The sequence below is a fragment of the Brucella pituitosa genome (assembly GCF_003049685.1).
Lineage (GTDB): Bacteria > Pseudomonadota > Alphaproteobacteria > Rhizobiales > Rhizobiaceae > Brucella > Brucella pituitosa.
Genome location: NZ_PYSY02000007.1, coordinates 1 through 112973, shown reverse-complemented (window position 1 = coordinate 112973; position 112973 = coordinate 1). Strand labels below are relative to the sequence as shown.

Below are 112973 nucleotides of genomic sequence, written 5' to 3'. Positions count from 1 at the left end.
GGTGCGCCGATATCTTCATTGCCATAAGACCAATTGCGGGAGGCATTGGTAATGTCCTTGCCGCTCAATCCTTGGCCACCGCCCGCCTTACCGATGGAGAATATGCCGGACAGATCCACACATGCCGAAGAAGCAGGATCATAGCGTCCACTTTCAGCGATACCGCGTGCAATTTGCTTCTGTCTGGTCACGTCATTGACTTGTGCAGCTTCGGTAATGCGCTTTTGAGCTTCCGTTGCCCGTTTGGAGTAGGCGCTAAGCTGCGCAACGCCCTGCAAGATCGTATTGGCAATATCATTGCCAACATCTGTCGTGTGGTCATTAACGCGGTTCACCCCGTCATTGACGATGTTGCGAATGCTACCGCAATCGCAATCCGCCAATGCCGACTGTGACCCTGCCATGATCGAGACGAATGACGCCGCAGCCAGAAATGCAATCTTCTTCATCGGCTCAGTTCCCGTACAAATTCTGGTAAAGATCGTTCATGATGGACTGCGCGTTTTCTCGCGGGCCGGAATCCTGCACGTTTGAACCGCTTTGGCCGATCCCGCCTTGCCCGATGCTGAAATCAATGTCCGGACCACCGCTGGCGCCCATGCCGGGAAGATTGAGACCCTGCAATTGCGGAAACTGAAATGCGTTCTGCAGCGGCTCGGTCAGCTTGCTAATTTGCTCTTGCGCCATCGAGCAAACCTGATTTTCCGCATCAGACAAAGCCTTGTTGAAAATTGCGGACAGGTCGGGAATCGTGATCGCAATATCCAGATTGGTGTCCATCAGGCTATCAAGGCAGCTTAGACCGGATAAAGGAGCAGGCATTTTCAATGCCGCTTCCTGCCGTTTGACTTCGCCCTCAATGCCGCTGTTGATTGCGTCCTTGAGGCTGACTTTCACCGTTTCAAGACAACCTTCGCCCGCGCCTTGGAAAAGGTCATCGCCAACTTCGGCATGTGCCGCCGCTGGAGCAGCCAGCAACAAAATACTCAAAAGAAGCTTGCGCATTACAGGTTCTCCTTTTCGCCCTGAAACGGCGGCCTTTCCTGAATAAGAACGGGCCGGACATTGCCGATGCCCGGAAAGCCTGCCGTGTCCTGAAACATGGGATCGCCGCCAGCAGGCGCACCGCCTATGCCGTTGCTGATACCGGAGTTGCCAGCACCGTTCGCCATGCGTTTCATGACGTAGGCTTGCAATTCCTCGTAGGATTTGAAGCCGTTTGCGGTCAGGTAGCTTGCGGGCAATACGCTTGGGTCAAATCCGGATGCGACCCATTGATTGAGAGCGCCCGCACCCAGAAAATGCGATGCCTGCAACAATCCATCTTCGGTAATGAGAACGCCATTGACGGTCTGCCCGACAAGTCCGCGTGTCTGCGAAGACATGGAAGCCCAATTCTCCGATGCCAATTCCTGATTAGCCCTGTCTTGCAGACTTGCGCCCGCAGACGAATAACGAAGATCGCTGACCGAGCTAACACCCGCAGCGGTTGCCTTATCCGTAAAGGAATAATTCGAATAATCCGATTTGCTGCCGGAACCATTGTAAGAAATATAGCCGAGATTTGCCCATGTTCCGGCTGTTATCTGGTAGCGTCCCAGAGCGGACGAGCCGCCTTGGTTCATGATGGAATAGGAGTTGCCGCCCTCATACTTGGCAATGCTGTCGTTATAGTCTGCCAAGGCTGCAAAGGATCCAAACGCCAGCGATAGCGCAAGAATGCTTGATCCGAAAAAGCGACGAGCATTCATTTGCGGTCCCTCCCGGCAATGATGGGTGTTTGGGCATCAATGGTGAAATCTGGCTTCAACCCGCCAAGCTGATATACGGTCAGTCCCTTGGACGTGACGGTTTCAATAAGCGGGTTGGCGTCCTTATCGCGAAGCGGAGAGGCACCGGCTTGCGATTCAATGGCATCGTAATTGCCGACAAGTTCCGACTTCTCATTGAGAACGAAAGCCGGACAATTCAATTGCCCGCAATAATATGGGCTTTGAATGGAAACGATTGCGCCGGTTCCGTTCTTCAAAGGAAGATCGAGAACCGAATAGGTCGTGTCGTCGCGCTTCTCACCTGTACCGGCTGATAGCGCCGCATCGACTGCCCGCTTTTCCTCTGGCTTGGCATCGCGATAAAGGAATTTGTATTCGGCAAGCCCCGGCCAGTATTCATCGCCGGTCCATTGCCACATGCGCGATCCATCATAGATTCCGCGCATTCCGTTATCGCCTAGCGGCCCAAGCTGAAATTCCTTGGCCGTACCCCGCCACAATTCCAGCCATTGCTTGTCATCGTAGAACAGGACGGCATAGGTGCAATTATCCGTGCAGGTACGTTCCGTCGAAAGACGAACAACCATTTGCTCATAGCCATCGTCAGGCTCCTTGAGCCAGACGCGCTTTGCATCGACAAGGCGAAATTTCTTGCCATACATTTTGCGGGCTGTACTCGTCGCCTGGGAATCCGAACCGTCAAAATCGACTTTGATTTCTGGTTGAAATTTCAGATAGCGCAGTTCGTCGCGGGCCAATGCGTCGGACAAACCGACAAGCGTTGATGCGCAGCCAATGCTCATGAAAAGTAATGCTCTAAACATCCCGGAACCCTCTGATAATTTCGTCTGCAATCTGTCGGATCAGGTTTTCTTTGGCGCTTTCATCGACAACGACACCGCGCGCTTCCATCTCGGTTTTGCGCACTTCGATCAGTTCGGACGCCGTACCTTGCGGGAAGCGCTTCGCCAAAACGCGTCGGCCCATTTTGGGGCCGAACGCTTCGTAAATGAGCGAGCGCAAGGCAGTATCGCCTTGGGTGGTGGAAAGCGCCCAACTCTCAATCGGGCCAATGTCGTTGAACAAATATTGCGTGTAGATGCCGGTTTTCAGCTTCATCATCGCTACGAAGGGAGCGCCTTGTCCTGCAATCGGGCCGTTCAGACCGCGCAAGACCGACTGGATTGTCGGTGAGAAATTGAAATTCTCACCTATCGACCTGATGGCACCTTCGGACGGTACATTGCAGAAAAAGAAATTGTTCGCGAGTTCCTGAACTTCTCTATCGAAGTCGTCGATCAGCTGCGAAGCGTAGACCTGTTGGACACCAGTCTTACGCCCAACGCGGGCATCATTTTCATTTTGCTTGCGGAAGAACGCCAGATTGCCGGTTCGATGATATTCATCGTAGGCGAGGCGCTTTTGCATCTGTTTATTGTTCGTCACCCTTTCCAAGTGATAGGCGCGAACATTGGCTGGAATGGAAACCTTATCCAGATCGTCTTCGTGCAGCCAGAAATCAGACGTGATTGTATGGCGGGTCAGCATGTACATAACCGCCGACTGGCGATGTGCATGTGCCCCGGTGTTGGAAGTCACTGCTTCCAAATCAAATGCGATAATACGAGCGTCCGCGACACTAAAGCGGGTAGGGCGGGCAAGGATCGGGAAGTCACGACAGGCGGCAGTCACCATGCGCTGGAACGCAACCACGACCGATTCACTCGTTGATTCAACGCGCATTTCCCGGAACGGCTCTTTGACCGTTTCGCGGTTGGACATGCTCACCAGATCGGCCATGACAGGCACCGCAAAGCGCTGCGCAAGCGTTGCCTCGTGATGCTTGTCCTTATCAAACAGGAACTTGACGACTTCCCACCACGTCGTTTGCGCGTCCGTTTCATATCCCAGAGCATCAAGCGCATTATCAACGTCAACGCTATCGGTTCTCGAATAGCGTTTCGGGTTCATGTCCTCCGAATAATACTCGTATGCTTCGTTAATTGCCGCACGCGCCAAGGCGCTAATGCCGTCATAAGGACTTTCCCGATCATCGGCAGTGCAGCACAGGCAAACGAGATTGACGAGAAATTCCAGTTCGTAAGGAAATGGCTTTTGAACGCACAAGTTCAGGTCGAACGGATTGACGGAATATTCTTCGCGATTTTGCAGCCGCAAATGCATCGCTTCATGACGGCGCGATGCTGGCAGTGCATCCTTGATCAGTTGTATAAGCCCCTGGCTTGAAGGGCCAATATCGATGATGTAAATGCGCGGCAGCAATGATGCGCCTGTTTTGGACCGTCCGACTTGCGGCGACAGGGCAATGGACAGGTTCATGGAATTAGACAGAACCGATTTGCCCGAACCCGGTTGGCCGACAATAATATCAACCCAACCAAGTTGGCGGGACGATCCGGGATTATACGGCCAAAGCTTACCGTCCTTTGTGCGGAACAGGATCGCGCCACGCCGCCACGGACTGGACGGGCGCGATAATGGCGCAAGCGCGAACACGTCCGTCAGATAAGCCGATGCAACGGGAGCGGTAGACGCAGCATTAAGTCCCATTGTCGAGGACATGATGCATTCAACGGGATCGCCAACCTGCATATCGGTCTGGGTGTTGCCCCAACCATGGACGGTCTGGCGAAGTGTGGCGATATCGGAAAGCAGTTGCTTTTCTTCGCCACGGTCACACCATGCCGCGAAAGAAGCGCGCCAGCGAACAATAGTTTCACCGTCACCATTGATTTCACGTGCCGCCTCAAATGCCCGTTTGATGCGACCGTTCATTATTCTTCCGGTAAAGGTGAGCAGGCTCGCGTAGGTTTCCTTGAAGGTTTGCCCCCTGAAAACCGCCGCTATCGACCAGCATGGAGACACGCCAAGATATTTTGCGCCTCTGATCAAGCACACGCGAAATCAAGTCGTTGAAGTTGACGACCTGTTCGGGGCCAAGCACCACATCAAAGCCGCAATAGATTTTTGAGCCAAACTCAAAAATGCGGTCGCTTAGAAGCGTGCTGCCTTCGGACATGATCTGGGAACTAAGGGACGGCCAGAGCAGATGTGAAAAATCCTTGCCCTTGTTCTGCAATTCCGTGTCAGGCATTTTTTGCCCGCAAATGGTCGCCGGGCAAAACCGCCTTCCAATTGTTGCTAGCCGCCAGAAACTCGGGATTGAGTACGCCTTTGATTTCACTCAATGCCTCGCGAACGTCCAACAATTCAATGTCGAAGCCGCAGCGGCGCGTTTCGCGCTGCAATGACTCAACGATGGAATTATGGCGGGTCAACAATGCGGGCAAAGCCGGCATTGGTAATTGTGCGGTAGGCGCATGAGGCAATTGCTTCAATTCGTCTGTGACAACGGCGGCGGAGCTACGGCTTTCTTCTCGCGAAAGCAGCGCTGGCCGCGACCACAGGACGATGTAGGCGCGTTCGCCGCTCAGCTTGTCAGGCAAGCGTGAAGCGCGTTCCTCAAGAAGATCGCTCACATCGAGTTCGGCATTCCTCGCAACAGATGCCGTACCCGCCAAGATATTTTCCAGATCGGCCCGCCCGACTTCGGGCAAATGGCCGAACCAGAATTGAAGTGTAAAGCCACGTTCACCGAATTGCGAAGCAAGCGACAAACGCAGCTCTGACACGTCTTTTGACAGTTCTGCCGAACCTTTAATGCTCCGGCAACCCTCCAGTCGAAACACACTGACGAGCGAGCCGTCATCAGCAACAAGGGCATTATCGCTATTTGCCGTCACCAGACGGCAATAGCTTTCCAGAGACTTGCGCAGGACGGGGCCGCTCAGGAAATAAGCAAGCCCTTTCAGTGTGTCACGAACAAAAGCCATCTAGTTTATCGAGCGCAAAGAGCCGTCAACAGAGGTGGTTTCGGCACCAGAGCCGAAGAAGGTAGCAACGCCCACCCCCAGATATGCCGGAATACCAACGAGACCGGCAGCGACGATGAAGGACATTATGGCCTTGCTGACACCGCTATTGGGATCATGCGGGTTGCGACGATGCTGAAACAGCGTCCACAAGCCAAAGATTGCGGAGATAATGCCCGCGACAAATGCAAGTGAGCCGATCAGATCTGCAACCGGACCAACGGAGTCGGTGCGCAGGCTGGTCGCCATGTCACCAAGTCCGCCTTGCGATTGCGCGAAGGCTGGCGCAGTTGCGATTACCGCCGCAGCGGTCAGAAGGGACGTTTTCATCTTGGCAATCATCATTTGCTCCTAGTTGCCCAACAGGTGTTCTTGAAGTTTTTGCAGAACAGCGGGGAGGTTCATGAGAAGAACCCCGCCGATCATGTGCGTCAGACCTTTTGCGACCATTCCGCGATAGGGATAAATGGCCGACATGTTGGCCACGTAGATGCCACGGGCGAATGCAATCAGGCCGACGAACTGGAATATGCGGACCACAGCGATAACTACGCGCGTCCCCATTTCATTATTGACGGGTTTGAGAAGTTCGGGCGCGTAAGCAAACACTTCGCTTGCCGCATAGGTTTGATCCATCCCGAAGAACGACATAAGAAATGCCGATATGACGCTTGAAAGCGAAACAAAGCTTATCGCAATAATCAGCAGAAATGCGGGGCCATGCCATCCCGCTTGTGACCAGCCTGTCGAAGCCTGACTTCTATCGCCAACGGCTGCAAACCCACGCAACGAATTAACCGCGCAAATCAGTCCAATCACATAGCAGATTGCTACAACCAGAGACTGGAATTGCGGCATTAAAGCCGCTGTTCTTTCGAGAAGTCCGACAAGCCCCTCCATGCTTATCAGACCCCGTCTTTGGTTTCTGGTTTGTCGGAAGGTTCGGCCTTGGTCTCTTTCGCGGGAGCGGGTTGCGGCTCGGCTTCCTTTTTCTGGGGTGGCGTTACCACCATGAGCCGGGTAGGGGAGGCTACGTTTTGTTCTGTCATTGCGGCACCGTCCATTCCCGATGCCGCAAGACCATTGGCTGGAAACCTCTCACCCATATCGGGCGCAGTATTGCCGGATCGCGTGACGATTTCAGACAACATCTGATTTTGCTCGCGCAATGTTTTGATGTGTCCGACTAGTCGGGCAATGATGCCATTGTCGCTTGTCAGGACCGCCATTTCGCGCCGAAGAGCCGCAGTTTCGGCAATCTGATCCCTCAGACTTGCCTCTAATCCCGCCGTCTCACTTTGTAATTTAGTAATCTCGCCAGTATTCGGCTTAACGGTCGCAGGCGCTTGCATCTTGAAAACCGCATAGCTGCACGCCGTTGATATAACCGCCGATACAATCACCACCGACGCTATCCGCGTTGCGAATCGTTCATCGCCGGTCCTGCCATCCCATTGTATTGCCATGCGCTTCGCCGTCGACCCCGATTCCAATATCTTAGATTTTATGGCGGATAATGCCTATTAAGGCTTGCCTATTGAATCCTAATACATCATTTTACCCCAAAATCCACAATCTTTTACGGATCAGCATCTAATGAGATTATCGATAGCAAAAACATTAATTGCATCAATGACGATGATTGTTATTAAGGATGCGAGCGCACAAGAAGTCAATATAAAAGCGCCAGATCAAGAGGAATTTACGCCGTATATTCAAAAAGTTCTCTTTAAAGACAGTATTAAGACGCAACGATTATTCAAAATGGATGGGTTTCAGGTTTGGACTGTCCAGCTTCCTAACCAGAATCCGGAGACTGTTCTTACCTCCAAAGATGGTATTCTTATTCGGGGCAAAATCATTGGTCCCGACGGTCAGGATATTTCCGGTTCGTTCACGGGAATGACGGCTCCGGCTTTAGCCGGTTCAAAAGCGCCGGAATCTACCGCATTGCAGGCGGCACAAGCGGCCCCGGCCTCGCCTAGCGTGCAGAGGGTTCCGCAGACACCGCCGCAGACTAATGTGCAGCAGCCCGCCACCGCGCAGACCGAACCGCAGAGCGCCCCCCGCAACCACTTTTGATGCCGCGCAGGCTAGTGGAATGAACGATGCCTCTATACCTGTCGCGAAGGATTTGGCCGAGTTCCGCCAGCAGGCGGATGACTTTTTCCATGTGGGTACAGGCAAACAAGTTCAAGCCGGGTGCGCCCGTGCTTTACATGTTTGCAGATCCTCGCTGCCCTTGGTGTGCCCGGTCGTTTGTCGAGCTAAAGCCATATATGGATCGCGGCGACATTGAGTTGCGCATCATTCCAACGCCTATTCTCTCGCGGCTTTCGTTCCAGCTTGCCGTGAGTTTCATCCATGAAAAAAATCCAGGCGTTGCCTTCATCAAGCATTCCGACGAGATCATTTCCGGTTCTCCGGAACGCACCCCTATGCCTGATAGCGAAATGGACCAAAAGGTGGTGTCCGGCATGGAGCGCAACGTCAAATGGGTGCGCAAGAACGGGATCAGGCAGGTGCCATTCTTTCTCTACAAAGACGACAAGGGCGACCAAGTGTTAGCCGGTGCACTAGATGAAACGAAGATCAAGACAATCGTTGCTACCGGCAAGACAGACGGCAAGGGTAAAAATGACTAGTCACGATTACGGTAAGATTGAATCCATTCTCACGCGGGCGGACACGTACAAGGTCGCCTATCGTCGTATGAGTTTTGTCGCCCTGGCGCTTGCCGCAACGACTGTTATCAGCACTGCCGCCGCTGTGGCTTTGGCGCTCAGCAAGCCCGCGCCGGTCTACTTTGCTACGAACTCCGATGGAAGCATTACGCCGATCATTCCGGTATCGCAGCCGCATTTGAGTCCCGCAGAAGTGGCTAATTTTGCCACAGAAGCCGCTACGCGGTCGCTCACCTATTCGTTCTCGAATTACCGTGCGGAATTTGAGGACATGAAGCCTTATTTCTCAAAGCCTCGCGGTTGGAACTCATTCGTGGACGCCGTGAATAAAAGCGGTCAGCTCGAACTGGTCAAAAATCAGCGCCTTAATACAACTGCCGTCGCACAGCGCGCAGTCATCGTGCGTGAGGGCCTTAACCCGGACGGCATCTATGAATGGATCGTCCAATTGCCGTTGCGGGTGACTTATCAGTCGTCAACGCAGGTTACGGGACAAAATTTCACGGTCACACTCGCTTTGACGCGAATGGAATCCAGTGAATACCCCCGCACAATTGCAGTCTCGAATTTCAATGCAGCGCCGGGAGCCTGACCTATGAAGCGATCCATTTTGTCAGCGGCGCTCACACTGTTGCCCTTGGTTTCTTCCGCCTACGCGCAATCGGCCAGCGATATTCCTGCCGCCCAATTGCCACAGCAAACACAGACGGCACAACCGGTCATGTCATCGCAAACTAATGCGCAGCAAAGGCCCGATCCGTCGCGCTTTGGGCAAACGCGACCGTCCTCTAGTTCCGGTGCGCGTAATCAGAACAAGGACGAGTTGCCGCCAATCATCGGGACAAACCATTTGCTTCAATCGCTGGACGAGCTTGACCGGCCATTATCGCCAGAAGAAGCCACAGCATATGGTTCTGCCGTGCAGTCGCTTATGCCTATGACGCCAGACATGATCCGTGATTATCGCAGGCGCGTGGATGAAAACCAAAGAGCCGCATCGGAACCGCCGTCTGGCGTAAAGCCGACGCTCATAAGCGATGCCATCCGGCTTTCGCTGAAACCGAGCAAGGCGATATCGACAATATCAACCGCCCCTGACACCGTTTCTGTCATCAGCTTTTATGATCGAACGGGAAAAGCGTGGCCTGTCGCTTCTTATGTTGTCGGGCGCGCAGATCGTTTTCAGGTCTACGCTATGCAGGAAGGTTCAAACAAGCTGGCAATCAGTGCATTGCAACCGCACGGCTATTCCAACTTAATCGTCTCTCTGGTCGAAGAAAGCCGCCCGATTGTGCTTAATCTCCAGACGAGCCAAGGCACAGCAATTGCGCGCCGCGATATTACGGTTGAAGCCTACGGCCCCAATGCCGCCGTCAACCCAACGACTGTTTCAACCAAGGTCGCGCCGAGCGACAATGTGATGATGGCATTCGTGCAAGGCGCGGGGATGCCGAAAGGCGCGGTTCAACTTCGCACGACCGATCCAGACACGGACGTTTGGTCCTATTCCGGTGACTATTATGTCCGCACCCAGAATACGCTTGTTTCCCCTTCGTGGTCCTCTGTTCTGACTGGACCGGGCGGCGTGCACGCCTATCGCATCAAAAAAACACCTGTTGCCCTGATTTCGCGTAACGGCACCATTGAACGCGTGAGGATTTCAAATTGATCGACGATAATGAAAAGAATGCCAATTCGTCGGGATCGTCTGACAATGGCGAAGCGTCGAAGCAAGATCCAGCGAAGCAGTCAATTGAAGACGTGGAAAATGTCGGCTTGCGTTCGACCGTGATCAACCGGAGCAAGCGCGGCAATAAGAACAAGCCGCTTCTGGTGGCAGTTGGTGCGTTCCTCCTGGCCGGGGTGGCACTGACTGTCTACAAGGCATGGAACAACGAGTTTACGGGCGGTTCGCGTATATCGCGCCCGCCGTCGATTGACACGACACCCGCAGGCCAGCAGCTTGCCGAAAGCGAGCGCTATAAGCAAAGTCTCGACACAGTTAATCGTGAAGGTTCGCAACAGGCGGAGAAAGACGGAAGCAGCTTTATTGCGACGCCCGACGAGCCGTTGCGCGATATTGACGAAAAGCCCAAGGCACAAACGAACTTCCGCAAGCCAGTTGCGCCCGCCAATACGCCAGAGCCAGAAGTACGCGAGGCGATTGTAACGAAAAAGGCCGAGCAGGCTCCGCCGCCACCTGACTATTCGCGTATCAATCAACTGGCAGCACAGATCGCCGGTCAGGCGCGGGAATATCAAAGTGGATGGGCACCTGTCGGCTCCACGAACACGATTGTCCTCAATCAGACCTTGTATAAGACGCCGGAACAGCGCAGGCAGGAAGCGCTTGAGCGCCAACAGGCGGCGCAAGCTTCCGGACTTGTTACCGGCGACGGTTTGCCAAACAACGCGATCAATGCCGGTCAGTTTGCATTCGGTCGCGTAATCAACAGTACTGATTCCGATACACCCGGCCCCGTGGTCGTAGAAATCATGAAGAAAGGCCCGCTTTATAAGGCCCGCATGATTGGTGCGTTTCAGAAGAACAACACGACGAATGCACTTATCGTTCAGTTTGACCGGATTGTGTTTGCCGATGGCCGCGAAGCGCCAGCTTCCGCCTATGCAGTTGACGCCACCAAAGGTTCGATTGCGGTGAAATCCGAAGTCGATAGGCGACTGTTCTCACGCTATGCGCCGTTGATTGCCGCCTCATTTATTGAAGGTCTGGGGCAAACGCTTTCTGAAAGTGGCGATCAGGTAATCTATGGCTCCAATTACGCCACGGTATCACGAAATAAGCCACGGTTTGAGCAGGGACTATATGCGGGAGCTGGTAAAGTTGGTCAGCGCATGGCGCAAGACATTGAGCAGTCAGCGCCAAAAGGGCCGCTTGTCAAACTCAATGCCGGTAAGACCGTGGGCGTCCTCTTCCTGCAAAGCGTGGAATTGCCACAATCGGCTTCTATCGACACCGGCGGATTCGAATAATGGATGGAGATATTTACGGACGAACCATTAAGTGGCGAGAAACAATGAGAAATCCATCATTCTTCATGCTGGATGGATATTTCATTATATTTCTGCCGATTTTCTTGTTCCATATCCGATGGTGGACTTTTGAATTGTTGGTTTTTGCGGCGATCATGTTTGGCGCGTTTCGCGTATTCAAGTATCGCCCCTCAAGCGCGTTCAGGGCTGTTCGATCTGCATTAGCAGGCTCTAATAGACCTGTCCGACCAAGCTTTAAAGCCAGATCAGCCATAGACTATGGATTTGAATACCGGCAGTCCCGATGAGTCTAAACGGCTTTGAAACAATTATACAACTATAGTATATGAACGGATATCTATATTTGTATGAATGATGTATTTTCATGTGCGAAATGGATGTTATTCAAAATTAAAAACTCTATTCCATGTATTAATCTATACATTCCGTTGCATCAACTCTTACTTATAGGAGCGGATTCGATGATAATGTTGTTTTTCAGTAAAATTTTGCTATCCTCCGTCCGAAATGAATCGCGGGGATGGTGTTAAACGAGATATGTCAAACAAAAGAAAAATAAAGCAAAAGCTTGTTTATTTTGATGGCGTGCCAGTTGAAGCAGAACTGGCAGGCGGTGAAAGTGGTGTAAACAAAGAAATTCTTGACAGAATTAAGGCGCATCCCGTTTTCACAAGAAAAAAGTGGCCTTTAATTCTTGATCAAATGGTGGAGAACCATTTTGAAGATGCAACGGTTGCTGACTCTGCTTCATTGGCGAATTGGGCCGATGTTAATTATAACACGGTATGGCGATTAAAGAACTTTTTAATAGAGAATGATTATTTGGTTTTGATCAATAGAAACGGTCTTGCCGGGTTTAATCCGGATTTTGTACTTGTGAAGGATCACGCCGGAAATATCATTATCCCGAAATTGCAGGTGCGATTTTAAATAATTAAAAATCGCATAAGAAACTTCATATGAAACTATTAGGAAGCCCGCTTTTAGCGGGCTTGTTCTTTTCCTTTTTCTTTTGCCCCTATCGCCAGTGCAATTTTCCGTCAATGGACAAGCGCAAAGCGTTGCAGCCGGAACAAAAACGGCTTTCAGGCTGCGCCCGAACCTTCCGTTTTTCTTCCGTCTGCAATCCTTGACTGAAAATCACACTGTCTGGGGGCGGTCTGCGCCCGCCCCCTCTGCCGGGGTTAATGCACGAGGCATTACCCGACAAAGGGCGCGGCTTCGCCCACTGGCAAAAGGATTTCGGATATGGCTAGTCCACGGCGCGATGTTTATCAGGAGATTACCAACAAGATCATTGCCATGCTGGAAGAAGGCAAGCGCCCTTGGTTGCAGCCTTGGCAGGATGGCGAAGGTGTAGCTTCATTTCCCATCCGTTCGACCGGCGAACCATATCGCGGTATCAATGTCTTGCTTTTGTGGAGTGAAGCCGCAGACAAAGGCTATAACTCGCCTTACTGGTTTACTTACAAGCAGGCCGCAGCGCTAAAAGCCCACGTGCGCAAAGGCGAAACGGGAACCACCATCGTTTACGCTGGCAGCATCCAGCGCACCGACACCGACGAAGCGACGGGCGAGGATAGTGCGACAGATACCAACGCAGGAGAATGCCCCTATGCGCGCTTTATATCGTCTCACATCGAGCGTTTCGTTCGGTTTGGTGATCGCGCTCCATCTGACCGGAAATGCGAACGCGGCGGCTGGAGAGGAAAGAAGCGGACTTGTCGTCAATGTTGTGGATGGTGATACGCTGAAACTGGTCGAGAACGGCCAGAAAATCCGACTTACCGGCGTTGACGCCTGCGAAATATCGCAAAAGGCCAGATCGCCGCTCGGCCAGACAATCGACTGTGGCACGGACGCGAAAGCAGCGCTTATCCGCTGGACAGCGAATAAGACAATCACATGCCAGATTGACGGACAAGACACGTATAAGCGGTTGCTGGCAACCTGTGGCAATGACGAGATTCCGGACTTTGCCGCAGAGCTAATCCGGCAGGGCCTAGCAGTCGCCTACCGTTACAAGGGCCGCGTCACCGAACCTGTTTACGAGCAGATCGAGCAAACAGCGAAACAGGGAAAAGTCGGCCTTTGGGCACTCGATTTTGATCAGCCGTGGACGTACCGTCGCCACAATTAACGGTGCGGTTCGTTATCAATTTAGCTCTTACGATAAAAGCACCCAGACAACCAATACGACCATCAAACCCAACAATGCGACGAGGTAGATTCCTATCCCCGGAATCCCGAATAGCTCTATCATCAATTCTCTATACATGTGCGGTCCCAACGCGGGACCGCGCTTCTTATGGCGTAGTCTAATTTTCGTTGATCACGGCTTTCATACGATCCCGCAGCGACGGTTCAACCAAATGTGGTTGCATACTATAAATGCGAGCGCCGATTGTATACGCGGCGCTTTGCATCATCTGGTCCGTCAGCCAATCCGGGCGATCACCGGGAAAGCCTTTTTCGGTCATCAAAAGATTGACCAGTAATTCAAATCGATCCCTGCATTGATCCTGATCGTCGGGAAGGATGATATTAAGCCCGGATTTTTTGAGCCTTATGATAAAATCGCAGGCATCACTTACCGCTTTTTGCAAATCATCTTCGGTTGCTGATCTCAGTTGGTGTTCGACAAGGAAACCACGGTCGATATTGTGCATTGTTATCTCACCCGTTTTTGAAAACCGGCTTGCCTTCCCATTTTTTTATTCGTTACATTTGTCTTGAGCGCAGCGGTGAGGAAACCGCGTTCCGTTTCCCCCCCATCATTGTTGCGCTCAACCTTTTTGGCGCTCACGCGCATGCGGGTGTCGATAGCCCGATGCGACTAGTCGTCAGGATTATCAACGTCACAACCCACGCCATGGCAGCCCATGTAATTGCCTTGCGTGTCAAAGTTCGGATTGCCGTCCCGGTCGAATTGTGGCCGATTGTCTATCTCGCTTTCCTCGCGGCGACGGCGTTCCTTTTCCTTCTTGCGCTCGCGCTTGCGTTCCTCACGCGCTCGGTCCTCTCGTTCCCATTCCCGTCTTTTTTCGTCAGCGCGGGCGCTTTGCTCCATCATGCAGTTTGCGAATGCGTCTGTACCTGGCTTGAAACCGAAAGAGGCACATGTGTCCTGATCGACCTCCTCCGCTGTAACGCAGCCGGCAACCGCCAGCGGGACCAGTGCAAGCAATAAGTATCTGAGTTTCAGCTTTGTCATGAACGCTCCCATAGAAAATGCCGCTTGGCTGGTTTCAGTTTTGATGACGGCGCATTCGACCGAATGCCTTGTTGTCGGCGTCGGGTATAAAGGCTGGACCTACAATACGGATTGAGCGTGAAGGGGCGGGACGAAGCGATTGCGATGGAATTTCAGCCACAGCCACCGGGTCTTGATCGTCTGGCCTCACACCCGGTTTTGGTAAGACGGCATCGGCAAGGTGCTTCGATTGCCTTTTGGCCGCAAAGCCCGAACTGACTTTCCGAACGTAGCCGTTCCAATCGCAGCGTTCGAACTTACCTTCACCGTGATAATCATAAGCTGTTGCGAGATCCGCATAGACCTCACCAGTCAGGACCGAAACCATATCGGCGGCTTCTTCGTTTTGGTCGTTGATATAAACCGCCATAGCGTCGGTCTTGCAGATCATCTTGCATTGAATGAGAGCGGCATCCGTACCGCCTTTTTGCTTGTACTGCGAATTGGGCGTCGGGAAATAATAGCCATCCGACAGGCGCACACAGTATTGAAGGGCATTTTTCGGCCCGCGCACCTTTTTCGGGGCTTCCGTTGCTGGTTGTGGTCGAGCATTGCCTGCAGCCGACACCTTCATGGCTTTCGGCTTGGTAGGCGCCTTGGCTGTTCGGGCTTCGGCCTTGCATTCATTATTTGCAGCCGCAGTAGCGCGTAACTCCTACTGCACCTCATTGATTTTCATCCCCACTTCACGGCAGGCATTGAAAAGTCCGCCGCCCGTGTCACCGGGCTTGCAGCCGCGCCCGCGCTGGATCGAGCGCAAAGCCGATAACTGCCTTTGCAGCATCTTCACGGCGGGGCTTTGACCCGAAATTCCAGAGCCGCATGAAGCGGCCATTGCTGTATCGGGAAAAGCCGCGGCTACAACCACCAAGGAAATTGCAGTCAGTTTCGTCATCATGTCCGTTGCCCTTCGGAACTGATTATCGAACAAGCCTCAATTGAACCGGATCGGCCGGAATTTCGGAGTGATACGCAGCGCGTACAAACATCGGGTAGGGCTGCAAGCCGTCCATCATGGCAGTCAGTGCAAGTTGCAGATATAGCGGCGCATCCGGACGTTCGATTGATTTGAGCGCCGCACGCGATAATCCTAACCGGCTCGCAAGCTGACACTCGGTTGTGTTCAGTCTCTTGCAGGGGTCACGACAAGAACACCGCGAAATCGTACGCGACTTTGGACGAACCGTGAACACACCCAGTATCAGGCCTGTGTGATTGCACCATTCCAGCCGATGCGGCTCAATGTATCGATGAGTGTCGATCGAGGAATGTTGAATGATCGGCAGACGGACGCTTTGCTCGTTCCGGCTTTCAAGGCTGCGAGGATCTGTTCCATCTTTTCGGGATCAATCGCGAGTGGCCTGCCACCCTTACGTCCTCGTCGGCGCGCTGCTGCCAATCCCGCATTCACCCTTTCCTGAGTGAGGGAACGTTCATATTGAGCAAGGGCGCCGAAGAGCGAAAAGAAAAGTTCGCCCTGCGCTGTCGTCGTGTCCATCTGTTCGGTCAAGGAACGAAACGATATGCCTCGGCTCTTGAGATCGTTGATGATCGACAGCAGGTGCGGCAGGGAACGGCCGAGACGATCAAGTTTCCAGACGATCAGGCAATCACCGGATCTCAAATCTGCCAGACATGATTTCAATCCCGGCCGATCGTCGCGAGCACCGCTTGCCTTGTCGGAATGCAGATGACGCTCATCGACGCCCGCAGCAATCAGAGCATCCCGTTGCAGGTCAACATTTTGACGATCATCTATGGATGAAACACGCATATATCCAACAAGCATGTACGAAAAACCATATTCTTGATGTATTCGTACATAGCATCATTCCGACAGGGTTTTCCATATAAATATAAGCATCCAGGATCGCCGTATTACTGCTGATCGCAGTTGCAGACGGAAAACATGTGTTTTCCGTCAGAGCGTGTAATTGCAGATTGCCCTGGTACTCATGATATGCGCAAACATGTTTGCGATCGATTAACCATTGTTACCAATCGAACGCATTTCCGGAACTGAAGGATTGGCTCTCGTTTTTGTAGTACCGGTTGGCGGAGCCCGAGGGTAGAAGTACCTCTCTGCAACATTTCCATACGCTCCGAACGCAATATCTGCTATACTCTCTCAGGGAGTATTGCGAGGAGTGCAGTCATGCGCAACCTATCGATGAGCATGCTTGTTGCATCGCTTTTCGGAGCAAATGTTGCCTATGCGGAGCCCGTCATTTTCCATACAGAAACATTCGGTGATCAAACCACCGTTACCATGGCACTGACTTCAAGCTCGGCATTGTTGCAACAGGAATACGATTATGGCGTCACCATAAATCTTGTCGAAACCGATGGGACGGATTCATCGGTTTATCGTGACAACGGTTTACACAAAGCGCTCGTGAAATGCCGCGAGACTCCCGGAAAGATATTTGTCGGAGGCAAGGAATACCGGGTTGTTGCGGGCTTGAATGCGTCGTTCCATGACAAATGGAAAAATGAACTCTGGCGGGCAGTTTGCCTGCAGCCCCCGATCTCGTGAAACTGTCCATTTACATAGTTCCCGGTTACCGCTTGATCCCGTTGGACATTCCACACGCGATACAGCATTAATTGCGCCGATATTTCGAACGGTACGCAACGCGGAGCCTTGAATGTTTTTCATAATATCCAAAGTGCTCGGCTATCTGATATTGCCGTCGAATTTCATAGGTATTCTTGGTGTTCTCGGCATGTTGGCTTTGCTCTTCGGAATCCGACGAGCCGGAGTTTCGCTGTTGGTGATTTCTGCCTTCCTGTTTGCCGTCGTCGGCTGGTCTCCGCTCGGGCCCGCGGCCCTGATGGTTTTGGAGGACCGTTTTCCGCAACCCACGATTTCGGGATCGGTGGCAGGCATCGTAATGCTCGGCGGCGCGGTCGACACCCATATCACAGGCGAGCGCCACAGTCCGGCGCTCAACGAAGCGGGCGAACGGGTGACGGCGACCGCCGAGCTCGCCCGGGATTACCCTGAGGCCCGTCTCCTTCTTTCGGGTGGAGCAAATCACCTTGTCCATGACAACACTCCAACGGAATCGCAGATCGCCAGGGATGTGCTGGTGGAGATTGGTGTGCCTGAGAGCCGCATCACAGTTGAAGAGCTGTCCCGCAACACCTGCGAAAACGGATCGCAAAGCGCGGCGGTATTTCAGACGAAACCCGGGGAACAATGGCTGCTCGTCACTTCCGCGAGCCACATGCCGCGTGCTGTCGCATGTTTTCGGGCGGCCGGAGCCAAAATCATTCCCTATCCCGTGGATTACCGTACCCGCGGCAGCGCTGACCTCCGGAGACCCGTGGCGACGATTGCCGCCGGCCTTGCCACATCCGATCTCGCCGCGCATGAATGGCTGGGTTTATTGATCTACAGGGCGCTCGGATTGACCGACGAGTTGTTTCCTGCCGCGTAGACCGGATCCTGAGGCGAACGCACATTCTTCTGCGATGGGAACAATATCTGCCTGCCGCCGTTTCGGGGATGGAGGCCACACTCGAGCATGTTCGACATCGCAAGGTTCACCCAAATCCTTATAGCTTGCCTTTTGGCCGTCGTTCTGGCGGCGGGAACCATGCCAGCGCGTGCCGACAATCATTTCACGACAACCAATCAGGCAATAGCAGACTGCGCCAAGGAACATCGGACCTCCGGTGATAAGCACACTGCTAAATATCCTTCGGGGCAGGCACAATGCTGCTCGATTGGACACTGCTGGGTGGCAACCGAGATCGGTGCCCCTTTCTTTGCCGTTGCTGAAACAAGACTAAAGGTTGCCGATCTCACGAACCTGATGACCGTCAGCCACCCCTCCGCACGGCATGAGCGACCTCCGCAAACGATCTGACTTCACTCGTTTCAACGTTATGCCTCACGCGTTCCGGCGGAGGCATTGATTCAATCCACGTTTCGTGAAGGAAGAAAACAATGCGTATTTTAACTCCAATACTGACTGCCGTGATGCTGCTCGGAGGTACTTCGTTTGCCTTGTCACAGGAAGCGATGAGCAAGGACCATAAGATGGATGCAATGGCTTCCGAAATGCCTGCCGCCTGCAAAGCTGCCGACGGCATGAAAATGTCGAAAACCCGCACCCCAATGCATAAGATGCCCAAGATGGACGCTGCGCATTCCGATCTTATGGACGCCATGATGGGCATGATGAAGCCTGCCGCCATGCAGGGCATGATGGCGAAGGACCCGGATGTAGCATTCGTGTGCGGCATGATCGTCCACCATCAGGGCGCGATCAATATGGCCAACGCCGAACTCAAGAACGGGGATGACCCGTGGGCGAAAGACATGGCCCAAAAGGTCATCGATGCCCAGACCAAGGAAATTGCCGACATGACGACATGGCTGGACAAGCAAGCGAAATGACGTTAAACGAAGAAGGAGGATCATCATGATGAACCATACAAACGCCGACATGAAAGCCTGCATCGAACATTGCCTGGCCTGTTACGCGACATGCCTTTCCACCGCAACCGGACACTGCCTTGAGAAGGGCGGCGAGCATACCGAGAAGAAGCATTTCACATTGATGCTCGCCTGTGCTGAAATCTGCCGGACGTCGGCCCACTTCATGCTTATCGGCTCACCGCATCACAAGCATACTTGCGGAGAGTGCGCGGAGATATGTGCGGAGTGTGCGGACGACTGCGAGAGGATCGGCGACATGCAGGAATGTGTCGACGCCTGCCGCCGCTGCGCCGAATCCTGCAGGAAAATGGCCGCCTGAAGCCAGTCACGCGCGGGTGGCAATAATAGTGCCGCCCGCGCGGATTTCCGCTTGTGCTTCCAGTAAGTGGAAGCTTTACTTTGCCTCGATGTTGCCGGGAAAACATATGCGATTTCGTACTTGCACGTCTGCAGACAGACGTACGGTTTTACGGTTGCTTTGACCGTCGGGGTTTCGTGCGCACTTTTTTCGGGCGCTTGGGCGGACCCCGAAATCCGCGGCATCGTCAAGATGCGGCAGGAATCCATGAAGGAAATGGCGAAGGCGGGCAAGACCATAGCGGGGATGTTTGAAGGCAAGATTCCCTATAGCGCCTCCGACTTCAAGCAGGCAGCCGAAACGATCAAGACTCGGTCCGGCGACGCGCTCATTAAGGAATTTCCCGCCATGTCGCTCGGCCCGCCGTCAGCTGCGAAAACCGAAATTGAACTGTCGCATGACGAGTTTGACGCACTCGCCCGCAAGGTCGCTGAGTTTGCCGCCGTTGTTTCCGCATCGGCGGACAAGGCACCGGACGGAATATCGCAGGACATGCGGATGGGCGCTTCGGTGTCCACTACGGGCAGCAGTCTTCTTTGGAAACGCAGGGCAGGTCGGGACGAAAAACAAGACATCAGCAAGATTCCGGCCGAGCATGCCTTTCATCTCATGATGCAGGAATGTTGGGCCTGTCACACCAAATTTCGGGAAAAGGTCCAGTAACAGTCGGCATTTGCCGTCAACGCCAATGAATTGTGCACGGAGAGCCTACCATGTTCGTTCAACCGATCGATTACATCCTTGCAGCCTGGTTTGTCCTCGCCGCAATCAGCACGGCCTACGTGGCGTGGGACCAATTCCACAACAATCCCGAACCGGCCGTGATGAAGTGGGGTTTCATTCTCGTCACCCTCTATCTCGGACCTGTCGGCCTCCTGCTCTACGTGCTGGCCGACAAGGAGCCGAGACCCGGCACCCATGAAGAATTCATACAGCCGCTGTGGAAGCAGGGCATCGGCAGCACCATTCACTGTGTCGCGGGCGACGCCACCGGGATCATCATCGCGGCCACCATCACTGCAGTGATCGGTTTGCCCATGTGGGTGGACATTATCATCGAGTATATCGCTGGCTTTGCCGTGGGCCTGTTCATCTTTCAGGCGCTGTTCATGAAGAACATGATGGGCGGTACCTATTGGGAGAATGTCCGCAACTCGTTCATGCCTGAATTCATCAGCATGAACGCCATGATGGCGGGGATGGCTCCGGTAATGGCCATACTGATGATGGGCCGCGACATGCGTGCCATGTGGCCGGGAGAACTCCTGTTCTGGGGAGTCATGGCTCTCGGCATCGGTGTCGGTTTCGCGGTGGCGTATCCCTTCAATGTCTGGCTGGTCTCCAAAGGACTCAAGCACGGCCTGATGACCGAGCGCAAGGAGCGCGTGGCGCAAGCAGCGCATGCCCACCACGCAAAAGCAAAGTCGAGTGCGCACGAAGGACACAGTGCGCCTGATCAGGACAACCAACCGCAACAAGGCAAACATGGGCAGGACAAGAAATCCGCTCACGGCCAACACAGTGGGGGTCTGCCTCCCGCTTTCGCCCCGACACGCACGCAGGTTGCCGCAATGGCGACATTCACCACATTGATGCTGGTCGGCGGCTTCGCGTATCCGTTTACCAAGGTCAACATGCAGCTCACGGCGCACGAAGTCGGCGGCACGATTATGGCTCCGGGTATGATCATGGATTTCGACACCCCGGCCGATTCCATGCGCGACATGGCTGCCGTCGATCCTCGACTTACAGCCTTCAAGGCCGAAGATGATGCCCAGGGAGGCAAGGTGTTGGAACCCCGCATCGAAGATGGAGTGAAGGTGTTCGATCTCGAGGCGTCGGTCATCCGGTGGTCGATCCTGCCCGGAGAAACGGTCGAGGCGTATGCCTATAACGGCGAGGTGCCGGGTCCCACGCTTCGCGTGACCGAGGGCGACCGCATCCGCATCAATGTCACCAATAAGCTGCCCGAAAGCACCACGATCCATTGGCACGGGCTGATCCTGCCCAACGAGATGGACGGTCCCGCTGAAATCACGCAGGAGCCGATCCAACCGGGCAAGAGCTTCACGTATGAGTATACCGTTGGACAGCACGGCACCTATTTCTATCACACGCACGACCATGTCGATCGCCAGCAGTCGCTTGGCCTTTACGGCGCACTGATAATCGATCCGAAAGACCCGGCCGACGATATCGTCGCCGATCTAGAATATACCGTTCAGTTGCAGGAATGGTTGAAACGGGAGTGGCTGACTTTTCCGTCGATGCCGATGGAGGGCGGCTTTCCGAACTTCTTCACCATCAACGGAAAGGCGTTTCCGGCCACGGACACCATCAAGATGAAGCAGGGGCAGCTGCTGAAAGTGCGGTTTGTCGGATCACACACGACCGCCATCCATCCCATGCACATCCACGGCGGACCGTTCCAGGTGGCCGCGGTTGACGGGGAAACGTTGCAGGAATCTGCCCGGTATATGGCGGATACCGTGAATGTCGCGCCGGGACAACGCTACGATGTACTTTGGCGTGCGCAGCGCCCCGGCAAATGGCTCGTCCACTGTCACATCCCGCATCACACGACCAACAACAATGTCGAAATGAAGGGCGGTGGCGGCCTCATGCTGGTGATCGATGTGGAATAGGGATTTGAACAAAAGAGTTGTCACGGCCGTGGTAAAGGCCGTGACATTGGATGTCTCAGGCAGATGCCCGAACCGGAGCGGTGAAGCGTTTCAGCCGCACCGCATTTCCGAGAACAAAGACGCTCGAAAGCGCCATTGCCCCCGCAGCCAGCATCGGCGAGAGCAAGGTTCCTGTAACGGGATAGAGCACGCCCGCCGCAACCGGGATCAGGCTGACATTGTAGGCGAATGCCCAGAACAGGTTCTGGGCTATGTTACGCATCGTCTCCTTGGACAGGGCGATCGCATTGGTCACCCCGAGCAGGTCGCCAGACATCAACACGACATCGGCGCTTTCGATAGCCACATCGGTCCCGGTGCCGATGGCAATACCGACATCGGCTTCAGCAAGCGCCGGCGCGTCATTGATGCCGTCACCGACAAACGTGACTGTCCGGCCGCCAGCCCTCAGGCGCTTGACCGCCTCGACCTTGCCGTCCGGCAGGACTTCGGCAACGATCTCGTCGATGCCCAGTTTCGCGGCTATGGCTTCTGCAGTCCGGCGGTTGTCTCCCGTGATCATAGCAACCTTCAGGCCAAGCCCATGCATCGCACGAATGGCCTCGGCCGTTGTTGGCTTGATCGGATCGGAGACCGCAACGATCGCGGCAAGCCTGCCATCGACAGCCGCGTAGAGCGGTGTCTTGGCGTCATGACCCATTTGCCCGGCTATAGTTGCGAAAACGCCGACATTGACGCCGAGTTTCTCCATGTAGCGGTCAGCCCCCACGGAGACGGTGACGCCGCCGATATTGGCGGTGACTCCATATCCGGGAATCGCTTCAAAGTCTTGGGCGTCATCGATTTTGATGCCTTCCGACTTCGCCGCTGCGACAATGGCCGCCGCAACCGGATGTTCCGAAGAGGCTTCAACCGAAGCGATCAGCGACAGCACAGGCGCGCGGTCGAATCCTTCGGCCACTTGGACGTCGGTCAGTTCAGGACGGCCTGCTGTAAGCGTTCCCGTCTTGTCGAGGGCTACGACGTGGGTACCCTTCAACGTTTGCAGGGCTTCGCCATTGCGGAAGAGGATGCCAAGCTCGGCGGCGCGACCCGTGCCGACCATAATCGAGGTAGGCGTCGCCAGCCCCATTGCACAGGGGCAGGCGATGATCAGCACCGCAACCGCGTTGACCAGAGCGAGAGTGAGGGCTGGGTCCGGACCGAACAGCAGCCAGGTAACGAACGTCAAGGCCGCAGCCGCCACGACCGCAGGGACGAACCATGCCGTGACCTTGTCGACGAGTGCCTGGATCGGCAGCTTAGAGCCCTGCGCGGTTTCCACCATCTTGATGATCTGGGCGAGCAGGGTGTCCGACCCGACCTTTGTGGCCCGGTAGGTGAAGCTACCGGTCTTGTTGATTGTGCTGCCGATAACTTCGTTACCTGCCGTCTTGGCCACAGGGATTGGTTCGCCCGATATCATGGATTCGTCCACATAGGATGAACCGCCGAGAACCTCGCCGTCGACCGGGACCTTGTCGCCGGGGCGTACCTGGATGATGTCGCCGACCTGCACGTCCTGAAGGGCGACGTCGACAAATTCGCCGTTGCGCTCGACGCGGGCGGATTTTGCCTGAAGGCCCATCAGCCTTTTGATTGCCTCGCTCGTGCGTCCCTTGGCTTTTGCTTCCAGAAACCGTCCGAGCAGGATCAGCGTAATGATGACGGCGGATGCCTCATAGTAGACGTAAGCAGTGCCCTCAGGCAGCACATGCGGGGCGAACGTCGCAATGACCGAATAGGCCCACGCAGTACTCGATCCCAATATGACCAGTGAGTTCATCTCTGGAGCAAAACGGGCGAGGGCGGGCAAACCCTTTTTATAAAACCGCAACCCGGGACCGAACTGGACGATGGTCGCCAGAACGAAGTAGAGAATATAGAGAGGTTGTTGTCCGACGACAGTCAGAAGCCAATGATGCATCGCCGGAATAAGGTGAGACCCCGTTTCGAGAACGAAGATGGGAAGCGTCAGGACTGCCGCTATCGACAAGTCCCGTTTCAAGCTCCGTAGTTCCCGGTCCTTTGCTTCCTGGCGGGCGTCGCCGTCCGTTGCCGCAGCAGTCTGGCGGCTCGGTTCATAGCCTGCCTGCCGGATCGCGGCATCTATAGCGGTGGACGGTGTACCCGCCACCGTTTCAACAGTGGCGCGTTCAGTGGCTAGGTTGACCGAGGCCTTGACGACGCCGGGTACTGCGGCAATCGCCAATTCCACGCGGCGTACGCACGAGGCGCAGGTCATGCCTTCGATGCCGATTTCGGAGACCTCGGTACCGACCTCATATCCTGCGCCTTGAATGGCGGCCATGACCTCTTGAGTTTTCATCGGACCATTGAAGCCAACCGCAGCCGTTTCAGTGGCGAGATTTACCGAGGCCGACATTACTCCGGGAACTTTGGTGATCGCCATTTCCACGCGGCGTACGCAGGAAGCGCAAGTCATGCCTTCGATCCGTCTTGCCGAGGATGAAACCGATCAATTGTCCGCCTGCCACCCCGCCCAATGTGCCCATCACGGCATTCCAGAACGCACCCACATCAGCGACATGAACGATTTTCCCGAACACGGAACCGCCGAGAAATCCGCCTAATAATTGAGCAATAAGAGAAACCATTAGCTTCCTAATAGTCGAACTTGGATCAATACAGGAAGAGGCTATTAAATAATGCTTCCTGCTTCTTAGGATCAGTTTTGGACTGCAAATCTGTCTAAACATAAAACAACAGTAATGTTGCTATATCAAGCCCCATTTTCGCCACATTAGGAACTAGTTAAGAGCAGCCACGAGCAGTTGTAATCGTTTGATTGACTGTGAATAACTGCTCTTCATGTACCAATATGGTACACATTATTCTAATCGCGGATACGTTGCAGACGATCCATCGCACAAGGAATGGGGTTATTCGCCGTGAGCCGGTACAGAATCTTGGTTCTGAAAGACGACGAAACCGACGAAGAAGGCGCAATTGGTTACGATCGTCCAATGAGATCGTTCTTTTTTCAGGGCTTTGTCAACCAAGACCCGGAAGATGACAGACCGGAAATCTGGCTTGGTAACATTCTGGACGAATACCCAACCCTCGAAACCTTGCTCAATGAAGTGAAGCGCAGAGGCTACAAGATCGGTGCGCTTGAACACAGCGCGATCATCGAAATGATGCGCGAGGCAGGAGAAAAGCCCGTACCAAGTCTTGCAGAACGTCTTGGTCTTATGATCTGACACCATGAAAGGGCAATAACTTACCTATGAACGGAAAAGAATTTCACCGGAAAATCTGGGAAATATTAGAGCCTCTCGATTCCTCAAATTTTCAGGTTCTTCGTGCTGTGGCAGCAGCGAATAACGATATCGAAAAGATCGAAGCTCAGACCGAAATCAAACTTCCAGACTACTACAGGGATTTTGTCAGTTCGGGGAATTGCAATGGCTTGGCCGTTTGCGCGCGCGAAGAAGTCTGGCCAGCTCCAAAAGAGGGCGACATAGCGCCCGCATGGACCTTTTATCGCGGCGTGACTTTGCTTGGTATTGATGCGCCCGATCTACCCGAATTTGCGAGCATTGCCGAAACGCATGATAGGCTCATAGCCAAAGGCATCGAAAACGTTTTGCCGCTCATCAAGATTTGGGGCAATGGCAGTTCATTTTATGGCGTCAACCGTTCTGGTGAAACCGTCATTGCCGAAGATGACGAAGTGACGATCTTAAAAGGCGATCTTACGGACGTTTATGCGGAAATGATCGCAAATCTAGTCCAATATCAAAAGGACATGGAAAAGAGGCTTGAAGCCTCACGCGGCCTGTTTGGCAAAAGCAGATAAATGAAGCGGCCCGTAGGCCGCTGCTTTTATTCTTATTTAATCGGAACGCATGGAATTTTTTGCGCAGGGATTACACCCGTCTTTATATCAGCTGGGCCGGTACGTGCTGCCGAGCAACCAAACAGGGACTTATCATCCTGCAGAATGATAAGCGGTCCGACCGTTCCTTTAATTTCAAAGCCTTCTGACACAAGCTCCACGATGGATTTTTGCCCCTCGGTCAACTGAGCAGGCTCATTCGTGGTGAATCCTTGAGCAAGGGCCGGGTTGGACACAATAATCAGCGCCGCAGACGCCATGAGAACGGTTTTCATGGTTGTTTCCTTTTCGTGGTCGATACCTGGAGCGGCCATTTATTGGCAGTTAATCGGCATAGTAATTGCTTGGAATCCCTTTCGGGCCTTCGGATAGTGAATGACGCCGGAATCTGCCTTGCAGCCGGTGGCCGTTGAAATCAATTTTTCCGCGTCATTACTCCAAATCGACAATTCATCGTTGTAAGAGCCTGTTCCAAAAAGGGTTGAGCGATTACAGTAGGTTATGATCCAATCGGATTGCTTACATTCGATGGAGATCACAATGGCCTGGACAGTAACCGCTCGCCGCCACTATGTACGACGCAATTCGCGCTATGCAACTGATTTAACGGATGCGGAATGGTCAGTGATCGAACCGCTGATGCCTTCGCCCAGATACCTTGGTCGCCCTCGCAAAACGGATCTGCGTGAGGTGGTAAACGCGCTTCTTTATATCGCATCTTCTGGCGGTGCGTGGCGGCTTCTGCCAACCGATTTCCCACCATTCTCGACGGTACAGAAATACTTCTACCGCTGGCGCGATGAAGGCTTGCTGCGTACCATCAACAACACGCTTGTGATGCTGGCGCGTGAGCAGGCTGACAGGCAGCCCAGTCCAACGGCTGGCGTCATCGACAGCCAGTCAGTTAAAACCACGGAAAGTGGCGGAATACGGGGCTTTGACGCGGGAAAGAAGATTAGCGGACGTAAGCGTCACATTGTCGTTGATACCCTTGGCTTGATGGTTGGTCTGGTGATCCATTCTGCGGGTATTCAGGATCGCGATGGCGCACCGGACGTCTTGAAAACCATACTCAAACGATGGCCGTGGCTGCGACATATCTTTGCTGACGGCGGATATGCAGGCCCCAAGCTCAGAGGCAGGCTGGAAAAGGTCGGAAAGTTTACACTGGAAATCGTCAAGCGCTCCGATCAGGCCAACGGTTTCGAAGCCCTGCCACGCCGATGGGTGGTCGAGCGAACATTTGCATGGCTGGGAAGGTGTCGCAGACTGGCCAAAGACTTCGAGAAAACTATCGCTTCTTCCGAAGCGTGGATATACATCGCAAATATCCGCTTCCTCACACGGCGTATCGCAAGAGCCTGATATCATTACATTCATTATGATTCAGGCTCTAAGTTAGCGTGGCTTCCGTCTTTGCTGTCCTGTCCCAAGAAACTTGTACGTCCGAGCCTTTGAATTGTACCGTCTTCACTTCCTTTGTCGTAACTGTATTCACGTCACTGCTTGAAGTCGTGGAACATGCAGAAACAGTCATCGCAAGAGCGGTCAGAGCAATAAAATTCGTACACGGTTTCAAAAGGTTCTCCAATTCTTTCAGTCTTATCCTAACGCGCAATCTTCGTTGCTTCGCTAGTCATTTTTATCATGGCGCATCGAGCGAATGACAGTCGCAATATTGTCTTCGTCAACTTCTGTCGCAAAATCGCGCATCAAGTGGTTTTTGGCTAACTCGTGGAGCGCTTGAAGCACTTCGATTTGGACCCATCCCGCATCCACGCCACGATCTGTCAGCGCTATAAAGGCATCTTCCAGAGCCTCTTGGCAGTGAATATCGCGGTCGGGATAATCGCCAAGTTTGCGCGGCCCGCGTATTTTCTGTTCTTCGCTCATGGTTTCGTTCCCATCTTTTAAGCTATTCAAACCAAGCAGAATATAATTCAGGACAAACCGCTGTCGCGACCGCGCTCTATTCGCTTTGCTCACCGAGCCAGCAAGCCGTCTCGGCCCATGCGGGTAACGATCGCTTTTGCAATCATGCCATTTTTTCGTGCGATGACACAAAAACACGTCTGGCACGTTTATGCAGTATGGCGCGTTCAATTAAATCTTCGCAAACCGTTTTCGACCCAATGCCGGAACGCATAGAGCCGTGTCTGGCGCTGTTGGTTCCACGCCCGCCAAAAGGGCCAGATTGGGGTTTTGAGGTCAAATGGGATGGCTATCGTCTTGCGATCCACGTTGAGCCGAACCGCCTGCGTGTCCTGACCCGTGGCGGTCATGACTGGACGCCCCGATTCAACCACATCGCGCAAGCCGCTCTGGATCTCGGCCACGCTTCAATGATCCTTGATGGTGAGGCTGTTGTACTTGATGATAGCGGGCGGTCTGATTTCGGAGCCTTGCAACGGGCGCTTGGTGGCCGTGGCGGCAAGCGCTTTGCCGCTGAATCCCTCTTTTACGTCTTCGATCTTCTCTATCTGGACGGGCGCGATCTGACAGGCATGCCCTTGCGCGAGCGGCGCGCAAAGCTCGCCAGTCTGCTTAGCGCAAGACCCTCGCCGGTCATCCGCTTTTCCGAGACAATGGAAGCCGATGGAGAGGCATTTTTCAAAATCGCATGCGCACATGATCTGGAGGGCATTATCGCCAAAAGGCTTGATAGCCCTTACAGACCGGGGAGACATGGCGAATGGCAGAAAATCAAATGCATCCAGAGCGACAGCTTCGTCATTGTCGGCTTTGAGCCGTCCACGACGATGCGCGGCGCAATTTCCCGGCTTTTGCTTGGAGCGCGCAAAGGCAAAAGCCTTGTTTATGTCGGTGGCGTCGGAACCGGTTTCAGCCATAAAATGGCCCGCGACCTGAAAATGCGCCTGGAAGCTATTCCGGTCACAAAACCGCCCGTTGCACTCAAACGCAAAAATGCGGTGTTCGCCCGGCCCGAATACATCGCTGAAATCGAATATCGGGCTTGGACCGACGATGGCAAGTTGCGCCACGCTTTGTTCAAGGGGCTTCGCGAGGCTGCCGACAATGCCGATATTTTCGAGATAAAGGGCGACACGTGACGATAGCGCCTATGCCAATCCACCGACAAAACCGCTCATTTCATCGAGCCGCACTTTCGCCAGACGTACCCGGCCCTTGCAGCCGCGTGCCCGACATGTCGATTGTGCTTCCACCTCGTCAATATAACGCTGGCTTGCTTCGGCATCGGTGCATAGGATCTCACGCGTCAGATAATGCACATGCCCGCAAATGCGGCATCGTGCTTCAAGTTTATCCGTCTCGCTCAAATCGCTTGCGCGCAGTTGTTGTTTCCAGCCCATATTGTCACCAAAAATCTTCCGCCGAAGGTATGCGGGTAAAGCTGATCTTTCCCCCGGCATGACCGCCTTTCGGCGGTCGCCATTCGCCAACGCTCACAACCGTACCGGCATAGCGCGTGTTGAGACGATCTATCGCCATCGATGCGGATTCCCATCGACGCCGTTGACGATCATCATTGTTCAGTAAGTCCAACTGCCGTTCGCTGGCGTCGGAAAGATCGTAAAGCGTTACGCCAACCCGAAAGATCGTCAGTCCACGCGGATAGGTCTTTGCGACCTCGGCCCAAAGTTCCGCCAGCGCTGACATAACAGCCTGGTCGTCATTGACGACCGGCAATTGCCGCTGGCCCATCCAAGACCCGTCCCGGATCGATAGCCAAAGCCAAAGACCCGACGCATAGAAATTTTCACGGCGCATCCGCCGCGCCGCTTTTGTCAAAAGCAGGCGGGTGATTTCTAATGCGCCGCTTATTGTCCGGCTTTCTGGTGGAAGGACGCGGCCATGGCCGAACATGCCTCGCTTGGACGCGGGAGCCTGAATATCGTAGCCATGCAGCGCATACCACATGCGCTCGCCGGTTACGTTGCCCCACAGCTTGCGCATGTGTTTTGGCTGAATTGCGTAAAGCTGTTCAGTCGTGAAAATGCCAGCCCGATAAAGCCGCTTTGCCATATTGCCGCCGACGCCGGGAATATCTTCCATATTCACGGCCATCAGTGGCGCGGGCATCGCTTCGGGACGCCAGATCGCCACGCCATTGCCATAGCCGCCCGCGTCGCTAAGCTTGCTTGCCTTGCAGGCCATCTTGGCAAGCTGGCGGTTGGCTGCAAATCCCATGCTGCATGTGATCCATGGCCCTACCAGCTCGAAGATTGCATCCTTGACATTGCGGGCCAGCCCTTCGGGGTCTGCGCGGGCATTTTCATCAAGCCGACACGTCAGCTCGTCGATGGATTTTGCCGTATCGATGGGAATGACGGCTTCAATTTCCGACAACAAGGCATTATGCGCCCGTCGATAAAGGTCAGGCTTTTGCGGCACCAGAACTATGTCCGGACACAGCCGCCTTGCTTCATCGACCGGCATCACATTCTTGACGCCACGTATCTTTGCCTCACGCGAACAAGCGATAATTGACGTGCGCGTTGTCCCTTCAAACGGCACAACGCCAACCGGACGACCACGCAGCCGCTTGTCTGCCAGCATTTCAACGGAAGCGAAAAAACCGTCGAAATCCATATAGACCCGCTCAATGGTCTCTGGCTTGCGCATTGTTGCTCCGTTTACAAGGACGAACGAATCCACTCCGGCGCACATAGCGCGCAGGAATACATTCCATTTCTGTGAAGATGTTCCTATTATGTTCTCATGCGTGCCGGTGTCAACTGGCAAGCCGAAATGTGGATAAAATAGTCAAATCGGCCCCGTCTCCGTTTGACCAGGCGCAGCGTTGCTTTGCGCTTGGTCAAACGTAACCGAGCGTGTCTTCCTTTAATGAAAAGGCTTCTAATCGTTGGCGGAACTGTCCGGCGCAAACAGAACCGGGCCGCTGTTGCGCGAAAAGCCTGCAGGCTGGCTGTTATAGTAATAGCTCAGCGTGAGCGCCGCAGATTGCAAAGCCGCTTCGATCCCTTCGCGGTTCGCAAGCTCGATCAGAGCATTCCTGAAAGCATCTGCAAGTTCGGGGTTATCCATGCGCAAAGTGTACTCATCCTCGCCGCAAATGCCAAATTCCCGTTACCAGACTGGTTAACTCCGCCAGATTGGACGGGATGCGGAAATCAGCGGTCAACCCGGCACCTTGCGCGGGAACAAAGCAACAGGAGCGTTGACGATACCAGCCCCAGACCTTCGCAAGAGCCGTGTTCCTTGCGGTTGAGCCGGTAGCGCAGCCTCGTTTTTCTCCAAAGAGATCAAGGCCGGCTACAATCCCTTCGAACGCAAAATCTGGACCGCCGCGCGCGCGTCGCAAGGCCACGGTTATGCGTTTACGCAACGTCAATTTTCCCCGGCCTGACGGCCTTCCTCGCGGCCGCTTACGCTCCAAAATTGACTTAACCGAACCTTGCGCCCCGCGCTTTTACGGCAGTCTTACCGATTTGCACGAAGGGAATTGGCCCTCGATCAAGGAGAAAGAACATGGCTACCATCGGTTACGTCACCCGCAAGGAAAACGGCTCTTACGAAGGCCATCTGCGCACTCTTACACTCAATGCACCCGTCACCTTTGTTCCGATCGAACGCACGAGCGAAAAAGCCCCTGATTTCCGCATCCTGTCCAACCGCTCGGAAGTTGGAGCCGCATGGATCAAGAAAGGGCAGCAGAGCGGAAGCGAATACGTCTCCGTCACCATCGACACCCCCGAACTGCCGCATCGCATCATCGCCAATCTCGGACAAGCCGCAGGCCAGGACGACCCGGACGTGTTCGCCATCATCTGGAACCGCCCATAAGCGGCCAATTACAAAATAAGCCCGCCAGAACGGCGGGCTTTTTGTCGTGCTCTGCTACGCCTTTCGGCTTTTGTCTTATGAAAGATAGTAACGATTAGCATCTAATCTCACAAAGCTGTTATGTTGAAATACTCTGTGTTAGCGTCTCAGTGTATCACGGTCACTGGACTTTATTAGGGGATGCTCATGAAGAAGAGTTCGATCTTTCTCTTTGCACTAGCCAGTATCGCATATTCCACCTCTGTAAGCGCACAGGACACAAACATAAATCAGACGATTGATGATCTTTTAGGGGATCACACCAAATACCAAACGGTCATCCACGCCTTACAGAAAGCCGTTTCCGCACATGATGCTAACGCCGTGGCCGGGCTTGTGAGTTACCCGATTGGCGTAAAGGTCCATGGTAAGGAAGTTCATATCAGAACTGCCAAAGACTTTGCTCAGCACTACGATGGCATCATGACGCCCGCCATTACCAAGGCGATCACTTCGCAGAAGTATGAAGATCTGTTCGTCAATTATAAGGGAATAATGTTCGGAAACGGTCAAATCTGGATAAACGGCATCTGCCACGATAACCAATGCAAAAATTTTGACGTCAAGGTGATTTCCATCCAAGAGCCATCGTGAATAGCGACTTCAAGCTCATAAAACCGTCAAAAGCATAATTTTTCAGAATATTAGGAAGCCCGCTAAAAGCGGGCTTATTATTTTCCTTTTTTCTTTTGCCCCTATCGCCAGTGCAATTTTCCGTCAATGGACAAGCGCAAAGCGTTGCAGCCGGAAGAAGAACGGCTTTCAGGCTGCGCCCGAACCTTCCGTTTTTCTTCCGTCTGCAATCCTTGACTGAAAATCACACTGTCTGGGGGCGGTCTGCGCCCGCCCCCTCTGCCGGGGTTAATGCACAGGGCATTACCCGACAAAGGGCGCGGCTTCGCCCACTGGCAAAAGGTACTTTCGATATGGCTAAACTGACCAGAGCGCAGCGCAAGGCACATGCGGAGGCAGAACGCATTTTGTCGAAAGATCGTCTCACGGAAGATGAACGCGAGTTTGTTTTCAACAACTGGCATGAAGGCGCTGACTTCAACAATGCTCATGCAGGTGCCTTTTTCACGCCCTACGATATGGCGGCAGATTTTGCCATTGATGCAGGACAAGGCCGCGTCATCGATCTTTGCGCGGGCATTGGCGTTTTGTCCTACTTCACGATTGCCCGCAGCCGTTGGGCAACCGAACCCGCATCGGTGACTTGTATCGAACGCAACCCGCGATATGTCGAAATCGGGAAAAAACTCGTACCGGATGCACAATGGATTTGCGCCGATGTTTTCGACTGGCGCGAATGGTGGCACGATGATCTAGGCGGAAAACCTTTTGATTGGGCCATTGGAAACCCGCCCTTTGGTCGCGTTCGTCGCACAGAAAACGGCCCCCGTTATCACGGCCCCGATTTTGAATTTCACGTGATCGATATTGCATCGCAAATGGCCGACTACGGAACCTTTATCATTCAGCAGCAATCGGCAAGCTTCCAGTATTCCGGACGGCCCTATTACGAACGCCGCATGAATGGCCGTGGCGTCGAGTTCGAGAAACTGACCGGCTTGACCATGGAATCCGGCGCTGGCGTCGATACGTCGATTTTCAAAGATGAATGGAAAGATACAAGCATCATCTGCGAAATCGCCTGTTTCGATTTTGCAGAAGCGCGAGAACGCCGCGAAAGGGAAATCCAGCGTATCGCTGCAAATCCCGTCACCGCCCCCGCCCGCCCCGCCGAACAACTGGCGTTTTTCTAGGAGGTACGGCCATGAACGAATTTGGCAACAAACGCCGGTCAAGCGTTGAAGTTTACGACACAGATTCCGGGCTTGGCGGCTCTTTTACCGTTGAGATTGTCGAGGACGTTGACGCGGATCGCGTCAAAGTCCGGGTCTGGTATGGTCGGGCAACCCCGTCAGGGTGGGAATGCTGGCACGAATGGGACGGATATCGCTTTATTGTGCGCCGTGATGCGCTCAGGAACAAACGACAGTTAGCACTATGGAAATAGCAACTGCGGTTGACATATTTCCACTTAGCAACTATAGTTGACATATGATCGAACTCATTGAAACCGACATTTTTTCCCGCTGGATTGGGGCACTGCGCGACCGTCAGGCTCGGGCAAGGATTCAAGCCCGGATGCGTCGATTAAGCCTTGGAAATCCCGGCGATGTTAAGCCGGTAGGCGAAGGCATTTCCGAAATGAGGATCGACCATGGACCCGGTTATCGGGTCTATTTCATGCGGCGCGGCCCTGTAATTGTGGTGCTTCTTTGCGGAGGCGACAAGGGAAGTCAGAGCAGGGATATAGCCTTGGCAAAGGACATTGCAGGGCAATGGAAGGAATAACGACAATGGAAGTTCAATTCAGACGCTATGACGCGGCAAACTATCTCAGAACAGAAGACGACATTGCGGCTTATATTGAAGCCGTGATGGAGGATGGAGATCCTGCATTAATCGCAGCCGCGCTTGGAGACGTTGCCCGCGCTCGCAATCTAAGCCAGCTTGCCCGCGAAGTCGGAATGAGCCGCCAAGGGCTGGACAAAGCGCTATCGGGCAATGGTAATCCAAGTCTGGCAACTGTAATGAAGGTCGCAAACGCTCTTGGTTTAAGACTTTCGTTGAAGCCAATTCATACCGGCGAACCAACTCCGGCCCTCAAACCATGAGTAAATTTCTGCTTATTGGTCCCATAATCGCTATGATTGCGCTTGCGGGATGCGTCACTAACAAAACAACGACCCAAAAGCCCCATAAAGCCGAAAAGGTCTGCAATACCCAGAATGCTACCCTTACAGACAAAGGCGCTTTTGTCTGTAAAAACGGGATAACGCTTTAGCCCGGAACAAGCAGAACGGAACGAACTCCGCAAACTGCTGACAGCGTTGCCTGCGAGTGGCGGAAGCACTCGGCAGCGAGGCAAATCAAGAGCAGGAGACATTGAAATGAGCAAAGCAGGTTCACGCATCTTGCAGGGTGCAAAGGAAGCATTGGCATTTGCGAAGGGGGAAGCCGATGCGGCGGATTTTGTGGTTCATATCCCGCCATCGGTTGATGTGAAGTCTATTCGCCGCAAGACCGGCCTTTCGCAAAGGGAGTTTGCGGCCCGATATGGTTTCTCATTTGGTCGGGTACGGGATTGGGAACAAGGCCGATCTAACATCGATGGACCGTCAAGATTGTTGCTTACCATCATCGATAAAGAACCCGAAGCGGTCGAACGCGCATTATCCGCAGCCTGATCATAAAGGTGGTGAAAGGATAAGGCATGACCTTTGGAAAAGAGCTTATCCAGAGTGCAAATGAAGCGCTGGCAATCGCACAAAGGCGAGCAGAACCCGCAGCCGTTTTCGTCCCTGAAAGCATTGACGTTGCGGCGATCCGTAAACGCTTCAAACTATCGCAGGCCGAATTTGCAAAGCGGTACGGCCTGCCCGCTGGCACAATCAAGGATTGGGAGCAAAAACGGCGGCAACCAGATCGCGCCGCAATGCTGTTCTTGAAGGTAATTGAACAAGCTCCCGATATGGTGGCGCGAGCTATCCGCGCATAATCGGGCTATGGCCTAAACCCCAAACCGTCCGGCGCCCGCATCGAGCGGGCACCGAACGGTACGAGGAACCCCCCGGTCCCCGGTTCCTCGCGCTCCTCCCCCCGGAATGGTGGATGACCCGCAAGCGGCTCATCCAGTTTGCCGGTTTAGGTTTTGTCGGCGTCAACGGTCGTTTGCTGATCCAGCTCCACTCCAGCGAGAGTGTGACGGAAACCGAACTTCGTTCGGTCGAGATTTGCCGGTTGATAAACTGGCGGGGCGTCCGTGGCCTGTACCTCCGTGTTTTCATGGTGCTTGTCCTCTTTTCCTGAAAGTGGCCATGCGCAATCTAATCGCTTCGCACGATACGGCATCCGCGGCCTTATACGCGCAACCCCTTCGGGGTTCTCCACTCCGCTACGCTCCGTTTCGACCGCAAGCGGTGCGCGCGTCCGCTACTGCCGTATTCGAGCTACGCGATTGCGCACAACCACTTTCAGGAGGACAAGCACCATGAAAACACTCATCGCATTTTGCCAGAAGACCGGACGCCGCTTGCGCCAGTTTATCAACCGGCAAATCTCGAAACTGACCCGTGCGGGCCAGTTTAAATTTTCCGTCACACTCTCGCTTCCGTTCATCGCGAAAGTCGAGATCAGCTATCAAACGAGCGTCAGCAAAGCCGACAAAACCTAAACAGGCAACCGGAAGATCGCAGCCTTCCGGCTGCGATCATCCGCCATTCCCCCCGACCCTGACCGAGAACCAATTTGGCTGCGAGACTAAAGACGAGACAGAAATAACACGGCCATAGTCGCACCTGGCGTTATGCACCAGCCGCGAAAATGGAATGCCAAGGCATACAAGCCTGACACCGCCCCCCTGCCATCGAAAAGACGATCAGTGAAGGGGCAAGCGCGGCGAGCCGCTTGTCGCGTCAAAAAAATCGGCTTTCAGGCTTACGCCCGAACCTTCCGTTTTGTTTTGCCCCGACCCCTTCACAGACCGCCTTTTGGCCGGGGATCGGGCTGCGCCCTCCCCCCTATGACCGGGGAAAGCTGTTGCTTCCCCGATCACAGGGAAGAGGTCTCGCCCAATGGGGCGATTAATGGAGCGCAGAAAATGGAAGACGCTGAAAAGGCAAATTACGCAATCCGTCTTATCGAAGGTCGGCACCTGACAGCCAGCAACAAACGCCATATCTCAGCGCTGCTTGAGCGCGGTTGGTGGAGCGGCCATAGCAGGCATATTCAGTATGAAATTGCTCGCCTGACAGATGACACGTATCGCGTCATCATCACGCAACGCGAGCGAGACGACATGAAACGGGTACAAACCCGCACCATGCATGTAACCATTCTCGCAACCCCCCGGATGATAAAAAGACGCCGTTAGGCGTCTTTCCAATCTCCGGAACGAACGATTAATCGCCCGATTTCATATCGGCTTTCTGGCGACTTTTAACGCCTGCGATATAGGCGGCAATTTCATAATCGGTCGCGAATTTGCCGTCAACCTTGAATGTCGTCGTCCATTCAGCCGGTATAGCAGGATCGCGTGCCTTATCAGTGAATGAGGCTTCAAGCGGTACGACGACCTTATATAAATGCTCACCTACGCCAGACACCAAGCACCTAACGCCGTGCTTATCGGTTCCGAGCAAGGTGCTAAATTCAGTAGAGCGAAACGGCGCTTCTTCCACGCGGTTATCAACCCATTGCAAGCCGCCCAATGTCCCCAAAGGCTTGCGCTTCCATTCAAGATAACTGGTTTTTCCGAAATAGCGTTCTAACGTCAGCGCCGTTTCGCCGTGGTTCACTTGCACAATTATCGTCGTGCCCACGCTCGCCATGAGCGTCTTTAGCGCGTCTTGACCATATTTCTCTGATACCTGAGCGGCATCCTGCAACCCAAGAACAACGCAAATACCCTTGGACCGGCCAACGGTAACAAAGGTCTGAAACTGGTTGATGTGCGGGAGTTGCGCCCATTCATCCATGAAGAACCATATGCGCCGCAAATCGTCATCGTTTAGCGATTTGCTGTCAGTAACGGTATTGATCGCAATCGCGTAAATAGAGGAAATCCAAGCGTCTGACAGCGCGGAAAACTGACCATCATGCTTGATAATGACGGTTCCGAATTTAACTTCGTCCTTCAACCATTCGCGGATCGAGAACAGTTTCTTTCCCTCATAAGACGGCCATGCGGTCGCCAGCATATCCAGCATTCCCATATGCGCTTCAAGCGTGGATCGCGTGGACATGACCTGTTTGAAATCAGCTTCAAGGAAGAGATTTGTACCACGGCTGTACTTTAATGCCGTCGCCAGAAGTGTTTCATTGTCCTTTCTGGTCTCTTCCAGAAGGTCAGCCCATGTCCATTTACCCGGATTGGTCGCCATTAGTTTAATGATGCAAACCGCCAGCACTGCCCGCGCACTGTCAGAGAAAAATCGATTGGCCGCTTGAGGCACAAGACGATTGGCAAGCTCAATTGCTTCCTGTGAAACAACCAAATCCCTCGCAATATCCCAGACAGCCGAACGGTCATCCGTGGGGCTTAGAATTGTCGGTTCATACCCCATGGCACCGACAATATTGGGTGGAACGATTTTGGTGTAATCGCCCTTTTGATCGAAGATAATAACTTTGTCATTCCGCTCAACAGCAGCATGAATCATGCGCGACATAATTATGGTTTTACCGCCACCGGGAGCGCCAATGATATTGAAGTGGCGCGTTTCACGCGGCAAAGACACGTGCCAGCCGTCAAACATATGGATGCCTGGTACCGCAGGATACTTGCTAGTTTTCTGTTCGTATCTGGCAGCGTCGAGAAGATCCGGCAAACGGCCAACGGTCAAGCCGCTGAGAATGTCTATCGGTTTCACACGCATATAATGAAACCAGATTACAAAACCCCCGAGCAACAGAAGCGCCACCAGTGGCGATGCAATTGTTATCTGGTAATTTAACATTTTTTCTGGCGCAAATCCGCCATGGGACGCAATCAGATCGACACAGCGAGAAGGATAAAAAGGCAAATAGCAGGTCAGGCTTTCACGAAACGAAAGCCTTGAACTGCTCATAGGTCAATCACGTAAAAGGTAGCCGTAGACGAAGGCCAGCACCGAAAGTACCGCCAAACTGATGCCGATAAATGTATATGCCGACCAAGACGGACGCGGTTCCTTTTCAATCATTCTTGAACGCCTCTTTGCCAATCGCGGTCATTTCGTGGACATATGCGCTATCGTCTTGCTGCCTCGCTGCCGTGATCAGAACACCGAGCAGAAACGCCTTATCGGCATTTCTTAGCCCGGCTTTAACGGCAAGCCCGCCCAACTGGATTTTCTCATGCGCATCCTTAGCGCGGTCTGACTTTTTCAGCATTGCAAGCTTACCTTTCAGATTACGCAGTCGGTTTCTAAGCCGACCGAGATCACTTATCGGCGCTGTCGCGAAATCGTTTTGCCAATTCCTGAAACGCTTTCTTGAGTTCAGCGGTTGGAACATCAAGCAACCCGCATTCTATTGCCAGTTCGCCAATCTTTTGCGCTTGAGCCGCTGTTGCCTCTTGAAGCTGCGCTTGGAGAGCGGCAATTTCAGCTTCAATCTGTGAGACCGATTTTGTGCCTTTAGGACGCGCCATGAAATGTGTTCCTTTCCGTTTCTAAGATATTAGAAGTTACGTTTAATCTTGTAATGGCTATCTCTTATCGACGCAAGAAACATGCGCAAGAATGCAGAAAAAGGCGCTGATAACCGGAGCCAGCCCGCGCAACCCAAATAGCGCTGTAGGGCTGGCGGAGGTAGATAATAAAAATCGTTCGATGCGATTTGTATTATGAGATAGGGCTTACCCTGCTCATAATGGTATCAGGAAATGGCGCTGATACCGAAGCTATTCCGCGCAACTCAAATAGCGCTGTAGGAATAGTGTAGGTCGAATAATCTGACGCTCGATGCGTCTGATTATTCCCCCTCTATGCGATTGACGTATGTGAACCGCGTCGGGCCGGACGAGACCCGCATGTCAATCATAGCGGATAATCCCGCGCGTAGCGCGGACGATTTATTGAAATCAGATGAAGCCATATTAAAACGAATAGTCAACGGAACAGCCTATATCCGTCTGCGCTTATTGTGGAATGATCGAGGTGCGTATCGGTCAACGAATCCGGCGGAAGTCAATACACCATCACCCGAGAAAGTCTTGCTCCTAGCTATTCTGCCGATATGTGTTCGGCGTTTGTTGTTAATCGCGATGAGTTCTCCACGGCACCAGTCCCGGAGAACTGAGAGCGAAGCGAACGAAAGTTCTCTAAGGGCGCACTTTGAAGTTTTTTTCAAAACTTCTTTATGGTAGTGCTTTCGCCATGGCGATTTATCATCTGAGTGTAAAGGAGTTCAGTATAGCGCGGGGGCAAAGTGCCGTTGCGGCTGTCGCCTATCGCCGTGCCGCGAACCTGATCAATGAATCTACCGGCCAATATCACTCCTATAGCAACAAGCCTGCCGTCATCCATTCGGAGTTTGCTATTCCCGAAGGATCGCCAAAATGGGTCAGGGAGCTATCTGAGTTGCCGGGCGATCAGCCTTCGCAAAAATTCTGGTCGCAGGTCGAGCATCATAATACCCGTATCAATTCGCGGTTAGCCAATGAAATTGTGCTTGCCTTGCCCATCGAACTGACCAGTGATCAGAACATTGATCTTGTTCGACAGTTCGTTTCGGAAAAACTGACATCACGTGGTTTGGTGGCGGACTGGTCTTATCATGCCGTCCCGGAAAATCCGCATGTCCATATAATGGTTCAGACGAGGCCGCTTGCAGAGGACGGTTTCGGACCGGTCATGAAGCCCGTTCTTGATAACGAAGGGAATGTCAGTCGGGACAAGAACGGCAAGATTCAGTATTCCCTTTTCGGTATATGCAAGCTCGATCTTCCGGGCATTCGTGAAGCATGGGCCAATGTGCAAAACCATCATCTGGCGATGCATGGCCATGATGTTCGCGTTGACCATCGTTCCTATGAAGAACAGGGAATAGCGCTCGTTCCGACAACCCATATTGGTGTCGGTGCTAATGCAATCGTTGCCAATGGTGGTCAATCAGATCGCATCGAGCGCAACAACGAAATCCAGTCGATCAATCGTCAAGCTGTACTGGATAATCCGGAAATTATTCTCGATAAAATTACGGCTCAGAAATCCGTCTTCAATGATCGGGACATAGCGCGAGAGGTGTTTAAATACACAGATAACCGGGCAGACTATCAAAGCGTCATTCTTCGCATTGGCGCATCAGATAATCTAATCGCACTCGCCGCCCCTGTTTATGATCCTGTTTCGGATAAAGAGATTACGCCTGCTACTTATACCACGCGGGCCGTCTTTGAAAACGAATACAGCATTCTTGAGAACGCCGAGAAGCTTCACGGGCAAGACACGTTCTATGTTCCTGAAAAGCGCGTTCAGGCTTCGATTAATTCGTTTGAGAAAGACAAGGGCTTTTCGCTTTCGGACGAACAGAAGGCGGTTATTCGGTACGTTACGCAAGCCCAAGGTATTGCAACGGTTGTTGGCTACGCGGGTGCTGGTAAGTCAACAGTAATGAATGTCGTGCGACAGGCTTATGAAGCCAATGGAGCGCGGGTATACGGCGCTGCCCTGGCTGGTGTTGCTGTTGACGGGCTTCGTGAATCTAGCGGGATCAATAGCCGGACAATTCGCTCATGGGAGGTGAATTGGGAAAGAGATAAGCGTAACCTACAAGCCGGTGATGTATTCGTGCTGGACGAAGCTGGCATGGTTTCGTCGCAGCAAATGCGTACCATTGTTGAACATGTCGAAAAGGCCGGTGCCAAGCTTATTGTCGTAGGCGATCATCGTCAGCTTCAACCAATCATGTCAGGTGCTGCATTCCGGGGTATTGCGGAGAATGTGGGTTATCGCGAACTTACGGGGATCATTCGTCAATGCAATCCGGAGCATGTTGCAGCTTCATTGCATTTGGCAAGAGGCGAAACGCGGCAGGCGCTTGAGCGTCATGAAGCGCTTGGTAATATTCAGATCAGCGCCAAGGGTGTTGATGCTCGAAAGCAGATTGTCCAAGAATGGGGGCAAAGCTGGAACGCGGGCAACGATGCAATTATCCTCACACATCGCAATGACGATGTGGAAGCGCTCAATCAATATGCGCGTTCGCTTTTGAAAGATGCAGGCGGTTTACAAGACGAGTTTTCTCTAACGACGAGCAAGGGAACCAAATCGTTTGCGATTGGCGACAAGATCATCTTCCTTGAGGGTGATTATGAAACGGGTTTGAAAAACGGCTCGGTCGGCTTCATCACCGAATACGATCAGAAAACCCGTTCTATTTCAGTTGAAGTCGATAATGGTAAAACGGTCAGTATCGATACGGCGCGCTATAATTCGTTCACGCATGGATATGCCCAGACCATTCATAAGTCGCAGGGCAAGACCGTTGACGATGCCTTTATTTATGCAACGAGCATGATGGACGCTCAGTTGAGCTATGTTGCCTTGACCCGTCATCGAGACAATGTTCGCCTGATCACCAGTCCGGATGCATTCAAGGATCGTGATGATTTTCTCAATCGGTTGTCCAATGATCGGCAGAAGGACGTTTCATTCCTTCATCGCCATACGCAGGACTATGCAGATGCATTGCGTGGCTTTATGGAGCGGCGCGATCTTGGTACGCCGTCAGACTGGAAAGCGGCAGTCGAGCGAACAGTCAATCATTGGAAAGGCAGACTTGAGCAAGTAACCGAGCGTTTGCGGTCCGTTCGTCAGCGTCTATTCCCGTCGCAAGAAATTCAGTCAACGCCCGAACAAAGGGCTCAATCTGTCAGGTCGCCGGTAAACCCGTCGCCGGTTACATCGCCAGTACCGGCACAGACATTGCGCGTTTATCCCGTCATGCCGGACAACGTTCGCCAAGTCGTTGCCAGATTGCAGCACACGTTTGAACATGCCGAACGCATGGACACCGATAGATCACGCAAGGAAGTGATAAATACCAGCCAGAACGCGTTCGTCGATGGAAGTCACTCACGAGAGGTTCGAACATTTATGGCGGGCCTTAAAGACGTGATGGGACCGACTACGATCCTTGCGGCGGGACAAAAGTTTAATGCTGAGAAACTTGCCCCTGCCCTATCGCAGTTCTCCGCAGCGGATCAGCAAAAGATTGAAGGCGATTGGCCTGCCCTGCACAGTCTTGCCCGTGCAAGCTTTGCCGTTAATCAACTCGAAGTCGCCAAGCTTATTCATAGCGAAAGTAAGGATAATCGCATCGAGGCGGCTTATGAAAAATCTGTCTCTCTATGGAGAACCCCTGACAAGGAGTTGGTTCCAGCAATGCCGGTATTCAATGAAGATATTGCAAAGATTGTTTCGCGGATCGCGGCCAGCCACCCGGAAACTGTGAAAGCCGCGAATTACATGCAGAAAGATCTAGCGCAGTGTTACACAGACGCGGGGGCAATTGCGAAGCTGTTCATCAATGACGTTCGTAATGGCGTCAATGTTCATGACACGCTTGCGATGATGCAGAAGAATCCGGAGCAGATCGGAGACATGCACGGCAAGCGCAATTTCTTTGGACGACCGAATGAAGAGCGCGCCGCTGCAATCGCTGCTATTCCAGCAGCGGTAAGTGCCATGAGGCATTTCGCATCCCGCTATGAGAACGTCACGCAGGATGTTACCCAGAAGGAGACATTGTTCAGGCAGCAAATGCAGACCGGATTACCGGGACTGTCGCAGGGCGCTACCAATTTCATTGAGAAGTTCAATGACGATGGTGCGAACAAGGAGCAGCTATTGAACAGTGACGAAGGCAAGCAGGCACGCCGGGAAATCGGAGAGTTCATGTCGGCCTTCACCGAACGATTTGGAAGGTTCGAGACAAGCCCAACCGAAAGCGAGCGGTTTAATCGAGTTGCCGCAACGATCGATCCGGCGATTGCCTCAGAGCTTGCAACACAGGTTCAGCATGTTAAATCTGCCGAACAGAGCATCGACCTCCATTCGAGCGCCTATAGCCTCGGGCAAAGCCAAAGTCTGTCGCAAAGTCGTGGGAATGAGATAGAAGTCTGATTTAGCCAGAAAAACCAGATTGTAATATATTGGAAACTGTGATTAATCTCCTGCAACAAGGGAGATAATCGGATGCGGATTATTGTTGCAACGGGGGCGCTATTGCTCGCTGGCTGCGCACAAACGACTAATTTCCATACAAAAGATGTTGGATTGATGGTCGATAAAAGTATTACTGACATAGATGAAGAAAAGAAATTCGTTTATCTAGAGAAGTCCGCATTCAATCAAAGACCCGTTGGGGTAATAACTCTCGTTCACAAAGAACCGCCGTCTGGCGCTCTTATGATGCCCATGAGCGCGATCTTTAACGGCCCTGTTGAAGACCTTATCAAATCGACGGCGGCGAAAATCGGCTACAGCGTTCGCAAGTATGGCGAACGCCCCGGAGCGCCTGCCCTTGTGGCGGTCAATCGTCACAACGACACTGCTTACGGCATTATGGAAGAAGGCTTGTTGCAGGCGCATGGCCTTGTCCGGATCACCATCGACCAGAGGCACAAGAGCATTACCGTGCGCTACAAGCGTCCGGAGCGCAGCCCGGTTGCCCATATTGACGATACGAGGCTGTATTAATGCGGTTGACGGTTTCCTTTGTTCTGGCGTCGATGACGATTGCCGGCTGCACAACCACTAAGACAGACATAGATGCGCCGCCGCCTCTTATCGGCGGCCCAGACAAGTTGACCGGCGCAAGTTACGTCCCGGCAACCTACGAGCAGTTTGCCAAACGTACCCGTAGTGGAAACCCCGGCGCTGGCGTTGAGCGGGCGCGGGTTGAGATTTTGCGAGATGCAGCCATCTCCTACGCCGCGCAGGCGGGCTTTGAAAGGCGCGCTTATGAAATCATGGCCGAGCTGGAGCGCAAATCGCCACAGCTTTCGGAAGAGTTCAATTTCAGCGCAGTCGTTTACACCGCTCCGCGTGAGGCAGGCTATGTCGTGCCGCCCGTTGTGACACGCGCCACCGAAGCGCTCACAATCACCAAAGGCGGGCGCGAAAGCGTGGCAGCGGACGAGTATTACCGGATTGAAAAGCCGGGCCGCATTGTCGGTGTTATTCCGACCTGGCGCGACTACCTTGTGATGCCGCTCGACAAAGCGACCGAACCCGACGAGCAATTTTTGCCCGTCGATAAGGAAGAACGCGCCGTCTGGGATAAGTATATGGCGGAAGGCTGGTCAGAAGGACGCAGACAGGCCGAGGAAGCGTTACAGATCAATCTCAATCTCTTGCGGCGAGATTATGCGGGCATGATCGAGTACCGGCGTCTGGTTGAAGCTGGCCTGATTAAGTCGCTTCTGATTTCTTCCAGCGAAGTTCGCGCCAAGGGCACGCATGACGAACTGTTTATCGGTCAGCGTCGTGTTCGTATCGATAATGACGCCACCTTTGTTACGAACCCGAAGAAGTGGAAGCCGATCACGCGCAGGGTCGATAAATAGCTCATGATCGACCAGAAAAAGCTTTCTGCAGAAGAGTATGATCCGAAGGGGAATTATGTTCCCCTTCTTAATGAGGAACCCGTTCGTTTCGACACCAATCTTGAACTGATTAATCATCTGTTCGCGGGCGCGTCCAACCGTGGCGCATCCGATTTTTCCATCATGTCGGAAAGCCGGTTGCACGTTCAGATTAGCGGGCGTCAGTATTTCGGTTCCAAGCGCATCTTCAATCTGTCCGAAGTCGATATGATCCTTTCGGCCTTGTGGCGATCAGCCGACGCCGCCGGGATCATAAAGCAGGGTCGCCCTTTGGACTTTGCGCATGAAATTGTCATCGACCGCAAAACCCGCCGCCGCTACCGCATTAACGCCACCGGCATAAATGTGGATGGATCGGATGGTGTGGAGATTTCGGTGCGCTCGCTGCCGATCAAAACGCCGACAATGGACAGCGTTGCGCTTGAGCATGAAATCCGGGATTTTCTAAATCCCAAGAATGGCGTGATCATCATCGCAGGCGGCACCGGCCACGGCAAATCAACAACGATGGCGGCGATCACGCACGCGCATCTTGTGAACAAGGATAATCCGCGCAAGATCATCGATTATCAGGCGCCGATTGAATACACCTTCCGGGACGTGCTTGACGAAAATCTCGACTCCCCTTCCTTCATCGCGCAGTCCGAAATTGGCGAAGGACGCAACATTCCGACATTTGGCAAGGCAATCTGGGCTTCGCTCAGGCGCGCGCCTCATATTATCAATGTCGGTGAAGCGCGAGACTATGAATCCATGTCGGGTTGTCTTGCCGCGTCCGTTCAAGGCCATATCGTCAACACGACGACCCATGCAGGATCTGTTGCAGAAGCGCTTCGGCGTATCGTCAACGAGTTCCCGCCAGAGGAACAAGTCAGCCGGGCTTATGACCTGATCACGTCCTTGAAGGTTCTCATTGCTCAGCATCTTGTGCCGACACCGGACTTGAGCGGACGCTTTGCTATCCGTGAATTCATGGTGTTCACCGACGATGTGCGGGATCGCTATATTTCGCAGCCGGTCGAAAACTGGACGAAAGTTACACGCGATTTGTTCAAAGAAGCCCGGACCAACACGAACATCGTGGCGCAATCATTGGACCGGAGCATCGAGATCAAGATGCAGGAAGGGCTTTTGACCGAAGAAATGGCGCGGACGCATCTCGGCTCGATCTTTCTCGGCCAGTAGGCGCATCACGGTTGCTTGGTTGAAGATCCTGACTAAGTGAAAGCCAGCACAACCTAAGCAGATCGAGAGATGGTGGACGCGGTTGAAATTTAGCGGGGGGCTTGAACCAATTGAGGTTCTACAACCGCGTCCAACACGAATATAGGCAGAGGCATCTTTGTAGGCAACGTAAGGATATAAACGAATGAACTTTTTGCGTCGTATTTTTGGCGGGGTGCAACCGTCCTATCTCATCCGTTCTTATTTGATCGGGCTGATCTTTTTTGCCCTTATGATCGGCATGGCGCTGAGCGCCGAAATCAAGAATGGTTCGCCTGTCGGCCTGATCGTTTTCGCCTCGCTGAGCACATTGCTCTTTCCGTTCGCGAAGCTAGTCTGGGATGAACTTCGCGATCTGGCCTTCGGGAACAACGTGATTTTTATGAACGCGATCATGCTGTTCATGCTCAAATGGTTCGTCAACGCATGCCTCTGGGCGTTTGCGATCTTCGTTGCACCGATCGGAATCCTGTATTTGTGGTTCCGCACCCGCCAGCCTTTAGCCAGTGTGGATGATGAGGCATAAAGCAAGCACGGACGGATTGTATAATCATGCGGAAGATAGCGGTTGTTGTCAGCGCGATTGTCTTTGCGACTTCCTTTCCTGCAAAGGCTGACCGGCTTGTATGTTCTGACAAAGAACATCTGCGCTACATGAAAATGGTCGGTGAAGTTGGCGAAATGGGGATCGCCCTAAACCCTGTGGGGGAAGAACGTGCGGTCTTTGAGAGATTGACAGCCGCATATGAAGCACTCGACCCGAAGGGGCCGGTGACTTCTCTTTTCGTTGTACATATTCCTACCGGGCAGATGTACACGCAATCATGTGCGAAAGAGCGCTGCACGATGGAGGAAATGGCAAAACCGGAACAAGCCTGTCTGATCGATCACATGAACCAATGCAGCTATGTCGCGCTTCGCTTCCGAGGCGAAGAGTTCTGCCTACTCCGTCCGCCGCACAATTAGGGCCGGTTGGCCCGAACATTTGGAAGATGGTGGACGCGGTTGAGCTTAAGAGGGGGGCTTGAAGGGGTCGTTAGCGGGAGGGAACAAGAGTATTCGCGTGAAAAGGGGTTGGAGGTGATTGTTCAGTTCTGGACGACTTAGAGGTTTGAGCGGTTAGTCGTGGTGAAGCAAAGTCTAGCCACTTTTCAATAGACAGACGCCGGTTGCCGGGTGGGTCATATTCGGAAATTAGGTCGTCTTCTGACGCGAGGATGTACTCTCCATCGTCCGCATAGAATGCGCGGACATAGTGCGTCAATTGTAGGATTTGATCTCGTGCTCTCATGCTCCCGTACCCACTAAGATGTTGTAATAGCCGATTTTTCACCGAGCAAGCTTTTCCGACGTACAGGGGGCGTTCGTCGACATCTAGAAAGACATACAGTCCGGGTAGACCTCTTGCCCGGTTTGCGATGAATTCCAATAGGGCTGCCCATCCACGTAGGGCATTCTCGTTCGAGAGGGCGTAACCAACCGTCCGCATTATATCAGATTTACCCCACTTTGTCGGGTAGACAGTATTGTTGAAATCTATGGGGCAGTATCGGGCGCTATAAATTGGACCGTGGTCGAGAAAGGCAGCGGTGCGTTCGTATGAAGTGCAGCGCAAAAGCTCCGAAATTGGCATCGGATGAGGTATGTTCCTCATTGTCGCGAATGCTTTAAGCAGTTCCCGCAAGTTACCTGAATCTGATCGTTCACCATGAGGCGCTAGCGTCGGCAGTTTCTCCATGGCCTAGATTATGGCATAACTTATTCGATCTGCATCCCCTGCCCTGCCCTTTCTTTTCAAGGTGTTGAGGGATGCAATATTGTGATGCATTATCTTGATTACCACCAAAGGTTGAGGGATCAACGAATGACCAAAAAACCGAAGCATCGTCCTGACCTTACTGAATTCTTAGTTGAGAATGCCGCGCGGCTGGGGATTAACAAGGCTAGGCAGAAATCAAAGCAACATCCCGATGACTATACGGCAATATCGAAATGGCAGATTCATGACGAAGTGAGAGATAGCGAAATTTCCAGATTGGTTGTTCAGCTGGCGGATCATGGAATGCGGGTGGCCGAAATCGAGAATATCATGAAAGAGGTTCTCAAAGAGCAACTGAAAATATTGGAGATGGTTGAAAACGAGGAGGATATGCCTAAAGATTCGAAAATGAGCTAGGCAGGATCACGAATTTTGCAGGGCGCACGTGAAGATATTTTACCTCCCCTGTCCGAAAACGACTGATTATGGACAGAGCTTCACCACCTGACCATATATTATGCTAACAGGTTACGGAAATAGTTAGCATTACGGACAGCCTTTTGGGACAAAATCTAAAACAGTCGCTCTGATTGCCAGTCAAGAATGCACGTTCGTCCAATTCGGACGACTGGAATGAGGCCTGAAGCGGTCGGTCCGGTTTCGGAGGTTGCAGTAGATCTAGCTGCCTTGTGTTACTGCATTAACTCAGGGTGGAAAGCCAGTGGTGAAAGGCATTAACTTCATATCGAGGCAGGGCTTTTGGCGATGCGACGACATAGTAGGCCCATTTGACGGGCCAGCGAATGTCGGGCATGAGGTGGACGAGACGACCGCTGTCAATCTCCTGAGCTACCAGAGCCTTACGCACCAACGCTATCCCGCGGGCTGCGACCGCCGCATTGATGACCGCAGCCGTGGAGTTGATCTTCAATCCACGGTCGTCGGGAACATGGTTCGCGCCCGCACGTGTCAGCCATTCGCTCCAATTCGGAAAGTCCCCACCCGGATGCGGCGTGCCGTCGTGGATGAGTGTCTGTTCCGCGATCCAGCCTGCGGTCACCTCCCTCCCCTCGCGCAGTAGCCTGTTGTGGCAGACAGCAATGATTTCCTCGCCCATGAGGTACTTGGACTTTACTCCCTTCCAGTCGCCCAACCCATATTGGATGCCGATGTCCGCCTCACCCTGAGCCAGATCGATCACTCGATCAGAAACGTCCAGCCGAACGTCGACATTCGGCCATTTCGCCGAGAAGTCTTCCAGGCGAGCAAGAAGCCAGATCGCGACCAGAGCCTGGGACGCCGTCACGACGACAACCGACCGCGCAGCTTGCGCAGACCGGATTCAAGGAGGTCAAGCCCTTGTGCGATATCGTCGAGGGCTTCTTTAACCTCATCGACAGGGGCCAAGCGCTCCAAGGGACGCCCCTTTCGGGTGCGCCAGCCCTGTGCGGCATGCAAATCTATGGCCTCGCACGGTCACCGTGTCGGGTGGCGATGTGGTCGGCGGCCCCGATGGCGGATTGCCGGTGCCGGTTGCTGTGTTCTCTACCTTGCCGGCATCGATGTCAGCCTGCACTGGCGTATAGGTCGCCGTGAAGGTGAAGCTCGCCCCCGGTGCCAACGTCTGGGGCCCTTGGTCGAGCGACACCCCGGCATTGGCCAGCAGTGGATCGTCGACCGTGACATTGGTCATGGTGACGTTGCCGGTGTTGGTGACCAGGAACGAATAGGTGATCGTCTCGCCCAGATCGATCAGGCCGTTGCCGTTCTGATCATTGAGCGTGCCGGTCTTGTCGAGCGTCAGCGCAGGCGTCTGTGCCGGCGGCACGGTCACCGTGTCGGGTGGCGATGTGGTCGGCGGCCCCGATGGCGGATTGCCGGTGCCGGTTGCTGTGTTCTCTACCTTGGCCCCTGAACATTAAAGGGGCACAGATATACGGCAGGCGGATCATGGGGAGAACGGAATTACGCGGAAGCCGTTTTCGTCGAATGTCGGTTTTTCTTCCCAGAGGTAATCGCCGGTCAGGTTCACATGCTCCCATGTGAGCGGTGACAAGCTAGCCAGCAGATGATCCGGGATTGTCTGGCCCGCATTGCGCAGGGCATCGACGACGCGGCCGGTGTAGATTGTGTTCCAATGAATAATTGCAGTGACAACCAGGTTGAGCGCGGAAGCCCGGATCGAAAGGTTTCCCTGACTGCGATCGCGGAAACGACCGAGACGATGAAGATTGACGGCTCGCACGAGACTGTTCCGACTTTCGCCCTTGTTCAATTCAGCGGTAGTTGTCTTACGCAATTGCTCGTCGTTGATCCAGTCGAGGGTGAAGAGGGTTCGTTCAATCCGGCCCATCTGGCGCAACGCCTGGGCAAGGCCGCTTTGCCTCGTTGTCGCCGACAATCGCTTCAGCATGAGCGAGGCGCTGACGGTGCGCGTACGCAGCGAGGTCATAAGGCGCAAAATATCGTCCCAATGCGCCCTGATCAGATCGGTATCTATCCGACCACCCATAACATTATGCAGAATTCCATATTGCTTGGCCGGTTCGAAGCCATAGAGACATCGCCCATCGAGATCGGGAATGCGCGGCACGAATGCGAAGCCGAGTGCATGACAGAGGGCGAATACAAGATCGCTGACGCCGCCGCCATCAACGTGGTGACGGACGATATTAAGACCAGCATCAGTTTCCAGCAATGCGTCAAGCACGTGAACGGCTTCACTAGCCGTTGCGGCTATGATTTTTGTATGAAAGGGCGCGTAGCGAACAGAGATCGCGGTGTAGAGTTTGATAATCGGATTGTTTCCATACCTGCCATTGACGCCGCCTGCGACTTCGCCACCGTCGCCAAGATGGAAATGTTGTCCGTCCGATGAGGAAATTGTGTGCGAGCCGAATACTGTTGAGAACGGGGCAGAGTGATGAGCCTCAACCAGTTTGGCGAGCGCCAGCGCGAATGTCTCTTCGCGAAAATGCCAGATTGCCATCTGCTGTAGCTGGCGGCGCGTGATGCCGGGACAGGCATGCGCCATCTTCGAGAAGCCAAGATTTGTGGCTTCGGCGATCAGCGCCGCATAAAACACCCGCAGATCGGAAGGTGACCGACCGGTCTGGAGGTGCTCGAACAAGGAACTGAAGCCCGTCATCCGGTCGATATCGGCCACAAGGTCCGTCAACCGTATGGGCGGCATGGTTGTTGCCACCCGCCTTGCGAACGCGATTGCGGCTTCGGTTTCCGAAGTTCTGACCGCTGGGACCCGCAATCCTTTTGCGCCGATGCGAGTATCGCCCCGACTATTTTCCAGGCGACCTGCCGCCTCCTGCAGATGCGCCAACTACTTCAAATCATGCGTATATGATCCCGAGTAAAGTGGACGCGCTCTAGTGCGCGAAATTCCATCACGCCAAATAACTACTTGTGTTAATCTAATCACACAACCTATAATTTAAATAAAGCATTAGTTTCAGCTAATTGATTAAATTGAAAAAAAAGAATACAAAGATGAGATACTTACCTAACAGGCGCGGGAAATTTTAAATGAAAAAACTATGGTTGGCCAGCACGGCAATTATCAGTGCAAGCCTTTTCACGTCTGCAGCTTGGTCCGCACCATGTGCATCAAATTCCAATGGCACTTTCACATCCAATAACGCTACCAATAATGGCGGGTGTTCGATTGCCTCGGTCGCAGCAACTATCGGAGACAATTCCATCTGGAACACGGGCTTTCTCCTGTACAGCCAGAACATCAACCGCACAATGACTATCGAGAACGATCTCACGACGACATTGAAGGGAAGCACGGGAATTTCTGTCTATGGCACTGCGCCGACGGCATTCTCCACATTCGACGCGAGCGGCAGGACCATTAACCTGACCATCGAGAACCTGACGGCCAACGCATCTTTGCCGATAGGCGACAATATCGCAAAGGCGGGTGTCGGCGTCAGCCATGGCGGAACCATGACGATAGGCAGTCTCAATCTTACGATGCTTAATCTGCCAAACGGGAACGACGGAAGCACGTTCGGCCTCGGCCAAAGGTTTGAACATTATGGCATTGTCGTTGGATCAACTGTAAATGCTGCGGAAACGTTGGCGTTCAACGGTTATCAGTCGAAAGCGATTTTCGACAATATGAACATTAAGATGCAGTCGACCAATAATGGATGGAATGTGTATCCTCTCCTAGCCGGCATAAGGGTTATTCAGGGCGCTGGAGGGAATTCCGGAAACGGGTCGGCTGGTTATGTCGAAGTCAAGAATGATCTGGCGATCGACATCAATGCGACATCCAATGACGCCATCGGAATTTATATTTCAGGTTCGGAGCATAACGGCGTTGTGCCAGAAGTTCACCTGAACAACAGCAATATCAAAATCAAAAGCACGTCCTCACGCGCCAATGCTATCCGGCTGGGCAAGACTGCGAGCATCGGTACCGGAGAAGGCAGGCTTTTTTCAACCGGCCATATGGAAATCGATACTCTTCAAGCGGCTAATGATGCAGCTATCGACATAATATGGCAAGGGGCTGTTTTGGATGCAAATGCTGATACATCCAGCACGACCATCAGCGCCGGCCGTGAGGCTATTACGATCAGTGGTAATGCTAGCCAAGCAACGGCTCAGACCGTGACGTCGTTCAACGATCTGGTTGCCACAACGGCCTCCACGACAGCGAACCTGATCAATGTGGCCAATAATCAAAACGATTACCGTCTCAACATACGTGGGGTAAACAGCGACCTAAAGGCCGCATCAGCTGGCTGGCTTTTGAATGTCAATGGCACCGTACAGTCTCCCAGTGCTGTTACATTCAATGTCTCCGATGGTAAAATCACCGGCTTGGTCAATAAAGCGGCACCTTCCACTCTTGAAATCACCGTACAAGATGGCGCTCAGTGGATAATGCAGGAGAAAGGTGGTGCAACGCCATCAACCACGGCAACATTCACGCAGTTGAATATTGCCAATGCTGCAATTCTGGATGCGACAGCAGGAGCGGGCGCACTGTCAGACTTCGTTCTACAGGGCAATGTATTGGCGGAAACAGCTGGTGAAATTCGTCTTTATGACGGCACGGCTGGTGATCGCCTGACAATAAACGGCTCTTATACCGGCAATGGTGGTTTGATTACATTCGATACGGCCCTTGGTGACGACAGTTCGACAACCGACATGCTTGTCATCACGGGTGACACTGCTGGCACGACAAATGTCGCTGTGACCAACGCCGGCGGCGAAGGTGCGCAGACGGTTGAAGGCATCAAGATTATTGAAGTTGGTGGCGCATCCAATGGTACATTCTCGCTGCAAGGCGATTATGTGCATGAAGGTGAAAATGCTGTTGTTGCTGGTGCCTATGCCTACAAGCTTTATCAGGGTGGTGTTGCCAGCCCGGCCGATGGTGACTGGTATCTGCGTTCACAGATCAAACCTGTTGATCCCGTTGATCCCGTTGATCCCGTTGATCCCGTTGATCCTGTTGATCCTGTCGATCCAACCAATCCTGTTGATCCAACTGATCCTGTTACGCTTCCTAGCGAACCACTCTATCAAGCAGGCGTTCCAACCTATGAGAGCTATGCACAATCGCTGCTTGGCTTGAATGGCGTCCCCACCTTGCAGCAGCGTGTCGGCAATCGCTTCTGGGCAAGCAATGGCAATCGAGTGATTGCACAAGGTGCCGATCCGGTGGGAACGCCCTATGCCGCACCTGAGGAAGCAGGAGTGGCAATCGAGGGCAATGGTGTCTGGGGTCGTATCGAAGGCGCGCATAACAGCATTGAGCCACGCTTCTCCACCTCTTCCACCGAATATGATCAGAACATCTTCAAGCTGCAGGCGGGTCTTGATGGCATGCTGGCAGAAATCGAAAGCGGTAAGCTGATCGGTGGCGTCACCGTGCATTATGCCCATGGCAAGACCAAGACGAAATCCGTGCATGGTGATGGTGAAATCTCCACCGACGGCTATGGCTTTGGCGGAACTCTGACATGGTATGGCGAAAACGGCTTCTACCTTGATGGTCAGGCACAACTGACATGGTACAGAAGCGATCTCAACTCAACACTTGCTAATAGCACCCTTGTCGATGGCAATGACGGCTTTGGCTATGCGTTGTCCATTGAAGGTGGCAAGCGCATTGCGATCGATCAGGCATGGTCGCTCACGCCACAGGCGCAGCTTTTCTATTCTAGCGTTGATTTCGATGACTTCGCCGATACATTCGGCTCACAGGTCAGCCTTGACCGTGGTGACAGTCTTCAAGGTCGTCTTGGTCTGACGCTTGATCATGAAAGCTCATGGCAGAATGCCAATGGCAAACTTGATCGTGCACATGTCTATGGCATTGCCAATCTCTATTACGAGTTCCTGGAAGGCACGAAGGTCGATGTTGCGGGCACAAGCTTTGCCAGCCGCAATGATCGTCTGTGGGGCGGGCTTGGAATTGGCGGTTCCTACAACTGGAACGACGACAAATATTCGATCTATGGCGAAGGTCTCGTCAACACCAGCCTCAACAATTTTGGTGACAGCTACTCCCTCAAGGGACAGGCTGGATTCCGAGTTAAGTGGTAACAGCCTAAAAAAGCCCGCCACGTCAATGACGGGGCGGGCTTAATGAAAATCATTCAGGGTGGAGACGTCGACTTTCGTCGCTCGTAATCTTCCCGCGCCTGCATGGTTGCCGTAAGGGCCGCTACTGCATTCAATATTCCGACCATGCTATCCTGCATGCGGTCCAATCTTGTCAGCGCATCATTCTGGAATTTGGCAGCGGTGGCGTCTGCCGTGGCCTGCTTTGTCTCAACAATCGTAAGGCGATCATTGACCTTGGTAGATTGGTCAATCGCTGTCGTTGCCGTCTTCTCAATGCGATCAATGCGCGACACTTGAAACGCAATAGCATTCTGACTTGCCGTATCCTGCTTTTCAAAGCGACTGTCCAGCCAGTTTAGACCGAAATAAACAACCAGGCTGGCCAGAGGTAACGCCATCGCCATCGAAACACGAGCGACAGCCCGGAGAATGACACTGTCTGCAATCTTCTGAATGCGCTCGCCTGTCATGGTATTATCCTCCATCATCTCATTCCCCGCCAAGCCATCATAAAAATCAGCACATCGATCTGCGCGCGCATTCTGTCGATCAAGCGCCTGCCGTTCGCGCTTCAGCACTGATCGAGCTTCGACCCCATCGATCAGCGGTGCATGATCCTCTTTTTTACGGCAATCATCCGGATATGCAGGCAATTGCCGTCCTGCCTGCGCCCTACCTGCCTGTTGCGCCGCATCCTGCAAAAGCCTGTCACTTGCGCAGGAACTCAATATCATCGCGATCAAGCAGGCAAATCCGCCCCGCATCAGCAAGCCGCTTTTCATAGTCGCTAATCTCCTGTTCCGTTTGTTCAATGCGTGCGGCTTCAGCTGCGCGGGCGTTGCGCAGCTGCACCTGATAGGCTTCGATAACGAGGGCATTGGCGCGTCTGATCAATTTGAGCTGATCGAGTTCAGCTTTCAGGGCCAGCGCCTGAAACTCCGGCACCTGCCCTTATTTCGCCTGCCCCTCGAACGCGGCCCCGATATAAGGAATACCCTTCAGCACCGGGACACCGTTGTAATAGATGGATGCAAGCACGATCCCGATTGCAATGCCTGCAGTCACCTTAATGGCGTCGAGGATCTGGCTCATTTCAAGCCCGCCAGACAAAGTTCAAGCTCACCGATGCGTTGTGCGTCGCCCCGCTCGCGCCGCTTGCGCAAACCCTCCCCGACCTTGCCGCCAGCACGATTGAATGCCGTCATAGCGTTGCAGGGCACTGCCAAGTTGTTTGATCTAGTTGTTTCCGGTATCGATGAGGCATGAAATTACCGAGTTCTTTTCCCCGGTTGAAGGGATTTCGTTTTCTGCGTGAGATTGTCGCTTATGCAGTATGGGCCTATTACAGGTTTGCGCTGAGCACGGCCGATGTGGAAGACCTGCTTGCCGAGCGCGGCGTCATTGTCAGCCGGGAAACCATTCGCCTCTGGATTAATCGCTTTGTCGTCATTTTGCGGACTGTATCCGCAGGGATCGACCAAAGCCAAACGACAAATGGCACATTGATGAGGTCGTCATCACGATTGGGGGAAAGAAGTATTGGCTTTGGCGGGCCATTGACGCAGATGGCGATGTTCTTGATATTCTGGTTCAAACACGCCGTAACACAAAGGCTGCCAAGCGTTTTTTCACCAGACTGATCCGGCAATACGGTCAACCACGTGTCGTTGTGACGGATAAGCTGCGCAGCTATACCAAGCCAGTACAAAAAATCGCGCCAGATGCCGATCATCGTGCTCATAAAGGCCTGAACAACAGAATTGAAAATTCGCACCGCCTGAGCCGAAAACGGGAGAAAATCATGGGGCGGTTCAAATCGCCTCGTCAAGCCCAACGCTTCTTGTCAGCACACGATCAAATCAACACCATCTTCCGTCCTCGCCGCTATAATCTCACTGCTATCTCCTACCGCCATGCACGTACCGATGCATTTGCATTATGGCGTGACTACACGACCGAAATGACCGCTTGATAAACACAGGCGAAAGCTGCTCAAAGCCCTATTCAAACAACTTGGCAATGCCACACGTCATTATGATTTAGGCATGATAACATAGACAGCCGATCTCACATCACGTTCACACGATCCGCTTTTCTCGAAGCCTAGTTCGCGCGGGCGCATGAGGGCGGGAACAATTTCAAGGGTGGAACATTCCCTGACAGCCGTGCGAGATTGTTCGCCGGACATAGGATATGTCCATGCTTCCACGAATTGCGATCATCGGCACGGGTCCAACCGGCCTCTACACGTTCAAACAACTGATCGGCTCGACCGTTCCCCTGTCGATCACCCTTTATGAAGCAGAGGGCGAACCGGGCAAGGGCACGCCCTATCACCCCGACATGAACGACCCGGCCATGCTCTCCAACATTCCGAGCATCGAGTTGCCCGCCTTTACCGAAACGCTGGCCGACTGGCTGCGGCGGCAGAATGACGACACGCTGATGCGCCACGGCATCCGCCGCGAAGCGATCGACGAGCGCGAATTCTACCCGCGCCTGGTACTTGGCGACTATATGCAGGCACAGTTCGAGCGCATGCTGGCGGTGGCCGCCGAGCGTGGTCATGAGGTCACCGTGCTCGCTCACCACAAGGTGGTGGATATCGAGATCCAGGACGATGCGATCCGCCTGCGGGTGTCCAATCCCGATGGGGAGAGTGACGCGAGTTTCGGCCATGTGGTGATGGCGACCGGTCACAACTGGCCGGACAGCACGGAAATCCGTCCCGGTTATTTCGTTTCGCCCTGGCCGGCGACCGTTTTGAAGTCGATCCGCAATGAACCCGTCGGCATTCTCGGCACGTCGCTGAGCGGCATCGACGCCCTGATGACCGTCGCTACGGCGCATGGCATGTTTTACAGCGACGCGGCCGGCGATCTGCAATATCAGCCGGCTGCCGGAACAGAGGAGTTTCGCGCGACGCTGATGTCCCGCAAGGGCATCCTGCCGGAGGCTGACTTCTACTGCCCGCTGCCCTATATGGAGCCACAGGTTTGCACCGATCAGGCGATCGACGCCCTGATCGCGACGGGCCGGCATGATCTCCTGGACGAGGTCTTCGATCTCTTCCGCCGCGAAATCGTTGCCGCCGACCCGGATTATGCCGCCCGCATCGGCCTGTCGCAATTGACCGTCGAGACATTTGCCGCCGCCTACTACGCCGACCGGACCGAGAGCGATCCCTTCGTCTGGGCGGCGAAGAACCTCGCCGAGGCCGAAGACAACAGGGTAAAGCGCTACACCGTGCCGTGGCGCTATGCGATCCTGATCACCCACGAGATCGTCGCGCGCGTCATTCCGCATCTGGACGAGAAAGACCTCAAGCGCTTCCATGGGCATTTCAAGGGCATCTTCATCGACGACTATGCAACCGTGCCGCTGATGTCGATCCGCCGTCTGCTTGCGCTGTCGCGTGCGGCTAAGCTGTCGATCCTGCGGCTCGGCGAAGACTACACGATCCGCACGGCCGAGGACGGTCTGGAGCGGGGCGCGGAGGTCGAAGTGTCAGGCATGGTGCATCGCTTCGGGGCCTTCATCGATGCGACAGGCCAGGAAACGCTATCGGCGACGGATCTCCCCTTTCCGACGCTGGTCGATCAGGGAGGCGTGCGCGAAGCCGCGACACCCAAGGTCGAGGCGATCATGTCGCTCAACCGGGACCACGATATGGTGCGCACCGGCGGCATCGATGTCGATGAGTTCTATCGCCCTCGTCTCGGCCTGATGTCGGAAGGCCGGCTCTATTGCGCAGCGATCGCCTTCCTGCTGCACAAGGAGCCCTTCGTTCAGGGAATCACCAGTGCCCGGGATATCGGCGAAACCGTCGGTCGGGCAATCCTGAAAGATATCTCTGAGGCGGAGATGCCGCTCTTTCAGATCTCGGCGTAAACCGCATCACCGACGCTGATCGTCGCGCCCTCGGTGGGCGTGGCATAGACGCCGAGATTGCGTTTGTTGTGGCGCATAATCCCGCGCAGCACATCGGGCTCTTCCGCCATGCCGGGCTGTGCCACGAGCGTCATGCCACAGCGGCGCGACGCCTCGGTGACGCGGATATCCTCATCTCCGATCCGCACGGTATGATCGACCCACTCATTCTCGATGAAACCTTCGCCTTCTTCCGTTTCGATCAGCACGGAGGGCCGGAACCGTCTTCCGTCCAGCGGCGGAAGGCCGGTCACCGCGGCGAGCGCCTCCGTCGAAGCCGTCGTCACAAGGTGAAGCGGCGCCGGCTTGTAACGGTTGGAGACGACGGGGAAGCGATAATCGCCAGACCCGACGAGCCCAACCGCGACCGGGAAGCCGAAATGCTCCGCCAGACGGTCAGGCAGTGCGCCGTCATCGAGCGCATGCTCGGCGCCGTCGGCGAAGCGCAGCACCGGAAGCCCGAAGGGCGGTTGCGAGGCGGTGATGAAGAGGGCGGGACGCCAGCGCGTTTCCTTTCTCGGGGGCGGCGGCGAGGCCGGTTTCCGGATCGAACAGCGCGAACCGTCGGTCGCCTGCGATGCCCTCAGGCGACACGGTGATCGAGGCGAGCGTCTCCCCGCCAAGAGAACTCACCGGATAGCGCCAGACTTCCCGCACTCGACCGATTTTTTCGCATAGTTGTTCCTTCATTCACCAATATTCAATATCCACCGAACACGGCTTGATGTTCCAGAAAACTGGGACCCGGGACTAGTTTGCAATCTTTTTGCGAAGATTGATGCAGCAACCTAACGCCTTTCTACAGATCTTGATTCGGACTGCCCAAACGGGGATTTTTGAAGGTTGGCTGACGCCAACTTGTTTGCCAGCGTTCCAAGCCGGTCCGCGCGGTTTGGTAGGGCCGATTGTGAGATACTCATTTCAGTTCTCGTCTAGCCACGATTGGCCAGAGAGAGTTCGCAGAGTTCCTAGCTGCGAAGCAGGCGCAGGCGCAGGCAGACATTCTGCTCTTATTGGGCGAACTATTGAAGCGCGCGAAGCCTTCAGTGACGACCTACATCCGGTCCCTGAACTCTTTCACACTCATTCCAACCCATGATTTGAAAGTCCTTTGGAAATACGCGCTATCCTGAAAGCCCAGGCTGCTGGCGATTTCGTCGATGGGCAGTTCCCCTGCGGCCAAGAGCAATCGTGCCCTTTCCATTCGACGTCGAAGCACGTGCTGGTATGGGGTCTCTCCAGTGGACGCCTTGAAGGCCCTGCTGAAATGGAACCGACTTAGGCCCGCGAGTGCAGCAAGGCTCGATAGGCTGAGATCTGAGCCAAGGTTCTCCTCGATAAACTCGTCGATCAGAGCCAGAGGCGCTCTGCCAAGGGGCGGCGGCTGTCTCAATGCCGGCATTGTTGCTTTGTGGATCGCCAAGATCGTGATCAGGCCCAATGCTTCTTCGTATAGAGCATCAGAATGATCTCGCTTTAGCAGGCCGGGCCATTGGCGCAGGTATCCCGCGACTTCGTCGCTTCGGTAATAAACCTTTTCATCGACATGTTCGGCGAAGCGAGTGTCCAGCTCCTGCCGGATAGCTGCCGGATCAAAATAGATAGCTGCGAACGAGTTGTTCCGCCTTTGGAGTTCGGACCAGCCAGTGACGCGTGCACCCCGCGGGACATAAGTCAGCGTGTGGCGGAGGTCACGGCGGTTGTCCTCCAATCCATCCCCTGCACGTATGCCCCCATCTTCCAGGACAATGTCATGGTAGGCGCAAAAATGGAGGTCGCTCGTCCAGTCGTAACTGAAAGCAGCACCCAACTCTGGTTGAAGGTACTCCACCGTGAAGCCGCTGAGCTTCCTTGCGTGACGTTGCGGCGAATGGGCCAACCCCTGAAGGGCAAGCAACTCATTTCGTTCCATTTTTAGCGTAATCTTGCTTTCCTCATAAAATTATTGCTACCTAGCGCTCTATTCAAGTTGACGTGATCGGCGGGATTGGGTGGGACACAGAACCACACGTTTCGCGACCCCGCTAGCCAACTCCCAGCTCCGATACCGTCACTCTTACGTGATCACATCATCTGATAAAGTATTTAGAGACCTTCTGATGCACAGAAAAACATCCGCACTGACAGGCAACAAAATGCTCGGTCTGGAGCGAAGCGCTCTTATCGGCGCAGTTACCGCGATCTTCTTTTTCGTCATCAGCACCGCGCTAACCGTTTACACAGTCCAGAACGTCAGAGACAGCAATGCGAGAGTGACGCAAACGCATGGCCTTGTGGTGGCACTCGACCTGCTTCTGATCGACATACAGGATGCAGAAACGGCACTACGTGGGTTTCTCCTGACCTCTGAGCAGGCTTATCTCTCGCCCTATCACCGTGCACTTCCCCAGGTTCAGAGCCGTATGGAAACGATCAGCTCGGCCGCCACGGCCGAGATGCGCGAACGTGGGAGTATCGAGGAACTCCGGGCGTTTGTCTTGTCCAAGCTCGAAGTCATGGCGCAAACACTGGAGGTCTTCGAGACACGAGGAGCGGCCGACGCGTTGACCCTGGTGAAATCAGACCGCGGCCGCAGCGATATGGACGGTATCCGCAACGTCATCTCCCAACTGCGCAATGAAGCTGGTGAAGAGCGGAGCCAGCGCCTCGAGGAGATGGATGCATCCTACATTATCGCCTGGGCGAGCGCGCTAGCTTCGGGGGTGCTTGGCATTGTCCTGACCCTCGCGATCTCCGCACTTGTGCGAAAATCCACTCTGGAGCAGCAGCGCGAGCAGTGGCTGAGGGATGCACAACTCGGCTTAGCTGCATCTGTCGTCGGTGAGCAGCCGATCGGAGAACTTGGCGAAAACATCCTGGGCTTCCTGACAAACTATCTCGGTGCCGTGGCAGGTGCCATTTATGTCGAAAATGCCGGCCGCTTTCATCGCATGGCCGCGCACGGTGTGCCGTCGGACGTGACCCTGCCCGCAAGCTTCGGCCAAAACGACAGCCTGTTCGGCCATGTATTGCGGGATCACCGTCCGATCGCGGTTGGCGAGGTTCCGGATGGCTACATCAACTTCGGTTCCGCTCTTGGACAGCAGAAGCCCCGTTACCTCGCCTTGGCGCCTGCGATCGTCGAAGGCGACACCAGAGGCGTTTTCGAACTCGGCTTCCTCACTCCTATCAGCGATCAGACTTTGGTGCTCCTCGAACAGGTTTCAGAGCTGATTGCCGTCGCCATCCGTTCGGCGGGATTCAGAACCCGCCTCCAGGCTCTTTTGGAAGAAACCCAGCGTCAGTCGGAAGAACTGCAGGTCCAGGGCGAGGAACTGCGCGTTTCCAACGAGGAGCTGGAAGAACAAGGACGCGCACTTCGCGAACAACAGAGCCGCCTGGAACAGCAGCAGGCAGAACTCGAACAGACCAACTCGCAGCTCGAGGAGCAAGCGGATGAACTGGAACGGCAGCGGGACGATCTTGAACGGTCGAAAGACGCCATCGAGGCCAAGGCGAAGGAAGTGGAACTTGCCAGCCGCTACAAATCGGACTTTCTCGCGAATATGTCGCATGAGCTACGAACACCGCTGAATTCGTCGCTGATCCTTGCCAAACTCCTGGCTGACAATTCCGAGGGCAATCTGACGGCCCAACAGGTCCAGTTCGCCCAGACCATCCAGTCATCTGGCAATGATCTGTTGAACCTGATCAATGACATCCTGGACCTGTCCAAGATCGAGGCGGGACATGTGGAGATCAATGCGGAAGCGGTGTCCATCGAGAGGACCGTCACTGGGCTTCGTCACATGTTTGAACCGCTCGCAACCAACAAAGGCCTGCAGTTCAACGTCTCGGTCGAGGCGGGCGTGCCCGCAGTCATCCAAACCGATCCGCAGCGCCTTGAGCAGGTTCTCAAGAACCTCTTGGCGAATGCGCTGAAGTTCACCGAAAACGGCAGCGTCTCGCTGAGTGTTGGCGCCCGCAATAACAATCAGGTCGCCTTTTCGATCCAGGACACGGGTATCGGAATTGCAGACGAGCAGCAAAAGCGGATCTTTGAAGCCTTTCATCAGGCGGACAGCACCATCAGCCGCAAGTTCGGCGGCACTGGGCTTGGTCTGTCGATTTCTCGCGAACTGGTGCGCTTGCTTGGAGGCCGCTTCCAGCTTCAAAGCCAGCTTGGCGAGGGCAGCACGTTCACCGTCATCATCCCGGCCGAGTTCGACAGTGCGCTGGTCCAGGCTCCAAAACAGGATCGTGCCCCGCCCGTCGCGTCCGCTGCAGAACCCGTCTTCCGCACGGAGGCAGAGATCACTGCACAAAAGCCGAAGGCAGTCGCTATCGTCGATGACGACCGTGCAGCATCCGAGGCAACGGCCCGCAAGCTGCTGATTGTCGAGGACGATCAATCCTTTGCACTCATCCTGCGCGATCTCGCCCGTGAGCTGAAGTTCCAGGCGCTCGTAGCCGGAACCGCTCAAGAAGCCCTGGAACTCGCCCATCAATATCTGCCGAACGCGATCCTGCTCGATGTCGGTCTTCCTGACCAATCCGGCCTTTCGGTGCTTGACCGCCTGAAGCGTGACGTACGGACGCGCCATATTCCGATCCACATCCTCTCCGCCGAAGATTACTCCGACAGGGCTCTCTGTTTGGGCGCCGTCGGCTATGCGCTCAAGCCCGTACAACGCGATCACCTGGTGTCGATGATCGAGTCCTTAGGCGCGAAGGCCGAACAAACGCTGCGGCGCGTGTTGATCGTTGAAGACAACGCCGTTCAAAGGGACGCTCTGTCGAAACTCCTGTCGTCGCATGATGTCGAAACGGTGGGGGCCGGGACTGCGGCAGAGTGCATCTCGTTGCTGGCCGAACAGACCTTTGACTGCATGGTGCTGGATCTATCGTTACCGGACACGTCCGGCTTTGCACTTCTGGAAACGTTGAGCGAAGCAGGCATGTATTCCTTCCCACCTGTCATCGTCTACACCGGACGCGTTCTCTCGTCCGAAGAAGAGCAGAGGCTTCGCCGTTACTCGAAATCCATCATCATCAAGGGTGCTAAATCGCCGGAACGGCTGCTCGACGAGGTTACACTCTTCCTGCACCAGGTCGTCTCCGAGCTGCCGGACGAGCAGCAGCAAATGATCCGCAAAGCCCGCAATCGCGATGAACTGCTGGAAGGGCGCCGCATTCTGATCGTCGAGGACGACGTGCGCAACGTCTACGCCCTGACCAACATCCTCGAACCACGCGGGGTGATCGTCGATATCGCCAGAAATGGCGAGGAAGCACTGGAAAAACTGGAGCAATCGATAAGCAACCCAGACGGACGGATCGATCTGGTTTTGATGGATGTAATGATGCCGGTCATGGATGGCCTCACCGCAACCCGCCACATCCGCAAGAATTCAGCATGGCAGAAGTTGCCGATCATCACCTTGACCGCCAAGGCAATGCCTGACGATCAGAAACGCTGCATTGAAGCCGGTGCCAATGACTATATGGCAAAGCCGCTTGACGTCGAAAAGCTTCTGTCTCTCGTGCGCGTCTGGATGCCGCAATGACGGAGACGTTCGAAAAGGTGGAGGATATAGAGATCCGACTGCTGCTGGAGGCGCTTTATCATCGCTACCACTATGACTTTCGCAGCTACGCCATGTCGTCGATCCGGCGGCGGTTGCGCCAGGCACGCGAACAGTTGGGCTTTGCCACCATCTCAGCCATGCAGGAGCGCGTCCTTCATCATCCCGAGATGCTTGACGACATGCTCCGCTTCCTTACGGTCCAGGTCAGCGAGATGTTTCGCGACCCGTCCTACTTCGCGGCGATCCGGGAGAAGGTCGTTCCGCATCTTCGCACTTACCCCTCCTTGAAGATCTGGATTGCCGGATGCAGTTCGGGTGAAGAGCTCTATTCCTTTGTCATCCTTTTTCGCGAGGAAGGGCTTGAGGAGCGAACCCTCTTTTATGCGACGGATATTAATCCAGAGGCCCTCGCCCAAGCGGAAGCCGGAATCTATGACATCGAACGGGTCAGATTGTTCACCGAGAACCATCGTGACTCCGGCGGCAAGGGATCTTTGTCTGACTATTACACGACGGGCTACAACCGGTGCATCCTGGACAAAAGCCTGCGGCGCAATGTCGTGTTCTCAGATCATAGTCTTGTGACAGACCAGGTCTTTGGTGAGATGCAATTGGTCTCCTGCCGGAACGTCATGATCTATTTCGATCGGGATCTACAGGACAGGGCTGTCGGTCTTTTCCGGGATGCGCTGCCACGCAACGGCTTTCTCGGTCTGGGCTCGAAGGAAACGCTAAGCTTTTCCGCCCACGCCGATGGCTTCCGGGAGTTCGTCCGAGATGAGAAGATCTATCAGAGGATCGGCTCGTGAAGGACAATCCGAACGGTGCGATCATCATCGGCGCCTCTGCAGGGGCGCTTGAAGCGCTGTCCGTGATATTGCCGCCACTACCTGCGACTTATCCATATCCCATCTTCGTCGTGGTGCACTTACCGCCAAACAAACGCAGTGTGCTCGCCGCGATTTTTGACCTCAAATGTCAGCTTCGCGCCATCGAGGCGGAAGACAAAGTGCCCGTGGAAGCCGGGTTCATCTACTTCGCGCCCCCTAATTATCATTTGTCGTTCGAGGGGCGAACGCATGTCGCTTTATCCAGCGAAGAAGAGGTCCTCTTCTCGCGGCCCTCGATCGACGTGGCATTCGAGAGCGCGGCAGACGCCTGGGGCAGCCAACTGACAGCGATTATCCTGACGGGCGCCAATCATGACGGTTCCCAAGGCCTTTCGGCCGTCGTTCGTTCTGGCGGAACGGCAATCGTTCAGGATCCGACCGAGGCTTTCACTCGGGCCATGCCCGAAGCTGCTATCCGCGCATGCCCAGGCGCTCAAGCTTTGACCTTGTCCAAGATTTCAACCTATTTGCAGAACATCGAAAATGAACACTGACGTCAAATTTCTCTTGGTTGACGACCTTCCAGAGAACCTGCTTTCTCTGGAAGCTCTGCTACAACGCGACGAGCTGATGCTATTGAAGGCGCGGTCCGGCGATGAGGCTCTCGAACTCCTTCTGCAACATGATGTGGCACTGGCGCTGATCGACGTTCAGATGCCAGGTTTGAACGGCTTCGAGCTTGCCGAACTCATGCGAGGCAATGAGCGGACACGGCGGGTTCCGATCATTTTCGTGACTGCCGGTACCCATACAGCCGAGCGGCGGTTCCAGGGATATGAAGCGGGCGCCGTCGACTTTATTCAAAAACCGATCGAGCCGGATATTCTGCGCAGCAAGGCAGAGATTTTTGCAGAGCTCTATCGTCAGCGTAAAATGATTTCCGAACAGCGCGACCTTCTCGAGGCGCAGACTCGCGCGCTTCAGCTCGCCGACAAGCGAAAGAACGAGTTCATCGGCGTTCTCGTCCATGAACTGCGCAACCCACTCGCCGCTTTCAATGGCGGGCTGAAAATTCTTTCGAGAAAGCCGGATGCTGGCAAGGTGGAGCAGATCCATGGCCTCATGCACCAACAGATGGACCACATAATCAGGCTCGTTGACGACCTGCTCGATGTGTCACGGATAACGCAGGGCAAAATCAATCTCGTTAAGGCTGACTTTGACTTGAGAGATGCCATTCACTCTGCGCTGGACATGACAGGACAGGCAATCGAGGAGCGAAACCATGCAGTGACCATCAGGGTTCCGGATCAGTCCTGCATGATATCCGCTGACAAGGTTCGGCTGACACAGTGCATTTCAAACCTCGTGAATAATGCCGCAAAATACACGCCAATGGGCGGTCAGATTGAGGTAGCGCTGGAGTTACATCCGCGCACCTATCGCATAAGCGTAACTGACAATGGGCTGGGCCTCACTACCGAGGCCGCTGGCGCAATCTTCAGGATGTTTGAGCAAGTCGAAGAGCATCGGAAGCATGCTCATGGGGGACTTGGGATCGGCCTCGCCCTCGTCAAGCAACTCATGGAGCTACACGGCGGCGATGTTTCGGTATGGAGTGATGGTCCGGGGTTGGGCAGCGTTTTCACGCTTGAGCTACCGATACAGGTAGCGATAGCTCCATAGTGGAGAATGGCTGCTTCCAGGATGTGTTCTGGCGCCCTCGAATGACGGAAATGACGGCGCGTAGCCGCCTGGCAGCTATCTGTGCCGGAATATATCCTTCGGGCCGGAAGGCGAATTTATTCAGCGCACTGAGAGGGGAGAAAGGCGCTCTGCCCTCTCTCCCCCACAAGCACTAAACCCGTCTCCCCATGCTTCGGCCTGCGGCCTGCAGCACCGGCCGCATTTCCATGAAATACGTCTCGGCCCTCCGGGTGGGTGATCCCCCTCCGGTTTAGCGCTTGTCCGGCATCATCGAATACGCAGTCAGGGTACCGGGCTCAGCTTGAACGAGCGCTAACGCCGAGGTCGGGAAATCGGCGACATCGCTCTCCTTTCCGGGCCTGGCCTTCAATGGCACGTACAGCGCAAGTTTGGGCATGATCAACTCCTCAATGTAAACCAACAGATCCAGTCCTGCGTTTCGGCGAAGGCATATGCCGCAGAGCCAGCCAGTACCGGGATCGACAGCAATCCGGTTCCAACGATGCCGAGGCTGAACAGGACAAAGGCAAAATTGCCGGCGATCGGCCTTAGCGCTTCGGCGACATCAGCCGCCGACTTGATATCCGTCTTGCCATTAGCGTGCAGTGTCGCAGCCGCACACATCATGATCGCGACAGCGACGATGGTGGAAACGGCCATACCCGCGAGGGTATCAAGCTCGATCCGGTTCAGCTCTTTGGGAGCTTGACGCGGCGCCTCCTCAAGCGGCTTGGCTTCGTCCTGCGATCGATCTCTTCCACCTCCTGGCTCGACTGCCAGAAGAACAAGTACGGACTGATTGTCGTGCCGAGGATCGCAACGACCACGGTGAAACTGTCGGTGTTCAAGGGAAAGGTTGGCCAGACAAATCCTTTCAACGTCGCCATCCAGTCGATCTTTACCACAAACAGGACGGCGATGTAGGCGAACAGGACCAGCGTCAGCCACTTCAGGATGTTGGCATATCGCTCATTGGGAATGAACATCTGCAGCCCTAGTGACAAGAGGGCGAAGAAGATGGTGATCGGCAGGCTCGGCATTCCCGTCGCGAGCTCGACCGACGCACCCATCGCCGCGAGGTTCGCGCCAATATTGATGCAGTTGGCAACGAATAGCAGACAGACCAACCCGGTGACGAGCCATTTCGGCCAGATGGCACCCATGTTGACCGCCAACCCCGATCCGGTCACGCGGCCAATTCTGGCGCTGACAAGCTGGATTGCCGACATCAGCGGATAAGACAGTAACATGATCCAGACCATGTTGAAGCCGAACTAGGCGCCGGCCTGGGAGTAGGTTGCGATCCCACTTGGATCGTCGTCGGCGGCTCCAGTGATTAGGCCAGGGCCAAGCTTCTTCAGAACCGAGCCTGATGTCGGACGCGACGTGGCATGCCCGGAAGGGGGCGCGGGTAGCGGTCCGTCAATTGAGGTCTTCACATCAGTCGTCCCGATTAGCGGGTCGCGCCAAAGATCCAGGCGACCGCAGTTGTGAGGACTACAGCAGTGAGCGGGTTTTCCTTGATTCAGCCGCGAACGCTACTTGTGAAATCCTCGCTTTGCTGGTTCTCAGGAGCGCTGGCTTTGACACGCTCAGCCTCTTTCGGGTCGGTGCGGCCTGCCGGTACGGAGGTTATCGTGTGAGAAACAGGATCCGACGCGGGAAAGGTATCTTCGAGGCCTTTATCGAGATCGCCCTTGTCCTCCTCTTGCCGCTGTCGTGCCTTCTCCAACTCGTAAGCCTGAACTGCGGGTGAAGAAGATTTGGGATCGTCGGCCATCGGGGCTCTCCAGGATGAGGTGCCAGATAACATCCCGAAACGATAAGTTCCGATGGTGCATCAGCGCCGTACCCTGTCGTACATTCTTCTTGTTGACGTCCCCCTCTACTTGTCGCTGTTTTGCTGAGCATTAGTTCATCGTGATGGAAAGATGACGACATTCCACAAAAACGAAACCGCGAGAAGAGCTCCTTGGCGGACAGGAAGCAACGCTTCGACTCAACGCATGACAGCGCCATGGCGTCAATCAAGGCGGAGGCGGAGGAGCGGCGGCTGAAGACCGAGCGCTTGCGCAAGATGCGGCTTCAGTCGGGAAGTTGACGGAATTTACCCGCCTACACACTCTCGCTTGAGCGGCGAAACGTATCGTTGGGGGCAAGGCCTGACCTGACGCATCCGGAAACGCGCCTGAGAATGCAAATCTGACTTTGAGCGGACCAGACGCGTTCTGACATCGCGCTGTCATCTCCCTTCGCTATCTCATCTTCGAATGGAGAAGGTGATGGCAAGAGAACTGGCATCAGACATTGAGGATATCGCGCGGACGATCGCCGAACTCGCTCTCCCGGGAATGCGACCGAAGGATCTCGTAGACGCGGTCAGAAAGAAACACGCTGCTGCGTCTAAAAAAGAAATATGTCGGGCCGCCTTCTACGCGGTTATTCTGGCCGCTGACGAGGAGCCAGGCCGCGCCGAGGGGCTCCACGAGTTGGCGAGCGTCACACGAAACGAGCTCGACGAATAGAAGGGTCTTGCCAGGTAGCGATCAATGAAACGCAATAAAGCGCTTGGGAGCAATGCAGTCTCGCCCGGCATGATGATCCGTTGCGTATTGGATCGTCTCGACCAGCTCCAGGTCCATCACCGGTTTTGAGATTACTCCGAGAGCGCCTCCGACGCCTGAGCCAAGCTGTTCCGGATTGCCGGGCATGAAGACGACGGTGACCCCGTCTGCTGCGAGACGTCGGCCAATCTCTGGGCCTGTCGCACCATCGATCAGATTGACGTCGACAAAGGCAACCTCTGCCTTGTCGGCAAGCTCATACGCTTCCTTTGCCGTGGTTGCCGTCCCGATGGCCTCATGCCCGAGCGACAATACCGCCTCTTCGACCGCGCCAGGTAGCAGCCACTGGTCTTCGACGATCAGGATATTCATCATGCTTACCTTTCCTCGTGAGCCACAAAATCACTGCGTCAATACTTTGTTCCGGCCTTGGGCGATTTTTGCTCAGCTGGTGACGTGTGACCTTTTTCAAGGAACCAATGTTGGACTCCGCTCGTTCAATGCTTGTCGCAACAATCTGGAATGCGGATGACCAAGCCTGACGAGAAACTTTCGCTGATCGAAGAACAGCTTGTCATCGACAAGCGCGCCGTCATAGACGGCCGCGTTCGCGTCACCACGAAAACCGAGTTTGTCACCGAGAAAGCGGAAGCACGCCTAGACAGCGAGAATGTCGAGGTCACGCGTGTGGCAATCGGACGTGAAGTGTCAGAAGCGCCGGGTGTTCGCACGGACGGTGACGTGACCATTATACCTGTGATGGAGGAGGTTCTCGTTGTCGAAAGGCGCCTTATGCTGGTCGAAGAGATCCACATCCGCCGCGTCGCCACCACTGACGACGTCTCCATTCCGGTCGAACTGCGCAAGCAACGTGCCACCATCGAGCGCGACAACCCCTGAGCTAATTATCAATCCGAGAAAAGGAGAAATTCATGACCTACAGCGAAACCACATCGTCCTACCGCGCCTCGTCATCGAACACGGTGACGGCCTTCTTCGAAAACCGCAGCGATGCGGACGCCGCCGTCGAACGCCTTGCGGAAGCCGGGATTGCCCGCGACGGCATTCGCGTCGTCGCCGGAAAGGAGTCTACAACCTCGACTGAAGTTGCCTCCGAGCACAAGGGGTTCTGGGAGAAGCTGGAAGACTTCTTCTTTCCCGACGAGGACCGCGCCGTCTATTCCGAAGGTCTTCGCCGCGGTGGCTATCTTGTGACGGTCAGCAACGTCACCGCCGCCTCTTATGACAAGGTTATCGATATCCTCGATGACGAGGGCAGCATCGATCTCGATCAGCGCGCAGAGAGCTGGCGCTCGGAAGGGTGGAACCAGCAGGAGACCGTGAGTTCGTATGGCGCCTCCGCCAATCGTGCCAGCGCAACCGGAACGGCAGCTCTGGAGGCTGGCCGTGAAGAGGTTATCCCGGTGGTCGAGGAAGAGCTTCGCGTCGGCAAGCGTGACCTCAATCATGGCCGCGTGCGTGTCCGTTCTTACGTGGTCGAAAATCCTGTCAGCGAACAGGTATCGCTGCGCGACGAAAACGTCAGCATCGAGCGTCGCACGGTCGACCGCCCTGTATCGGGAACGGAAAACGCGTTCGTCGACCGCACGATCGAGGCAGAAGAGCACCATGAAGAGGCTGTCGTCTCGAAGGATGCGCGCGTCGTCGAAGAGATCGCGCTGCGCAAGACCGCCGAGCAGCGCGAGGAGACCATCAACGCTAGCGTCCGCCGTACCGAGGTGGAAGTCGAAGACGAGCGGTCCGACCGCGCCGTCCGCAAGGACTAATCAAGGCTCTTCGTTTGATGTAACTGCAGCAGAGACCGGCGATCTCATCGCCGGTCTTTTTTGTTTCTTGTGGTACGGGAACCGAAAGGCAATTGCCGCGTTAGTATGGCACTCACGTTCCCGTGATCAAGAGGATGCACCATGACCGAACCTGTCTCCGTCCACGTGTCGCGCGAAGCGGCTTATGTCGACCCCTCCCTTACAGCCACATTGCAAAAGGTGTCTTGGGGCGCGATCTTCGCCGGGGTCGTCCTGGCGCTTGCCGTCCAGTTCCTCCTCAATCTTCTGGGAGTGGGCATCGGCGCCGCCGTGATCGATCCCGCAACCTATGATAACCCGAATGCAAGCACCTTTTCCATAGCCGGTGGCGCGTGGTTCGTTGTGGCCGGCATTATTGCTTCCTTCGTCGGCGGTTATGCCGCCAGCCGCCTGTCCGGCCGTCCGAGCCGCTCGACCGGCGGGTATCAAGGTGTAACCACCTGGGCTGTCACCACTCTTGTCATCCTCTACCTGCTGACCACGTCGGTCGGTGCCCTCATCGGCGGCGCGTTCAGTGGTCTGTCCAGCATTGTCGGTGGCGTTGGCCAGACGGCCGCGACCGCTGCCACGTCGGCAGCCCCTGCCCTTGCGACTTCTGCAAACCCGATGGCCGGGATAGAGCAACAGATCCGTGACGCGTCTGGCGGCAACGATCCGGCAGCCCTGCGTGATGCAGCCGTTTCGGCGGTCCAGGCTGCCGTGACCGGTGACCAGGCAAAGGCCGCAGATGCCCGCAATCGCGCCGCTGATGCGATCGCCAAGGCACAGAACATCCCGGTCGATCAGGCCCGCACCCAGGTCGAGCAGTACGAGAAGACCTATCGCGACAATGTTGCTGCGGCCAAGCAGCAGGCGCTCGAGGCGGCGCAGACGGCCACCAAGGCAGTGTCGGCCGGCGCGATCCTGGGCTTCTTCGCCCTCCTGCTCGGGGCTGTGGCGGCCTGGTTCGGCGGTTCCTACGGCACGAAGAAGGCGTTGCTTCTGGCCGAAACCACCACTCGCCGCACGATTTGACAAGATGAAGGCCGCCGGAAACGGCGGCCTTCTTCCTTGCTTGACCTTTCTCCAATGAAGCCTCTCCATCCACCGGGTGGAGAGTCTCTCCCTAATTTATCGGTAGCCTCCATGCAGAATGCCTTTCGGTACTTTTCACTGACCGCCGCTCTAACGCTCTGTTCCCCAGCCTTTGCAGCGCCGATCGACGCACAAGCCGTCAATACCGCGGCGATCGCGTCCCTTCCGATCGAGGCGCCGGCGGAAAAACAGACCGAGCCCAATCCCGCCATCGTGCATCTGCAGGTCCTGCTCGACCGGGCTGGTTCATCGCCGGGCGTCATCGACGGTTATTTAGGCGACAACCTGACGAAAGCGATTGCCGGTTTCGAGGCGCTTCAGGGTCTGCCAGTGGATGGGAAGCTCGATCCCGACGTACTGGGCCGTTTGACCGATGATGCCCCGGCCATCCAGGCCTATGCCATCACGCAAGAAGACGGAGAGGATATCGTCGAGAGCATTCCAAAAGACTATGCCGATCAGGCGAGGATGGAGCATCTCGACTATACCAGCATTGCCGAGAAGCTGGCCGAACGTTTCCACATGCATATCGCGCTGATCAAAGCCCTCAATCCGACGGCGGCCTTCAAGCCGGGCGAAACGATCGCTGTCGCCATTCCCGGCGCTGCCAGGACCGGATCGGTCAAGCGGATCGAGGTTCATCGCAAACTGGCGCAGGTTTTCGCTTTCGCCGGAGACGGCGCATTGCTTGCGGTCTATCCAGCGACGATCGGCAGCGAGGATTCACCCTCTCCAACCGGTACACACAAGGTCAAGGGCGTCTCGCGGATGCCGACCTATACCTACAACCCAAAAATCAATTTCCAGCAGGGCAGCAACAAGAAGATCCTTGAACTGCCGAGCGGGCCGAACGGTCCTGTCGGAACAGTCTGGATCGACCTGACGGAGCCGACCTACGGGATTCATGGCACGCCTGAACCCGAGCTTATCGGCAAGGTTGGCTCGCATGGATGTGTTCGGCTAGCCAACTGGGACGTCGAGGAACTGGCTGGAATGGTCAAGCCGGGCGTCGTGGTCGAATTTATCGAGTAGGTCCGGCGCACCCCCATTTGAAGACGGTCGAGGCATGAGGCGGGCCCCTAAGCCGATGCGGTGTTGTCACGTTAAGTTTCTCTGGCCGGAAAGGCCAGGGGCTCGTAGATATTCAGGCGAAACAGGCCGCAATTTTCCATGCATCGAAAGCTTCGAGGCGATGGTAGCGAATTGTGTGTGCGGCTCGGCGACGAGATGGAACAGAGAAACAATTGCGGGTCGCTGAGTGCATGGAGACGAACCGTTGCAACGCTCCAAGTGACCGATGACCTTGCATGGTTCGCTCCCGTTTCCTAAACGGCAGATGGCTATTTTCGGCCCGATTATTGAGGCCCTTGTGCGACCAATGGTCAAGGCCGGGTGCCACTTCTGCCTTTGCTGCACCGTAGGAGCGGAGCTTATCGGTGATGATCCGTTTGGGAGCAAAGCCATAGCGCTTCATTAACGCCACAAGCAATCCCTTTGCCGCCCTTATATCACGCCGCTTCTGCAAGATTTCTTCGAGAACGGAGCCATGTTGATCCACCGCACGCCAAAGCCAGAATTTTTCTCCAGCGCATTTGACGACCACTTCGTCCAAATACCAAATATCGCCGGGCGCGCCTGACGCCGCCGCAAGTTGCGTGTGATCTGGGGGCCGAACTTGGCGATCCAACGACGAACTGTCTCGTATGATACGTCGATTCCACGCTCAAGCAGCACTTCCTCAACTTCACGCAGACTAAGGTTGAACCGCAGATAAAGCCACACCGCATGAGCAATAATCTGTGGCGGAAAACGGTGACGCTTGAAGATGATAACTGATGTCTGCATCGCCAAAATTTACGCCCAAACCGTCAGGCAGGCAACTGTAGCCCAGTTAACGTGACAACACCGTCTGAACAGCAATATTGAGTTTGCACCAAGTGTTCGGTCGCCAGATGAGCACCTCGTGCTTAGAGCAAGTCTGCCGACAAAGGGTAACCATAAATGCTGTTACCGTTGACCTTGAGCTCCTCTCGCAGACCTCGACTTCGGATGGCGCATTGCACTCGGGTTATGCTCATTTCGGTGCGGAGCTTTGCAAGCTCGGCCTGCCGGCTATAGTATTCTTCCTCGTTATCAAGCAAATCAGAAAGTTGGCGGGTTCCCATGTCGAAGTATTGTTCTCGATAAAGTACTCTCGTCTTTTTGAGCAATTCGATCTGCTTTTTGAGCATCGTCGACTTAATATCACCAGCGGCAAGGCTGCGTACGAGCGCAGTCTCTGTCAAACTGTCTTGCAGTTGCACCGATGCGAGCTTGGCTTCAGTTCCAGCTAGATTGTTGCGCGCGACATTTGCTCTGGCTGTAAGCGCGCCGCCTTGCAAAAAGTCAGATCGAACATCGACGTTCAACCCCAGCGGCAGTTTGTTCACGCCGAGCTCTCCACCAACAACAGGCTGCAGCGCAATACGTGGAGTGACTTCCTTCTCGGCCTTTTCGAGAGCGACCTGAGCACGTGCCTGTGACAGACGGTTCATGCGTAGATCGTCGGTTTCGCCTTGAGCCTTACACGACTTGGTAGACAGCGAGACCCGTCCGCCTTGCGGCTGGCCCGTCAATAATGTCAGACGGTCCCTCGCCTCGCCGAGTTCAAGTTGGGTATCATTGGCAAGAAATGCAGCCGATTGCACTCGCTTACGAGTTTCCAGGTGATCACTTGATGAAACAGCACCGTTTGTGGCGCGTTCTGCAACGAGTTTGTCGAGCTCAGTGAGAGCTTTAAGCTGATTTTTGTAGACGTCAAGCAACTCGCTCTTCATCTGCACGTCGGCATATGTTTTTAGAATTTCCAGAAGCGTATCGTCGACCGTTTTCTGGAATGCAATGTAATTGATCTGAAGATCAAAATCAGCCAACTTTACTGCACGCTTGGAGTTCCCGCCATCAAACAGCAGCTGCGAACCAGTGAGGTCCACACCAGGTTTTCCAGTGCTGCCAGAACCGACGCCAGCTCCAGCCGCAACAGAAAGGCCTGGGAAAAGTGCGGCCCGTTGCACTCTTACCTGATCCGCACTTGCGGAAATCACGCTTGCGGCTTCCCGCACAGATGGATTGATGAGAAGACCATTGCGAGCGACCGCGCCAATCTGCGCACCTTTTACAGGCGTCAAAGTCGGCATCACAGATGCCTTCTCGATAATCGCCGCTTCAGTACCATCGGCTGCAGGTAACCCAACGCAACCTGAGAGCAGGATTCCGCCAGTGATAAACATTGCCGCTTGACGGCAGATTCTCAGGTGAGCTCGCAAAGGGATCATTTGGTCTTCAGTTTCGGTTGCCTGCGACCAAATCGGCGCATTGTGGACGCCTCCACGCCGCGTGAGATACCTTACCTGCACCGTCAAAGTAAACCCGATATTGACAAATTAAACGGTCACGACCGACAAGCGGTAGCGAAAGATGGAACTCGAGTGACCCGTCACTGTTGCGATGAGCCGCACGCCCCAATACTGCCTGCAAGGCCGCTTGTGACTGACCAACCGAAATGCGGCGAACTTGAGCTATATCGCGCGGCATACCGACACGAATATAGCGCTTATCCATGTCGGAATATGCTTTGGATACCGAGGAAAAGCCAGCGCGAGGGTTGACCTCGTTGAGACTATCGCGTGCATGGGCGGGCGAAAGACAAAGTGTTGCAAGAGTGATGATGGAAAGTTGAAGGAGTGCGGCGCGCGCGCTGAACCATCTTGTCATTTCGGACCTCGTACTTAAGATTTTGTTTGTTGGATATATCGGGAAGGGACTGAGCAAGGTTCGACCTTAACGTTCACGGAGAGCCTCCTGCGCTCGGTTAAACGGTTTGATCAGGTACTGCCAGACCGTTTTCTCGCCGGTGCGAATGTCAACCGTCGCAATCATGCCTGGAACAATTGGAAACCGAGCTCCGGCCTTGTTCGTCAGAAAGTCTTCATGGGTTCGAATATAGGCGCGATAGAACACCAAATCTTGTTTGACCTCGTCGCGCACAGTATTTGGCGATATCGTGACCACTTCACCAGCAAGACCACCAAAAATGGCGTAGTCATAGGCCGAGACCTTGACCAATGCGTTCTGTCCTGGATGAATGAAAGCGATATCGCGCGGTGAGATGCGGGCTTCAATGAGGAGCTGGTCGTCCATCGGAACGAGCGTCATAAGCTGCCCCCCAGCCGGAATGACACCGCCGATCGTGGTAACAGCAATGTCTTTAACGATGCCGCGCATTGGTGCGCGAAACACCAGACGATCAAGCTGATCCGCCCGACCGCGCATGATGGATGCCTGCACCTCTGCCTCAGCATTTATCTTTTGCAGTTCCTCGCCGGTCTGTACGCGCAAATCGGCGCGCAATCGCGAAATTTCGAGCTTCGTCTGCGCGGCTTCGCGTCGAAGTTTAATCACTTCAACCCTGCTAGTCGCTCCGGTGGACTGGAGCTTTTCAGCAATTGCGAGTTCCTGACGCGTAAGTTCTAGACCTTCGGTGAGCCCGGACAAGGATTCGCGCAGGCTCTCTCGACGCGATTTAAACAGAGCGAGTTCGTTGGCACGCAATTGTGCAAACTCATCACCAGCCAGTTCTTCCGGGAAGACCACTTCATCCAGATCACCCAACTCAGCACGCATGCGTGCAGCCGCAGCAATAGAGGCGTGAAACTTTGCTGCTGCCTCCTCAACATTGGAGGCTGTGCGGGTCGGATCGAGTTGTGCCAGGATCTGCCCGCGTTCGACGATATCACCTTCCTTGACAGAGATTAGCGTCAAGATCCCGCCATCAAGAGACTGGATAACCTGTTCTCTTGAACTCGGAACAACAGTTCCTTGACCACTCGAGACTTCAACAAGCGGAAAAAACCAGGCCCAGGCGAGAAACAGGGTGAGCAATAAAAATACGAGCCAGACAAATCGACTTTCCGAGCGCGCGGTAACACGTTCATCTGTGGTATGAAGCGGCAGGCTCATGCAGCAGCCTTTCCGGATCGCAGCTGGTTTAGAACCTGATCTTTAGGCCCATCCATCGCAACCACACCGTTATTGACCACGATTAGACGGTCAACGATCCGCAGCATCGCCGGGCGGTGGGTTGCAACAATAACCGAAATGTTACGGCCTAGTTGGCCAAGCACCTGAATAACTGCTGCCTCCGACACTTCATCAAAGGAAGCTGTCGGTTCATCGAGCAATAGAACACGTGGTTTCCTAAGCAGGAGCCTCGCGAGCAAAAGCCCTTGTTTTTGCCCACCCGATAAACCGAGGCCGCCCTCTTGCACGAGATGATCGAGACCTTCAGGGAGCCTATTGATAAAATCCACCAGTCCCATTTTTTCGAGCGTATCAAGGACATCCTCGTCGGTTGCCATAGGCGCGCCGAGCGTAAGATTTTCACGCAATGTACCGTGAAACAGCCGAGCGCCCTGCCCCATGACCCCGATGTCACGCCGGACGTCTGTCGGATCGATAAGACCCATAACGATATCGTCGACACGGATTTCCCCAGCCAGTGGCTCGAGAAGGCCGGCAAGACCAGACAAGAGCGTGGATTTACCCGCGCCATTGCGTCCTAAAATAGCGATGCGCTCGCCCGGCGCGATCGTAAGCTGATCAATTTTAAGAACGGGAGTTTCCGGATTATGCCCGAATATTGCATCCTTGATGCGAAACGCACCGCTGATGGTAGGCTTATGAATTCGCTGCTCTTCCTGAGGCGCGTCGACGGGAAGAGCCATCAGGCCGTCAAGCGCCTTGCGCGCAACCTGGGCCTGTTGCCAGCGATTGAGGATTTGGGTGACCGACGCGAGTGGTGCAAGCATCCTTGAAGACAGCATCGAGGCTGCGACGAGCACGCCTGTGCTTAGCTCGCCAGCCATAACCATCGGTGCGCCGAAGAAAATGACAACCGCAAACACCCCTCCTTGAACCGTCTGAGCAAAAGACGACAACCGGTTAACAAGATCGCGCAGCTCCATTGATGAGCCTGACGTGGTTTCGTTGTAATGGTTCCACAAGTTCTGGAAACGCGTCTCCGCCTGCATCGACTTGATATCGTCGAGCCCTTGGATGGCTTCAACAAGCATCGCACTACGTAGCGAAGATTCTCGGGTGTTTGTTTCAGCCAGTCGACGCAGCCGCTTTTGTGCCAATAGTCCAGGCACGATGAGCAAAACCATCGCCAAAAGAGGTATCCAGACCAAGGCGCCGGCGATGTAAAAAAACAACACGCAAAACAGCAGAAAAAATGGAACATCTGCGATCGCTGCCACGGTCGTGGAAGTCAGCATTTCGCGGACATGTTCCAATTCGCGGATCTGCGAGATAAAAGTTCCGGTGGAGCGTGGTCGTGCGGTATTGCGTATTCGAAGCGCGTGGCCGAACACCCGGTCCGATATCCGCAGGTCAGCGGCTTTTCCGGCTATATCGGTAATGCGGCTGCGAGCCGTACGTACACCCATCCCAAACAGGATCGCCATCATAACGCCGATGAACAAGACCCAGAGCGTGCTCATTGATTGTCCGGGTACGACACGGTCATAGACTTGCATCGAAAAAATCGTGCCAGCAAGCGCCAGCACGTTCGTCACAAGGGATGCAACCATGACCGCGCGGTAAGGCTTAAGGTCGGCAAGTGCGAGACTGCGCAACCAGTCGGGACGCCAAGGCGCGATATAGTCGTCGATCCGTCGGTCGGGCCGCGACGAAACAGGACGGAGAACAAACAGTCGCCGCAGGCGCTTAGCCAAATCCTCACGCGATAGCGGGGTCATAAGCCCCTTGTCACCGGCCAGAATTACCCCGTACCCTTCGGCGGTTTCCCGTTCAATGACGCCGACTTCGCCGCTATTGAACTCGACAAGTAGTGGGAGTCTGAGAGCCGATAGAGCTGCAGCACCCTCATCAATCTGGCGGATGGAGAGACTGACCGAGCGCGCAAGTGTAGCCAACCGGTCCTCATCTGTGGACCATGCCATATCAAGTTTAATGCGCTCGACCGAGATGGCCATGCCGTAATGCGTTGCGACGCGCATTACGGCTTCAATCCACCCTCGGTTGGCGCGCGCCCCGGAAGGGGCGTGACCAGATTGGTTTGGCGCGGCGTTCACAATATCAGACCTCGTAGTGAACAGCCGAACGAAGTTCGTCTTCGAGCGAAGGTGCAGTCATCGGCGTGCTAACATCCACGAAATCCGAAGCTCCTCCACCCACATCTGACGAAAACGGTTTGGCTTCGTGCTCGTCAGGCAGGATGGCTGAAATCGAATCGTGACCTGCGTCCGAGGTCAGCACGTCATCAATTGAAAGAGCAGCCTGTTGCTCGACTGCAGGCGTTGTAGCTGTCTGTGCATCAATTGAGGATAAACCGAAGCTTTCTGTGTCTTCTGCCATTGCAAAGGAGAACAGGCTCGAATGGTCAGAACTTGACGCGACGGCATCCTCATGACCTTCAATTGCCACGCCATCAATCTTCAAGGTGACCGTTGTGCCATTTTCACCGGTTCCGGTGTAGGATCCGTCTGATTGCAGCACCCAGTTACCTGAAAGCGATAGCGTATCCTCAGAAGTGCCTCTGATGGTCAGGATATGGTTTGCATCGGTGATCGCCTGAACATCATCGGGGGTCAAATCCGTGATTGCATTCGTCCCATGAATTCCCAGATCAATAATCTCGATATTCTTAAGGTGTTGCTTAAGATCATCGCCACTGAGATCTTCACCATAGCGCAGAGCGACGGTGTCGGAGCCGGCTCGACCATTGATGTTGGAACCACTCCAAATAAAGGTGTCGTTACCTGTTGTGGCCGTTGTTGGCGTCACAGCAAGCGTCAGCGTGTCGGTTACATGCACAGATTCCGCAGCTGTTGCACTTTCAACCGTCCATGCCTCGACGCCAATTTGCGTGCCTGCTGTGGATGGGTCCTGATCGGAAAGCGCAGATGCCGCCTGAACCACTCCAAGCTTATCGAGGTCGTCCTGCGACAAACCCGCGATCGTATAGGAATTGGTGAGCTGATCGTAAACAATCGATATCGTAGCGTTATTTTCGTCGATAAGCTGACCGCCGATATAAAAGGCTGCGTGAGCACCGAGCCCGGTCAACTTCAAGGTTGTGGTTTCAGTGCTTGCATCTGCAACACCTGCGACTGCCGCGGCAGCGTCAACCATGGCTGCATTCAGGTTCAAGCTGATAACGCGGCCTTCCTTGCCAAACGACAAGGTTGGATCAATTGCTATTCCGTCAGCGACCGCTTCAATGGTCACTGGTTCAAGCGGCACAGTGTCCACCCGGGTTGTCGGCAGGCTATTCTCGCCCGATTCAACCACAAGCGACAGATCTGTTAGTGTCCCGCTCCAATGCGGAGCAGGCAGGATTGCTACATAAGCCGGCATCGTTCCATCAGAGGAAAGGACCCATGTATTTGTGCTGCCGTCGCCGCCGGCATTAGAAGCCTGGGAGGCGACAGTCGCATCGCCTGCACTTGACCCGACATAAAGCAGGAAGCCGACCGGAACACCGGACAATAGAATGGACTTGATAGCTTCCGGACCATCATTGTCTTTGAGAGCAACCGACAGACCAGTCAACTCAATCGCGTTGGTCTTATCTGAAGAGACGCTTTCCTTGCCGGTTACTGGCTGGCTTTCCACCGTGACGCCATTGTTGACGATCAAGATTTCAGCGGTGCTGGAAGCGGAAGCTGCCTCGGTATTAGTTGCACCTGTTTCCTGTGTCTGTACCCAGGCGTTGAAAGTTACGTCGCCGGGCTGGAGCACGGTTCCATCAGGGGCAGTATAGGTGAGTTCAGCTGAACCACCTGTAGTGCCGATTTCGACAACATAATATTTGCCGTTTGGCACGCCTTCGACCCCACTGATGTCGGTAAGCGTCAGCGTTCTGCCTTCACCATCAGTAAGTGTGCCGTTGTCATTGCCGTTGGTCGAAACCTGAACGTAGAGCTTGCCGTCAACGATCGTCCCAAACGTCCCGTCTGCTACATCGACTGCCGAAATCGTTGCAGTGACGCTGGTTTCGCCCTCTGCGACGTCAGGAACGTCAATGGTAACAGTCGCCTCGTCCGTCACCGGAATGATTGGCATATCCGGCTTGGTGACTGCTTCAGTGCTTGTGCCACCTACTGCTGCAGCCGTCAGCTTGGCATCAAACTTGAAATCGGCATTGTTTTCATTGCTGTTAAGCGGTGGTGTAATTTTGATACCAGCAAGCAATCCATCAAGTGCAGTTTGACTATCGCCGTTTGCGGGCACAACCACGGTTGCAGACCAGGTCGGCACACCGTTGATAGTGGTGAAGGTCATCCCGTCAACGATTGTACCTGGCGCCAGATTGGTGAGCGTGACAGTGTAACTATAAGCCACACTCGGATCACCGGTTGTGACCTTGGCATCAATAACACTGTCTAGGTTAAATTCAGTGTCTTCCGTGCCCTGCGCGCCATTGTAGTTCCATTCATCAATAACAGGAGCGGGATAAGGTTGGCCGTCGCCCAGATTGACGGTGAGGTTCCATTTAACGGAATCAGTTTCGATCTTGGCCGGTGAATTGGCGTTCTGGCCCTCGTCCTGCGCAAGCACAGTCATTGTGATCGGCGATGTAATGTTAGACGCACCCTTTCCCACAACGAATTCGACAGGAAGGTCGATGCCGCCTGCGCCTATCGATCGTGCATCCGCGCCATCATAAATAAGGAGCCAAGAACCCGCCCCGATCTGGGATGCGCCGTTGACGGTAACACCATCAGGAACACCCTCAATAACCACGCGAACCAGGTGCTCACTGCCATCCGTGTCTTCTGAATTCACATGCAGGTTTACAGTCACCGTCCCGCTGGTCGTAACCGTTGCAGTATCAGGCTGAGCATCGTCATCGGCAACATTATCAGAAGTCGTACCAGTGGCAGAAGTCATGGTGATCCCAGTAATCGATGCGTCGACTGCATCTGTTACCGGCAGCGCGTCAATTGTAAGCGTGCCATTCTTCACTTCAGTCACGGCAGTCAAAGTGCCATCAGTGGATGGATCAATCACTTCGTAAAGGAAATTCAACTTACCAAGATCGCCGTCGAGATTGGTGGCCCCTTTCGCGCCCAGATTACCGATCTGTTCAGACGGGACAACATAGTAAGTTTTTCCATCGATTTCCTTCGTTTCAAGGTTAGCTGTCGAAATTTCTGTTCCGCCGACATAGAGCGTAAATTTGCTCGTGTCGTAATCAAGCGGAATGAAAATACTGCCCAATTTCTCATCTGTATCACCGTTTTGCGGGATAATTGCCAGATTGAGTTTGGTAATTTCATCCTCGATGAGGGTAGCAGTTGATGTGATCAGCGCCTCTGGCGAAGGCGTCACAGTGAAGCTCACATCTGTGAGAGGACCCGTGCGAGAATCGCCATCGTTTTCAGTCGTAACACCAGCAACCCTCAGGTCCACCGTTCCGCTAAAGTTTTCAGGAACGACAATAGACACCTTTGAAATGTCACTTGCAGCAACCATCCAGACCCGTTCTGTTCCGGTGCCCGAAACGACCATTGTCGCTCCGGTTAGCGAGAAGTTCTCCGAAAGGCCGGTGATGCGAAGCGTGGTGACTTCCGATCCGTCTGTATCGCTGGACGTCACTGCGGTGATCACGTTGGATAACTGAACCTTGTGATCGCCTCCATCAAGCGCTGCCTCTGTTGTAGTATAGCCAACATTGGGCAGCGTGATGACCGCATTATCGGCGACACCGGTAACCGCGACATCAATCGTGCGGGAAACAGGAGCCGATGTTGACGTTCCGTCGACCGAAACTGCACTGACGGTCAATTTGAAATCGTCGTTGCTATTTAGCGGCGGCGTGACGGTCATTGGGTAGCTATTGTTGAAGCCAACAATCGTAACCGTACCCCCACTGGCAGTCAGTTTTTCGCCGTTATAGGTGATTACAGCGCCATCAGGGATGCCCGAGATGGTGACGTTGAAGGTTTCAGAATCATCCGAACTTGTGGTTTTGATCGAAAGCGGAATTGCCGTATCTTCAAGACCCGTAGCACGACCATTAAGCGCCATGGTTACTTCATCAGCAACAGGTTCGAACTTGATCAAAGAAAGCGTGGCTTCACCGCTGACGCTTACGTTGACACCGTCTCCGCTTTCATGCGGAGGATCGAGCGGGAGCGTGGATACTTCGCGGTCATCATCATAGTCGACTGTTGCCGCCTGCACTCCAATGGTGAGCGTACCTGAAACATCAGCTGGAAGCTTAACCTGCAGCGTGTTGAGGTAAATAGATGGTACCCAGATTGGTTCACCGACAAAGGTTTGCGTCTGCCAGGTAACACCATTATCTGTTGAATAGCGGAATTCAGTGCCAATGACTGTATCAGTTGCCGTGTCAGACGAGAGCGTTGGCGTCAATACGGCATAGGTAAATTCATCGGAGTCTGCATTCGACCAAGCTGTCTGCAGGGCGTCAAAACCCCCACTTGTGTTCGAGCTGCCCGTGTAATTATTACCAAGCGCAAACCAGGCATCCTCCTGACCTGCGACAGAATAGGCGTGATCGCCATTCATCGTAACGTCGTTTTGTCCATTGCCATCACTGTCGCTGTCAGTTCGCTCGGCCACAGGGGTAACGGTGATTTTCACGTCGCGATCAACTGTCTTGGTATCGCTGTCCGAACCATTGGTATCGGTGCTTGTGATCGACAGTTTGATTGTAGCATCCAGGCTGCTATGCGCTGGCGGCGTAATCGTGAAGGCATCCAGCACAGCTTCTCGATCAGTTTGGCTCAATGAACCATCAAATGTGATCGTTGCAGTGGTACCAGAGACATTGTAGCTCCAGCCTGCCGATGCATCGGGCGTCCCAATGGTCCAACCGGTGGGGACTTCAAAAGTGACTTCGTTGATGACCTCGGAGCCAGCTGCAGTACCCGTATCAGTGACGGCCACGGCACTGCCAAGTTGTTTGATCTAGTTGTTTCCGGTATCGATGAGGCATGAAATTACCGAGTTCTTTTCCCCGGTTGAAGGGATTTCGTTTTCCGCGTGAGATTGTCGCTTATGCAGTATGGGCCTATTACAGGTTTGCGCTGAGCACGGCCGATGTGGAAGACCTGCTTGCCGAGCGCGGCGTCATTGTCAGCCGGGAAACCATTCGTCTCTGGATTAATCGCTTTGGTCGTCATTTTGCGGACTGTATCCGCAGGGATCGACCAAAGCCAAACGACAAATGGCACATTGATGAGGTTGTCATCACGATTGGGGGAAAGAAGTATTGGCTTTGGCGGGCCATTGACGCAGATGGCGATGTTCTTGATATTCTGGTTCAAACACGCCGTAACACAAAGGCTGCCGCGTTTTTCACCAGACTGATCCGGCAATACGGTCAACCACGTGTCGTTGTGACGGATAAGCTGCGCAGCTATACCAAGCCAGTACAAAAAATCGCGCCAGATGCCGATCATCGTGCTCATAAAGGCCTGAACAACAGAATTGAAAATTCGCACCGCCTGAGCCGAAAACGGAGAAAATCATGGGCGGTTCAAATCGCCTCGTCAAGCCCAACGCTTCTTGTCAGCACACGATCAAATCAACACCATCTTCCGTCCTCGCCGCTATAATCTCACTGCTATCTCCTACCGCCATGCACGTACCGATGCATTTGCATTATGGCGTGACTACACGACCGAAATGACCGCTTGATAAACACAGGCGAAAGCTGCTCAAAGCCCTATTCAAACAACTTGGCAATGCCTTCCGGATATAGTGGACGATCGCATAGCAGCATCCATCATGATGCAGGGGCTCACGGCAAGCCATTTCGCGACAGACTTTTATCCGGTTCAGCCTGGCGACATCGCTTTGGTGCACGCAGCTGCGGGTGGCGTGGGGCTTTTCCTGACGCAAATCATCAAGCGGCGCGGCGGTCATGTCATCGGGCGCGTCTCATCCCCGGAAAAAGCGGCGATTGTCAAAGCGGCCGGAGCAAATCATGTCATTATCGACAGGGACGGACAGTTCGCAAAATGAAGTCTTGCATCTTACGGATGCGGTGGGTGTCAACGTCGTCTACGACGGATCGGGACCGAAGACTTTCCAAGACTCCCTCGCCTCACTCTGTCGTTCCGGTACTTTTTGCTGGTACGGACCGGTACTGGGCGGGCCCGGTCCGCTCGATCTTATGAGCCTGCCGAGAAGCATCGAGATCGGCTACGCCACCTTCTTCGATCACATCCCCACTACCGAACTCTTACGGTCCCGAAGCAAGCAACTTTTTTGACTGGATTGAGGACGGTTCGCTGAAGGTCATGATCGGCAACACTTATGCACTTGCCGATGCCCACCAGGCTCATGCGGATATGGAAAGCCGGGCTACAACCGGCAAACTCCTGCTCATACCCTGACGTTCGTTTGTCCTGCCATATGAATATCATCGGCGCCGGCTTCCGGCGCCGATGAGTCCTGTAATTGTCAGAGCTTACCCGGACCGGCTGTCAATGCGAGCAGACCGGTAAGAGGAGACGGCTCTTGAGACGTGAGATCGTAGGGGCACGCAGTGGCAAGCGTTGCGAAAGCCATTACGGCGATAATGAAAATCTTCATCTCAACCTCCGTTATTGCGAACCGGAACTCAGGTGAGATCCAGTTCGACTGCTATGTTTCCACGCGTTGCTTTCGAATAAGGGCAGGTCTGGTGAGCATCCTCAATGATCGCTCGAGCAATCTGCGGCTCAAGTCTATAGCGCGACAATCAGGATGAGACGCTTGCGACAATCTGGATGAGATTCTTAGGTCGCGGTCGGGATCAAATTATCATGCTGATTGCCGTTGACAAGTTCTTCTTCGTTTTCTGATTGCCGCTGGGCGACAGACAGCGTTGAGGTCCTGATTGTCGCAAACGAGGCCGGTCGGCCCCGCTGGCGTTTTTCTTCAAGCGCGGTTCTGCGGCGATAACTTTCGACATTCATCTCGAAGATCGTGGCATGGTGCACAAGCCGGTCGACTGCTGCGAGTGTCATGGCAGGATCTGGAAAGACCCGGTTCCACTCTCCGAACGGCAGATTGTGCGGCAAACCGGCCATAGCCGGAAGCTCGTTCGTGACGTTTTAAGGGGGTAGCGTCTCGACGTGTTCCGAACGCGGCCCAGTTCTCTGGATAGCTGGTTGCCTTGGCTCAACAGCCGCTGGGAAGAAGGGGCACGGAACGCTTCGGCACTCTGGCGTGAGATGAAGACGAAGGGCTTTGTGGGAAAGAGTGGTGTCATATCGCAATGGGCTCAACGCCGGCGTCTTGCGGAAAAGGCCAATCAGAGCGGGCTCGCCAGAACGCCGTCCGCACGGGTTATCGCACGGCTCATGACCACCGCGCGCGACGACCTTGCAAAATCCGAAGTGATCCTGGTGGCGGCGATCGAAGTGAACGTCTCGGACCTTGTGGTCGCCCGTACTGCCATTGGTGATTTCCAGTCCATGATCCGCTCGAAGACAGCGCGGAAGCTCGACGAGTGGTTGGAAGCCGCTAAGGACAGCTTGGTCGGATCGTTTGCCGGCGGCGTCGAAAAAGACCTCGACGCCGTCAGGAATGCAATCATATCACCGTGGTCAAATGGGCAAACGGAAGGACAGATCACACGCTTAAAGCTCATTAAGCGCCAGATGTACGGAAGAGCAAAACTCGATCTCCTGCAGGCGCGGTTGATCGGTGCGTCGTAGACCTGCACAGCAGCAAATGTGCGTCAGAGCCAGTTCTCAGCGCAAATCAACAGCATATCAGTCTGACCGGAGATTACATCTGGACCCCGACGGACAGCCCCGATCTCAGGCCGCTCCGGCGAGAAACATCCATCCTCGCTGCATGATCACGATATGTTCTCAAATGTAGGACAGATTCACCACTTTCGTGTCGTGACGACGAAACAGCCTATGCCGCATGATCGCCCCACAAATCCTCATGCTCCCCAATTCGGGTGACTAGGCCCTTGACCCGCCCATCTAATCATAAGACTTCCAGCCAACATGCTCACTCCAATCGCGAGGAGGAGGGGGCCGGCGAACTCGTTGGCGACAATGCCCGATGCCGAAGAAACCGACAGCAGCATCAGGCTGAATTCTCCTCCATGGGCCAGGATGATCCCAGTGCGCCAAGAGGTCTGAAGCGACTCGCCGAATAGTCGGGCGACGACCAAAACGATCAGCGTCTTGCCCGCGAATATAATCGCGAGCCAGATCAGCACGACAGGCCATGCAGATGGAATGATCCAAAGTGGCAATTGCGTTCCGATGCCGACAAAGAAAATCCCGACAAACAAATCGCGGAAGGGCCGAATCTCGTTCTCGACAGCATGGCGCGCGTCACCCTCGCCGATAATCATGCCGGCCGTGAATGCAGCGAGTGCCGGAGAAAGACCGGCGGAGGCCGCGACAATCGCAGACCCGAGCGCAATGGTAAGTGCGAGGAGTTGGGCAAGCTCCGGATCGCCACGCGACGCTACCCAACGGGCAAGCACCTGCAACGGGCCACGGGCAGTGAACAGAGCTGCAACCAATGCCATTGCACTGGCGACGACCGTTATCACGCCATGTCCCTCGGCGGCTCCACTCATCGAATCGTGCAGAAGCAGGAATGCGACAGCTGCCAAGTCTTGAAACAGAAGCACTGCGATGGCCAAGCGCCCATGAGCCGATCCAAGAGCGTTCGCGCCTGCGAGCACCTTGAGGCACATGGCTGTGGATGACATCGCAACGGCCCCGCCGATGAGGATTGCGGAAACTGGTGCGAGATCGAAGACCAAACTCGCTACCAACGAAACCGTTATCGTCGTGACTGAAACCTGTACAGCCCCAAGACCGAAGACATGCTTCCTGAGTGTTACGAGCTTCTCGAAGGAGAATTCCAGACCAAGTGCGAACAGCAGGAGTACGACTCCGATTTCGCCAATACTGCTCAGGGCAGCGCTCTCCGCAATCAGGCCGAGGCCAGCGGGTCCAATGACTATACCGGCAAGAATGTAACCGACGATGCTAGGCACGCCAATCCGTGAACATATCGTCACGAGTACGAACGCGGCGCAAACCAACAAGGCCGCACTTTCGATAAATCCAGTCACGCCATGCATGTTCTTCTCCTGATATCATGTCGCAGGAAATGCCAATACTTGTATACTCTAAACGTGCGACCGTGCCCACTGCGCTATCTGCGCGGCAGGCATTACACCGCTCGTCCTCGCGATTTCCTTGCCGCCCCTGAACAAGATCATGGTGGGAATGCCGCGGATCCCGTAACGATCGGTGATCTGCTGTTCGGCTTCGGTATCGAGCTTGCCGAGACGGAACTGAGGTTCGAGCGAACGCGCCGCAGCCTCGAACTGAGGTGCCATCATCTTGCATGGCCCGCACCATTCCGCCCAGAAATCGACGAGCAGGGGCAGATCGGCATCGGCGTGTCGGTCGAAACTGGCGGCGGTCAGTGTGACTGGCCGGCCCTCGAACAGGGCGGCGCCGCAGCGGCCGCAGCTGGGGTTATCCGTCAGTCGTTCCTGCGGCACGCGATTGACGGAACTGCATTTCGGGCAAGCAACGGTGGGCATTCTGTTCTCCCTTTGAGTGTCGTTTCGGAGGGGCAGGTGCGTATTTCAGAATCCGCGGACAGCGATTTCAGTAAATCGCGGACACTTGTTTCGCTAATTCGCGGACAGTTCAGCCGCGGCGTTTTTCAGGCCTGTTGTTGATCAGACTTACGTTCTTTCGTTGTCCGCGCTGAGCGTTATGTCAATGCCGGATTTGGCTTTGCGCATGCTATCCCCTTCCAAATTGATGCGGTGAGCATTGTGCACGACGCGGTCGAGTATCGCATCGGCAACGGTTTCGACTTGGGCGATCGCCTTTCGACCGACATCGGCCAAGACCAACGTCTGGTCGTCGATTTCCGTGATCGGCTTTTGCTCGACGACCCTGATGAGTGAAGCCGCGGGCATTTCGCCGAGTTGCGGATCGATCGGGCCCAGCACGGAGTGGTCGCACATCACGATCTCGTCTGCGGCCAGAGCGATCAGCGTTCCCCCCCCGACATGGCGTAGTGCGGCACGAAAACTGTGACCTTGCCCTTGTGTCCCTGGATGGCGCGAGCAATCTGCGTGGCAGCGAGGACCAGTCCGCCGGGGGGTGTGCAGCACGATGTCGAGCGGCATTTCGGCGTCCGTCAGCTAGATCGCGCGCAGGACTTCCTCGGAGTCGTTAACGTCGATGTAGCGAACCAGGGGAAAACCTAGGAGGTTCATCGTCTCCTGCCGATGGATCATCAGGATCACCCGGCTTCCGCGTATCCTCTCGATTTGAGCGATCTTCCGAGTGCGCATCGCCTCCAGATACTTCCTCTGCAGTGCCGGCTGCAGTGCGGAGACGATGAATAACAGCCAGAGCAGTTGCATCAAATCCATGGATTTCCTTTTCCTTTCCTTCGCCCATCCGGCAGGAAGCCGTATATTCCCTCGTCGCGGTAGTAGTTGCGATAGGTGACTGCAGGCCTGCGTAGAATCGGACTAGGCCGCGTCGACGAACCGGCACAAGGGGGATTCCCCCGAGGCGGATGACGTGATTCGAGGCTGACCTCTGGAGAGGAGGTCGGCCTTGGTTCGGGATCGTTTGATGGATGCGGAGTGGGCGATCTTCGCCCCGTTCCTGACGGAGCAGTCGGCCCGCGGCGGCCGCCCACCGAAGGACCACCGGCGCACGCTGGACGGCATCTTCTGGATCACCCGAAGCGGCGCGCCGTGGCGTGACCTGCCCGAGGAACTCGGGAAGTGGAACTCGGTCCACCGCCAGTTCCGGCGCTGGACCACCTCCGGCATCTGGGACGTGCTGTTGCAGGCGCTCGCCGACAGCGGCGGCGAGGCCGACATGCTCCAGATGATCGACAGCACCATCATCCGGGCGCACCACTGCGCTGCCGGAGGAAGGGGGGGACCCAAAGTCAGGCTCTCGGCCGCTCGCGCGGCGGCTTCTCGACCAAGCTCCACCTGCGTGCCAATGCCGATGGCCTGCCCATCAGCGTCGTGCTGACGCCCGGCGAGGCCCACGACCTAATCGCCTATGACGACCTCATGGCCGAGCGCGACAGCGATCCCGGCGTGCTGCTCGGTGACAGGGGCTACGACAGTGACCGCCTGCGGCAGGATGCGCGCGACCGGGGGGCCCAGCCGGAGATCCCGACCAAGCGGAGCCGCAAGGTGCAGCACAGCGTCAACCGACGCCTCTACGCCCTGCGTTCCCGCATCGAGTGCTTCATCAACCGTCTCAAGAACTGCCGCCGCGTGGCCACCCGCTACGACCACACCGCTTCCAGCTTTCTCGGCTTCGCCCTGCTCGGCTGCATCCGCTTATGGATCAGGTTCGTCCACGCGGCCTAATGGGGTGAAAAAGCATACACTCCTGAGCAAAGAGAGGGGGCGCGACGCGCCCCTCTTACGCCCTATCCAGCGGTTTCAGAACAACTTGGACAGCTTTGCCTTGATTTCATCGAGCCAGCCTTTTCCGCCGCCTCCCCCAGCCGTCTTTTGCTTGACTTTCCTGAGTTCAGCATACAGGGGCTCAAAGTCCTTCTTCTTTCCATAGCCCAGCAGTTCTGCCATTTCCAACTGCTGCCGCGCTTCGTTCAAGAATGTCTCCAGGCGCTCATTGGACGCTTCGCTCCGCTGACTATCTTCTACCAAGGTCTCGGCGCGCTTCAGGAGCAGCCTGGCGCGCAGGGCGGGGGCAGCGGATGCACGCTGCGCGTCTCGACCAGCGTGCTGAGCGCTGCCTGCAGCGCGGCTTTGGCTTCTTCAATCTTGCCCTGATCGATCAGCGGCACGACTGACTTCACGGCTGCGGGATAGGACGCCAGAGGGATGTTGGTGACCGCGATCACGATTTCACTGGCCAGCAAAGCCAGCACGTGACGTGCCTGTTGCACCTCGCCATGTTTGAGGGCATCCAGCGCCTCGTCGGTCATCGCCTCAATGGTTTCCGTGTTGGCGAACAAGTCGTGCACGATGGTGCGCACATCAACGGGGGCCAGGGCAAGCGTGGGTTCGCGCGCAACAATCAGCTCCAGCTTTCCAGTCACTTCGGCCAGCATTGCCAATGCGCGTGCAGCGTCCTTGCCGTCAAGTGCGGCCAGCGCTGATTTGGTCAGCGCCAAGGCCGAGACGGCCTCATCGAGGACTTGTTTACGTTTGTCTGCCGCCTGCGAGCCCGTTTCCTTCTGAACCTCAGGCTGTACCTCCGTGACGACTTCAGGCTTGGCCTCTGGACTGACAGGAAGGCTGCTTACCGCGGCCTGTTCGTTTATTTCTTTGTTCGTCGCATTGGGATTCGATGTTTGCTCATTCATGGTGATATGCCTCGTATGAGTTAGTGAAAATAGGCGAATCTATTGGGGCTGACTGCGAACATCGCGAGACTGACCGACCGAACAGTCGGCCCCTTCATCACCTCAAAACAGCTTTTGGAGGCGCGTCTTCAACTCGTCGAACCATCCCTTGCCGCTTTTGCCACCAGCCGACTTTTGCTCAATGGACTTCACCTGATCGAAGATGGGTTTGAAATCCGCCTTCTTGCCATAACCCAGGATCTGCGCCATCTCGATCTCCGTGCGCACGGACGACAGCAAGGTGCTGAGCTCCTCGTTCTGCTTGGCATCGCGCTTGTCGGTCTCGGCCAGCTTTTCAGCTTTTGCCATCGCGGCTTCAGCCCGTAGCACGGGCAGAGGAAAGGCGACCGAGGTCACCACCAGCGTGTTCAGTGCTCGGGCGAGTTCCGCCTTGGCGTCGTCGATCTTGCCGCTGTCGATGAGCCGTGCGGCCGACTTGATCGCTGCCGGGTACGTTGCCATCGGCAGGTTGTCGGTTTCGATCACGATTTCGCTGGCCAGATTGGCGACGATGGGCCGGGCCTTTTGCACCTCGCCATCACCCAACAACTCCCGAGACAACTCGACCGCTTTCTTCACCGTTTCCACGTTGGCGTGGATATCGTGGGTGATGACGCGTACATCGACCGGCGCCAAAGCAAGTTTGGCGTCGCGTGCCAATACCAGTTCCAGCTTTCCGCTGGCCAGTTCCAGCGCAGCGAGCGCCTCCTTGGTCTTCTTTGCATCAAGGAGTGTCAAAGCCTCCTGGGTCTTGGTGAGCGCCGTGATGGCGTCCTGAGTGAGCTCAGCACGCTTTTTTTCGGCTTCCCGGGCGGCCTTGTCATCTACCTGTGGCTGCGCCGCCTTGGATGCGGCAGAGGGTGCTGCAGCACCTGGGCTAGAACCTGCCGCCGATTGGGCCTGAGCCGGTCCGCTAAGTCCGACGACGACCGCCAGGGCAAGTGCGGAGAAGGTTGATTGGGGCTGTTTGATATTCATGATCTTGGGCTCCTAATTAAAGTTAGTTGACTGAGATTTCAATCTGTTTCGGTTTGGCTTGCTCGGCCTTGACAAGCCGCACTTCCAGCGCGCCGTCTTTCATCGAAGCCGTCACCTTGGTCGAATCAACGTTGTCAGGCAAGACAAAGTTGCGCACAAAGTGACCTGCCACTGAACTTTCATCCAGCGGCGATTAGAGTCTCGACCGTTTCTGTTACGCCGTTGGGCGCGGGTTGAGCAACGGGCGGAGACGCGAAGCCCTTATCGAGCGAAGCGTCGGAGCCGGTTGCGGTAAGGGTTCCGGCGAAGGCCGCCGGGGTCTGGTATCCGAGCGAGGAGTGCGGTCTCGCGGTGTTGAAGTCCTGCCTCCATTCGGCGATGGCGCTGCGGGCGTGGTCGAGGCCGAAGAACAGGCTCTCGTTCAAGAGCTCATCGCGCATCCGGCCGTTGAAGCTCTCGACGTAGCCATTCTGCATGGGCTTTCCGGGCGCGATGTAGTGCCACTCGACGCGATGATCCTTCGACCAGGCGAGGATCGCGTTCGAGGTGAACTCCGTGCCGTGGTCGGAGACGATCATGCCCGGCTTGCCGCGTCGGGAGATCAGGTCCGTCAGCTCACGAGCAACGCGGCGACCGGAGATCGACGTGTCCGGGATCGCTGCCAGGCATTCGCGCGTCACGTCATCGACGATGTTGAGCACACGGAAGCGCCGCCCGCAGGCGAACTGATCGTGCACGAAGTCCAGCGACCAGCGCGCGTTCGCCCTTGCCTCGACCAGGATCGGCGCCCGCGTGCCCACCGCGCGTCGCCGCGCCCGGCGCTTGCGCACCGTCAGGCCCTCCTCGCGGTAGAGCCGGTAGATCGAGCGCATGTAGCTGGCCGTCATCCCGTCGTCTTTCTTGCAATTGTCACACCCGTCCACGCCGGAGGATCAGAGGCGGGGAAGGATTCGAGCGAGGCTTCGAGGACCGGATCGAAACTCTCCCTGTCGCTGGTAGACGGGTCGGCCGTGCTCTCATGCTGGACGCCTCTTGAGAGGCGGCGATCGGGGCGGAACGGGACCCGGAAGGCTCCCGGGGCATCGACGCCCCTGTGCAGCCGGTGGCGCGTCTCACCCGCCCAAGAGTTCGCCATCCGGGCTCCCCCAGCGTCCTCGCGCACGACATAATGCCAGTCCTGCCTCTCTGCGAAGTCCACGGCGCTTTCGCGGTCGGGAAACTTCAGCCGGATCGGACGATAGGGATCGTCGCTGGAGGTATATCCCATCAGCGGCTCGATGTGGGGCGGGCGCGACGGCTCGAATTCCAGTATCCAGTAGTTGGGCCGCGGCGCCGATGTCATCGCGGAACGTGCCGGCCGGTAAATGATCGCGGTCGGAACGTCCCATGATCTCATGTTGGTCCCGGGTATCTTCGGCGGGAATGGTGGGCGATTGTGACCGCGCATGTCAGCTCTCCTGGGTGTCGGTTGATGCGAGAATGTGACGTTCGAGATCGCCGAGTTTTTTCCATTCGCCTCGAATTCAGGCGAACGGCGCGTTCGGTGTTCTGCGAAGGAAAGGCAGCAGCGTGCAGGACGTCCGACCGCATCGCTATCGTGAGATCGGCGACGGCATTCATCACGCCCTCTCGGTCCCCGTCCGAGAGCGTGCCGTCAGCAAAACCGGACTGCAAGCTCTCCAGTACCTGCTCGAAGCTGGACACGACCCCCTGCACTCGCGACCACAGCCAGCTTGTGGCTGAGAACACGCAGTTCATCGATCAGCTTCGCATCGTGCCTTGCGGTTTCCACGATCTCTGCGACCTTCTCGATGCAGGCCATGTAAATGTCGCATTGCTGCTGGAGGATGATGACCCTTCCTTCCTTGCGAAGCTCGAGATCGGTCTGGCGATTGAGAAGCGCCGCGGTCAGAATGATCGTCACGACAGCGCCGAGGAAGATGAGCGTCATCTCCTGCGCGAAAGGCAGTATGTCTTCGGCAAGATACATCGAACGAAAAACGAAAACGATGCCGATGCCCAAGGCAGCGGCCGCAGCAGCAAATGCCAAGTCAGGCAGGCGGTTCGACATCAGCACCTCGCATTTTCGGTGTCAGGTGGCATGCACGGCTTCGCATCGGCGTCCGGCGCCTCTGCGTCCCGGTGCCGCAGGAAGATTGGCGTCGGACCGCTGCCGAACGGATTGAAGCCGGTGCTCAGGCAACGGTCGAAGATCGTTTCGTCCCATCGGGTGAAATCGTGCTCTTCGCCGGCAAGTCGCTCGTCATCCACCACAGGGCACCTCACGCCTTTGCCGATGGGGGAGCGTCATCGAAGGCCGCACCGTCCGAACGATCCGCCTTGCGAAGCCGTAGCCCGAGGAGGATCATCATCACCCCGAAGACCGCGGCGTAGAAGCCGATCAGCCAGCCGAGCGCGAGGAAGCTTTCGACCGGGCGCGTCAGCAGCATCCAGGTCACGACGACACCGAGAACGACCGAGAGAAGGCCGCTCAGGATCAGCCAGATTTCGCCGTTGATTTCCTTTCGCAGGCGGATCGCTGCCGCGATCTCGAGGGCACCCGAGAACACGGACCAGAATGCGATGCTGGCCCAGAGGAATGTCGCAAGCACAAGCGTCGCGACAAAAGGCGAGACAACCACGACGACGCCCGTGGCGATGCCCAGAATGCCGCTGAACATCAGCCAGCCCCAGCGATCGCCCCCGCGGATGTTGCGGACGGCGGCGACGAGGCCGAACACGCCATCGGCGAAGGCGAAAGCGCCGAAGACCAGCGTCAGAGCAAGCAGCGACTCCGCAGGCATGAGGAAGGCGAGAACCGCGATCACCAGCGCCAGGACACCGCGCAGCACGAACAGCCACCAGTTCCCGGACAGGCTGCCCAGCATGTCCTGCATCGTGTCGGATTGCTTTGCAGAGGTTGTCGTCATTGGTCCATCTCCTGTTCAGGTTTCAACTCAGTAGTGCCGATTGTCTCCGCGCCGGCCAGGGCGGCCGCCACGCGGCGGCGGTCCTCGACCGGTTGAGGCAGACACTGCGTCCGGGCAATTTCCCTTTCCACGGGCGGGCGCCCCGATGCCTCGCCGATCAACCCGGCTTCGACCAGCGTGCCGCGCAGTGTCTCCGCCGCGTTCTCTGCAATCTTCAACACTTCCGCCTCAGTGAGACCCAGGAGGTGCGCCGTCTCCGCGATCGTGGCGTCTTCCAGGTACATCCGATACAGGACGCGGCGCTCGACCGGAGCAAGATCTGCGATAGCCCGGTGCAGTGCCATGGCGATATCATGACGATCCACTTCGGTCTCGGGGTCTGTGCCGCCGTCGTCGGCGATGAGGTCCTCCAGCATCAGCACTTCGTCGGGCTGGTAGAACTCGAACATCGCCTGATCCGCCTCGGTCGGATCCTCCGCCGGGGCCTCGGGTTCCGCCTCGATGGAGGCGGCATCCTCGGGCACCGCGCGGCGCGCAGCCTGCGCCTCGGCCTCGACGGTCTCGAAGGCCAGCTGCGTCAGCCAGTCCCGGACGGAGAATTCGGTCGGCCGCCGCTCGAAGCGGTTGAGCCCGTTGAGGATCGTCGCATCGACGATATCGCCAACGCTCAGGTAGCCAGCCGGCACAGACCCGCTACACTCGAGATAGGTCAACTCGCGCCTGACTGTATCGTAGACCGTATCGAGATGATCCTCGATCAGGTCGAAGAAGAGTTGGCGCCGGTCCGCTTCCGCCGCATCCCGCGCGGGCGGCAGCGGGGCGCCGATCCGGCGCCGGCGGGCGGGACGCTTGTATTCAGGCTCGTGCTTGAGGCGCGCCACATGCCGATCGACCTGGTGGCGCAGGTCGGCAAAGGCCTTGCGCAGGACAGGCTCGATCTCGAATCCCTCTTCCCGCGCCGCGATCACGCCCGACGGCAGTTGCAGGCGCAGGCTGACTTTGATGCGCTTCTTGCCCCTCGTCTGCGAGGCAACGACTTCGAGCCGGACCAGATCCTCGCGAAAGCGCGCAAGGTGCGGTTCAAGTTGCCGCAATTCTTCCTCGATGACCTCAGGCGCGCGCTGTTGGCCGTGCCGGTCGAGATTGCGGAATGATCTAATGACGTTCATGCCGTGGACCTTCCTATAACTCTCCGAAGAGATGGTCCGGCGCGACCGATATCGCGCCGGGCCAGTCTTTTGCGCTGTCACTCGGCGGACTTGTCGTCCTTGGACTGCACCTCATCCCCAACGCTGGGCTTCGGAACGTCCGTCTTGTTTTCGGCAACTTCGCTGGGCTCCTCGATCCCGGCCTTGGCCTGATCGTCCGGGCTGTCGTCACCGGTGTCCTTTACGATCTTTTCGAACACGACCCTCTGTTCGTCTTCCGACCAGGCGACGCGGACCTTGTCACCATCCTCGATCCGCCCGGAGAGCATCTCGCGGGCCAACTCGGTCTCCAACTGCGACCGGATCAGCCGGCGTAGCTCGCGGGCACCGAATTCGGGACGGAAGCCGACCGCGCCGAAGTGATCCACGACGCTCACATCGAGTTCGAGTTCGACGCCCTGGGTAAGGGCGGTCCGCTTCACCCGGTTGAGCTGCAACTCGACGATCTGGCGGATTTCCGACTGGTTCAGCGAGTGGAAGACGATGATCTCGTCGATCCGGTTGATGAACTCTGGCCGGAAATGACCGCGCAACACCTCCATCAGCTCGGACTTCTGCTTGGCCTCGTCGAACTCACTGCTGCCGCGTTTCGTGAGGTTGCGCTGGATGATGTCCGAACCGAGGTTCGACGTGGCGATGATGATGGTGTTGGTGAAGTCCACCACGCGCCCCTTGCCGTCGGTCAGCCGACCGTCGTCGAACACCTGCAACAGAATGTTGTAGACATCCGGGTGCGCCTTCTCGATCTCGTCGAGCAGCACGACCGAGTAGGGCCGACGGCGCACCTTCTCGGTCAGTTGCCCGCCTTCGTCGTATCCGACGTAGCCGGGAGGCGCGCCCACCAGCCGGGCGACCGAGTGGCGCTCGCCATACTCCGACATGTCGATGCGGATGATTGCGTCCTGATCGCCAAAGATTACTTCGGCGAGCGTCTTGGCCAGTTCCGTCTTGCCAACCCCGGTCGGCCCGAGGAAGAGGAATGTCGCGGTCGGGCCGCGTCCCTCGCGCAGTCCTGCGCGCGCCAGGCGCACCGCATCCGCCACGGCGCGGATGGCCTCTTCCTGGCCGATGACGCGCTCGTGCAGCTTCTCCTCGAGCTTGAGGAGCTTGTCTTTCTCCTCGGTGGTCAGCTCAGTGACCGGAACGCCGGTGATCTTGGAGACGATCTGCGCGACATGATCGGCGCGCACCTCGGCGGTCGCCGAAGCCTGATCGCGCTTCCAGATCTCCAGAAGCTCGTCGAGCTCCTTCTGCTTCTGCTCCAGCTCCTTCTTCAGTTCTGCTGCTCGGTCGAATTGCTTGCGGGCTGCGGCATAGTCCTGCTCGCGCTTGATCTGCGCGACCTCGGCTTCGAGTTCCTGCACGTCCACGGGCCGAGCAGTGGCCGAGATCTTCACCCGCGCCGCGGCCTGGTCGATCAGGTCGATCGCCTTGTCGGGCATGAAGCGACCGGTGATATAGCGATCCGAAAGCTCCGCGGCGGCGATGATCGCCTCGTCGGTGATCGTCACCTTGTGGTGGCTTTCGAGCGTGTCGCGCAGCCCGCGCAGAATCATGATCGTCTGTGCGACCGTGGGCTCGTCCACATAAACCGGCTGGAACCGTCGCTCGAGCGCCGCGTCCTTCTCGATGTATTTCTGGTACTCGTTGAGCGTCGTCGCGCCGATCAGGTTCAGCTCGCCCCGCGCCAGCGCCGGCTTGAAGGTGTTGGCGATGTCGAGACCACCTTCGCCGCCGCCCTGGCCGGCGCCGACGATGGTGTGCATCTCGTCGATGAACAGGATCAGGCTGTCCTTCTCCTCGGTGATCTCCTTGAGGATCTTCTGCACCCGCTCCTCGAACTCGCCGCGATACTTCGACCCGGCCACCATCGAGTTGATGTTGAGCTCGACCAGCCGCTTGTCGCGCAGCGCCTCGGGCACTTCGCCCGCGACGATCCGTTGTGCAAGTCCCTCGACGATGGCGGTCTTGCCCACGCCGGGCTCGCCGATCAGCACCGGGTTGTTCTTTTTCCGGCGGGCCAGCACTTCGATCGTCGTCTCGATCTCGCGGGCGCGGCCGATGACGGGATCGAGCTTGCCCTCGCGGGCGAGTTTCGTCAGGTCACGGCTGAACTGGTCGAGATCGGGGGTGTTCGACGGAGTCTCGACGCGGCCCTCCTCGGCTCCCTTGCCCACGACCTTGGTCACCTGCTGACGCAGCGCCTGCGGCGTCAACCCCAGCTTGCGCAGCATCGCCGCGGCCAGGCCTTCACCTTCCTCGGCAAGTCCGATCAGAAGGTGCTCGGGACCGACATAGGAATGGCCGAGTTCGTTCGAGGCGATGAAGGCCCGGTTCAGCGCGTCCTTCAGGCGAGGGCTTACGCCGATTTCGCCGTCCGTCTTGGCGTCTCCACGCTTCGCCTCCTTCTCGATCTGGCGGCGCAGATCGTCCACATCGACCTTGAACTGTTCCAGGATCGTCTTGACGACGTCAGACGAGGTCAATGCCAGAAGCAGATGTTCGGTATCGACCTCGCTGCGCCCGAATTCCCCGGCCTTCTGTGCTGCATCCTGCAGCAGCTTGTTGCCCTGTTCGCTCAGCCGGTCGGCGATGGTGCGTCCGCCGCCGCGCCGCGATCCGCGGCGCGGCGTTTCCTCCCCGAAGGTGGCATCCACGACGTCGTCCTCACCCGCGCCCGTGGCGCCCAGTGCACCACCCCGCAGCGGGCTGTCGCTGAACAGGCTGCCGAACCCGCTATCGCCGAAGAATTCGTCCAAAAGGGAATGTCGTCCGAACAGGGACTCCAGCGGCGATGCGCTGCGGCCCGACCGGCGCACCATTTCGCGGTAGTGCTGATCGCACAGCTCCATGTTCTGAACTTTGCCGTTCACCGAGGCGCGCACGCGCGCCGTCGCCGGGCGACCGCAAATATCGCAAGCTCCGTTTGCCATTCGTCTTCTCCGTTTCTTTATCCAGTCAGGGTTGTCCGCCGATCATCTGCGCCAGTGACAGTGTTACGCAGCGACCGCTTCCGTTCTTTTCACCTTGGACCCAATTGCCACCAGATCGGGCTCGTCCAGTGTCTCGCGTTGCAGGAGATCCTGCGCGGATTGCTCGAGCAGCGCCCGGTTGGCTTCGAGAAGCGAGAGGGTGCGCTTGAACACGCCATCCACGATGTCGCGCACCTTCGAGTCCATCCGCTCGGCAGTGGCCTCGCTGTAGCGGCGGTTCAGCCACGACGACTGGTCGCCGGTGCCGAGAAAGCCTGGCCGATCGGTGTCGTAGCTGACATGCCCGAGGTCTTCGTCCATCCCGTACCGCGCGACCATGGCGCGGGCGATATCGGTAGCCTTGACCAGATCGTCGGCCGCCCCGGTCGAGACATGATTGTAGATGATCTTCTCGGCCGCGCGCCCGCCAAGCAGGACTGCGATCTTGTTCTCCAGCTCCTCCCGCGTCATCAGGAAGCGGTCCTCGGTCGGGCGCTGGATAGTGTAGCCGAGCGCGCCAATTCCGCGCGGGATGATCGAGACCTTGTGCACCGGGTCCACCCCCGGCAGAGCCATCGCCACAAGCGCGTGCCCCATCTCGTGGTGCGCCACGATCTCGCGCTCGCGCGGATTGAGCACGCGGTTCTTCTTTTCCAACCCCGCGATGATGCGCTCGACGGCATTGTTGAAGTCGTCCATCGTCACCGCATCAGCCTTGCGGCGCGTGGCGAGCAATGCTGCCTCGTTGACGAGATTGGCAAGATCCGCGCCGGAAAAGCCGGGAGTAAGCGCTGCGACCTTCTCGGCATCGACGTCCGGGGCGAGCTTCACCTTTTTCATGTGAACGCCGAGAATCTGCACACGTCCCTTCTTATCCGGCCGATCCACCAGCACCTGCCGGTCAAAGCGTCCGGCCCGCAACAGCGCCGGATCGAGAATCTCCGGGCGATTCGTGGCCGCAAGCAGCACGATGCCGACTGATGGGTCGAAGCCGTCGAGCTCGGTCAGAAGCTGGTTCAGCGTCTGCTCACGCTCATCGTGGCCGCCAGCGATCTGGCCGGAGGAGCGCGCCCGCCCGAGAGCGTCGAGTTCGTCGATGAAGATAATCGCCGGCGCGGATTTCCGGGCCTGCTCGAAGAGGTCGCGCACCCGCGCGGCACCGACGCCCACGAACATCTCGACGAACTCTGATCCCGAGATCGAAAAGAAGGTCACGCCGGCCTCACCCGCCACCGCGCGCGCCAGCAGCGTCTTGCCGGTGCCCGGCGGCCCAACGAGCAATATGCCTTTGGGGATATGTGCGCCCAGCTTTCCGTATTCGGCGGGGTTCCTGAGGAACTCCACGACCTCTTCCAACTCGGCCTTGGCCTCGTCCACGCCGGCCACGTCAGCGAAACTGACGCCGGTTTCCCTTTCCATGTAAACTTTGGCCTTGCTGCGGCCGACCTGCATGAACCCGCCGAAACCCTGCTTGTCGGCGAACTTGCGGAACAGCAGCATCCAGATTCCGAAGAAGACAAGCGCTGGCGCCACCCAGGAAATCAGCGTGCCGAAGAAAGTGTTTTGCGGAACGCCAGTGATCTCGATACCTGACCGGTCTATCCGTTCCAGGATTGCGGGATTCACTACAGTCGTCACGAACTGCTTCTTGCCGTCGACGGGTTCGGCGAAGTTGCCTGTGATAGTGTCTGACCCGACCGCGACAGAAGAAATTTTCCCGTCAGCGAGATACTTCTCGAACTGGCTGTAGCTGATCGGCGCGACGGATTGCCAGCCGGCGATCAGATCCTGGATGAAGATCACGGCTATGAAAGCCATCACCCAGTACCAGATGTTGTATTCGGTCTTCTTTTCCACACGGCTTTTCCTTTTCCCTAGCGCCCGAGCCGCGACTTGATGCGCTCGAGCAGCGCCAGCAGAATGCGCCTTTCGTCCGCCGACAGATCCTGCAGGATTTCATCTTCGAGCGCCGATTGCCGCGGCGCGAGTTCCTTCAGCATCGCCCGGGCCTTCGACGTTGCCGTGACGATCTGCGCCCGCCTGTCGTCGGGCGAGGGCGACCGCTCGACCCAGCCGCCCCGGACCATGCGATCGACGAGCTGGCCGGCTGTGGCCTGGCCGACCTCCAGCAGGTCGGCCAGATCGCCGATGGTCAGCCCAGGCGCATCCTCGACATGCGCCGCCGCCATCCAGGACAGGCGGGTCAGGCCGCTGCCGCGGATGTCTTGGTCGATCCGCTGCTGGATGAGCTGCGCGACCCGGTGGATCGTCGTCCCGATCAGCGCGATGTCCGAAGAGATCATGGGTATCCTTCCTCCGATTGCATGGTACACAGGAGAAACCGCCCCCCCCCCCCCATCCAAAACGCAATGCATCCATCATACATGCTTGCATAATAAATGGAACGGCCTATCTTGATAGGCGTTCTCCGAACCCACATCCGGCCGGCACCGTTGCCCGGTCCCTCCATGCCGACGGTTCGGGGGGTATCGATCAGCAACAGGAGGCCAGCAATGCTCTACCCGACATATCTGCGCCGCAGCGATCCCTTTGCGCTGATGCGCTCCATGATGCGCGATCTCGACCGCGGTTTCTGGCCGCCGTCCCGCGCGGCGTTCCCGGCGGTAAATGTCTGGCAAGGCCCTGAGGCCGTTGCAGTCACCGCTGAACTTCCCGGCATCGAACCGGGCGACATTGAAATTTCGGTCAAGGACAACGTCCTGACGCTTTCGGGCGAACGCAAGGCGCCCGAGGTTCCCGACGGTGCGCGCTGGCACCGCAACGAACGCAGTTTCGGCAGGTTTTCCCGCACTATCCGCCTGCCGTTCGCGGCCTCGGATGACAAGGTCGAGGCGAGGATGACGAACGGCGTATTGCGGATCGTCATCTCCCGGCCCGAGGAAGAAAAGCCGAAGAAAATCGAGATCAAGGCAGCCTGAGAGGAGCTGGAACGATGAGCACCGACATCACGCAAGCCGCCGAAAAGACGCCGACCGACTCGCCCGAGACCACCGGCGGCGGACGCATCTACCGCCCGTTGACCGATATCGTCGAGACCGATCAGGGTGTCTCCATGATGCTTGAAATGCCTGGGGTCGCCGCCGATGCGATCGAAATCACGCTCGAAAATCGTGTGTTGACGATCCGCGGCAAGGTTGACCCGGTGCGGCCGAAAAACCTCGAACTTGCCTATGCCGAATATGGCGAGGGCGATTTCGAGCGTGCCTTCACGCTTTCCGAGGACTTCGACCCCGACAGGATCGAAGCCGAGATGCGAGGAGGCGTCCTAACTTTAACGCTCCCCCGGGCCCCTGAAGCGCAGCCGAAAAGGATCGCCGTCAAGGGCGCCTGAAAACCGAAGGAGACCATATCATGCAGATCAAAGACCTCATCCCCTGGGCGCGCAAGGACGGCGCGCCAGACGCCAAGAGCAGCGAAGACAACCCGATCGCGACACTCCAGCGCGAAATGAACCATGTGTTCGAGAACTTTTGGAACCGGGTCGGTCAGTTCGAATGGCCCTGGGGCAGCGGCGAAGCCAAATCCGACATGGTCGAGACCGACAACGCGATCGAAGTGTCGATCGAGCTGCCGGGCATGGAGATGAAGGACATCGAGGTGACGGTCAACGATGACATGTTGACTGTGAAGGGGGAGAAGAAGATCGAGCGCCAGGTGGAGAAGAAGGGGTATTACCTCTCCGAGCGCAGCTACGGCGCAATCTACCGGACAATTCCGCTCCCTCCCGGTGTGGATGGCGAAAAGGCGCAGGCATCCTTCAAGAACGGGGTTCTGACGATCAAGCTGCCCCAGACACCCGAGGCGCAGGCGAAGATCAAGCGCATCGATGTCAAGAACGGCTGATTTGCCACATTGGGTGTCGCCGGTTTGCGGCGTCCGCTCAGCTCCGTTTGATATCACGCCGTCTGGTGAGCCCCGGGGAGCCTGTTTCTCCGGGGCGGCTTTCGAGGGGGAATGATGAAAGACCTGAAACGATCCGGGCTAACCCGTGAACAATGGTCGGCGATGACGCTCTACGAGAAGTTCGAACAGGTCGTCATTTTCGTCCTCAGCGCCATCATTGCGGTTATCGTCGTGGCGTCGGTTTGGGCGCTGATGCGCGAGGTCGTGAACCGGTTGGTCTTGGGAGCGTTCGACACGCTCGATTACGCCACCTTCCAGGTGGTGTTCGGAATGATCTTCACCGTTGTAATTGCGCTCGAGTTCAAGCGCTCCCTTCTTGTGGCGACAGAACGCAGCTTCGGCATTCTCCAGGTCCGCACGATCGTGCTGATCGCGCTCCTCGCGATCGCGCGCAAATTTATCATCCTCGACCTTGGCGAGACGGAGCCAGCCCAAGACTGCCGCCCTCGCGGGCGCGGCTCTTGCGCTCGGAGCAGTCCACTGGCTGGTGCGCGATCAGGACCGGCGCGAAGAGCCCGGTGCTAAAAATGCCGAAGGCGATCAATGAGCCGAAGCGGTGTTGTCACGTTAAGTTTCTCTGGCCGGAAAGACCAGGGGCTCGTAGATATTCAGGCGAAACAGGCCGCAATTTTCCATGCATCGAAAGCTTCGAGGCGATGGTAGAGAATTGTGTGTGCGGCTCGGCGACGAGATGGAACAGAGAAACAATTGCGGGTCGCTGAGTGCATGGAGACGAACCGTTGCAACGCTCCAGGTGACCGATGACCTTGCATGGTTCGCTCCCGTTTCCTAAACGGCAGATGGCTATTTTCGGCCCGATTATTGAGGCCCTTGTGCGACCAATGGTCAAGGCCGGGTGCCACTTCTGCCTTTGCTGCACCGTAGGAGCGGAGCTTATCGGTGATGATCCGTTTGGGAGCAAAGCCATAGCGCTTCATTAACGCCACAAGCAATCGCTTTGCCGCCCTTTTTATCACGCCGCTTCTGCAAGATTTCTTCGAGAACGGAGCCATGTTGATCCACCGCACGCCAAAGCCAGAATTTTTCTCCAGCGCATTTGACGACCACTTCGTCCAAATACCAAACATCGCCGGGGCGCGCCTGACGCCGCCGCAAGTTGCGTGTGATCTGGGGGCCGAACTTGGCGATCCAACGACGAACTGTCTCGTATGATACGTCGATTCCACGCTCAAGCAGCATTTCTTCAACTTCACGCAGACTAAGGTTGAACCGCAGATAAAGCCACACCGCATGAGCAACGATCTGTGGCGGAAAACGGTGACGCTTGAAGATGATATCTGATGTCTGCATCGCCAAAATTTACGCCCAAACCGTCAGGCAGGCAACTGCAGCCCAGTTAACGTGACAACACCAGGCAGGGCTGCGCCATGTCCCGGTGTTAAATGAGTTTCTGGCGCTTGGCGGGTGTTATCGCCACGTGGGAAACTGCGTCTGCGAGATTTTGTTCCGCATGATGCGGATCGGATTTTTTGAAAACAGTTGACATTCCGTCAGATGGGAAGGGGCTGGCGCCTGCGCAAGATAGGAGTTCCCACAAATCAGTCGCAGATATCTCGTCGAACGCTTCTGTCGGAATAGAAACTGTGGCCGTCCGGCCGGGAACTTAAATTTCGACACGGCGTTAAACGAGGAGGCAGAGACGCAGTTTCCTGCCTGTCTCATCAGCCATTGATCACTTACTGCCGGAACTTTACCGGCGATTTGTGGTAACCAATTCATAAGAGGAGATGAATTATGGCCAAGGAAAAAAATCTCGAAGACTTATTCCACGATACTCTCAAGGACATCTATTACGCTGAACGTAAAATTCTCAAGGCCCTGCCAAAAATGAAGCGTGCAGCGCACTCTGAAGATTTGAAAACGGCTTTCGAAAAGCACCGTGAACAGACTGAAGGCCACGTCGAGCGACTAGTCCAAGTGTTCGAAATCATGGGCAAGACAGCAAGAGGCAAGACTTGCGATGCGATCGAGGGAATTATCGCCGAAGCCGAGGAGATCATGGAGGAATTCAAGGATACCGCGGCGTTAGACGCCGGCCTGATCTCGTCTGCACAGGCGGTCGAACATTACGAAATCACTCGTTATGGGACATTGAAGCGGTGGGCGACGGAGCTTGGCATGACCGACGCTGCAAAACTACTCGACCAGACGTTGCAGGAAGAATCCAAAACGGACAGTGATCTGACGAAACTTGCGGATGCGTCAGCTAACCAACGCGCCAAAGCAGCGTGATCATGAGCTAAGGGTGCCACTCGGCACCCTTTTCATTTGAACATAGATCGCGAAAGAATCGGAGCCAGCCATGTCAGCCAGCAACAAGACCACAAATGGGCGGAAGTCGCTCAAGCTTCATGATCAGAAGCTTGACGCAGGCCGAGGCGGAGACCTTCATCAACTCGCCGACGAGAAAACGCAAACCATGACGACCGCCCAAGGGGGGCCGATATCGGATGACCTCAATACGCTCAAGGTCGGCGATCGAGGTCCTACGCTGATTGAGGATTTCCATTTTCGGGAAAAGATCTTTCACTTCGACCATGAGCGTATTCCCGAACGCGTGGTTCATGCGCGGGGCTACGGTGCGCATGGCTATTTCGAGACGACAAAGTCACTCAGCGAATATACGCGCGCAGACATTTTCCAACGGGTTGGCGAGAAGACGCCAGTCTTCGTCCGTTTTTCCACGGTCGCCGGTTCGAAGGGTTCGTTCGACCTTGCCCGAGATGTGCGCGGCTTCGCCGTCAAGATATACACCAAGGAAGGCAACTGGGATATTGTCGGCAACAACATTCCTGTCTTCTTCATCCAGGACGCCATCCGGTTTCCGGATATGGTCCATGCCGTCAAGGAGGAGCCTGACCGGGCTTTTCCGCAGGCCCAGTCAGCCCATGACAATTTCTGGGACTTCATCAGCCTGACGCCGGAATCCATGCACATGATCATGTGGGTCATGTCGGATCGCGCCATCCCGCGCTCCTTCCGCTTTATGGAGGGGTTTGGTGTTCATACGTTCCGTTTCCTGAACGACAAGGACAAGTCGACTTTCGTCAAATTCATCTGGAAACCGAAACTCGGCCTCCAATCGGTTGTCTGGAACGAGGCGGTGAAAATCAACGGTGCGGATCCGGACTTTCACAGGCGCGATCTGTGGACTGCGATACAAGCTGGCGACTTTCCGGAATGGGAACTGTGCGTGCAGCTCTTCGATCAGGACTTCGCGGACAGTTTCGATTTTGATGTGCTCGACCCGACGAAGCTGATTCCGGAAGAAGTCATCAAGCCAATACCGGTCGGACGGCTGGTGCTGGATCGGATGCCGGATAATTTCTTTGCCGAGACTGAACAGGTCGCGTTCATGACGCAGAACGTTCCCCCCGGCATCGATTTCTCCAATGACCCGCTGCTTCAGGGGCGCAATTTCTCCTATCTCGACACGCAGTTGAAAAGACTGGGCAGCCCCAATTTCACGCATATCCCGATCAATGCGCCGAAGTGTCCGTTCCACCATCTCCAGCAGGATGGCCATATGGCGATGCGCAATCCTGTCGGACGGGCAAATTACCAGCCTAATTCCTGGGGCGAAGGGCCGAGGCCCGACCCCAGGCGCGGGTTCCGGTCGTTTGCAGCGCAGGAAGACGGACAGAAAGTTCGCCTTAGACCGGAGAGCTTCGCCGATCATTACAGCCAGGCGAGGCAGTTCTATCTGAGCCAGACCGCTGTGGAGCAAAAACATATCGCCATGGCGCTGACCTTCGAACTGTCGAAGGTGGAAGCACCGGCGATCCGCGAGCGTGTTGTATCTCATCTGCTGAATATCGATGCCAATCTTGCGGAAACGGTCGCCGGCAAGCTCGGCATCCGCAAGATGCCGAAGGCTGCGGACGCGATGGTGCCCGTGCGTGACGATCTTGCTCCGTCTCCCGCGCTCAGCATTATTGAGAACGGAACCGGCAGCTTCAAGGGCAGAAAGATCGGCGTGCTTGTCGCCAATGACACGGATGCACAGGTGCTCAAGGGTATCCGGCACGCCGCGGAGAAGGAAGGCGCGATGGTGGAACTGGTTGCGCCGACGGTCGGAGGTTTCGAAGCTTCCAGCGGCGAATGGATGGAGGCGGACCATATGATTGACGGTGGTCCATCCGTATTGTTTGATGCTGTAGCGCTTGTGTTATCTGTAGAAGCGGCCAACAGGCTTCTCAGTGAGTCCACTGCAAGAGACTTTGTTGCAGACGCTTTTGCCCACTGCAAGTTCATTGGCTTTACCGCAGGCGCGATGCCGCTGCTCGCCAAGGCCGGTATCGAGCCCGAAATGGACGAAGGGCTGATCCCGCTCGACAATTCAAGGGCGGCCACCGACTTCGTCGTGTCGTGCCGTAAGCTCCGCTTATGGGCGCGTGAAGATACCGTCAAGCTCTGATCTCGCGGCATACAACTGATGTGAAGAGATGTTCGAAGTGCAAACACAAGCGGCCCGGCCCAGCCGGGCCGTTAACCGCATGTATTGGAATGTGGAGAAATTGGTAATTGCCCATGAAGAACATTGCTATCGTCGGCACCGGTCCGACCGGGATTTATACTTTCTTCTCGCTGCTCAAATTCGCAGAGCAAATGTCCATCTCGATCTACGAGAAGGAAGATGAAGCTGGCGTAGGCATGCCTTATAATGACGATGAGAACAGCCGGATTATGCTGGCCAACATCGCCAGCATCGAGATACCACCGATTACCTCGACCTATCTCGACTGGCTGCGCGAGCAGGACGAGACGCGTCTCGCTCGATACCGGGTCGACAAGGAAGATCTTCACGATCGACAATTCCTGCCTCGCATTCTGCTGGGCGAATATTTCCGGGATCAGTTTCTGGCTCTTGTCGAGGCAGCGCGTCGAAAAGGATTTGCAGTCGAAGTGCACGAATCCAGCGAGGTAACGGATATCGAAGCCACCACCAATGGTGTAAAGCTCTGGTCTGAGGGGAAGCTCGATTCGAAACTCTTCGATCTCGTCGTCATCGCCACCGGACACGTCTGGCCCGATGATGAAAAGGCAACGCGCAATTATTATCCCAGCCCCTGGTCTGGACTGATCGAAGCTAGGATACCTGCGTGTAAAGTGGGTATTATGGGAACATCGCTTAGCGCCATCGACGCAGCAATGGCGGTCGTTGCCCAACATGGAAGCTTCATTGAGGAAGATAACGACAACCTGAGCTTCGACCTTGACCCGGACAGTAAAAGTCTGGCGATAACGCTTATGTCCCGTTCAGGCATCCTGCCAGAAGCGGATTTTTATTGCCCTATCCCTTACGAGCCCTTGCAGATTGCCACGGAGCAGGCGATCAACAGGGAGATCCAGACTGGCGAGAGTGGCTTGCTTGACAGGATATTTGCCCTGGTCGCGCGCGAAATCGAGGTGGCCGATCCGGCCTGGAGTGAGCGTGTTTCACTTTCGAAGCTCGACGCTGACAGCTTCGCTGACGCGTACTTTGATGATCGGCAAAACCACGATGCGTTCCGCTGGGCAGAATACAATCTCAAAGAAGTGGAGCGCAACAAGCGGGAGAAGCATACCGTCCCCTGGCGCTATGCAATCCTTCGGCTGCACGAGGTCGTGCAGGAGATCATTCCGCGTCTCAATGAAGAGGACCGCGAGCGGTTCGATACAGGACTCTGCAAGGTCTTCGTTGACAACTATGCTGCCATCCCGTCGGAATCGATCCGCAGACTGCTGGCGCTGCGCAAGGCCGGCCTGATAGACGTCCTCGAACTTGGGCACGATTACGACATGGAGGTAAGGAAGGATCACACCGTCATCGCCATTGGCACGGAAGTACGGACATTCGACGTGTTCATCGACGCCCGAGGCCAGAAGCCACTCAAGACGAAGGATTTGCCGTTTCCGTCACTGCGCCGGCAACTCGTTTCGGTCGGAGAGGATATTCCGGACGTCTCAGACGACTACACTTTGCTGGCACCGGACATTGCACGTGGCAAGATTGCGTTCGGCGCACTGCCGTATCTGATGCACGACCAGCCTTTCGTGCAGGGAATTACGGCAAGTGCCGACATTGGAGCAGTAATGGCCACTGCTGTCAGTGAACTAACACACCGAACGCGCCGGCGGCTTCCTTTTATTGATCTCTCCTGATCGAAGCTGAAACATTGACAGGTCAGAAAGATACGTCCATGCGAGCGGCTTGGATTATATCTTCGATCAATTCACGCCTTGCACGTTCTCTCGCGACACTGTCGTTTAACCGCAAGATATAGGATGGATGCCAGGAGATCAGCACCGGTCCATCATGTAACCCAATTTCAGCCTGACCGCGTCGCGAAGTAAGAGGAGCGTTGTTATCCGTCAGAGCGAACGCCGCAGAGGCCCCCAACTCAACCACCATGCGTGGACGGATGAAAGCCAATTCGAGCCCCAGCCACCAGCGACGATGCAGGATTTCCTGCCGGTCAGGATTTTGATGCAGGCGGCGCTTGCCACGCGGCATGAACTTGAAATGCTTAACTGCATTGATCAGCCATGTCTGCCTAACTTCTGCTCCTGCTGCAACCATGGTTTCACGCAAGAGGTGACCTGCCGGACCTACGAACGGTCGACCTTCCAGATCCTCACGATCACCCGGCTGTTCTCCTACAATCATGAGCTCAGCGTCTTCCGGCCCCTCACCCCAAACAGTCTGGGTTGCAGCCTCTCATAATCCACATCGCCGACAATGTCCGGCAGCCGCTCGCGCTTCGATCATTGTCTGAGGGAACTCGGGCGCTTGTGGCATCGCAGCGCGATAACGGGTCGAAATCGCGACTGCGCCAGCCGCTGGTGACGTTTCTGCGGCCACGCGCATTCGCTCCACTCGCGACTCGGCATCTCGTAACATATCTGGAATCAGGCGCGTTTCGGGTAGGTTCTTCCAATACTTCTTAGGCATTTCCGCGCGCATCGCATTCAGCTTTACCCGTGCCGGATTGAAGATGTTCGCGAAATAGGTGCCCCAAAGCGTTTCGGTGGCATCTGCCGATAAGTCAGGGCGTGTACCGCCTGGGTGGTAACTAAGTCTGCCGGCCTCAAATCGAGCTGTAAGCCTTGGCGTGGCGATCCCGCAGTCCATATCCGCGAAACGCTTTGCGAAAAAGGAACTACCCGGCTCGACTATATTATGCTCCGGCTCAAACCAGGCTGCAAAGCGACGACGCAACCCAGTCTCAAGTAATTCGCGAAACCGTACGAAAGCATGCATCTTGTGGATATCACGGCCAACCGATTTTGCCATGAGATGTAATTGCCGCCCAAGCGGGTCAGCCTGGCTCAAAGGGTCTCCCGCGTTGCAGTCGACAAGCTCCTGTTGCGGTTGTCGCGCCGCAAGGCCGAGCTGTTGCGGGTGCTGGACCGCCCGGAAATCCCGCTCAACGCCAACGCTTCGGAAAACGATCTGCGCAGCTTCGTCATCAAGCGGAAGATCTCTGGCGGCACAATGAGCCGTGACGGCCGCATTGCCCGCGATACGCTGCTTGGATAGATGAAGACGTGCCAGAAGCTGGGTCTATCGTTCTGGCACTATCTGGGCGACCGGCTGGAGATCGGCAGTCCGGAGCCGATCCCGCCGCTCGCGACATTGATCGCGGCGCGGGCCTGAACACTCCCCTCCCCTTTCGAACCAGGAACGCTGACCGCTCGCAAGATCAGTACAGCAGCGCGCATCGGGTCTGCCGAGATTGCCTACGCGTTCGACATTGCCACCGAATTTGCCAAGCTTACCCCGCTTAAGTAAGCGGGGCAAATTTGGTGGCCAAGACCCTGTTTCTGATTCCAAGTCAGAAATATTAAACACTGTGCATATCGTAAGTTCCGCATCGATATTTCATGGCTATGGGATTCCTGATTTTGGCAAATCATGATTCTCTTTTGCGATGCCGAAGAGAATGCTTCCCTCGCCCAAGCATGCTGACACGCTTTCACTGAACGCGTTGCGCAGTCTGGTCACGGGTTTGGTTGAGAGAACCGAACGTGCAGAGGCTCGGCTTGAAAAGCTGGAAGCTGAGAATACAGCACTCCGTAAGGAGAATGCCGAGCTCCGTCTGGAAAACACCCGGCTTAAAGTTGAGAACCAACTCCTTCGCGATGAAATTGCGCGGCTGAAAAACCTGCCGCCACGGCCGCCGTTCAAACCGTCGGGCATGGATAAGGCAACGGACGCGAAAGCTCAGGACAAGCAGGCGGGCAAGAAGAAGCCGCGTGGACCGAAACTGGATGTCGAGCGCGTTGATCGGGATGTGGTTCTTCATGCCCGTGTTCCGGACGGTTCACGCTTCAAGGGCTACAAGAGCTATTACGTGCGCGATATAGTTTTGCGCGCTGAGGTTATTCACTACCGGCGCGAATGCTGGGTTGCTCCGAACGGTAAGACTATTCTTGCGCCGCTACCTGCCGGAATCGTCGGTGGTTATGGCCCAAACCTCAGGCGGCTCTGCCTGATGCTGCATGCGCAAGGTCAGGTCACAGCGCAACGGTTGTCGACCCTGCTTAATGACATCGGCATGGACATCTCCAAACGCCAGGTTGTGCGTTTGCTCACCAAGGGGCTGGATGGCTTTGTTGCCTGAGGGCCTGCTCGTTTCTGTCCATGCTGGCCTGGTGTCGGAAGACCTATGTCAACGGATCGATCGACACACGGGGCTGCCGTCATGCGCAGATGATACGACTCATACCCACCCCATATCTCGGGCGGCGAGCATTAATTTCAGCCTGTCTTTCGCAACCGCGAGCGAAAGTCAAAATCCCGCCTGAACTTCCTGTCGCTCTTGCGCGGCAATTATCAGGATTATGTGCTTAACGATGCTGGCTTCTGAGAATCGCCTATGCTGCCAAGACGCGCATCATGGCGTGGATCCTGGACAGTCACCTTCGCCAGCGCTGCAAAGCACGCACCTCAACCGCTTTGCAACCAGGTCCCCTTGTGCTGGATGCACACCAACTGGCGCAAATAGGTGGTGCGACATCTTCGATAAGGACATGGTTCGGGCCGTCGCGGAAGCGGGCATCTGGGGTTCTGTTCGCCACCACGGCCTGCTGGGCAATGCCGTCATTATCTCCGACGATGCCGGCCAGTTCCGGGTTGGCAATCATGCGCTGTGCTGGGTGCATGCGGAGCGACTGCTGCAAAAGCTGATGCCGGCGACGCCACAGCACGTCCGGTGGGTGCCCGAAAAATTATACGATCGATCTCGATCTTTGGAAGCTTCTACAAGGCGTCTCAAGCTGCATCTCAGCGCAGTAAGAGCCCCTCATCCATGGATCAAAATCAGCCGCTTTTCCGGCGATACGGTTTGACCGCATCTTCTCTATCCGGACGGGTTGTATGGAGCTGGACAAGCTGTTGGCACGCCTGCTACGCCGCAAGCAAGAACTGCTCAAGGTTCTCGAACGCCCGCGAAATTCAACGTTGCACTAC

Annotated in this window: 114 protein-coding genes and 16 pseudogenes (1 of these 130 running past the window's edge); 64 read left to right on the top strand and 66 right to left on the bottom strand. The window is 55.5% G+C overall.

What is annotated here, in order from left to right; genetic code table 11:
• The 10 genes in view from C9380_RS24870 to C9380_RS24835 are tightly spaced (at most 21 nt apart) and all read right to left on the bottom strand, a layout consistent with a single transcriptional unit that may run on beyond the window.
• Window positions 1-449: the 5' end (the start) of a conjugal transfer protein TraW family protein gene (locus C9380_RS24870; protein WP_247877687.1), read on the bottom strand. It extends 664 nt beyond the left edge of the window; only the first 449 of its 1113 coding nucleotides appear in the window; its start codon is at window positions 447-449; the stop codon falls past the left edge of the window.
• Between the two features lie 4 nt (window positions 450-453).
• Entirely contained in the window at window positions 454-1005 is a 552-nt protein-coding gene (locus C9380_RS24865; RefSeq protein WP_038594986.1) for a hypothetical protein, read from the bottom strand.
• A complete protein-coding gene (locus tag C9380_RS24860; RefSeq protein ID WP_128095002.1) occupies window positions 1005-1751 on the bottom strand; it encodes a hypothetical protein in 747 nt (248 codons plus the stop codon). Before C9380_RS24860 ends, C9380_RS24865 begins: the two co-directional genes overlap by 1 nt.
• The gene (locus tag C9380_RS24855) at window positions 1748-2575 is read right to left on the bottom strand and encodes a hypothetical protein (RefSeq protein ID WP_038594990.1); all 828 of its coding nucleotides are present in this window, start codon (window positions 2573-2575) and stop codon (window positions 1748-1750) included. Before C9380_RS24855 ends, C9380_RS24860 begins: the two co-directional genes overlap by 4 nt.
• Before the next feature lie 13 nt (window positions 2576-2588).
• Window positions 2589-4568, bottom strand: a complete 1980-nt coding sequence (locus tag C9380_RS24850) for a putative type IV secretion/conjugal transfer ATPase (protein ID WP_252869892.1) — start codon at window positions 4566-4568, stop codon at window positions 2589-2591.
• Complete coding sequence (locus C9380_RS28055; RefSeq protein ID WP_252869891.1) at window positions 4540-4887, bottom strand: hypothetical protein; 348 nt, start codon at window positions 4885-4887, stop codon at window positions 4540-4542. The genes C9380_RS24850 and C9380_RS28055 overlap by 29 nt, the downstream gene beginning before the upstream one ends.
• Window positions 4880-5626 (bottom strand): hypothetical protein, encoded by a 747-nt coding sequence (locus C9380_RS28050; protein ID WP_252869890.1) that lies wholly within the window; start codon window positions 5624-5626, stop codon window positions 4880-4882. Before C9380_RS28050 ends, C9380_RS28055 begins: the two co-directional genes overlap by 8 nt.
• Window positions 5627-5995 carry a hypothetical protein gene (locus C9380_RS24845; RefSeq protein WP_125302236.1) on the bottom strand — a complete coding sequence of 123 codons (369 nt, stop codon included), beginning with the start codon at window positions 5993-5995 and terminating at the stop codon, window positions 5627-5629. It lies immediately after the preceding gene.
• A 21-nt stretch (window positions 5996-6016) separates the two neighbouring features.
• Complete coding sequence (locus tag C9380_RS24840) at window positions 6017-6565, bottom strand: hypothetical protein (protein WP_128095001.1); 549 nt, start codon at window positions 6563-6565, stop codon at window positions 6017-6019.
• A gap of 5 nt (window positions 6566-6570) precedes the next feature.
• Window positions 6571-7131 (bottom strand): hypothetical protein, encoded by a 561-nt coding sequence (locus tag C9380_RS24835; protein ID WP_128095000.1) that lies wholly within the window; start codon window positions 7129-7131, stop codon window positions 6571-6573.
• Window positions 7132-7261: 130 nt separating this feature from the next.
• Between C9380_RS24835 and C9380_RS24830 the strand changes: the two genes are divergently transcribed.
• The 9 genes from C9380_RS24830 (at window position 7262) to C9380_RS24795 (ending at window position 13504) form a co-directional block, all read left to right on the top strand.
• Window positions 7262-7747: a hypothetical protein gene (locus C9380_RS24830; RefSeq protein ID WP_128094999.1), complete on the top strand. Its 486-nt coding sequence runs from the start codon at window positions 7262-7264 to the stop codon at window positions 7745-7747.
• A 77-nt stretch (window positions 7748-7824) separates the two neighbouring features.
• Entirely contained in the window at window positions 7825-8310 is a 486-nt protein-coding gene (locus C9380_RS24825) for a DsbA family protein (RefSeq protein ID WP_164844748.1), read from the top strand.
• A complete protein-coding gene (locus C9380_RS24820; RefSeq protein ID WP_038595002.1) occupies window positions 8303-8941 on the top strand; it encodes a type IVB secretion system apparatus protein IcmL/DotI in 639 nt (212 codons plus the stop codon). Before C9380_RS24825 ends, C9380_RS24820 begins: the two co-directional genes overlap by 8 nt.
• Window positions 8942-8944: 3 nt before the next feature.
• Complete coding sequence (locus tag C9380_RS24815; RefSeq protein ID WP_210249797.1) at window positions 8945-10018, top strand: DotH/IcmK family type IV secretion protein; 1074 nt, start codon at window positions 8945-8947, stop codon at window positions 10016-10018.
• Window positions 10015-11343: a TrbI/VirB10 family protein gene (locus C9380_RS24810; protein ID WP_128094997.1), complete on the top strand. Its 1329-nt coding sequence runs from the start codon at window positions 10015-10017 to the stop codon at window positions 11341-11343. Before C9380_RS24815 ends, C9380_RS24810 begins: the two co-directional genes overlap by 4 nt.
• Entirely contained in the window at window positions 11343-11651 is a 309-nt protein-coding gene (gene icmT / locus C9380_RS28745; RefSeq protein WP_207106175.1) for an IcmT/TraK family protein, read from the top strand. The genes C9380_RS24810 and icmT overlap by 1 nt, the downstream gene beginning before the upstream one ends.
• A gap of 250 nt (window positions 11652-11901) precedes the next feature.
• Window positions 11902-12294: a hypothetical protein gene (locus C9380_RS24805; protein ID WP_128094996.1), complete on the top strand. Its 393-nt coding sequence runs from the start codon at window positions 11902-11904 to the stop codon at window positions 12292-12294.
• Window positions 12295-12612: 318 nt separating this feature from the next.
• On the top strand, window positions 12613-13110 hold the full coding sequence (locus C9380_RS28045; protein WP_125302250.1) for an ArdC-like ssDNA-binding domain-containing protein: 498 nt from the start codon (window positions 12613-12615) through the stop codon (window positions 13108-13110).
• Window positions 13025-13504, top strand: a complete 480-nt coding sequence (locus tag C9380_RS24795) for a thermonuclease family protein (RefSeq protein ID WP_247877688.1) — start codon at window positions 13025-13027, stop codon at window positions 13502-13504. Before C9380_RS28045 ends, C9380_RS24795 begins: the two co-directional genes overlap by 86 nt.
• Before the next feature lie 178 nt (window positions 13505-13682).
• Here the strand turns inward: C9380_RS24795 and C9380_RS24790 are convergent, their stop codons facing one another.
• The 5 genes from C9380_RS24790 to C9380_RS24770 all read right to left on the bottom strand — a co-directional run bounded on the left by C9380_RS24790 (window position 13683) and on the right by C9380_RS24770 (window position 16406).
• Window positions 13683-14033, bottom strand: coding sequence for a hypothetical protein (locus C9380_RS24790; RefSeq protein ID WP_125302256.1), 351 nt, complete (start codon window positions 14031-14033; stop codon window positions 13683-13685).
• Window positions 14034-14200: 167 nt separating this feature from the next.
• On the bottom strand, window positions 14201-14578 hold the full coding sequence (locus C9380_RS24785) for a hypothetical protein (protein WP_125302258.1): 378 nt from the start codon (window positions 14576-14578) through the stop codon (window positions 14201-14203).
• 34 nt (window positions 14579-14612) lie between these two features.
• On the bottom strand, window positions 14613-15191 hold the full coding sequence (locus C9380_RS24780) for a DUF2865 domain-containing protein (protein ID WP_128094994.1): 579 nt from the start codon (window positions 15189-15191) through the stop codon (window positions 14613-14615).
• Between the two features lie 81 nt (window positions 15192-15272).
• Window positions 15273-15515: a hypothetical protein gene (locus tag C9380_RS24775; protein WP_128094993.1), complete on the bottom strand. Its 243-nt coding sequence runs from the start codon at window positions 15513-15515 to the stop codon at window positions 15273-15275.
• Window positions 15516-15818: 303 nt separating this feature from the next.
• Entirely contained in the window at window positions 15819-16406 is a 588-nt protein-coding gene (locus tag C9380_RS24770) for a recombinase family protein (protein WP_125302263.1), read from the bottom strand.
• 366 nt (window positions 16407-16772) lie between these two features.
• On the opposite strand from C9380_RS24770, the gene C9380_RS24765 reads away from it, so the two are divergent.
• The 7 genes from C9380_RS24765 to C9380_RS24735 all read left to right on the top strand — a co-directional run bounded on the left by C9380_RS24765 (window position 16773) and on the right by C9380_RS24735 (window position 22070).
• Window positions 16773-17153, top strand: coding sequence for a hypothetical protein (locus C9380_RS24765; protein ID WP_125302265.1), 381 nt, complete (start codon window positions 16773-16775; stop codon window positions 17151-17153).
• Between the two features lie 112 nt (window positions 17154-17265).
• A complete protein-coding gene (locus C9380_RS24760) occupies window positions 17266-18060 on the top strand; it encodes a YdcF family protein (RefSeq protein WP_128094992.1) in 795 nt (264 codons plus the stop codon).
• 87 nt (window positions 18061-18147) lie between these two features.
• The gene (locus tag C9380_RS24755) at window positions 18148-18492 is read left to right on the top strand and encodes a hypothetical protein (RefSeq protein ID WP_128094991.1); all 345 of its coding nucleotides are present in this window, start codon (window positions 18148-18150) and stop codon (window positions 18490-18492) included.
• Between the two features lie 80 nt (window positions 18493-18572).
• Window positions 18573-19025 carry a DUF305 domain-containing protein gene (locus C9380_RS24750; RefSeq protein ID WP_125302273.1) on the top strand — a complete coding sequence of 151 codons (453 nt, stop codon included), beginning with the start codon at window positions 18573-18575 and terminating at the stop codon, window positions 19023-19025.
• A gap of 28 nt (window positions 19026-19053) precedes the next feature.
• Entirely contained in the window at window positions 19054-19386 is a 333-nt protein-coding gene (locus tag C9380_RS24745) for a four-helix bundle copper-binding protein (RefSeq protein ID WP_128095014.1), read from the top strand.
• A gap of 231 nt (window positions 19387-19617) precedes the next feature.
• Entirely contained in the window at window positions 19618-20088 is a 471-nt protein-coding gene (locus tag C9380_RS24740; RefSeq protein ID WP_128095013.1) for a cytochrome c, read from the top strand.
• Window positions 20089-20138: 50 nt separating this feature from the next.
• On the top strand, window positions 20139-22070 hold the full coding sequence (locus C9380_RS24735) for a multicopper oxidase domain-containing protein (protein WP_125302276.1): 1932 nt from the start codon (window positions 20139-20141) through the stop codon (window positions 22068-22070).
• Window positions 22071-22125: 55 nt separating this feature from the next.
• Here the strand turns inward: C9380_RS24735 and C9380_RS24730 are convergent, their stop codons facing one another.
• Window positions 22126-24522, bottom strand: a complete 2397-nt coding sequence (locus C9380_RS24730; protein WP_374844488.1) for a heavy metal translocating P-type ATPase — start codon at window positions 24520-24522, stop codon at window positions 22126-22128.
• Between C9380_RS24730 and C9380_RS27000 the strand changes: the two genes are divergently transcribed.
• From C9380_RS27000 to C9380_RS24720, 3 genes are all read left to right on the top strand, one after another.
• Window positions 24512-24703, top strand: coding sequence for a hypothetical protein (locus C9380_RS27000; RefSeq protein WP_164844742.1), 192 nt, complete (start codon window positions 24512-24514; stop codon window positions 24701-24703). The genes C9380_RS24730 and C9380_RS27000 overlap by 11 nt on opposite strands.
• A 318-nt stretch (window positions 24704-25021) precedes the next feature.
• On the top strand, window positions 25022-25333 hold the full coding sequence (locus tag C9380_RS24725) for a hypothetical protein (RefSeq protein ID WP_247870374.1): 312 nt from the start codon (window positions 25022-25024) through the stop codon (window positions 25331-25333).
• Between the two features lie 107 nt (window positions 25334-25440).
• Window positions 25441-25932 carry an SMI1/KNR4 family protein gene (locus C9380_RS24720; RefSeq protein WP_128094989.1) on the top strand — a complete coding sequence of 164 codons (492 nt, stop codon included), beginning with the start codon at window positions 25441-25443 and terminating at the stop codon, window positions 25930-25932.
• Between the two features lie 32 nt (window positions 25933-25964).
• Here C9380_RS24720 and C9380_RS24715 read toward each other — a convergent pair whose 3' ends face one another.
• Complete coding sequence (locus C9380_RS24715) at window positions 25965-26246, bottom strand: hypothetical protein (protein ID WP_125302287.1); 282 nt, start codon at window positions 26244-26246, stop codon at window positions 25965-25967.
• A 265-nt stretch (window positions 26247-26511) separates the two neighbouring features.
• Here C9380_RS24715 and C9380_RS24710 point away from each other — a divergent pair, with 265 nt between their 5' ends.
• On the top strand, window positions 26512-27336 hold the full coding sequence (locus C9380_RS24710) for an IS5 family transposase (protein ID WP_128094988.1): 825 nt from the start codon (window positions 26512-26514) through the stop codon (window positions 27334-27336).
• Window positions 27337-27603: 267 nt separating this feature from the next.
• Here the strand turns inward: C9380_RS24710 and C9380_RS24705 are convergent, their stop codons facing one another.
• On the bottom strand, window positions 27604-27864 hold the full coding sequence (locus C9380_RS24705; protein ID WP_235824466.1) for a hypothetical protein: 261 nt from the start codon (window positions 27862-27864) through the stop codon (window positions 27604-27606).
• Between the two features lie 197 nt (window positions 27865-28061).
• Between C9380_RS24705 and ligD the strand changes: the two genes are divergently transcribed.
• Window positions 28062-29042 (top strand): non-homologous end-joining DNA ligase, encoded by a 981-nt coding sequence (gene ligD, locus C9380_RS24700; RefSeq protein WP_128094987.1) that lies wholly within the window; start codon window positions 28062-28064, stop codon window positions 29040-29042.
• A 9-nt stretch (window positions 29043-29051) separates the two neighbouring features.
• Here the strand turns inward: ligD and C9380_RS24695 are convergent, their stop codons facing one another.
• From C9380_RS24695 to C9380_RS24685, 3 genes are all read right to left on the bottom strand, one after another.
• A complete protein-coding gene (locus C9380_RS24695) occupies window positions 29052-29303 on the bottom strand; it encodes a hypothetical protein (RefSeq protein WP_038595038.1) in 252 nt (83 codons plus the stop codon).
• 4 nt (window positions 29304-29307) lie between these two features.
• The gene (locus tag C9380_RS24690; protein ID WP_128094986.1) at window positions 29308-30576 is read right to left on the bottom strand and encodes a Y-family DNA polymerase; all 1269 of its coding nucleotides are present in this window, start codon (window positions 30574-30576) and stop codon (window positions 29308-29310) included.
• 234 nt (window positions 30577-30810) lie between these two features.
• Entirely contained in the window at window positions 30811-30999 is a 189-nt protein-coding gene (locus C9380_RS24685; protein WP_109989688.1) for a hypothetical protein, read from the bottom strand.
• A gap of 444 nt (window positions 31000-31443) precedes the next feature.
• Between C9380_RS24685 and C9380_RS24680 the strand changes: the two genes are divergently transcribed.
• From C9380_RS24680 to C9380_RS24630, 11 genes are all read left to right on the top strand, one after another.
• Window positions 31444-31758, top strand: a complete 315-nt coding sequence (locus tag C9380_RS24680; RefSeq protein ID WP_038595044.1) for a DUF736 domain-containing protein — start codon at window positions 31444-31446, stop codon at window positions 31756-31758.
• Between the two features lie 186 nt (window positions 31759-31944).
• Window positions 31945-32391 carry a hypothetical protein gene (locus tag C9380_RS24675; protein WP_128094985.1) on the top strand — a complete coding sequence of 149 codons (447 nt, stop codon included), beginning with the start codon at window positions 31945-31947 and terminating at the stop codon, window positions 32389-32391.
• Window positions 32392-32723: 332 nt separating this feature from the next.
• Entirely contained in the window at window positions 32724-33563 is an 840-nt protein-coding gene (locus tag C9380_RS24670) for a class I SAM-dependent methyltransferase (RefSeq protein WP_128094984.1), read from the top strand.
• Between the two features lie 11 nt (window positions 33564-33574).
• Entirely contained in the window at window positions 33575-33817 is a 243-nt protein-coding gene (locus C9380_RS24665) for a hypothetical protein (RefSeq protein ID WP_038595050.1), read from the top strand.
• Between the two features lie 44 nt (window positions 33818-33861).
• Window positions 33862-34158 carry a type II toxin-antitoxin system RelE/ParE family toxin gene (locus C9380_RS24660; RefSeq protein WP_038595052.1) on the top strand — a complete coding sequence of 99 codons (297 nt, stop codon included), beginning with the start codon at window positions 33862-33864 and terminating at the stop codon, window positions 34156-34158.
• 5 nt (window positions 34159-34163) lie between these two features.
• Window positions 34164-34481, top strand: a complete 318-nt coding sequence (locus tag C9380_RS24655) for an addiction module antidote protein (RefSeq protein WP_038595053.1) — start codon at window positions 34164-34166, stop codon at window positions 34479-34481.
• 276 nt (window positions 34482-34757) lie between these two features.
• Window positions 34758-35054 carry a helix-turn-helix domain-containing protein gene (locus tag C9380_RS24650; RefSeq protein WP_038595055.1) on the top strand — a complete coding sequence of 99 codons (297 nt, stop codon included), beginning with the start codon at window positions 34758-34760 and terminating at the stop codon, window positions 35052-35054.
• A gap of 26 nt (window positions 35055-35080) precedes the next feature.
• Window positions 35081-35365 carry a NadS family protein gene (nadS, locus tag C9380_RS24645; RefSeq protein ID WP_128094983.1) on the top strand — a complete coding sequence of 95 codons (285 nt, stop codon included), beginning with the start codon at window positions 35081-35083 and terminating at the stop codon, window positions 35363-35365.
• A gap of 113 nt (window positions 35366-35478) precedes the next feature.
• The gene (locus C9380_RS24640) at window positions 35479-35676 is read left to right on the top strand and encodes a hypothetical protein (RefSeq protein WP_128094982.1); all 198 of its coding nucleotides are present in this window, start codon (window positions 35479-35481) and stop codon (window positions 35674-35676) included.
• Between the two features lie 181 nt (window positions 35677-35857).
• The gene (locus tag C9380_RS24635; RefSeq protein ID WP_038595061.1) at window positions 35858-36040 is read left to right on the top strand and encodes a hypothetical protein; all 183 of its coding nucleotides are present in this window, start codon (window positions 35858-35860) and stop codon (window positions 36038-36040) included.
• A 426-nt stretch (window positions 36041-36466) separates the two neighbouring features.
• Window positions 36467-36739, top strand: a complete 273-nt coding sequence (locus tag C9380_RS24630; protein ID WP_038595063.1) for a hypothetical protein — start codon at window positions 36467-36469, stop codon at window positions 36737-36739.
• A 28-nt stretch (window positions 36740-36767) separates the two neighbouring features.
• Here the strand turns inward: C9380_RS24630 and C9380_RS24625 are convergent, their stop codons facing one another.
• The 3 genes from C9380_RS24625 to C9380_RS24615 form a co-directional block, all read right to left on the bottom strand.
• Window positions 36768-38243 (bottom strand): type IV secretion system DNA-binding domain-containing protein, encoded by a 1476-nt coding sequence (locus C9380_RS24625; protein WP_164844747.1) that lies wholly within the window; start codon window positions 38241-38243, stop codon window positions 36768-36770.
• A gap of 298 nt (window positions 38244-38541) precedes the next feature.
• Window positions 38542-38739, bottom strand: coding sequence for a conjugal transfer protein TraD (gene traD / locus C9380_RS24620; protein WP_109989678.1), 198 nt, complete (start codon window positions 38737-38739; stop codon window positions 38542-38544).
• Window positions 38740-38788: 49 nt separating this feature from the next.
• Window positions 38789-38998 carry a TraC family protein gene (locus tag C9380_RS24615; protein WP_038595237.1) on the bottom strand — a complete coding sequence of 70 codons (210 nt, stop codon included), beginning with the start codon at window positions 38996-38998 and terminating at the stop codon, window positions 38789-38791.
• Window positions 38999-39683: 685 nt separating this feature from the next.
• On the opposite strand from C9380_RS24615, the gene traA reads away from it, so the two are divergent.
• The 6 genes from traA to C9380_RS24585 all read left to right on the top strand — a co-directional run bounded on the left by traA (window position 39684) and on the right by C9380_RS24585 (window position 47149).
• Window positions 39684-43475 (top strand): Ti-type conjugative transfer relaxase TraA, encoded by a 3792-nt coding sequence (gene traA, locus C9380_RS24610; RefSeq protein ID WP_128094980.1) that lies wholly within the window; start codon window positions 39684-39686, stop codon window positions 43473-43475.
• Between the two features lie 72 nt (window positions 43476-43547).
• Window positions 43548-44051, top strand: coding sequence for a DotD/TraH family lipoprotein (locus C9380_RS24605; RefSeq protein ID WP_038595071.1), 504 nt, complete (start codon window positions 43548-43550; stop codon window positions 44049-44051).
• Window positions 44051-44920 (top strand): type IV secretory system conjugative DNA transfer family protein, encoded by an 870-nt coding sequence (locus C9380_RS24600; protein ID WP_125302320.1) that lies wholly within the window; start codon window positions 44051-44053, stop codon window positions 44918-44920. The genes C9380_RS24605 and C9380_RS24600 overlap by 1 nt, the downstream gene beginning before the upstream one ends.
• Before the next feature lie 3 nt (window positions 44921-44923).
• Entirely contained in the window at window positions 44924-46144 is a 1221-nt protein-coding gene (locus C9380_RS24595) for a type IV pilus twitching motility protein PilT (protein ID WP_128094979.1), read from the top strand.
• Window positions 46145-46328: 184 nt separating this feature from the next.
• Window positions 46329-46709, top strand: a complete 381-nt coding sequence (locus C9380_RS24590; protein ID WP_128094978.1) for a hypothetical protein — start codon at window positions 46329-46331, stop codon at window positions 46707-46709.
• 26 nt (window positions 46710-46735) lie between these two features.
• Entirely contained in the window at window positions 46736-47149 is a 414-nt protein-coding gene (locus C9380_RS24585; protein ID WP_128094977.1) for a hypothetical protein, read from the top strand.
• Between the two features lie 70 nt (window positions 47150-47219).
• Here C9380_RS24585 and C9380_RS29030 read toward each other — a convergent pair whose 3' ends face one another.
• Complete coding sequence (locus C9380_RS29030; RefSeq protein ID WP_494337300.1) at window positions 47220-47672, bottom strand: GIY-YIG nuclease family protein; 453 nt, start codon at window positions 47670-47672, stop codon at window positions 47220-47222.
• Window positions 47673-48047: 375 nt separating this feature from the next.
• Between C9380_RS29030 and C9380_RS24580 the strand changes: the two genes are divergently transcribed.
• Window positions 48048-48359 carry a hypothetical protein gene (locus tag C9380_RS24580; RefSeq protein ID WP_247877685.1) on the top strand — a complete coding sequence of 104 codons (312 nt, stop codon included), beginning with the start codon at window positions 48048-48050 and terminating at the stop codon, window positions 48357-48359.
• A 283-nt stretch (window positions 48360-48642) separates the two neighbouring features.
• Here the strand turns inward: C9380_RS24580 and C9380_RS24575 are convergent, their stop codons facing one another.
• The 3 genes and pseudogenes from C9380_RS24575 to C9380_RS24565 form a co-directional block, all read right to left on the bottom strand.
• Window positions 48643-49248, bottom strand: a complete 606-nt coding sequence (locus tag C9380_RS24575) for a LysR substrate-binding domain-containing protein (RefSeq protein WP_247877684.1) — start codon at window positions 49246-49248, stop codon at window positions 48643-48645.
• 84 nt (window positions 49249-49332) lie between these two features.
• Entirely contained in the window at window positions 49333-49776 is a 444-nt protein-coding gene (locus C9380_RS24570) for a DUF7507 domain-containing protein (protein WP_024899694.1), read from the bottom strand.
• 114 nt (window positions 49777-49890) lie between these two features.
• Window positions 49891-51270 (bottom strand): annotated as a pseudogene (locus C9380_RS24565) (Tn3 family transposase); the annotation flags it as partial.
• 212 nt (window positions 51271-51482) lie between these two features.
• Here C9380_RS24565 and C9380_RS24560 point away from each other — a divergent pair.
• Complete coding sequence (locus tag C9380_RS24560; RefSeq protein ID WP_128094976.1) at window positions 51483-54530, top strand: autotransporter family protein; 3048 nt, start codon at window positions 51483-51485, stop codon at window positions 54528-54530.
• Window positions 54531-54583: 53 nt separating this feature from the next.
• Here the strand turns inward: C9380_RS24560 and C9380_RS28040 are convergent, their stop codons facing one another.
• The 3 genes from C9380_RS28040 to C9380_RS26995 are packed head-to-tail and all read right to left on the bottom strand — an operon-like array spanning window position 54584 to window position 55643.
• Entirely contained in the window at window positions 54584-55294 is a 711-nt protein-coding gene (locus tag C9380_RS28040) for a hypothetical protein (RefSeq protein WP_252869893.1), read from the bottom strand.
• Window positions 55260-55496 carry a hypothetical protein gene (locus C9380_RS24550; protein ID WP_128094975.1) on the bottom strand — a complete coding sequence of 79 codons (237 nt, stop codon included), beginning with the start codon at window positions 55494-55496 and terminating at the stop codon, window positions 55260-55262. Before C9380_RS24550 ends, C9380_RS28040 begins: the two co-directional genes overlap by 35 nt.
• Window positions 55497-55502: 6 nt before the next feature.
• Window positions 55503-55643 (bottom strand): hypothetical protein, encoded by a 141-nt coding sequence (locus tag C9380_RS26995; RefSeq protein WP_164844746.1) that lies wholly within the window; start codon window positions 55641-55643, stop codon window positions 55503-55505.
• A 170-nt stretch (window positions 55644-55813) separates the two neighbouring features.
• Between C9380_RS26995 and C9380_RS24540 the strand changes: the two are divergent.
• Together C9380_RS24540 and C9380_RS24535 are read left to right on the top strand one after the other, a co-directional pair.
• Window positions 55814-56523: pseudogene (locus C9380_RS24540) on the top strand (IS6 family transposase).
• Between the two features lie 221 nt (window positions 56524-56744).
• Window positions 56745-58442: an FAD/NAD(P)-binding protein gene (locus C9380_RS24535; protein WP_247877683.1), complete on the top strand. Its 1698-nt coding sequence runs from the start codon at window positions 56745-56747 to the stop codon at window positions 58440-58442.
• Here C9380_RS24535 and C9380_RS24530 read toward each other — a convergent pair.
• The 3 genes from C9380_RS24530 to C9380_RS24525 form a co-directional block, all read right to left on the bottom strand.
• Window positions 58427-58933 carry an MOSC domain-containing protein gene (locus C9380_RS24530; RefSeq protein WP_164844745.1) on the bottom strand — a complete coding sequence of 169 codons (507 nt, stop codon included), beginning with the start codon at window positions 58931-58933 and terminating at the stop codon, window positions 58427-58429. The two genes, C9380_RS24535 and C9380_RS24530, sit on opposite strands and share 16 nt — an antisense overlap.
• Window positions 58893-59171: an MOSC N-terminal beta barrel domain-containing protein gene (locus C9380_RS28740; RefSeq protein WP_164844744.1), complete on the bottom strand. Its 279-nt coding sequence runs from the start codon at window positions 59169-59171 to the stop codon at window positions 58893-58895. The genes C9380_RS24530 and C9380_RS28740 overlap by 41 nt, the downstream gene beginning before the upstream one ends.
• A 364-nt stretch (window positions 59172-59535) precedes the next feature.
• On the bottom strand, window positions 59536-60393 hold the full coding sequence (locus C9380_RS24525; RefSeq protein ID WP_024895866.1) for a helix-turn-helix transcriptional regulator: 858 nt from the start codon (window positions 60391-60393) through the stop codon (window positions 59536-59538).
• Window positions 60394-60580: 187 nt separating this feature from the next.
• Between C9380_RS24525 and C9380_RS24520 the strand changes: the two genes are divergently transcribed.
• The 4 genes from C9380_RS24520 to C9380_RS24505 are packed head-to-tail and all read left to right on the top strand — an operon-like array spanning window position 60581 to window position 66564.
• Window positions 60581-64027 carry a response regulator gene (locus tag C9380_RS24520; protein ID WP_024895865.1) on the top strand — a complete coding sequence of 1149 codons (3447 nt, stop codon included), beginning with the start codon at window positions 60581-60583 and terminating at the stop codon, window positions 64025-64027.
• The gene (locus C9380_RS24515; protein ID WP_128094973.1) at window positions 64024-64857 is read left to right on the top strand and encodes a CheR family methyltransferase; all 834 of its coding nucleotides are present in this window, start codon (window positions 64024-64026) and stop codon (window positions 64855-64857) included. Before C9380_RS24520 ends, C9380_RS24515 begins: the two co-directional genes overlap by 4 nt.
• Window positions 64854-65432, top strand: coding sequence for a chemotaxis protein CheB (locus C9380_RS24510; RefSeq protein ID WP_128094972.1), 579 nt, complete (start codon window positions 64854-64856; stop codon window positions 65430-65432). Before C9380_RS24515 ends, C9380_RS24510 begins: the two co-directional genes overlap by 4 nt.
• Window positions 65422-66564 (top strand): hybrid sensor histidine kinase/response regulator, encoded by a 1143-nt coding sequence (locus C9380_RS24505; RefSeq protein ID WP_024895862.1) that lies wholly within the window; start codon window positions 65422-65424, stop codon window positions 66562-66564. The genes C9380_RS24510 and C9380_RS24505 overlap by 11 nt, the downstream gene beginning before the upstream one ends.
• 271 nt (window positions 66565-66835) lie before the next feature.
• Here C9380_RS24505 and C9380_RS24500 read toward each other — a convergent pair whose 3' ends face one another.
• The 4 genes from C9380_RS24500 to C9380_RS24490 all read right to left on the bottom strand — a co-directional run bounded on the left by C9380_RS24500 (window position 66836) and on the right by C9380_RS24490 (window position 68365).
• Entirely contained in the window at window positions 66836-66982 is a 147-nt protein-coding gene (locus tag C9380_RS24500; protein ID WP_247877682.1) for a hypothetical protein, read from the bottom strand.
• A 2-nt stretch (window positions 66983-66984) separates the two neighbouring features.
• Complete coding sequence (locus tag C9380_RS28035; protein WP_252869889.1) at window positions 66985-67245, bottom strand: divalent metal cation transporter; 261 nt, start codon at window positions 67243-67245, stop codon at window positions 66985-66987.
• 29 nt (window positions 67246-67274) lie between these two features.
• Window positions 67275-67847, bottom strand: a complete 573-nt coding sequence (locus C9380_RS28030; RefSeq protein WP_252869888.1) for an NRAMP family divalent metal transporter — start codon at window positions 67845-67847, stop codon at window positions 67275-67277.
• A 263-nt stretch (window positions 67848-68110) separates the two neighbouring features.
• Window positions 68111-68365 (bottom strand): hypothetical protein, encoded by a 255-nt coding sequence (locus C9380_RS24490; protein WP_024895861.1) that lies wholly within the window; start codon window positions 68363-68365, stop codon window positions 68111-68113.
• A gap of 502 nt (window positions 68366-68867) precedes the next feature.
• Here C9380_RS24490 and C9380_RS24485 point away from each other — a divergent pair.
• Window positions 68868-69110: a hypothetical protein gene (locus C9380_RS24485; protein ID WP_024895860.1), complete on the top strand. Its 243-nt coding sequence runs from the start codon at window positions 68868-68870 to the stop codon at window positions 69108-69110.
• A 21-nt stretch (window positions 69111-69131) separates the two neighbouring features.
• Here the strand turns inward: C9380_RS24485 and C9380_RS24480 are convergent, their stop codons facing one another.
• Window positions 69132-69524: a response regulator gene (locus tag C9380_RS24480; protein WP_036566598.1), complete on the bottom strand. Its 393-nt coding sequence runs from the start codon at window positions 69522-69524 to the stop codon at window positions 69132-69134.
• Window positions 69525-69677: 153 nt separating this feature from the next.
• Here C9380_RS24480 and C9380_RS24475 point away from each other — a divergent pair, with 153 nt between their 5' ends.
• The 4 genes from C9380_RS24475 to C9380_RS24460 all read left to right on the top strand — a co-directional run bounded on the left by C9380_RS24475 (window position 69678) and on the right by C9380_RS24460 (window position 73081).
• Window positions 69678-70049, top strand: coding sequence for a YsnF/AvaK domain-containing protein (locus C9380_RS24475; RefSeq protein WP_024895858.1), 372 nt, complete (start codon window positions 69678-69680; stop codon window positions 70047-70049).
• 32 nt (window positions 70050-70081) lie between these two features.
• Entirely contained in the window at window positions 70082-70936 is an 855-nt protein-coding gene (locus C9380_RS24470) for a YsnF/AvaK domain-containing protein (RefSeq protein WP_128094971.1), read from the top strand.
• A 141-nt stretch (window positions 70937-71077) separates the two neighbouring features.
• A complete protein-coding gene (locus C9380_RS24465) occupies window positions 71078-71989 on the top strand; it encodes a PhnA-like protein (RefSeq protein WP_128094970.1) in 912 nt (303 codons plus the stop codon).
• A 111-nt stretch (window positions 71990-72100) separates the two neighbouring features.
• Window positions 72101-73081, top strand: a complete 981-nt coding sequence (locus tag C9380_RS24460; protein ID WP_128094969.1) for a L,D-transpeptidase family protein — start codon at window positions 72101-72103, stop codon at window positions 73079-73081.
• Between the two features lie 112 nt (window positions 73082-73193).
• On the opposite strand, the pseudogene C9380_RS24455 reads toward C9380_RS24460, so the two are convergent.
• The 6 genes and pseudogenes from C9380_RS24455 to C9380_RS24430 all read right to left on the bottom strand — a co-directional run bounded on the left by C9380_RS24455 (window position 73194) and on the right by C9380_RS24430 (window position 84028).
• Window positions 73194-73894: pseudogene (locus C9380_RS24455) on the bottom strand (IS6 family transposase).
• 122 nt (window positions 73895-74016) lie between these two features.
• A complete protein-coding gene (locus C9380_RS24450) occupies window positions 74017-75318 on the bottom strand; it encodes a TolC family protein (RefSeq protein WP_164844743.1) in 1302 nt (433 codons plus the stop codon).
• 52 nt (window positions 75319-75370) lie between these two features.
• Window positions 75371-75802 carry a hypothetical protein gene (locus tag C9380_RS24445; protein WP_128094967.1) on the bottom strand — a complete coding sequence of 144 codons (432 nt, stop codon included), beginning with the start codon at window positions 75800-75802 and terminating at the stop codon, window positions 75371-75373.
• 66 nt (window positions 75803-75868) lie between these two features.
• Window positions 75869-77047: a beta-barrel domain-containing protein gene (locus tag C9380_RS24440; protein WP_128094966.1), complete on the bottom strand. Its 1179-nt coding sequence runs from the start codon at window positions 77045-77047 to the stop codon at window positions 75869-75871.
• Window positions 77044-79182, bottom strand: coding sequence for a type I secretion system permease/ATPase (locus C9380_RS24435; RefSeq protein WP_282183939.1), 2139 nt, complete (start codon window positions 79180-79182; stop codon window positions 77044-77046). The genes C9380_RS24440 and C9380_RS24435 overlap by 4 nt, the downstream gene beginning before the upstream one ends.
• Before the next feature lie 4 nt (window positions 79183-79186).
• Window positions 79187-84028 (bottom strand): beta strand repeat-containing protein, encoded by a 4842-nt coding sequence (locus tag C9380_RS24430; protein WP_128094964.1) that lies wholly within the window; start codon window positions 84026-84028, stop codon window positions 79187-79189.
• Window positions 84029-84075: 47 nt separating this feature from the next.
• Here C9380_RS24430 and C9380_RS24425 point away from each other — a divergent pair.
• Window positions 84076-84781 (top strand): annotated as a pseudogene (locus C9380_RS24425) (IS6 family transposase).
• A gap of 51 nt (window positions 84782-84832) precedes the next feature.
• Window positions 84833-85482, top strand: a pseudogene (locus C9380_RS28735) (zinc-binding dehydrogenase); the annotation flags it as partial.
• Window positions 85483-85549: 67 nt separating this feature from the next.
• On the opposite strand, the gene C9380_RS28390 reads toward C9380_RS28735, so the two are convergent.
• The 3 genes and pseudogenes from C9380_RS28390 to C9380_RS24410 all read right to left on the bottom strand — a co-directional run.
• On the bottom strand, window positions 85550-85681 hold the full coding sequence (locus C9380_RS28390) for a hypothetical protein (protein WP_255481881.1): 132 nt from the start codon (window positions 85679-85681) through the stop codon (window positions 85550-85552).
• Between the two features lie 28 nt (window positions 85682-85709).
• Window positions 85710-85814 (bottom strand): annotated as a pseudogene (locus C9380_RS28015) (peroxiredoxin); the annotation flags it as partial.
• Window positions 85815-85866: 52 nt separating this feature from the next.
• A pseudogene (locus C9380_RS24410) lies at window positions 85867-86142 on the bottom strand (ATP-binding protein); the annotation flags it as partial.
• 162 nt (window positions 86143-86304) lie between these two features.
• On the opposite strand from C9380_RS24410, the gene C9380_RS24405 reads away from it, so the two are divergent.
• Window positions 86305-86790, top strand: coding sequence for a transposase (locus tag C9380_RS24405; protein WP_235924446.1), 486 nt, complete (start codon window positions 86305-86307; stop codon window positions 86788-86790).
• A 236-nt stretch (window positions 86791-87026) separates the two neighbouring features.
• On the opposite strand, the gene C9380_RS24400 is transcribed toward C9380_RS24405, so the two are convergent.
• From C9380_RS24400 to C9380_RS28010, 3 genes and pseudogenes are all read right to left on the bottom strand, one after another.
• The gene (locus C9380_RS24400; RefSeq protein WP_011982915.1) at window positions 87027-88193 is read right to left on the bottom strand and encodes a cation:proton antiporter domain-containing protein; all 1167 of its coding nucleotides are present in this window, start codon (window positions 88191-88193) and stop codon (window positions 87027-87029) included.
• A 48-nt stretch (window positions 88194-88241) separates the two neighbouring features.
• Window positions 88242-88664 carry a thioredoxin TrxC gene (trxC, locus tag C9380_RS24395; protein ID WP_011982916.1) on the bottom strand — a complete coding sequence of 141 codons (423 nt, stop codon included), beginning with the start codon at window positions 88662-88664 and terminating at the stop codon, window positions 88242-88244.
• 147 nt (window positions 88665-88811) lie between these two features.
• Window positions 88812-89504 (bottom strand): annotated as a pseudogene (locus C9380_RS28010) (SDH family Clp fold serine proteinase).
• Window positions 89505-89721: 217 nt separating this feature from the next.
• Here C9380_RS28010 and C9380_RS24380 point away from each other — a divergent pair.
• Window positions 89722-90482 (top strand): IS5 family transposase gene (locus tag C9380_RS24380; RefSeq protein WP_247877704.1). Its coding sequence is split into 2 segments (ribosomal slippage): window positions 89722-90028 and window positions 90028-90482, totalling 762 coding nucleotides; the frame shifts between segments, so codons are not numbered across the junction.
• Window positions 90483-90557: 75 nt separating this feature from the next.
• On the opposite strand, the pseudogene yfdX2 reads toward C9380_RS24380, so the two are convergent.
• The 12 genes and pseudogenes from yfdX2 to C9380_RS24320 all read right to left on the bottom strand — a co-directional run bounded on the left by yfdX2 (window position 90558) and on the right by C9380_RS24320 (window position 101877).
• Window positions 90558-91447 (bottom strand): annotated as a pseudogene (gene yfdX2, locus C9380_RS24375) (heat resistance protein YfdX2).
• Between the two features lie 102 nt (window positions 91448-91549).
• Window positions 91550-92464: a heat resistance protein YfdX1 gene (yfdX1, locus tag C9380_RS24370; protein WP_128094963.1), complete on the bottom strand. Its 915-nt coding sequence runs from the start codon at window positions 92462-92464 to the stop codon at window positions 91550-91552.
• Between the two features lie 22 nt (window positions 92465-92486).
• Window positions 92487-92630, bottom strand: a pseudogene (locus C9380_RS24365) (Hsp20/alpha crystallin family protein); the annotation flags it as partial.
• Window positions 92631-92643: 13 nt separating this feature from the next.
• A pseudogene (locus C9380_RS24360) lies at window positions 92644-93333 on the bottom strand (IS3 family transposase); the annotation flags it as partial.
• A 14-nt stretch (window positions 93334-93347) separates the two neighbouring features.
• Entirely contained in the window at window positions 93348-93911 is a 564-nt protein-coding gene (locus C9380_RS24355) for an NADH dehydrogenase ubiquinone Fe-S protein 4 (protein WP_128094962.1), read from the bottom strand.
• A 207-nt stretch (window positions 93912-94118) separates the two neighbouring features.
• Window positions 94119-94535, bottom strand: a complete 417-nt coding sequence (locus C9380_RS24350) for a hypothetical protein (protein ID WP_252869883.1) — start codon at window positions 94533-94535, stop codon at window positions 94119-94121.
• Window positions 94535-94738, bottom strand: a complete 204-nt coding sequence (locus C9380_RS24345; RefSeq protein ID WP_038595113.1) for a hypothetical protein — start codon at window positions 94736-94738, stop codon at window positions 94535-94537. The genes C9380_RS24350 and C9380_RS24345 overlap by 1 nt, the downstream gene beginning before the upstream one ends.
• An 8-nt stretch (window positions 94739-94746) precedes the next feature.
• Window positions 94747-95394, bottom strand: a complete 648-nt coding sequence (locus C9380_RS24340; protein ID WP_038595111.1) for an HdeD family acid-resistance protein — start codon at window positions 95392-95394, stop codon at window positions 94747-94749.
• The gene (locus C9380_RS24335; RefSeq protein ID WP_128094961.1) at window positions 95391-96563 is read right to left on the bottom strand and encodes an RNA polymerase sigma factor; all 1173 of its coding nucleotides are present in this window, start codon (window positions 96561-96563) and stop codon (window positions 95391-95393) included. Before C9380_RS24335 ends, C9380_RS24340 begins: the two co-directional genes overlap by 4 nt.
• A 77-nt stretch (window positions 96564-96640) precedes the next feature.
• Window positions 96641-99535: an ATP-dependent Clp protease ATP-binding subunit gene (locus tag C9380_RS24330; protein ID WP_038595109.1), complete on the bottom strand. Its 2895-nt coding sequence runs from the start codon at window positions 99533-99535 to the stop codon at window positions 96641-96643.
• A gap of 63 nt (window positions 99536-99598) precedes the next feature.
• Entirely contained in the window at window positions 99599-101431 is a 1833-nt protein-coding gene (gene ftsH, locus C9380_RS24325; protein WP_128094960.1) for an ATP-dependent zinc metalloprotease FtsH, read from the bottom strand.
• Window positions 101432-101448: 17 nt separating this feature from the next.
• The gene (locus C9380_RS24320) at window positions 101449-101877 is read right to left on the bottom strand and encodes a MarR family winged helix-turn-helix transcriptional regulator (protein ID WP_128094959.1); all 429 of its coding nucleotides are present in this window, start codon (window positions 101875-101877) and stop codon (window positions 101449-101451) included.
• A gap of 210 nt (window positions 101878-102087) precedes the next feature.
• Between C9380_RS24320 and C9380_RS24315 the strand changes: the two genes are divergently transcribed.
• From C9380_RS24315 to C9380_RS24300, 4 genes and pseudogenes are all read left to right on the top strand, one after another.
• Window positions 102088-102513 carry an Hsp20/alpha crystallin family protein gene (locus C9380_RS24315; protein WP_012754154.1) on the top strand — a complete coding sequence of 142 codons (426 nt, stop codon included), beginning with the start codon at window positions 102088-102090 and terminating at the stop codon, window positions 102511-102513.
• Between the two features lie 14 nt (window positions 102514-102527).
• Window positions 102528-102926, top strand: a complete 399-nt coding sequence (locus tag C9380_RS24310) for an Hsp20/alpha crystallin family protein (protein ID WP_012754153.1) — start codon at window positions 102528-102530, stop codon at window positions 102924-102926.
• A 20-nt stretch (window positions 102927-102946) separates the two neighbouring features.
• Window positions 102947-103438 carry an Hsp20/alpha crystallin family protein gene (locus tag C9380_RS24305; RefSeq protein ID WP_011982931.1) on the top strand — a complete coding sequence of 164 codons (492 nt, stop codon included), beginning with the start codon at window positions 102947-102949 and terminating at the stop codon, window positions 103436-103438.
• 114 nt (window positions 103439-103552) lie between these two features.
• Window positions 103553-104045: pseudogene (locus tag C9380_RS24300) on the top strand (phosphate-starvation-inducible PsiE family protein).
• A 61-nt stretch (window positions 104046-104106) separates the two neighbouring features.
• Here C9380_RS24300 and C9380_RS24295 read toward each other — a convergent pair.
• Window positions 104107-104809: pseudogene (locus C9380_RS24295) on the bottom strand (IS6 family transposase).
• Window positions 104810-105253: 444 nt separating this feature from the next.
• Here C9380_RS24295 and C9380_RS24290 point away from each other — a divergent pair.
• From C9380_RS24290 to C9380_RS24280, 3 genes are all read left to right on the top strand, one after another.
• Window positions 105254-105751, top strand: coding sequence for a YciE/YciF ferroxidase family protein (locus C9380_RS24290; protein WP_038595100.1), 498 nt, complete (start codon window positions 105254-105256; stop codon window positions 105749-105751).
• Between the two features lie 70 nt (window positions 105752-105821).
• The gene (gene katE, locus C9380_RS24285; protein WP_038595097.1) at window positions 105822-107936 is read left to right on the top strand and encodes a catalase; all 2115 of its coding nucleotides are present in this window, start codon (window positions 105822-105824) and stop codon (window positions 107934-107936) included.
• 113 nt (window positions 107937-108049) lie between these two features.
• The gene (locus C9380_RS24280) at window positions 108050-109663 is read left to right on the top strand and encodes an FAD-NAD(P)-binding protein (protein WP_038595096.1); all 1614 of its coding nucleotides are present in this window, start codon (window positions 108050-108052) and stop codon (window positions 109661-109663) included.
• Window positions 109664-109685: 22 nt separating this feature from the next.
• Here the strand turns inward: C9380_RS24280 and C9380_RS28000 are convergent.
• Together C9380_RS28000 and C9380_RS27995 are read right to left on the bottom strand one after the other, a co-directional pair.
• Window positions 109686-110204 (bottom strand): annotated as a pseudogene (locus tag C9380_RS28000) (UdgX family uracil-DNA binding protein); the annotation flags it as partial.
• Window positions 110205-110219: 15 nt separating this feature from the next.
• Window positions 110220-110795, bottom strand: a complete 576-nt coding sequence (locus C9380_RS27995) for a TIGR03915 family putative DNA repair protein (RefSeq protein ID WP_247877713.1) — start codon at window positions 110793-110795, stop codon at window positions 110220-110222.
• Window positions 110796-110852: 57 nt separating this feature from the next.
• Between C9380_RS27995 and C9380_RS28935 the strand changes: the two are divergent.
• Window positions 110853-111158 (top strand): annotated as a pseudogene (locus C9380_RS28935) (IS66 family transposase); the annotation flags it as partial.
• A gap of 274 nt (window positions 111159-111432) precedes the next feature.
• Window positions 111433-112973, top strand: a pseudogene (locus C9380_RS28930) (IS66 family transposase); the annotation flags it as partial.

Excerpts from the sequence above, each read along its gene's own strand:
- C9380_RS24665 (WP_038595050.1), top strand. The coding sequence starts at position 33,575 with ATGAACGAATTTGGCAACAAACGCCGGTCAAGCGTTGAAGTTTACGAC.
- C9380_RS24835 (WP_128095000.1), bottom strand. The coding sequence starts at position 7,131 with ATGGCAATACAATGGGATGGCAGGACCGGCGATGAACGATTCGCAACG.
- C9380_RS24490 (WP_024895861.1), bottom strand. The coding sequence starts at position 68,365 with ATGGCCGACGATCCCAAATCTTCTTCACCCGCAGTTCAGGCTTACGAG.
- C9380_RS24650 (WP_038595055.1), top strand. The coding sequence starts at position 34,758 with ATGAGCAAAGCAGGTTCACGCATCTTGCAGGGTGCAAAGGAAGCATTG.
- C9380_RS24775 (WP_128094993.1), bottom strand. The coding sequence starts at position 15,515 with ATGATGACGAAACTGACTGCAATTTCCTTGGTGGTTGTAGCCGCGGCT.
- C9380_RS24310 (WP_012754153.1), top strand. The coding sequence starts at position 102,528 with ATGAGCACCGACATCACGCAAGCCGCCGAAAAGACGCCGACCGACTCG.
- C9380_RS28740 (WP_164844744.1), bottom strand. The coding sequence starts at position 59,171 with ATGAAGGAACAACTATGCGAAAAAATCGGTCGAGTGCGGGAAGTCTGG.
- C9380_RS24695 (WP_038595038.1), bottom strand. The coding sequence starts at position 29,303 with ATGGGCTGGAAACAACAACTGCGCGCAAGCGATTTGAGCGAGACGGAT.
- C9380_RS24335 (WP_128094961.1), bottom strand. The coding sequence starts at position 96,563 with ATGAACGTCATTAGATCATTCCGCAATCTCGACCGGCACGGCCAACAG.
- ligD (WP_128094987.1), top strand. The coding sequence starts at position 28,062 with ATGGCGCGTTCAATTAAATCTTCGCAAACCGTTTTCGACCCAATGCCG.
- C9380_RS24760 (WP_128094992.1), top strand. The coding sequence starts at position 17,266 with ATGTTTTTCATAATATCCAAAGTGCTCGGCTATCTGATATTGCCGTCG.
- C9380_RS24635 (WP_038595061.1), top strand. The coding sequence starts at position 35,858 with ATGAAAACACTCATCGCATTTTGCCAGAAGACCGGACGCCGCTTGCGC.
- C9380_RS24590 (WP_128094978.1), top strand. The coding sequence starts at position 46,329 with ATGAACTTTTTGCGTCGTATTTTTGGCGGGGTGCAACCGTCCTATCTC.
- traD (WP_109989678.1), bottom strand. The coding sequence starts at position 38,739 with ATGCTGAAAAAGTCAGACCGCGCTAAGGATGCGCATGAGAAAATCCAG.
- C9380_RS24820 (WP_038595002.1), top strand. The coding sequence starts at position 8,303 with ATGACTAGTCACGATTACGGTAAGATTGAATCCATTCTCACGCGGGCG.
- C9380_RS24320 (WP_128094959.1), bottom strand. The coding sequence starts at position 101,877 with ATGATCTCTTCGGACATCGCGCTGATCGGGACGACGATCCACCGGGTC.
- C9380_RS24470 (WP_128094971.1), top strand. The coding sequence starts at position 70,082 with ATGACCTACAGCGAAACCACATCGTCCTACCGCGCCTCGTCATCGAAC.
- C9380_RS24475 (WP_024895858.1), top strand. The coding sequence starts at position 69,678 with ATGACCAAGCCTGACGAGAAACTTTCGCTGATCGAAGAACAGCTTGTC.
- C9380_RS24655 (WP_038595053.1), top strand. The coding sequence starts at position 34,164 with ATGGAAGTTCAATTCAGACGCTATGACGCGGCAAACTATCTCAGAACA.
- C9380_RS24840 (WP_128095001.1), bottom strand. The coding sequence starts at position 6,565 with ATGGAGGGGCTTGTCGGACTTCTCGAAAGAACAGCGGCTTTAATGCCG.
- C9380_RS24675 (WP_128094985.1), top strand. The coding sequence starts at position 31,945 with ATGAAGAAGAGTTCGATCTTTCTCTTTGCACTAGCCAGTATCGCATAT.
- C9380_RS24585 (WP_128094977.1), top strand. The coding sequence starts at position 46,736 with ATGCGGAAGATAGCGGTTGTTGTCAGCGCGATTGTCTTTGCGACTTCC.
- C9380_RS24525 (WP_024895866.1), bottom strand. The coding sequence starts at position 60,393 with ATGGAACGAAATGAGTTGCTTGCCCTTCAGGGGTTGGCCCATTCGCCG.
- C9380_RS28045 (WP_125302250.1), top strand. The coding sequence starts at position 12,613 with ATGGCTAGTCCACGGCGCGATGTTTATCAGGAGATTACCAACAAGATC.
- nadS (WP_128094983.1), top strand. The coding sequence starts at position 35,081 with ATGACCTTTGGAAAAGAGCTTATCCAGAGTGCAAATGAAGCGCTGGCA.
- C9380_RS24690 (WP_128094986.1), bottom strand. The coding sequence starts at position 30,576 with ATGCGCAAGCCAGAGACCATTGAGCGGGTCTATATGGATTTCGACGGT.
- C9380_RS24580 (WP_247877685.1), top strand. The coding sequence starts at position 48,048 with ATGACCAAAAAACCGAAGCATCGTCCTGACCTTACTGAATTCTTAGTT.
- C9380_RS24730 (WP_374844488.1), bottom strand. The coding sequence starts at position 24,522 with ATGGCGATCACCAAAGTTCCCGGAGTAATGTCGGCCTCGGTAAATCTC.
- C9380_RS28050 (WP_252869890.1), bottom strand. The coding sequence starts at position 5,626 with ATGGCTTTTGTTCGTGACACACTGAAAGGGCTTGCTTATTTCCTGAGC.
- C9380_RS24350 (WP_252869883.1), bottom strand. The coding sequence starts at position 94,535 with ATGTCGAACCGCCTGCCTGACTTGGCATTTGCTGCTGCGGCCGCTGCC.
- C9380_RS24825 (WP_164844748.1), top strand. The coding sequence starts at position 7,825 with ATGACTTTTTCCATGTGGGTACAGGCAAACAAGTTCAAGCCGGGTGCG.
- C9380_RS24705 (WP_235824466.1), bottom strand. The coding sequence starts at position 27,864 with ATGAGCGAAGAACAGAAAATACGCGGGCCGCGCAAACTTGGCGATTAT.
- C9380_RS24615 (WP_038595237.1), bottom strand. The coding sequence starts at position 38,998 with ATGGCGCGTCCTAAAGGCACAAAATCGGTCTCACAGATTGAAGCTGAA.
- C9380_RS24710 (WP_128094988.1), top strand. The coding sequence starts at position 26,512 with ATGGCCTGGACAGTAACCGCTCGCCGCCACTATGTACGACGCAATTCG.
- C9380_RS24485 (WP_024895860.1), top strand. The coding sequence starts at position 68,868 with ATGGCAAGAGAACTGGCATCAGACATTGAGGATATCGCGCGGACGATC.
- C9380_RS24405 (WP_235924446.1), top strand. The coding sequence starts at position 86,305 with ATGAAGACGAAGGGCTTTGTGGGAAAGAGTGGTGTCATATCGCAATGG.
- C9380_RS24625 (WP_164844747.1), bottom strand. The coding sequence starts at position 38,243 with ATGCGTGTGAAACCGATAGACATTCTCAGCGGCTTGACCGTTGGCCGT.
- C9380_RS28390 (WP_255481881.1), bottom strand. The coding sequence starts at position 85,681 with ATGAAGATTTTCATTATCGCCGTAATGGCTTTCGCAACGCTTGCCACT.
- C9380_RS24850 (WP_252869892.1), bottom strand. The coding sequence starts at position 4,568 with ATGAACGGTCGCATCAAACGGGCATTTGAGGCGGCACGTGAAATCAAT.
- C9380_RS24330 (WP_038595109.1), bottom strand. The coding sequence starts at position 99,535 with ATGGCAAACGGAGCTTGCGATATTTGCGGTCGCCCGGCGACGGCGCGC.
- C9380_RS29030 (WP_494337300.1), bottom strand. The coding sequence starts at position 47,672 with ATGCGGACGGTTGGTTACGCCCTCTCGAACGAGAATGCCCTACGTGGA.
- C9380_RS24735 (WP_125302276.1), top strand. The coding sequence starts at position 20,139 with ATGTTCGTTCAACCGATCGATTACATCCTTGCAGCCTGGTTTGTCCTC.
- C9380_RS24785 (WP_125302258.1), bottom strand. The coding sequence starts at position 14,578 with ATGACAAAGCTGAAACTCAGATACTTATTGCTTGCACTGGTCCCGCTG.
- C9380_RS24640 (WP_128094982.1), top strand. The coding sequence starts at position 35,479 with ATGACCCGCAAGCGGCTCATCCAGTTTGCCGGTTTAGGTTTTGTCGGC.
- C9380_RS24465 (WP_128094970.1), top strand. The coding sequence starts at position 71,078 with ATGACCGAACCTGTCTCCGTCCACGTGTCGCGCGAAGCGGCTTATGTC.
- C9380_RS24315 (WP_012754154.1), top strand. The coding sequence starts at position 102,088 with ATGCTCTACCCGACATATCTGCGCCGCAGCGATCCCTTTGCGCTGATG.
- C9380_RS24355 (WP_128094962.1), bottom strand. The coding sequence starts at position 93,911 with ATGCGCGGTCACAATCGCCCACCATTCCCGCCGAAGATACCCGGGACC.
- C9380_RS24450 (WP_164844743.1), bottom strand. The coding sequence starts at position 75,318 with ATGTTTATCACTGGCGGAATCCTGCTCTCAGGTTGCGTTGGGTTACCT.
- C9380_RS24305 (WP_011982931.1), top strand. The coding sequence starts at position 102,947 with ATGCAGATCAAAGACCTCATCCCCTGGGCGCGCAAGGACGGCGCGCCA.
- C9380_RS24865 (WP_038594986.1), bottom strand. The coding sequence starts at position 1,005 with ATGCGCAAGCTTCTTTTGAGTATTTTGTTGCTGGCTGCTCCAGCGGCG.
- C9380_RS24630 (WP_038595063.1), top strand. The coding sequence starts at position 36,467 with ATGGAAGACGCTGAAAAGGCAAATTACGCAATCCGTCTTATCGAAGGT.
- C9380_RS24280 (WP_038595096.1), top strand. The coding sequence starts at position 108,050 with ATGAAGAACATTGCTATCGTCGGCACCGGTCCGACCGGGATTTATACT.
- C9380_RS24770 (WP_125302263.1), bottom strand. The coding sequence starts at position 16,406 with ATGCTTGTTGGATATATGCGTGTTTCATCCATAGATGATCGTCAAAAT.
- C9380_RS28055 (WP_252869891.1), bottom strand. The coding sequence starts at position 4,887 with ATGCCTGACACGGAATTGCAGAACAAGGGCAAGGATTTTTCACATCTG.
- C9380_RS24815 (WP_210249797.1), top strand. The coding sequence starts at position 8,945 with ATGAAGCGATCCATTTTGTCAGCGGCGCTCACACTGTTGCCCTTGGTT.
- C9380_RS24440 (WP_128094966.1), bottom strand. The coding sequence starts at position 77,047 with ATGAGCCTGCCGCTTCATACCACAGATGAACGTGTTACCGCGCGCTCG.
- C9380_RS24750 (WP_125302273.1), top strand. The coding sequence starts at position 18,573 with ATGCGTATTTTAACTCCAATACTGACTGCCGTGATGCTGCTCGGAGGT.
- C9380_RS24685 (WP_109989688.1), bottom strand. The coding sequence starts at position 30,999 with ATGGATAACCCCGAACTTGCAGATGCTTTCAGGAATGCTCTGATCGAG.
- C9380_RS28030 (WP_252869888.1), bottom strand. The coding sequence starts at position 67,847 with ATGGTCTGGATCATGTTACTGTCTTATCCGCTGATGTCGGCAATCCAG.
- C9380_RS26995 (WP_164844746.1), bottom strand. The coding sequence starts at position 55,643 with ATGAGCCAGATCCTCGACGCCATTAAGGTGACTGCAGGCATTGCAATC.
- C9380_RS24745 (WP_128095014.1), top strand. The coding sequence starts at position 19,054 with ATGAACCATACAAACGCCGACATGAAAGCCTGCATCGAACATTGCCTG.
- C9380_RS24595 (WP_128094979.1), top strand. The coding sequence starts at position 44,924 with ATGATCGACCAGAAAAAGCTTTCTGCAGAAGAGTATGATCCGAAGGGG.
- C9380_RS24680 (WP_038595044.1), top strand. The coding sequence starts at position 31,444 with ATGGCTACCATCGGTTACGTCACCCGCAAGGAAAACGGCTCTTACGAA.
- C9380_RS24340 (WP_038595111.1), bottom strand. The coding sequence starts at position 95,394 with ATGACGACAACCTCTGCAAAGCAATCCGACACGATGCAGGACATGCTG.
- C9380_RS24460 (WP_128094969.1), top strand. The coding sequence starts at position 72,101 with ATGCAGAATGCCTTTCGGTACTTTTCACTGACCGCCGCTCTAACGCTC.
- C9380_RS24830 (WP_128094999.1), top strand. The coding sequence starts at position 7,262 with ATGAGATTATCGATAGCAAAAACATTAATTGCATCAATGACGATGATT.
- C9380_RS24755 (WP_128094991.1), top strand. The coding sequence starts at position 18,148 with ATGTTCGACATCGCAAGGTTCACCCAAATCCTTATAGCTTGCCTTTTG.
- C9380_RS24290 (WP_038595100.1), top strand. The coding sequence starts at position 105,254 with ATGGCCAAGGAAAAAAATCTCGAAGACTTATTCCACGATACTCTCAAG.
- C9380_RS24535 (WP_247877683.1), top strand. The coding sequence starts at position 56,745 with ATGTCCATGCTTCCACGAATTGCGATCATCGGCACGGGTCCAACCGGC.
- yfdX1 (WP_128094963.1), bottom strand. The coding sequence starts at position 92,464 with ATGAATATCAAACAGCCCCAATCAACCTTCTCCGCACTTGCCCTGGCG.
- C9380_RS28035 (WP_252869889.1), bottom strand. The coding sequence starts at position 67,245 with ATGGCCGTTTCCACCATCGTCGCTGTCGCGATCATGATGTGTGCGGCT.
- trxC (WP_011982916.1), bottom strand. The coding sequence starts at position 88,664 with ATGCCCACCGTTGCTTGCCCGAAATGCAGTTCCGTCAATCGCGTGCCG.
- C9380_RS24790 (WP_125302256.1), bottom strand. The coding sequence starts at position 14,033 with ATGCACAATATCGACCGTGGTTTCCTTGTCGAACACCAACTGAGATCA.
- C9380_RS24670 (WP_128094984.1), top strand. The coding sequence starts at position 32,724 with ATGGCTAAACTGACCAGAGCGCAGCGCAAGGCACATGCGGAGGCAGAA.
- C9380_RS27995 (WP_247877713.1), bottom strand. The coding sequence starts at position 110,795 with ATGGCAAAATCGGTTGGCCGTGATATCCACAAGATGCATGCTTTCGTA.
- C9380_RS24480 (WP_036566598.1), bottom strand. The coding sequence starts at position 69,524 with ATGATGAATATCCTGATCGTCGAAGACCAGTGGCTGCTACCTGGCGCG.
- C9380_RS24445 (WP_128094967.1), bottom strand. The coding sequence starts at position 75,802 with ATGACAAGATGGTTCAGCGCGCGCGCCGCACTCCTTCAACTTTCCATC.
- C9380_RS24780 (WP_128094994.1), bottom strand. The coding sequence starts at position 15,191 with ATGAAGGTGTCGGCTGCAGGCAATGCTCGACCACAACCAGCAACGGAA.
- C9380_RS24845 (WP_125302236.1), bottom strand. The coding sequence starts at position 5,995 with ATGAAAACGTCCCTTCTGACCGCTGCGGCGGTAATCGCAACTGCGCCA.
- C9380_RS24505 (WP_024895862.1), top strand. The coding sequence starts at position 65,422 with ATGAACACTGACGTCAAATTTCTCTTGGTTGACGACCTTCCAGAGAAC.
- C9380_RS24805 (WP_128094996.1), top strand. The coding sequence starts at position 11,902 with ATGTCAAACAAAAGAAAAATAAAGCAAAAGCTTGTTTATTTTGATGGC.
- C9380_RS24520 (WP_024895865.1), top strand. The coding sequence starts at position 60,581 with ATGCACAGAAAAACATCCGCACTGACAGGCAACAAAATGCTCGGTCTG.
- C9380_RS24515 (WP_128094973.1), top strand. The coding sequence starts at position 64,024 with ATGACGGAGACGTTCGAAAAGGTGGAGGATATAGAGATCCGACTGCTG.
- C9380_RS24855 (WP_038594990.1), bottom strand. The coding sequence starts at position 2,575 with ATGAGCATTGGCTGCGCATCAACGCTTGTCGGTTTGTCCGACGCATTG.
- C9380_RS24560 (WP_128094976.1), top strand. The coding sequence starts at position 51,483 with ATGAAAAAACTATGGTTGGCCAGCACGGCAATTATCAGTGCAAGCCTT.
- C9380_RS24860 (WP_128095002.1), bottom strand. The coding sequence starts at position 1,751 with ATGAATGCTCGTCGCTTTTTCGGATCAAGCATTCTTGCGCTATCGCTG.
- icmT (WP_207106175.1), top strand. The coding sequence starts at position 11,343 with ATGGATGGAGATATTTACGGACGAACCATTAAGTGGCGAGAAACAATG.
- C9380_RS24500 (WP_247877682.1), bottom strand. The coding sequence starts at position 66,982 with ATGCCCAAACTTGCGCTGTACGTGCCATTGAAGGCCAGGCCCGGAAAG.
- C9380_RS24605 (WP_038595071.1), top strand. The coding sequence starts at position 43,548 with ATGCGGATTATTGTTGCAACGGGGGCGCTATTGCTCGCTGGCTGCGCA.
- C9380_RS24765 (WP_125302265.1), top strand. The coding sequence starts at position 16,773 with ATGCGCAACCTATCGATGAGCATGCTTGTTGCATCGCTTTTCGGAGCA.
- C9380_RS24660 (WP_038595052.1), top strand. The coding sequence starts at position 33,862 with ATGATCGAACTCATTGAAACCGACATTTTTTCCCGCTGGATTGGGGCA.
- C9380_RS24400 (WP_011982915.1), bottom strand. The coding sequence starts at position 88,193 with ATGCATGGCGTGACTGGATTTATCGAAAGTGCGGCCTTGTTGGTTTGC.
- C9380_RS24740 (WP_128095013.1), top strand. The coding sequence starts at position 19,618 with ATGCGGCAGGAATCCATGAAGGAAATGGCGAAGGCGGGCAAGACCATA.
- C9380_RS24715 (WP_125302287.1), bottom strand. The coding sequence starts at position 26,246 with ATGAAAACCGTTCTCATGGCGTCTGCGGCGCTGATTATTGTGTCCAAC.
- C9380_RS24600 (WP_125302320.1), top strand. The coding sequence starts at position 44,051 with ATGCGGTTGACGGTTTCCTTTGTTCTGGCGTCGATGACGATTGCCGGC.
- katE (WP_038595097.1), top strand. The coding sequence starts at position 105,822 with ATGTCAGCCAGCAACAAGACCACAAATGGGCGGAAGTCGCTCAAGCTT.